Annotated in this window: 107 protein-coding genes, 7 tRNA genes, 3 rRNA genes and 1 pseudogene (1 of these 118 running past the window's edge); 33 read left to right on the top strand and 85 right to left on the bottom strand. The window is 42.5% G+C overall.

Annotation, left to right across the window (positions count from 1 at the left end):
- Positions 1-90: 90 nt before the first annotated feature.
- From GKZ87_04655 to GKZ87_04635, 5 genes are all read right to left on the bottom strand, one after another.
- A tRNA-Gly gene (locus GKZ87_04655) sits at positions 91-164 on the bottom strand.
- A 5-nt stretch (positions 165-169) separates the two neighbouring features.
- Positions 170-245: transfer RNA gene (locus tag GKZ87_04650), tRNA-Asp, on the bottom strand.
- A gap of 30 nt (positions 246-275) precedes the next feature.
- A tRNA-Asp gene (locus GKZ87_04645) sits at positions 276-351 on the bottom strand.
- A 430-nt stretch (positions 352-781) separates the two neighbouring features.
- Positions 782-1114, bottom strand: a complete 333-nt coding sequence (locus GKZ87_04640) for a PemK family transcriptional regulator (GenBank protein QSI24841.1) — start codon at positions 1112-1114, stop codon at positions 782-784.
- The gene (locus GKZ87_04635; protein QSI24840.1) at positions 1114-2100 is read right to left on the bottom strand and encodes a hypothetical protein; all 987 of its coding nucleotides are present in this window, start codon (positions 2098-2100) and stop codon (positions 1114-1116) included. Before GKZ87_04635 ends, GKZ87_04640 begins: the two co-directional genes overlap by 1 nt.
- A gap of 96 nt (positions 2101-2196) precedes the next feature.
- Here GKZ87_04635 and GKZ87_04630 point away from each other — a divergent pair, with 96 nt between their 5' ends.
- A complete protein-coding gene (locus tag GKZ87_04630) occupies positions 2197-2388 on the top strand; it encodes a DUF378 domain-containing protein (protein QSI24839.1) in 192 nt (63 codons plus the stop codon).
- Positions 2389-2436: 48 nt separating this feature from the next.
- On the opposite strand, the gene tsaD is transcribed toward GKZ87_04630, so the two are convergent.
- From tsaD to GKZ87_04580, 10 genes are all read right to left on the bottom strand, one after another.
- A complete protein-coding gene (tsaD, locus tag GKZ87_04625; protein ID QSI24838.1) occupies positions 2437-3468 on the bottom strand; it encodes a tRNA (adenosine(37)-N6)-threonylcarbamoyltransferase complex transferase subunit TsaD in 1032 nt (343 codons plus the stop codon).
- The gene (gene rimI, locus GKZ87_04620; protein QSI24837.1) at positions 3465-3914 is read right to left on the bottom strand and encodes a ribosomal-protein-alanine N-acetyltransferase; all 450 of its coding nucleotides are present in this window, start codon (positions 3912-3914) and stop codon (positions 3465-3467) included. The genes tsaD and rimI overlap by 4 nt, the downstream gene beginning before the upstream one ends.
- Entirely contained in the window at positions 3911-4516 is a 606-nt protein-coding gene (gene tsaB, locus GKZ87_04615) for a tRNA (adenosine(37)-N6)-threonylcarbamoyltransferase complex dimerization subunit type 1 TsaB (protein ID QSI24836.1), read from the bottom strand. Before tsaB ends, rimI begins: the two co-directional genes overlap by 4 nt.
- Entirely contained in the window at positions 4516-4968 is a 453-nt protein-coding gene (gene tsaE, locus GKZ87_04610) for a tRNA (adenosine(37)-N6)-threonylcarbamoyltransferase complex ATPase subunit type 1 TsaE (GenBank protein ID QSI24835.1), read from the bottom strand. Before tsaE ends, tsaB begins: the two co-directional genes overlap by 1 nt.
- Positions 4969-5071: 103 nt before the next feature.
- Positions 5072-6292 (bottom strand): peptidoglycan bridge formation glycyltransferase FemA/FemB family protein, encoded by a 1221-nt coding sequence (locus GKZ87_04605; protein QSI24834.1) that lies wholly within the window; start codon positions 6290-6292, stop codon positions 5072-5074.
- A 15-nt stretch (positions 6293-6307) separates the two neighbouring features.
- The gene (locus GKZ87_04600; GenBank protein QSI24833.1) at positions 6308-7597 is read right to left on the bottom strand and encodes a peptidoglycan bridge formation glycyltransferase FemA/FemB family protein; all 1290 of its coding nucleotides are present in this window, start codon (positions 7595-7597) and stop codon (positions 6308-6310) included.
- Between the two features lie 511 nt (positions 7598-8108).
- Positions 8109-8222: ribosomal RNA gene (gene rrf / locus GKZ87_04595) — 5S ribosomal RNA — on the bottom strand.
- A 72-nt stretch (positions 8223-8294) separates the two neighbouring features.
- Positions 8295-11203 (bottom strand): 23S ribosomal RNA (locus tag GKZ87_04590).
- 236 nt (positions 11204-11439) lie between these two features.
- Positions 11440-12981, bottom strand: a 16S ribosomal RNA gene (locus GKZ87_04585).
- The 16S, 23S and 5S rRNA genes sit together here, the layout of an rRNA operon.
- Positions 12982-13223: 242 nt before the next feature.
- A complete protein-coding gene (locus GKZ87_04580; protein ID QSI24832.1) occupies positions 13224-13769 on the bottom strand; it encodes a DUF402 domain-containing protein in 546 nt (181 codons plus the stop codon).
- Between the two features lie 133 nt (positions 13770-13902).
- On the opposite strand from GKZ87_04580, the gene GKZ87_04575 reads away from it, so the two are divergent.
- The 3 genes from GKZ87_04575 to GKZ87_04565 all read left to right on the top strand — a co-directional run bounded on the left by GKZ87_04575 (position 13903) and on the right by GKZ87_04565 (position 14897).
- The gene (locus GKZ87_04575) at positions 13903-14094 is read left to right on the top strand and encodes an oxidoreductase (GenBank protein QSI24831.1); all 192 of its coding nucleotides are present in this window, start codon (positions 13903-13905) and stop codon (positions 14092-14094) included.
- Between the two features lies 1 nt (position 14095).
- A complete protein-coding gene (locus GKZ87_04570) occupies positions 14096-14377 on the top strand; it encodes a spore coat protein (protein QSI24830.1) in 282 nt (93 codons plus the stop codon).
- Between the two features lie 67 nt (positions 14378-14444).
- The gene (locus tag GKZ87_04565; protein ID QSI24829.1) at positions 14445-14897 is read left to right on the top strand and encodes a histidine kinase; all 453 of its coding nucleotides are present in this window, start codon (positions 14445-14447) and stop codon (positions 14895-14897) included.
- Here the strand turns inward: GKZ87_04565 and GKZ87_04560 are convergent.
- A complete protein-coding gene (locus tag GKZ87_04560) occupies positions 14885-15694 on the bottom strand; it encodes an aminoglycoside N(3)-acetyltransferase (GenBank protein ID QSI24828.1) in 810 nt (269 codons plus the stop codon). The two genes, GKZ87_04565 and GKZ87_04560, sit on opposite strands and share 13 nt — an antisense overlap.
- Positions 15664-16098 (bottom strand): thioredoxin family protein, encoded by a 435-nt coding sequence (locus GKZ87_04555; GenBank protein ID QSI24827.1) that lies wholly within the window; start codon positions 16096-16098, stop codon positions 15664-15666. The genes GKZ87_04560 and GKZ87_04555 overlap by 31 nt, the downstream gene beginning before the upstream one ends.
- Positions 16099-16398: 300 nt before the next feature.
- Between GKZ87_04555 and GKZ87_04550 the strand changes: the two genes are divergently transcribed.
- Positions 16399-17202 carry an ion transporter gene (locus tag GKZ87_04550; GenBank protein QSI27881.1) on the top strand — a complete coding sequence of 268 codons (804 nt, stop codon included), beginning with the start codon at positions 16399-16401 and terminating at the stop codon, positions 17200-17202.
- Positions 17203-17861: 659 nt separating this feature from the next.
- Here GKZ87_04550 and GKZ87_04545 read toward each other — a convergent pair.
- From GKZ87_04545 to GKZ87_04520, 6 genes are all read right to left on the bottom strand, one after another.
- A tRNA-Thr gene (locus GKZ87_04545) sits at positions 17862-17935 on the bottom strand.
- 74 nt (positions 17936-18009) lie between these two features.
- Positions 18010-18582, bottom strand: a complete 573-nt coding sequence (maf, locus tag GKZ87_04540) for a septum formation protein Maf (protein QSI24826.1) — start codon at positions 18580-18582, stop codon at positions 18010-18012.
- On the bottom strand, positions 18575-19297 hold the full coding sequence (locus GKZ87_04535) for a TIGR01906 family membrane protein (GenBank protein ID QSI24825.1): 723 nt from the start codon (positions 19295-19297) through the stop codon (positions 18575-18577). Before GKZ87_04535 ends, maf begins: the two co-directional genes overlap by 8 nt.
- A 269-nt stretch (positions 19298-19566) precedes the next feature.
- Complete coding sequence (locus tag GKZ87_04530) at positions 19567-20001, bottom strand: ACT domain-containing protein (GenBank protein QSI24824.1); 435 nt, start codon at positions 19999-20001, stop codon at positions 19567-19569.
- A complete protein-coding gene (locus GKZ87_04525; GenBank protein QSI24823.1) occupies positions 20001-20882 on the bottom strand; it encodes a homoserine kinase in 882 nt (293 codons plus the stop codon). Before GKZ87_04525 ends, GKZ87_04530 begins: the two co-directional genes overlap by 1 nt.
- Complete coding sequence (locus tag GKZ87_04520) at positions 20875-22368, bottom strand: threonine synthase (protein ID QSI24822.1); 1494 nt, start codon at positions 22366-22368, stop codon at positions 20875-20877. The genes GKZ87_04525 and GKZ87_04520 overlap by 8 nt, the downstream gene beginning before the upstream one ends.
- A 118-nt stretch (positions 22369-22486) precedes the next feature.
- Between GKZ87_04520 and GKZ87_04515 the strand changes: the two genes are divergently transcribed.
- The 3 genes from GKZ87_04515 (at position 22487) to GKZ87_04505 (ending at position 26061) form a co-directional block, all read left to right on the top strand.
- The gene (locus GKZ87_04515; GenBank protein QSI24821.1) at positions 22487-23668 is read left to right on the top strand and encodes a homoserine dehydrogenase; all 1182 of its coding nucleotides are present in this window, start codon (positions 22487-22489) and stop codon (positions 23666-23668) included.
- A 4-nt stretch (positions 23669-23672) separates the two neighbouring features.
- Entirely contained in the window at positions 23673-24983 is a 1311-nt protein-coding gene (locus GKZ87_04510) for an aspartate kinase (protein ID QSI24820.1), read from the top strand.
- Positions 24984-25044: 61 nt separating this feature from the next.
- Entirely contained in the window at positions 25045-26061 is a 1017-nt protein-coding gene (locus GKZ87_04505; protein QSI24819.1) for an aspartate-semialdehyde dehydrogenase, read from the top strand.
- A 181-nt stretch (positions 26062-26242) separates the two neighbouring features.
- Here the strand turns inward: GKZ87_04505 and GKZ87_04500 are convergent, their stop codons facing one another.
- Positions 26243-27007 (bottom strand): MBL fold metallo-hydrolase, encoded by a 765-nt coding sequence (locus tag GKZ87_04500; protein ID QSI24818.1) that lies wholly within the window; start codon positions 27005-27007, stop codon positions 26243-26245.
- Between the two features lie 156 nt (positions 27008-27163).
- Positions 27164-27523 carry a hypothetical protein gene (locus GKZ87_04495; GenBank protein ID QSI24817.1) on the bottom strand — a complete coding sequence of 120 codons (360 nt, stop codon included), beginning with the start codon at positions 27521-27523 and terminating at the stop codon, positions 27164-27166.
- Between the two features lie 632 nt (positions 27524-28155).
- Between GKZ87_04495 and GKZ87_04490 the strand changes: the two genes are divergently transcribed.
- Positions 28156-28241: transfer RNA gene (locus GKZ87_04490), tRNA-Leu, on the top strand.
- 110 nt (positions 28242-28351) lie between these two features.
- Here GKZ87_04490 and GKZ87_04485 read toward each other — a convergent pair.
- The 4 genes from GKZ87_04485 to GKZ87_04470 form a co-directional block, all read right to left on the bottom strand.
- Entirely contained in the window at positions 28352-29452 is a 1101-nt protein-coding gene (locus GKZ87_04485; protein QSI27880.1) for an aldo/keto reductase, read from the bottom strand.
- A gap of 90 nt (positions 29453-29542) precedes the next feature.
- Positions 29543-29803, bottom strand: coding sequence for a hypothetical protein (locus GKZ87_04480; protein QSI24816.1), 261 nt, complete (start codon positions 29801-29803; stop codon positions 29543-29545).
- 75 nt (positions 29804-29878) lie between these two features.
- Positions 29879-31051, bottom strand: coding sequence for an iron-containing alcohol dehydrogenase (locus GKZ87_04475; GenBank protein ID QSI24815.1), 1173 nt, complete (start codon positions 31049-31051; stop codon positions 29879-29881).
- Between the two features lie 11 nt (positions 31052-31062).
- Entirely contained in the window at positions 31063-31296 is a 234-nt protein-coding gene (locus tag GKZ87_04470) for a hypothetical protein (GenBank protein QSI24814.1), read from the bottom strand.
- Positions 31297-31438: 142 nt separating this feature from the next.
- On the opposite strand from GKZ87_04470, the gene GKZ87_04465 reads away from it, so the two are divergent.
- Positions 31439-32326, top strand: a complete 888-nt coding sequence (locus GKZ87_04465; protein ID QSI24813.1) for a LysR family transcriptional regulator — start codon at positions 31439-31441, stop codon at positions 32324-32326.
- Between the two features lie 721 nt (positions 32327-33047).
- Here the strand turns inward: GKZ87_04465 and GKZ87_04460 are convergent.
- Genes GKZ87_04460 through GKZ87_04420 form a run of 9 tightly spaced genes read right to left on the bottom strand, consistent with a single transcriptional unit; the run spans position 33048 to position 43316 of the window.
- Positions 33048-33938 (bottom strand): Cof-type HAD-IIB family hydrolase, encoded by an 891-nt coding sequence (locus GKZ87_04460; GenBank protein ID QSI24812.1) that lies wholly within the window; start codon positions 33936-33938, stop codon positions 33048-33050.
- The gene (locus GKZ87_04455) at positions 33889-34791 is read right to left on the bottom strand and encodes a glycyl-radical enzyme activating protein (GenBank protein QSI24811.1); all 903 of its coding nucleotides are present in this window, start codon (positions 34789-34791) and stop codon (positions 33889-33891) included. The genes GKZ87_04460 and GKZ87_04455 overlap by 50 nt, the downstream gene beginning before the upstream one ends.
- 1 nt (position 34792) lies before the next feature.
- Complete coding sequence (locus tag GKZ87_04450; GenBank protein QSI27879.1) at positions 34793-37084, bottom strand: pyruvate formate-lyase; 2292 nt, start codon at positions 37082-37084, stop codon at positions 34793-34795.
- 28 nt (positions 37085-37112) lie between these two features.
- The gene (locus tag GKZ87_04445; GenBank protein QSI24810.1) at positions 37113-37883 is read right to left on the bottom strand and encodes a putative N-acetylmannosamine-6-phosphate 2-epimerase; all 771 of its coding nucleotides are present in this window, start codon (positions 37881-37883) and stop codon (positions 37113-37115) included.
- A 20-nt stretch (positions 37884-37903) separates the two neighbouring features.
- Entirely contained in the window at positions 37904-38734 is an 831-nt protein-coding gene (locus GKZ87_04440) for a PTS mannose transporter subunit IID (GenBank protein QSI24809.1), read from the bottom strand.
- Positions 38727-39512 carry a PTS sugar transporter subunit IIC gene (locus GKZ87_04435; protein QSI24808.1) on the bottom strand — a complete coding sequence of 262 codons (786 nt, stop codon included), beginning with the start codon at positions 39510-39512 and terminating at the stop codon, positions 38727-38729. The genes GKZ87_04440 and GKZ87_04435 overlap by 8 nt, the downstream gene beginning before the upstream one ends.
- A 15-nt stretch (positions 39513-39527) precedes the next feature.
- Complete coding sequence (locus GKZ87_04430) at positions 39528-40004, bottom strand: PTS mannose/fructose/sorbose transporter subunit IIB (GenBank protein ID QSI24807.1); 477 nt, start codon at positions 40002-40004, stop codon at positions 39528-39530.
- The gene (locus tag GKZ87_04425) at positions 39998-40528 is read right to left on the bottom strand and encodes a PTS mannose transporter subunit IIB (GenBank protein ID QSI24806.1); all 531 of its coding nucleotides are present in this window, start codon (positions 40526-40528) and stop codon (positions 39998-40000) included. Before GKZ87_04425 ends, GKZ87_04430 begins: the two co-directional genes overlap by 7 nt.
- On the bottom strand, positions 40506-43316 hold the full coding sequence (locus GKZ87_04420) for a PRD domain-containing protein (GenBank protein ID QSI24805.1): 2811 nt from the start codon (positions 43314-43316) through the stop codon (positions 40506-40508). Before GKZ87_04420 ends, GKZ87_04425 begins: the two co-directional genes overlap by 23 nt.
- 138 nt (positions 43317-43454) lie before the next feature.
- On the opposite strand from GKZ87_04420, the gene GKZ87_04415 reads away from it, so the two are divergent.
- A complete protein-coding gene (locus GKZ87_04415; protein QSI24804.1) occupies positions 43455-44696 on the top strand; it encodes a hypothetical protein in 1242 nt (413 codons plus the stop codon).
- Between the two features lie 267 nt (positions 44697-44963).
- On the opposite strand, the gene GKZ87_04410 is transcribed toward GKZ87_04415, so the two are convergent.
- From GKZ87_04410 to GKZ87_04390, 5 genes are all read right to left on the bottom strand, one after another.
- The gene (locus GKZ87_04410) at positions 44964-45755 is read right to left on the bottom strand and encodes a methyltransferase domain-containing protein (GenBank protein ID QSI24803.1); all 792 of its coding nucleotides are present in this window, start codon (positions 45753-45755) and stop codon (positions 44964-44966) included.
- A 463-nt stretch (positions 45756-46218) separates the two neighbouring features.
- On the bottom strand, positions 46219-46983 hold the full coding sequence (locus tag GKZ87_04405) for a hypothetical protein (protein QSI24802.1): 765 nt from the start codon (positions 46981-46983) through the stop codon (positions 46219-46221).
- On the bottom strand, positions 46980-47891 hold the full coding sequence (locus GKZ87_04400; protein ID QSI24801.1) for an ATP-binding cassette domain-containing protein: 912 nt from the start codon (positions 47889-47891) through the stop codon (positions 46980-46982). Before GKZ87_04400 ends, GKZ87_04405 begins: the two co-directional genes overlap by 4 nt.
- Before the next feature lie 2 nt (positions 47892-47893).
- Positions 47894-48094, bottom strand: coding sequence for a hypothetical protein (locus GKZ87_04395; GenBank protein ID QSI24800.1), 201 nt, complete (start codon positions 48092-48094; stop codon positions 47894-47896).
- Positions 48094-49197: a helix-turn-helix domain-containing protein gene (locus GKZ87_04390; GenBank protein QSI24799.1), complete on the bottom strand. Its 1104-nt coding sequence runs from the start codon at positions 49195-49197 to the stop codon at positions 48094-48096. The genes GKZ87_04395 and GKZ87_04390 overlap by 1 nt, the downstream gene beginning before the upstream one ends.
- 495 nt (positions 49198-49692) lie before the next feature.
- Between GKZ87_04390 and GKZ87_04385 the strand changes: the two genes are divergently transcribed.
- From GKZ87_04385 to GKZ87_04370, 4 genes are all read left to right on the top strand, one after another.
- Positions 49693-49778, top strand: a tRNA-Leu gene (locus GKZ87_04385).
- 359 nt (positions 49779-50137) lie between these two features.
- Positions 50138-50223 (top strand) — tRNA-Leu (locus GKZ87_04380).
- A 731-nt stretch (positions 50224-50954) separates the two neighbouring features.
- Positions 50955-51314: a hypothetical protein gene (locus GKZ87_04375; GenBank protein ID QSI24798.1), complete on the top strand. Its 360-nt coding sequence runs from the start codon at positions 50955-50957 to the stop codon at positions 51312-51314.
- A gap of 366 nt (positions 51315-51680) precedes the next feature.
- Positions 51681-53975 carry a hypothetical protein gene (locus tag GKZ87_04370; protein QSI24797.1) on the top strand — a complete coding sequence of 765 codons (2295 nt, stop codon included), beginning with the start codon at positions 51681-51683 and terminating at the stop codon, positions 53973-53975.
- Between the two features lie 172 nt (positions 53976-54147).
- On the opposite strand, the gene GKZ87_04365 is transcribed toward GKZ87_04370, so the two are convergent.
- Positions 54148-54768 carry a heavy metal-binding domain-containing protein gene (locus GKZ87_04365; GenBank protein ID QSI24796.1) on the bottom strand — a complete coding sequence of 207 codons (621 nt, stop codon included), beginning with the start codon at positions 54766-54768 and terminating at the stop codon, positions 54148-54150.
- Positions 54769-55312: 544 nt separating this feature from the next.
- Here GKZ87_04365 and GKZ87_04360 point away from each other — a divergent pair.
- Positions 55313-56487, top strand: a pseudogene (locus tag GKZ87_04360) (hypothetical protein).
- Positions 56488-56918: 431 nt separating this feature from the next.
- On the opposite strand, the gene GKZ87_04355 reads toward GKZ87_04360, so the two are convergent.
- From GKZ87_04355 to GKZ87_04335, 5 genes are all read right to left on the bottom strand, one after another.
- Positions 56919-58136, bottom strand: a complete 1218-nt coding sequence (locus GKZ87_04355; GenBank protein ID QSI24795.1) for an MFS transporter — start codon at positions 58134-58136, stop codon at positions 56919-56921.
- A gap of 218 nt (positions 58137-58354) precedes the next feature.
- Positions 58355-59386, bottom strand: coding sequence for a transposase (locus GKZ87_04350; protein QSI24794.1), 1032 nt, complete (start codon positions 59384-59386; stop codon positions 58355-58357).
- Positions 59387-59763: 377 nt separating this feature from the next.
- Positions 59764-61953 carry an EAL domain-containing protein gene (locus tag GKZ87_04345; protein ID QSI24793.1) on the bottom strand — a complete coding sequence of 730 codons (2190 nt, stop codon included), beginning with the start codon at positions 61951-61953 and terminating at the stop codon, positions 59764-59766.
- An 85-nt stretch (positions 61954-62038) separates the two neighbouring features.
- Positions 62039-62854 (bottom strand): alpha/beta hydrolase fold domain-containing protein, encoded by an 816-nt coding sequence (locus GKZ87_04340; GenBank protein QSI24792.1) that lies wholly within the window; start codon positions 62852-62854, stop codon positions 62039-62041.
- A gap of 47 nt (positions 62855-62901) precedes the next feature.
- Positions 62902-63327, bottom strand: coding sequence for a hotdog fold thioesterase (locus GKZ87_04335; protein QSI24791.1), 426 nt, complete (start codon positions 63325-63327; stop codon positions 62902-62904).
- An 845-nt stretch (positions 63328-64172) separates the two neighbouring features.
- Here GKZ87_04335 and GKZ87_04330 point away from each other — a divergent pair.
- The 3 genes from GKZ87_04330 (at position 64173) to GKZ87_04320 (ending at position 66424) form a co-directional block, all read left to right on the top strand.
- Positions 64173-64424 (top strand): hypothetical protein, encoded by a 252-nt coding sequence (locus GKZ87_04330; protein ID QSI24790.1) that lies wholly within the window; start codon positions 64173-64175, stop codon positions 64422-64424.
- A gap of 597 nt (positions 64425-65021) precedes the next feature.
- Positions 65022-65789, top strand: a complete 768-nt coding sequence (locus GKZ87_04325; GenBank protein ID QSI24789.1) for a DeoR family transcriptional regulator — start codon at positions 65022-65024, stop codon at positions 65787-65789.
- 74 nt (positions 65790-65863) lie between these two features.
- Positions 65864-66424, top strand: a complete 561-nt coding sequence (locus tag GKZ87_04320; protein ID QSI24788.1) for a sporulation protein — start codon at positions 65864-65866, stop codon at positions 66422-66424.
- A gap of 516 nt (positions 66425-66940) precedes the next feature.
- Here GKZ87_04320 and GKZ87_04315 read toward each other — a convergent pair.
- The 9 genes from GKZ87_04315 to GKZ87_04275 form a co-directional block, all read right to left on the bottom strand.
- Positions 66941-67036, bottom strand: a complete 96-nt coding sequence (locus tag GKZ87_04315; GenBank protein QSI27878.1) for a hypothetical protein — start codon at positions 67034-67036, stop codon at positions 66941-66943.
- 238 nt (positions 67037-67274) lie between these two features.
- A complete protein-coding gene (locus GKZ87_04310; GenBank protein ID QSI24787.1) occupies positions 67275-68393 on the bottom strand; it encodes an SPASM domain-containing protein in 1119 nt (372 codons plus the stop codon).
- Positions 68394-68816: 423 nt separating this feature from the next.
- Positions 68817-69785, bottom strand: a complete 969-nt coding sequence (locus tag GKZ87_04305) for a gfo/Idh/MocA family oxidoreductase (protein QSI24786.1) — start codon at positions 69783-69785, stop codon at positions 68817-68819.
- A 6-nt stretch (positions 69786-69791) separates the two neighbouring features.
- A complete protein-coding gene (rpiA, locus tag GKZ87_04300; GenBank protein ID QSI24785.1) occupies positions 69792-70457 on the bottom strand; it encodes a ribose 5-phosphate isomerase A in 666 nt (221 codons plus the stop codon).
- Positions 70454-71368, bottom strand: coding sequence for a 1-phosphofructokinase (gene pfkB / locus GKZ87_04295; GenBank protein ID QSI24784.1), 915 nt, complete (start codon positions 71366-71368; stop codon positions 70454-70456). Before pfkB ends, rpiA begins: the two co-directional genes overlap by 4 nt.
- Positions 71365-72114, bottom strand: coding sequence for a DeoR family transcriptional regulator (locus GKZ87_04290; protein ID QSI24783.1), 750 nt, complete (start codon positions 72112-72114; stop codon positions 71365-71367). The genes pfkB and GKZ87_04290 overlap by 4 nt, the downstream gene beginning before the upstream one ends.
- A gap of 541 nt (positions 72115-72655) precedes the next feature.
- Positions 72656-73924, bottom strand: coding sequence for an HD domain-containing protein (locus GKZ87_04285; protein QSI24782.1), 1269 nt, complete (start codon positions 73922-73924; stop codon positions 72656-72658).
- A gap of 119 nt (positions 73925-74043) precedes the next feature.
- A complete protein-coding gene (locus tag GKZ87_04280; GenBank protein ID QSI24781.1) occupies positions 74044-75006 on the bottom strand; it encodes a mannose-6-phosphate isomerase in 963 nt (320 codons plus the stop codon).
- 1 nt (position 75007) lies between these two features.
- Entirely contained in the window at positions 75008-75808 is an 801-nt protein-coding gene (locus tag GKZ87_04275; GenBank protein ID QSI24780.1) for a Cof-type HAD-IIB family hydrolase, read from the bottom strand.
- 615 nt (positions 75809-76423) lie between these two features.
- On the opposite strand from GKZ87_04275, the gene GKZ87_04270 reads away from it, so the two are divergent.
- From GKZ87_04270 to GKZ87_04235, 8 genes are all read left to right on the top strand, one after another.
- Entirely contained in the window at positions 76424-77203 is a 780-nt protein-coding gene (locus tag GKZ87_04270; GenBank protein QSI24779.1) for a Cof-type HAD-IIB family hydrolase, read from the top strand.
- 17 nt (positions 77204-77220) lie between these two features.
- Positions 77221-78009 (top strand): HAD-IIB family hydrolase, encoded by a 789-nt coding sequence (locus tag GKZ87_04265; GenBank protein QSI24778.1) that lies wholly within the window; start codon positions 77221-77223, stop codon positions 78007-78009.
- Positions 78010-78322: 313 nt separating this feature from the next.
- Positions 78323-78988: a response regulator gene (locus tag GKZ87_04260; protein QSI24777.1), complete on the top strand. Its 666-nt coding sequence runs from the start codon at positions 78323-78325 to the stop codon at positions 78986-78988.
- Complete coding sequence (locus GKZ87_04255; protein QSI24776.1) at positions 78985-80478, top strand: HAMP domain-containing protein; 1494 nt, start codon at positions 78985-78987, stop codon at positions 80476-80478. The genes GKZ87_04260 and GKZ87_04255 overlap by 4 nt, the downstream gene beginning before the upstream one ends.
- Positions 80479-80655: 177 nt before the next feature.
- Complete coding sequence (locus GKZ87_04250; GenBank protein ID QSI24775.1) at positions 80656-82125, top strand: FtsX-like permease family protein; 1470 nt, start codon at positions 80656-80658, stop codon at positions 82123-82125.
- A gap of 12 nt (positions 82126-82137) precedes the next feature.
- Entirely contained in the window at positions 82138-82767 is a 630-nt protein-coding gene (locus tag GKZ87_04245) for an ATP-binding cassette domain-containing protein (GenBank protein QSI24774.1), read from the top strand.
- Positions 82757-83017, top strand: a complete 261-nt coding sequence (locus tag GKZ87_04240) for a hypothetical protein (GenBank protein QSI24773.1) — start codon at positions 82757-82759, stop codon at positions 83015-83017. Before GKZ87_04245 ends, GKZ87_04240 begins: the two co-directional genes overlap by 11 nt.
- Positions 83014-83373 carry a hypothetical protein gene (locus tag GKZ87_04235; GenBank protein QSI24772.1) on the top strand — a complete coding sequence of 120 codons (360 nt, stop codon included), beginning with the start codon at positions 83014-83016 and terminating at the stop codon, positions 83371-83373. The genes GKZ87_04240 and GKZ87_04235 overlap by 4 nt, the downstream gene beginning before the upstream one ends.
- 221 nt (positions 83374-83594) lie before the next feature.
- Here GKZ87_04235 and GKZ87_04230 read toward each other — a convergent pair whose 3' ends face one another.
- From GKZ87_04230 to GKZ87_04195, 8 genes are all read right to left on the bottom strand, one after another.
- Positions 83595-84506, bottom strand: a complete 912-nt coding sequence (locus GKZ87_04230) for a patatin family protein (GenBank protein ID QSI24771.1) — start codon at positions 84504-84506, stop codon at positions 83595-83597.
- A gap of 398 nt (positions 84507-84904) precedes the next feature.
- The gene (locus tag GKZ87_04225; protein ID QSI24770.1) at positions 84905-85213 is read right to left on the bottom strand and encodes a hypothetical protein; all 309 of its coding nucleotides are present in this window, start codon (positions 85211-85213) and stop codon (positions 84905-84907) included.
- Positions 85214-85536: 323 nt separating this feature from the next.
- On the bottom strand, positions 85537-86358 hold the full coding sequence (locus GKZ87_04220; protein ID QSI24769.1) for a PTS mannose transporter subunit IID: 822 nt from the start codon (positions 86356-86358) through the stop codon (positions 85537-85539).
- The gene (locus GKZ87_04215; GenBank protein ID QSI24768.1) at positions 86342-87118 is read right to left on the bottom strand and encodes a PTS sugar transporter; all 777 of its coding nucleotides are present in this window, start codon (positions 87116-87118) and stop codon (positions 86342-86344) included. Before GKZ87_04215 ends, GKZ87_04220 begins: the two co-directional genes overlap by 17 nt.
- Before the next feature lie 16 nt (positions 87119-87134).
- Positions 87135-87605, bottom strand: coding sequence for a PTS mannose/fructose/sorbose transporter subunit IIB (locus tag GKZ87_04210; GenBank protein ID QSI24767.1), 471 nt, complete (start codon positions 87603-87605; stop codon positions 87135-87137).
- 4 nt (positions 87606-87609) lie between these two features.
- On the bottom strand, positions 87610-88356 hold the full coding sequence (locus GKZ87_04205) for a membrane biogenesis protein (protein ID QSI24766.1): 747 nt from the start codon (positions 88354-88356) through the stop codon (positions 87610-87612).
- Positions 88357-88367: 11 nt separating this feature from the next.
- Complete coding sequence (locus tag GKZ87_04200) at positions 88368-88778, bottom strand: PTS sugar transporter subunit IIA (protein QSI24765.1); 411 nt, start codon at positions 88776-88778, stop codon at positions 88368-88370.
- A gap of 521 nt (positions 88779-89299) precedes the next feature.
- Positions 89300-92005 (bottom strand): PRD domain-containing protein, encoded by a 2706-nt coding sequence (locus GKZ87_04195; protein ID QSI24764.1) that lies wholly within the window; start codon positions 92003-92005, stop codon positions 89300-89302.
- Positions 92006-92140: 135 nt separating this feature from the next.
- On the opposite strand from GKZ87_04195, the gene rpoN reads away from it, so the two are divergent.
- Both rpoN and GKZ87_04185 read left to right on the top strand, forming a co-directional pair.
- A complete protein-coding gene (gene rpoN, locus GKZ87_04190; protein QSI24763.1) occupies positions 92141-93358 on the top strand; it encodes an RNA polymerase factor sigma-54 in 1218 nt (405 codons plus the stop codon).
- A 155-nt stretch (positions 93359-93513) separates the two neighbouring features.
- Positions 93514-94746: an EAL domain-containing protein gene (locus tag GKZ87_04185; protein QSI27877.1), complete on the top strand. Its 1233-nt coding sequence runs from the start codon at positions 93514-93516 to the stop codon at positions 94744-94746.
- Between the two features lie 453 nt (positions 94747-95199).
- Here the strand turns inward: GKZ87_04185 and GKZ87_04180 are convergent, their stop codons facing one another.
- The 6 genes from GKZ87_04180 to GKZ87_04155 form a co-directional block, all read right to left on the bottom strand.
- Positions 95200-95802, bottom strand: a complete 603-nt coding sequence (locus tag GKZ87_04180) for a GNAT family N-acetyltransferase (GenBank protein ID QSI24762.1) — start codon at positions 95800-95802, stop codon at positions 95200-95202.
- A 44-nt stretch (positions 95803-95846) separates the two neighbouring features.
- On the bottom strand, positions 95847-96578 hold the full coding sequence (locus GKZ87_04175) for a UTRA domain-containing protein (protein ID QSI24761.1): 732 nt from the start codon (positions 96576-96578) through the stop codon (positions 95847-95849).
- Positions 96579-96621: 43 nt separating this feature from the next.
- Positions 96622-98361: a mannose-6-phosphate isomerase gene (locus GKZ87_04170; protein QSI24760.1), complete on the bottom strand. Its 1740-nt coding sequence runs from the start codon at positions 98359-98361 to the stop codon at positions 96622-96624.
- Between the two features lie 2 nt (positions 98362-98363).
- Entirely contained in the window at positions 98364-98918 is a 555-nt protein-coding gene (locus GKZ87_04165; protein ID QSI24759.1) for a cupin domain-containing protein, read from the bottom strand.
- Positions 98915-99691 carry a glucose-6-phosphate isomerase gene (locus tag GKZ87_04160; GenBank protein QSI24758.1) on the bottom strand — a complete coding sequence of 259 codons (777 nt, stop codon included), beginning with the start codon at positions 99689-99691 and terminating at the stop codon, positions 98915-98917. Before GKZ87_04160 ends, GKZ87_04165 begins: the two co-directional genes overlap by 4 nt.
- Before the next feature lie 110 nt (positions 99692-99801).
- On the bottom strand, positions 99802-100560 hold the full coding sequence (locus GKZ87_04155) for a UTRA domain-containing protein (protein ID QSI24757.1): 759 nt from the start codon (positions 100558-100560) through the stop codon (positions 99802-99804).
- Positions 100561-100666: 106 nt separating this feature from the next.
- Here GKZ87_04155 and deoC point away from each other — a divergent pair, with 106 nt between their 5' ends.
- The 3 genes from deoC (at position 100667) to GKZ87_04140 (ending at position 103699) form a co-directional block, all read left to right on the top strand.
- Positions 100667-101365: a deoxyribose-phosphate aldolase gene (gene deoC, locus GKZ87_04150; protein QSI24756.1), complete on the top strand. Its 699-nt coding sequence runs from the start codon at positions 100667-100669 to the stop codon at positions 101363-101365.
- The gene (locus tag GKZ87_04145; protein QSI24755.1) at positions 101362-102231 is read left to right on the top strand and encodes a sugar nucleotide-binding protein; all 870 of its coding nucleotides are present in this window, start codon (positions 101362-101364) and stop codon (positions 102229-102231) included. The genes deoC and GKZ87_04145 overlap by 4 nt, the downstream gene beginning before the upstream one ends.
- Before the next feature lie 523 nt (positions 102232-102754).
- On the top strand, positions 102755-103699 hold the full coding sequence (locus GKZ87_04140) for a glycogen branching protein (protein QSI24754.1): 945 nt from the start codon (positions 102755-102757) through the stop codon (positions 103697-103699).
- A 595-nt stretch (positions 103700-104294) separates the two neighbouring features.
- Here the strand turns inward: GKZ87_04140 and GKZ87_04135 are convergent.
- The 6 genes from GKZ87_04135 to GKZ87_04110 form a co-directional block, all read right to left on the bottom strand.
- A complete protein-coding gene (locus GKZ87_04135; GenBank protein QSI24753.1) occupies positions 104295-104606 on the bottom strand; it encodes a hypothetical protein in 312 nt (103 codons plus the stop codon).
- 117 nt (positions 104607-104723) lie between these two features.
- Positions 104724-105539, bottom strand: a complete 816-nt coding sequence (locus GKZ87_04130) for a PTS system mannose/fructose/sorbose family transporter subunit IID (protein QSI24752.1) — start codon at positions 105537-105539, stop codon at positions 104724-104726.
- Between the two features lie 2 nt (positions 105540-105541).
- Positions 105542-106378, bottom strand: coding sequence for a PTS sugar transporter subunit IIC (locus GKZ87_04125; GenBank protein ID QSI24751.1), 837 nt, complete (start codon positions 106376-106378; stop codon positions 105542-105544).
- A gap of 68 nt (positions 106379-106446) precedes the next feature.
- Positions 106447-106938, bottom strand: coding sequence for a PTS mannose/fructose/sorbose transporter subunit IIB (locus tag GKZ87_04120; GenBank protein ID QSI24750.1), 492 nt, complete (start codon positions 106936-106938; stop codon positions 106447-106449).
- An 18-nt stretch (positions 106939-106956) separates the two neighbouring features.
- Entirely contained in the window at positions 106957-107388 is a 432-nt protein-coding gene (locus GKZ87_04115; protein ID QSI24749.1) for a PTS fructose transporter subunit IIA, read from the bottom strand.
- Between the two features lie 600 nt (positions 107389-107988).
- Complete coding sequence (locus tag GKZ87_04110) at positions 107989-108930, bottom strand: mannose-6-phosphate isomerase (GenBank protein QSI24748.1); 942 nt, start codon at positions 108928-108930, stop codon at positions 107989-107991.
- A gap of 154 nt (positions 108931-109084) precedes the next feature.
- Between GKZ87_04110 and GKZ87_04105 the strand changes: the two genes are divergently transcribed.
- The gene (locus GKZ87_04105; protein ID QSI24747.1) at positions 109085-109978 is read left to right on the top strand and encodes a TIM barrel protein; all 894 of its coding nucleotides are present in this window, start codon (positions 109085-109087) and stop codon (positions 109976-109978) included.
- 545 nt (positions 109979-110523) lie between these two features.
- Here GKZ87_04105 and GKZ87_04100 read toward each other — a convergent pair.
- The 7 genes from GKZ87_04100 to hxlA all read right to left on the bottom strand — a co-directional run.
- Positions 110524-110850, bottom strand: a complete 327-nt coding sequence (locus GKZ87_04100) for a hypothetical protein (protein QSI24746.1) — start codon at positions 110848-110850, stop codon at positions 110524-110526.
- Between the two features lie 39 nt (positions 110851-110889).
- A complete protein-coding gene (locus tag GKZ87_04095; GenBank protein ID QSI24745.1) occupies positions 110890-111693 on the bottom strand; it encodes a Cof-type HAD-IIB family hydrolase in 804 nt (267 codons plus the stop codon).
- A complete protein-coding gene (locus tag GKZ87_04090; protein QSI24744.1) occupies positions 111674-112495 on the bottom strand; it encodes a Cof-type HAD-IIB family hydrolase in 822 nt (273 codons plus the stop codon). Before GKZ87_04090 ends, GKZ87_04095 begins: the two co-directional genes overlap by 20 nt.
- 16 nt (positions 112496-112511) lie before the next feature.
- Positions 112512-113042, bottom strand: coding sequence for a hypothetical protein (locus GKZ87_04085; GenBank protein ID QSI24743.1), 531 nt, complete (start codon positions 113040-113042; stop codon positions 112512-112514).
- Positions 113043-113128: 86 nt separating this feature from the next.
- The gene (locus GKZ87_04080) at positions 113129-114283 is read right to left on the bottom strand and encodes an MFS transporter (GenBank protein QSI24742.1); all 1155 of its coding nucleotides are present in this window, start codon (positions 114281-114283) and stop codon (positions 113129-113131) included.
- Between the two features lie 175 nt (positions 114284-114458).
- Positions 114459-115019, bottom strand: a complete 561-nt coding sequence (hxlB, locus tag GKZ87_04075; protein QSI24741.1) for a 6-phospho-3-hexuloisomerase — start codon at positions 115017-115019, stop codon at positions 114459-114461.
- A gap of 12 nt (positions 115020-115031) precedes the next feature.
- A protein-coding gene (gene hxlA, locus GKZ87_04070; GenBank protein ID QSI24740.1) for a 3-hexulose-6-phosphate synthase crosses the window boundary here: on the bottom strand, positions 115032-115343 show its end. The gene runs 315 nt beyond the window's last position; the window shows 312 of its 627 coding nt (coding positions 316-627); its start codon lies beyond the right edge, outside the window — the gene reads right to left on this strand; it ends in the stop codon at positions 115032-115034.

Below are 115343 nucleotides of genomic sequence, written 5' to 3'. Positions count from 1 at the left end.
GCATTCAACGACGTTTCCCCTTAGGATGCATACGTTAAATGCCTTTACATATAAAAAACTCACTTTTACATGAGTTTACGTGTTTTTTATTGGAGCAGATGAGGGGAATTGAACCCCCGTATCAGCCTTGGCAAGGCTGTGTTCTACCATTGAACTACATCTGCATAACTGGCGGTCCAGATGGGACTCGAACCCACGATCTCCTCCGTGACAGGGAGGCATGTTAACCACTACACCACTGGACCAGCATATTCGATTCAAGCAAAAGATTAAAATGGCGGTCCAGATGGGACTCGAACCCACGATCTCCTCCGTGACAGGGAGGCATGTTAACCACTACACCACTGGACCTTCAGCTTGTATCACCACAATGCCTATATATAATACCATGAAACTTCCTTCTTGACAAGTGAAAAATGAATTTTTTTATAGTTTTTTCGTTACAAATTCACATATGTGCTATAGAAAAGGCGACATAGCTAAATTGTATTTCCTATTCTTCATTCCCGGCATGATTGCAGCGTAATACACACCTTTTACTGCCTCATTGTATTTCTTGTAAATCTCTTTCTATGCTTTTTTTAACTATCTAGATTTTCCATCACAGCAAATGCCCAGCGAACTCACATAAGAAATGAATGTAATGAATTATATAAATAACACTTCCTACGCCAAATCACAAAGCAGCCTTATTTCTATAATTTTACATACAGATAAAACACTCCATATGCATACACTAAATCATCCATGCTATCAAAAAGAGACTCCAAAACGGAATCTCTCAAATGCTCAGGCTAACCCGAATTGCCCGATTGATCTTCTCCAGTGTCTTATTATCCAAAGTACAAATCCACTGTCCCAGCCTTTTCTTATCAATAGTTCGTAACTGCTCGCAGAGAATCATGGAAACATAGCTCAGCGAATCATCACTGAATATCACATGCGTAGGGATTGGCGGCTTCGACATCTTCTTCGAAATTGGAGCGACAATAATCGTTTTTGAATAACGATTCCCCTTATCATTCTGCACGACAACTACTGGACGGATGCCTCCCTGCTCACTTCCAACCACTGGAGACAGATCTGCATAATAAACATCTCCTCTCTTTATCATTACTTCATCACAGCCACCTGCATGCTCATAATCACCTGCATCATTTCCTCCGGACTCAGGTCATCAGAAAACACAGTGAACTCCACATTATCATATACAGCGCTCAAATGATTACCATCATAGAATCCAACCACATCCAGAGCATCCATCATCTCACCAGGCATAATCACTGTCTGCGTATCCTTCGCAGTCTCTTTTTTTGTCTCAACAACTGTGAAATTCTTTTCACCTGTATACTCCAGAACATGCTTTGTCTGTCCATTTGCATTCATACTGCTGATATTCTCAAGCTTTGATTCATAAACCATCACCGGATACAGTGGCAAGTCAGCATCTGTAATAGCTGAAGTCGTCTTTGATTTCTCCAACACTGTTGGTGCTTTGAAATAATCATCCTTGATTTTTGCATTATACTCTGCCTTCGTGAACACGATTTTAAGCTCAGATGTATTATCCTTATTGTAAATTTGAAGCCATTTCAGCTTGGCATCCTTATCAAACATGATCTCCTCATGATCAAAATTCTTATTATTCGGATAGGAAACCTTGCTGCTGACAAGATAGCCGCCCTTTTCTTCTTTAATTGCTGCATCCTTCCCTTTAACGATATCTGCAATCGACTGTAAAAGATATGGCTTTGGAGAGTTCATTGGCCAGTCTCCTTCAAACTTAAAAATCTGATTCAAACTTGGCGTGACAACAAAAACTCCGGCATCATTTCTTAAGATAATCTGTTCCTGATTCAACTCCTTATCTGTTAATGTAACCTTAAAAAGATCTTTATCAGCTTTTTTATAGCCAACCTCTACCGCATACGACTTTACATCTTCACCCTTAGCAATTTCCATATTGCCCTCAAGAATATACGAATTCATATCAGACATCTTCTTTTCAAATTGCTTGTCAAAGGATTTTGGCTTCATTGCGAAGATCAGAGCGATAGCCAGAACTGCAATACCAACGCCTGCAATGATTTTAGCTTTCATATTAAATCTCCCTCCTGCTCATCCTACTTTATGCCCGGATTTCCGGAATCATTCATAATTACGGAATATTTTCATAAAGTAGAACAGGTGAATAAAATGAAAAAAACACAAAAGATCTGCTTGATTATCACGATTATATTCTGTCTGAATTATGCGCTATCCATGCTTTTGAACGTTCAGTACCTCAGCACTCTGATAACCGCCAGACCATGGCTGGAAAAGCTGTGCGCCTTCCTCATCGGTGTCTGTGCCTTTATAGACATTCTCCTGTTCAAGCCGGAGGACTAGCAAAAAAAAGCTCTGAATGCTGTCACAATTCAGAACTCTGTGTTTATATTATGCATGGCTCCTTGCGGCTTCCTCCAGCTCGATTCCAGGATCAGCTGTCAAATCAAAGTCTCCGCGAACACCATGTATATATGCGATATAGCCCGCAACTGCTATCATTGCCGCATTATCAGTACAGCAGGAAAGTGGAGGAATGATAAATTCTACATTCTTATACTTCTCTGCAAGCCCCTTTTCCACCTTCTCACGCAGGCAAGAGTTAGCCGCAACGCCACCGGCAAGCACCATTTGAGCAGGGTGATACTTTTCCAGTGCATACTCCGCGCGCTCCAGCAAAGCACCAAAGGCTGTTTCCTGATAGGATGCAGCTAAATCTGCTGCTATAAAGGATTCGCCCTTACGCTCACAGCGATCAATAAACTGTAATACACTGCTTTTAAGTCCGCTAAAGGAAAAGTCCATCGGATGCTCTGTTTTTGGTCTTGCCAGCTTGTAGACAGGCTTCCCTTCCTTGGCAAGCTTATCCACATATACACCGCCCGGATACGGCAGCCCCAGGACACGGCCAACCTTATCTCCAGCCTCACCGATTGCATCATCCTGTGTGGTACCAAGAATTTCAAAGATCCACTCATCCTTCATATAGACAAGCTCTGTATGTCCTCCGGATACAACCAGCGCCAGCAAAGGAAATTTTAAATCTGCAATCAGCCGGTTTGCGTAAATATGCCCTGCAATATGATGAACAGGAACCAGTGGCTTATGAAAAGCCCATGCAAGCGTCTTTGCAGCCTGTACACCGATATGCAGACAGCCTACAAGACCAGGCCCCTGCGTAACGGCAACAGCATCTATATCCTCCATCTCAACACTAGCCTGATCCAGTGCCTCCTCAATCACCATGGATATGTTTTCCACATGAATTCTGCTGGCAACCTCTGGAATGACACCTCCAAAATCCTTATGTACATCAATCTGTGTAGCTACGACATTGGACAGTACCTGTTTACCATCCGCTACGATTGCGACGGCTGTTTCATCACAACTGGACTCCACAGCCAGTATTAACGTCTGTTTCATACCAAATTACCTCCCAGGGCTTTGCACATGACAATGGCATCCTCACCGTTATCACTGTAATACCCTTTACGTATATTTACTTCAATAAAATCATAGGCCTTGTAAAGACCTCTGGCGGCAGTATTGGAGGGACGCACTTCCAGCATAACGGTCTCACACTGCTCCTGTTCTGCAGTCTCCACCATTACATCCAGCAGACAACGGCTCCAGCCTTTTCCCTGATAATCAGGATGAATAGCGATATTCGCAAGCTGACAGCATTCAAATGTCGTCCAAAAATCAATAAAGCCAGCGACCTTATCTGCTATCTCCAGCACATACATATGACCAAATTCATTTTCATGTAATTCATAAAGAAACATCTCACCTGTCCACCGACTGGTAAAGCAAATATTCTCAATTTCCAGAATTCGCTCCAGATCTCTGTCCTCTGCTTTACGAATCACGGCTTTACCTTGTATGCATCCGCCTCTTTCAGATAGCGCGGGGTAAGGGTATGGATATTCTCAACCTTCCTGTAATACGGGCGCAATGCGATAAAATTTTTAAGAAAAGCTGCTTCTTCTGCTTCCCTGTCTATCAGCTCACAGTCACCAAACAGCACATACTTCTTATCATCCAGGCGTTCATGGATTTCATCCAGTGTAAGAATTTGCTCCTCCGTTTTAAAGCTTCCACCGCATAATTCCCCGGTATAAGCCCGATTGCTTCTGGCATCCAGCATAACAAAGGCGTTGTCTGTCAGTCCGGCGTACAACTGGAGTGTGGATATGGCATACAGTGGAATATGCTTTCTTGTGCACAAAACCTTAGCAACACACATAGCAATTCTCACCCCCGTATAGCTACCGGGACCATCCGTAATAACAACCTCATCCACATCGTCACTATCCCAGCCGGCTTCCTGCATCAGCCTCATCAATTCCGGAAATATGGTTTCCGATTGCTTTTTCCAGGATACATTTGCAGTCCCGCATACCAGACTATCATTCTCATACAAACCGATAATCAAATATTTATGGGCACTGTCTAAGCATAATGTTTTCATTATAACGCCTCCACGATTTCTTCGTATTTTCTGCCAATCGGAGTAAAGGTAAACCTGCGTTCTTCCTCTTCCCCTGCCTCTCTGGTTATGACGATATCCAGACGCTCGTTAGGCAGTTGATTTTCTATAAAATGCGGCCATTCTATCACACATAAGCCATCATCCTCAAAATATTCCTCAAAGCCGAGATCCTGGGAGATTCCCTCCAGTCGATAGGCATCCATGTGATACATTGGCATCTTCGACCCCTGGTATATTTTTAATATGGTAAAGGTTGGTGAGTTGATTGTTTTCTTTACACCAAGTCCCTTGCCAAGATATTTTGTAAACGTTGTTTTCCCGGCTCCCAGATCACCACTTAGGGTGAGCAGCATTCCGGGCTTTATCATTTCCGCTATTTTAAGTCCAAGCCTTGCGGTATCTTCCAGCGAGTATACAGTAATCTGCTTCATATTTGCCTCCTTCCCCACGTTCCTCACGTAAGTATATAGTAAGCTTAAAACTATAATTTTAATTGCATTAAAACGATTGTATGAATAAGCTGTTTTCAGCCTCTTATGCTTTCTGCAATGCCTTTTTACGCTGCTTCATCGCCCATTGTGACAGGCTATACAGAGATTTGTAAACAGGCAAATCAAATTCGCCTATAAATTCATTGATGGTTGGATTGTAATTGGCCTTAAATTTAGTCAAACCACCCTTTAGACTGCCTTCTATGCCTCCCATATTGCTCCACTTACAGCCATGTTCAAAGCTCCAGGTCATGCATTTATAAAAGCTTGCATATGGTGCCATATAGCGCTTATAGCGATCATCCATTCCTGCATACAGTATCTCCGCAGTTGGCCCAAATTTTACGCACAATGCCCCGGAAACAACTGCCACTTCACCATCCCGTTGCAAATTCTCCTTCAGCTCACGCAGCTCACGGCTTAAAGATGCATGCAGCTCTTCCAGCGTAAACCGCTTCTTTTTTGCATTTTCCGGACATGCTTCCAGTTCCTTTACTGTCTGCTCATAGCGCTTCCTTATATCCTCATACAATTTAGCGAGCGGTAGCTTAGCCAGATAAATAACCGCATCATCCCCGTAAATCTCCAGTAAGCGTTTAAAGTATTCCTGATCGCGAAGATGAATATTTTTACGTTCCTCTGTACAGTGCATGACTTTCGCAAAATCCTCTACACCGTCAATATGATAGGGAAGTACCTCGATCATTTTCTTTTGCACAGTACTTAGAGCCTTTTTACAGCTTTTTGACAACGTGCTTTCGAAATCATCACAGGCATAGACATTGGCATGATAGCGCGGCTGTATCGTGTCGTCGATCTGCTTTGTGAAGCCCTTGAAGACAGCTCCCTGCTTCTGCAACAGCTGTATCATAGCATCAATATGCTCATAATGGTTCTCGTTTGCTTCCTTTATCGTATAATCATTGCAGTGCACAGCAGGATCAAAGGTGATAAACAGGCAGTGATGTCTGCGTGCATAGCGCTTCAGCTCCTTTAACAGATACGCGGTAAGCGCTGCATTGGTATAATCCAGAACAGGGCCGCGTGGAATATAAAACATACTGAAGCCCAGGGGCAGCGGTTTTATTAAAATCATACAGCTTGCTACCAGCTTTCCCTGTTCCTTTACACCTACAATGGAACGCTTCCAATTTTCTTTCACAAGTCCCCATTTGCTGGACTGCAGCAGATTGCATAGCTCATGACTACTTACAAAAGCGTCATGCTCCTGTGCATCCAATTGTTCTATAAATTGATATTGCATACAACCTCCATAGAACTATCTGTTCTTTAGTTTTTTATACAGGGCATACGGCCCCTTTTGAATCGGCAGAATAAAATCGCCGACGAGTTCCTCAACAACACCATTGAAGCCCTTTTTAAATTCATAAACACCATAATCCTGTGCTTCCTTTCTAAAATCTCCGGAAAGCCCATAAAAGTTATATCGCTTAATACCTTGCCGCAAAGCATACTGCAGCATATACCACTGGATTGCATATGGCGCATTAAATTTTTTAAAGCTGTCATAAGCAGCGCTGTAGAGATAGATCAGCTCATCATTTGATTTTATGAAGAATGCTGTAGCCATCGGTATACAGGATCCATGCTCCTGCTCGAGCGCATCTGTGTCCTTATATTTTTTTTCATTTAAAGTCAATGCTTCCTCCACTACTTTCTTCTTTTTCAGAAATTTTTTACTACCTGGAAGCTCTTCAAGCTTGCCCTGTATTTCGGCCTGCTCCTTTACCAGTTGATTTTTTTCCTCATCCAGCTTTTTGCGGAAATCGTTTACGTCCAGATAGGCAAGCAGCAGCTTCGCATCATCTCCGTAAGCAAGCATTTGATTGCGATAAAATTCCGGCTCGCGTTCAGTAAAATCACAGCGTTGTGAGGTGTGATGCATCATATCAAGGAAGATATGCAGTTCATCAACTGAAAGCTTGCGCACCTGGATTCCCTGCTTTAGCGTCTTATTTACTGACCATCGCGTCTGCTGATGCATTCCCTTCAAGAGTGTAGCTTCATCTTTCCCATCAAGATAAAGAGAAAACATCCAGCGGATCTCTGAGATCACCTGAAAATCTTTGGTGAAGCCCTGATGCTCATAACCTGCTTTTATCATATGATCTATAACATAGGAATTATCAAATCCTTGCTCGACTAGTTCTCCGTTCATATCGCGCTCTTTATACAATACATTTGGATCGACAACCATATATAATCCTTTTTTTCTTTTTAAATATGCTGTTAATTCCTTAGTAAAGTACTGAAGCAGCTCCTCATTATGATAATCAATGAGAAACCCTCGCTGTGCATAAAAGAAACGGTATACCTTCATAACCGGTATTGATGTTAGTGGTGTTGCGCAAAGAATGGTATCCTGCTCCTTAACTCCCACATACTCCACTTCCCAGTTTTGAATTTCTTTCAGCTTCATCGCTTTTCGTGAGTTCATAAAATCCCGATAGGGATGCTGATTCTGGAATGCTTCATATTCCTGAGGTGTTAGTGTTGTAAATTCCAAAATTATGTCCTCCTTTTCGGATATATCATTGTAATAATGCAGTTCATGAATTCTTCATTTTTTTATATCGTCAAAACAGTATTATTATACCACGTTTGTTCCTGATTTTTTATTATAAGGATAAATTTTAAGTTATCTTTCTTATTTTATTGGAAAAGTCCATATGATTCATTTCTAAAAGCAAATAATAAAGGGTTTTCACACAGAAGTATCATATTGCACATGAATTTATAAACGTTTGTTCCTGTGTAAACCGGCCTACCTTATAGTTAGAATTCCAGAAAAAGGCATTGTTTGCTTTTCTATTTCATTCGTTAGGCAATCATAATATACCCCCAGATATTTTTAGGTAATAATGTCCTTTAGTATGCAGTACTTCGATCGCAAAGTGAATTATACAAAGCATATTGCTTATATATGGCGAATTTCAATATACAGAATCATATAGGATACTAAAATCTTTCATAATCTGTTGAAAAAAAGACCCAATCATATAGAATAGTGGATCTGTCTTAATCTTAAAAAAAAGACCCATCCAAGGATGAGTCTCTTTACCTGGCAGCGTGCTATCTTCACTGGAGCTCGTCCAGATATTGTCGCCGCTGATATGCTTAACTTCTGTGTTCGGGATGAGTACAGGTGTGTCCACATCGCTATCGCCACCAGATCTCTTTGAGGTCGTTCCCTCAAAACTGAATAACAGTTGACTTTTTTTGTTTCTATGTACCCTCAGGGCACGTGTGATTAAGTCCTCGACCTATTAGTATCAGTCAACTCCACGTATCGCTACACTTCCATCTCTGACCTATCTACCTCGTCGTCTTCAAGGGGTCTTACTTCGTTTGACGAATGGGAGATCTCATCTTGGAGTAGGCTTCGCGCTTAGATGCTTTCAGCGCTTATCCCTTCCCTACTTAGCTACCCAGCTATGCTCCTGGCGGAACAACTGGTGCACCAGCGGTAGGTCCATCCCGGTCCTCTCGTACTAAGGACAGCTCTCCTCAGATCTCCAACGCCCACAACAGATAGGGACCGAACTGTCTCACGACGTTCTGAACCCAGCTCGCGTACCGCTTTAATGGGCGGACAGCCCAACCCTTGGAACCGAATTCAGCTCCAGGATGCGATGAGCCGACATCGAGGTGCCAAACCTCGCCGTCGATGTGAACTCTTGGGCGAGATCAGCCTGTTATCCCCAGGGTAGCTTTTATCCGTTGAGCGACGGCCCTTCCATTCGGCACCGCCGGATCACTAATCCCGACTTTCGTCCCTGTTCGACTTGTCTGTCTCACAGTCAAGCACGCTTCTGCATTTGCACTCGTCGATTGATTTCCATCCAATCTGAGCGTACCTTTGGGCGCCTCCGTTACTCTTTAGGAGGCGACCGCCCCAGTCAAACTGCCCACCTGACACGGTCCCTCACCCAGCTTATGGGTGCAGGTTAGAACTTCAATCAAACAAGAGTGGTATCCCAACATCGGCTCCTCGTATACTGGCGTACACGTCTCTTCGCCTCCCACCTATCCTGTACATCTTTGATCAAAATTCAATATCAGGCTACAGTAAAGCTCCATGGGGTCTTTCCGTCTAGTTGCGGGTAACCTGCATTTTCACAGGTACTAAGATTTCACCGAGTCTGCTGCCGAGACAGCGCCCAAATCGTTACGCCTTTCGTGCGGGTCAGAACTTACCTGACAAGGAATTTCGCTACCTTAGGACCGTTATAGTTACGGCCGCCGTTCACTGGGGCTTCAATTCATTGCTTCTCCTTTCGGATGACAAATCCTCTTAACCTTCCAGCACCGGGCAGGCGTCACCCCCTATACTTCGTCTTGCGACTTTGCAGAGAGCTGTGTTTTAGTTAAACAGTCGCTTGGGCCTCTTCACTGCGGCTCTCTTTTACAAGAGCACTCCTTATCGCTAACTTACGGAGTCATTTTGCCGAGTTCCTTGGCAACAGTTCTCTCGCTCACCTCAGGATTCTCTCCTTGCCCACCTGTGTCGGTTTTGGTACGGGCCGCTATGGAATTATCACTAGAAACTTTTCTTGGAAGCTGGCATCATGTGCTTCAGTACTTGCCCGAAGGCGTTCCCTTACCTGTCACATCTTACATCCCGCTGACGCATTTCACTGTCAGCCTGCTATATGCTTCGACCACAATCCATTTAGTGGCTCACACTAGCCTTCTCCGTCATTCCTTCATTTCCATCGCGGGTACAGGAATATCTGCCTGTTTTCCATCCACTACGCCTTTCGGCCTCGCGTTAGGTCCCGACTTACCCAGGGCGGACGAACCTTCCCCTGGAATCCTTGGGCTATCGGTGTGTAGGATTCTCACCTACATCTCGCTACTCACACCGGCATTCTCTCTTCCATGCTCTCCACCACTCCTTACGGTATGGCTTCTACGTGCATGCAACGCTCCCCTACCACTCAACTCTGAAGTTGAATCCGCAGCTTCGGTAGTATGCTTAGCCCCGGTACATTTTCGGCGCAGGGTCACTCGACTAGTGAGCTGTTACGCACTCTTTCAAGGATGGCTGCTTCTGAGCCAACCTCCTAGTTGTCTGTGCATCCCCACATCCTTTTCCACTTAGCATACATTTTGGGACCTTAACTGGCGGTCTGGGCTGTTTCCCTTTTGACCATGGACCTTATCACCCACAGTCTGACTGCCGAGTATATCTGTATGGCATTCGGAGTTTGATTATACTCAGTACCCCGGGATGGGGCCATCGTACATTCAGTGCTCTACCTCCATACGACTCTTCCTCGACGCTAGCCCTAAAGCTATTTCGGGGAGAACCAGCTATATCCGTGTTCGATTGGAATTTCTCCCCTAGCCACAACTCATCCGCCAACTTTTCAACGGGGGTCGGTTCGGTCCTCCATTCAGTTTCACCTGAACTTCAACCTGGTCATGGCTAGATCACACGGTTTCGGGTCTACATCATCGTACTGCCGCCCTATTAAGACTCGCTTTCGCTTCGGCTCCGTATCTTCTACTTAACCTCGCACGATAACGTAACTCGCCGGTTCATTCTACAAAAGGCACGCCATCACCCTTTAACGGGCTCTGACTTCTTGTAAGCATACGGTTTCAGGTTCTATTTCACTCCGCTCCCGCGGTTCTTTTCACCTTTCCCTCACGGTACTGGTCCACTATCGGTCACTTGGGTATATTTAGCCTTGACGGATGGTCCCGCCTGCTTCCGACAAGATTTCTCGTGTCTCGCCGTACTCAGGATACCACTAGGCTTCGCTAGACTTTCAGATACGGGACTTGCACCCTCTCCGGTCGGCCTTTCAATGCCGTTCTCTTAGCCATGCTCTTGCCATATCGTGGTCCTACAACCCCAGATCAAGATCTGGTTTGGGCTCCTCCGCGTTCGCTCGCCGCTACTTACGGAATCATTCTTATTTTCTTTTCCTCCGGATACTTAGATGTTTCAGTTCTCCGGGTACCTCCCGCATGAGCTATGTATTCACTCATCGGTGACAGCTCATTACTGCTGCCGGGTTTCCCCATTCGGATATCGACGGATCTTTGTGTACGTACCACTCCCCGTCGCGTTTCGCCGTTTGTTGCGTCCTTCTTCAGTTCCAAGTGCCTAGGCATCCACCGTACGCCCTTATTCACTTAATCACGATTAAGTTTTAAGCGTTCTTTTCTTTGCTTAGGTTTTTGCTTGAGTTTTCTGTTTTGTTTAACTTTCTACTCGTGAATATCTATGTTCGTTTACAACTTTCGTTATAGACCTTCATATGTCTTCTGTTATTCAGTTTTCAAAGATCGACTTCTTTTTCGTTGGAAACCTTCGGTATTCCAAAACTGAACAGGAAATGTTCCTTAACCATTTTACTTCTTTTGTACTTTCTCCTTAGAAAGGAGGTGATCCATCCCCACGTTCCCGTAGGGATACCTTGTTACGACTTAACCCCAGTCATCGGTCCTACCTTCGACGGCTCACTCCTTACGGTTATGCCACCGGCTTCGGGTATTACTGACTCCCATGGTTTGACGGGCGGTGTGTACAAGGCCCGAGAACGTATTCACCGCAGCATGCTGATCTGCGATTACTAGCGATTCCGACTTCATGAAGTCGAGTTGCAGACTTCAATCCGAACTGAGACGACCTTTATGAGATTCGCTTCTTGTCACCAAGTCGCTGCTCTTTGTGGTCGCCATTGTAGTACGTGTGTAGCCCAGGCCATAAGGGGCATGATGATTTGACGTCATCCCCACCTTCCTCCGGTTTGTCACCGGCAGTCTCGCATGAGTCCCCAACTTGATGCTGGTAACATGCGACAAGGGTTGCGCTCGTTGCGGGACTTAACCCAACATCTCACGACACGAGCTGACGACAACCATGCACCACCTGTGTGATCCATATTTATCTCTCTATCTCTAGAGCCTTTGCATCCATGTCAAGGCCTGGTAAGGTTCTTCGCGTTGCTTCGAATTAAACCACATACTCCACCGCTTGTGCGGGCCCCCGTCAATTCCTTTGAGTTTCACACTTGCGTGCATACTCCCCAGGCGGAGAACTTATTGCGTTAACTGCAGCACTGAATTCCTCCAACACTTAGTTCTCATCGTTTACGGCGTGGACTACTAGGGTATCTAATCCTATTTGCTCCCCACGCTTTCGTGCCTCAGTGTCAGTTACAGACCAGGCGACCGCCTTCGCCACTGGTGTTCCTCCATATATCTACGCATTTTACCGCTACACATGGAATTCCATCGCCCTCTTCTGCACTCTAGCCTACCAGTTTCCATAGCTTACAATGGTTGAGCCATTGCCTTTTACTACAGACTTAGTACGCCACCTACGCACCCTTTACGCCCAATGATTCCGGATAACGCTTGCCACCTACGTATTACCGCGGCTGCTGGCACGTAGTTAGCCGTGGCTTTCTGGTAAGCTACCGTCACTCCCATAGCATTTCCTCTATGAGCCGTTCTTCACTTACAACAGAGCTTTACGATCCGAAGACCTTCTTCACTCACGCGGCATTGCTCGTTCAGGGTTCCCCCCATTGACGAAAATTCCCTACTGCTGCCTCCCGTAGGAGTTTGGGCCGTGTCTCAGTCCCAATGTGGCCGTTTACCCTCTCAGGCCGGCTACGCATCATCGCCTTGGTGGGCCGTTACCTCACCAACTAGCTAATGCGCCGCAGGTCCATCCATGTTCACACCTTGAGGGGTGCTTTAATATACAGAGCATGCGCTCCGTATACCTATCCGGTTTTAGCTACCGTTTCCAGCAGTTATCCCAGACACATGGGCAGGTTACCTACGTGTTACTCACCCGTTCGCCACTAAGTCTCTTTGGAAGCAAGCTCCCTAGAGACTTCGTTCGACTTGCATGTATTAGGCATGCCGCCAGCGTTCATCCTGAGCCAGGATCAAACTCTCCATTTGATTTAGCTCTAACGCATGACTTGCGTTTGAATTTCATTTTAGTTATCGTTATTCCGAGAATATTGTTTTCTCAAATAATTGACGTTTCCTGTTCAGTTTTCAAAGACCGAAATTTCTATTTCGTGCGCCGCTGTTTCTCATCAGCGCTCGTATATAATACAACGAATCATTCTTTGTGTCAACGTTTTATTTCACTTTTTTTGATTTTTTGTCATATTTCCTTCATATACCGCGTATATGCCTTATTTAGCTCTTTTATCCTCTTCCATATAACGCAGGTATTTATCATACAAGGCAGATATCTCACGATGCTCAAACGGTGAATTCTGAAGCCGGATATCTACCATCAGTCGATCCAGACCACGATGTATCGCTTCATCCAGCTTCCGGCTGTATCCCATTTCTGCTGAATGCTGCCGGTATTCATCCTCATCCAGCAAGGTTGTCTTTCCTGTTGGCGATACCTTCACATCCAGATCGTAATCAATATTCTTAATTGCTTCTCCATCATAAAGAGACGGTGAGGCAAGATTGCAGTAATAATGAATACCGGATTTGCGGATCATGCAGATAACATTGTACCATTTATCCGGATAGAAGAAACAGATTGCCGGTTCCCTTGTAACCCATTTGCGACCATCCGATTCACTGACAAGTGTTTTGTTGGTTACAGCAACAATGCGCCGTTCATTTGCTTCTATGACATATCCCTTAGCCCAGGTCCTATGAAGACTACCATCATGCTTATAGCTTTGGATATAAACATATTCTCGTTCTTGTATTTCCATGACGTCCTCCTGTGAGTTTCTATTATAGCAGATAAAACCTTGAAAGCAAATGCATACATGCGGATATTCCACTCCATACTAATGTATGAAAGGAGATGTATGACTTACACACAGAGTCATACGAGTGAACACTATGCTGACACCTAAAGACGTATTGTATATGGAAGATATCCTGGATCAGACACTTGTTTTAAATAAACGTGTTGCCAATGATATCACAATGATTCAAAGTGAGGAAGTAAAGAGCTGTTTTGAAAATGTACAGGAAAAATTAAAGGAGCATTACCAGACATTACTGGAAATCCTGGAAAGCGAGGCTAAGTAATATGGCAGCAAAATCAAAAAGCTACGGCGATAAGGACATCGCTACCAATCTGCTGGTAACATTAAAGCATATGAAAGCAGAGCTAAATACATTTACACAGGAAGCAAGCAACGATGAATTATTCGAAAAAATTGATGAGGTTTATACCTGCGTATCAACTTTGCAGCGTGATGTATACAACATGATGAGCGCACAGGGCTGGTATAAGATGACACCGGATTCCGCTAAGAATATTTCTAAGGCATATACTAAATTTTCAAAAAGTGAAAGTGAGTTATCTTAATGGATAACTCCTTTTTCTTTTCTTAAAATCATGATACGATATCCTCATAAAAAGTGAGGTGTTTTATATGAAAGAAAAACAATATGAGCGAATCCTTCAGCAGCTATGTGCAGTCCTGGAGGGAGAGCATGATATGATTGCCAATATGGCAAATATGTCTGCCCTGTTATTCGCAGAGCTTCCTGAGCTGAATTGGGCAGGCTTTTATTTATTTAAAAATAAGGAATTGATCCTTGGACCGTTTCAAGGCATGGTTGCCTGCATGCATATCCCGTTGGGCAAAGGTGTTTGTGGTGTTTGTGCAGAAAGCAGGTGTACACAGCGGGTAGATAATGTACATGAGTTTGTGAATCATATTGCCTGTGACAGTGCCAGTAATTCAGAAATCGTTATACCGCTTATAAAAGAAGACACCCTGCTGGGTGTCCTGGATATTGATTCTCCGATATTTTCAAGATTTGATGCAGTCGATCAGCATTATCTCGAAAAGGCAGCCGCCATCCTGCTTCAATCCTTATGAATGTGGAAATAGGCTGTTGCCAGTGTAATCGCTTCTCTGGCAGAAAACATACGGCAGCGTCCGTTCCCGATATAAGAGGTTTTTACAACACTGCGTTCCTCCATCACTTCTCCTATTTCGGAGAAGTTTTTTGTCTGATAATCCAAATCCAGCATATCCTTCCACATTGTCTGCTTGTTATTTTCAATCGGTGCACTGACCAGGCGAATCGGTAATTGATCTCCGGAATAGCGAGCTAAATGAAACATGCAGCAGTTCTCGTACTCACATCCAAGCAGGACAGTATAGCCATTGAATTCCACAATTTTCCCGAGAGGAGAATCCTTGCTTAGCCCGAAATGCAGAGGATGACGATCACAAATCAGTTTGGCGTATTTCCCCCAGGCGGCAAAGCTGTATAATGGGTGGTAGGAGCGCACGATTCCTTCATTACGCAAAAACTGCAAAGCAAATGCATCGCGGGGCGGCGTCAGTTTTCTGTCAAATGGAAAAGCAGAGCCACGTACATCATCCCAATATATACGCTCGACACTCTCCTTTTGACAGGAGGGATCCAATAGCTGCGGAGTAAAGGTTGCGACAACGAGTGTACCCTCATAGCCTACTGTTTCCATGAGTGCTTCAATCAGCGCCTGTTCTCCGCCAATCAGATAGCCAAGTCTTTTTGGGTCTGCCTGCACCAGAAGTACCATGCCCTTCTGGATTCCTAATGATGTCAGCTGCTGTACGATTTCTTCCTTTGAAGATACCGTGGCAGGTTCTTGATTTAATGTAGTAAATGCAGATCGTTCAACCATTTTAACAAGTCCTTCTTTTCCAGATACCCTTCTTTTTTATTTTCAGGCAACAGACTTCCCTGATAAAAATAAAAGGTAGACGGCAGGCTCTGTATATTTCCTGTCGTAATTTGCAGTTCTTCAAGTGAGCGTTTGACATCCGTATCCTCTTCATTTGTATCCATTTTCAGATAGTAGATTTCAAACGGTGTTTCCTCTTCTATTTCCTGTATTATTTTTTCATATTCATCACAGGAATAGCAATTTTCCGAGGTGATGTACAGCATGAAGGAATTTTTTTTCGGATCCTGGAGTCTGACCAGCACTTCCTGCGCTGTTAGTTCAATCGGTTCTCCCTCATTTTGTTTACTACATCCCTGCAGCAGGAATATGGCGCATAACAGACTGAGCAGCACTTTCTTCATGAATTGCAACACCTCGCTTTCTGGTATTATTTTACCACAGAATAATCATTCTCTGCTATCTTTTTCAATTTTCCATAGAAAAAGTCATTCCACGTTCGTTTTCGGTGAGGAAATGAATTCGTGAAATGACTGTATTCAGTATAGCAAAAAACAAGTATGAAATACATTGATATGCTTTAATCATTTACTCAGCTTTCGTTTAGAACCAGGTATATACTGATTAACTAGTATGGTATACTACATATGTTAAACATATTGGAGGTTATTATGAAAACTAAAAATAGTAAATTCTATAGAAAAGTGAAGCAAAGAACCTTTCAAATAATCACGGTTGATGATGGTTCCTATATGCCCAGCAAAATATTTGATTTATTTATGATGGCTCTTATCATTATCAGCATTATCAGCGTCATTATTTCAACCTTTGACAATGTACCTAGCACTGTCTCATGGTGGCTTACGAGGTTAGAATATGTTTCCATCACAGCATTTACTTTTGAATATATCGCCAGAGTATGGACAGCCGATATAGTATTTCCTGATAAAGGTATCATTATGTCTAGAGTTAAATATATTTTTTCATTTCTGGCACTAATAGATTTTATATCCATACTGCCATTTTATTTACCGTTTATCACAAATGTAGACCTTCGTTCCCTTAGAGCATTGCGGCTATTTCGTATGTTTCGTATTTTTAAATCAGGCAGATATTTTACTGCATTAACAATTATAGTAAATGTATTAAAGAGAAAGAAAGAGCAGCTGGTATCATCCATAACGGTTGTTGCAGTACTAATGCTGATTTCTTCTATCATTATATATTTCTTCGAACATGATGCACAGCCGACTGTTTTTTCTAATGCATTCTCTGGCTTATGGTGGTCAATCGCCACCTTGACTACCGTCGGATATGGCGATATATATCCCATTACAATTATGGGAAAGATATTAAGCGCATTTATAGCAATTTTGGGTATCGGCATTGTTGCTGTACCCACAGGAATTATAAGTGCAGGGTTTAATGAAGATCTGGATGAAGAAAAGCAAAGCGATGCAGACGATCTGCAGTATTGTCCATATTGTGGAAAAAAGCTAAAAAAGTAAAACCATTCAGTATCCCTTCCTAAGTAATATTCAATCAGCTTACAAGCAGTCTGTGTTTGTCTTATTTAATATGCTTCCGATGAGATACTACGCATATACAGGTATTTCAGAGTGTAAATAAAAGCATTAAAAAAAGGCTTCATCGTTTTACTAATACTGGTATCCAGAAAACTATCTACATATATACAGCGATAATTGCTTTAGCTATCATATATATAAGGTTTTATCCATAACTGTTTTAGCAAGCATTACAGGCCCTTTTGTTTTAATAATGTTAAAATTTCCGTTATTTTATCGTCATGAAAAACTCCCACCGAAATGAAAGCTGGCAGCAAAACGTAAAGAAAAAAGAGGCATAAATTATATAGCTGCCATGAATAGTATCTCATGCAATCATATTGTTAGGATAAAAAATCATCAAATAAGAGATATTCATGCCATAAAACAATCAAATCACCTCTGCAACCATAGGGTAGACCATATACGCTCATAAGTAAAGCACCTTTTTCGTCTTATCTTACGTCACTTTTATTTCATGGTATAAAAAACCTTAAAGAAAGGCTTAAATATCAAATCAACCGCAAAAAAGAGGTATATGAGGGGGTACGGAAATTACTGGGTATTAAAAAAAGCCTTTAAACAAGGCTTAAATAACTTTATGGTGCCGGTACCCAGAATTGAACTGAGCGCTGAGCATTACCATTGCTCTGTATTACCACTATACTATACCGGCATATGCTTTATGATTGGAAAGCTATTATATTATAATAGGCATTACAAAATTTTTCAACCATAAAACAGATTTTTTTAATTTTTTTCCAGATATGGTTTTATGCGCCGGTATACAGCCGCAACAGGCAGTCCCATAACATTGAAATAATCACCGTGAATTTCTCTGACAAACAATTTCCCCATCCCCTGAATGCCATAAGCTCCTGCTTTGTCATACGGTTCACTGCTGTCGAGATATTTCATAAGCAAATCCTCATCGAGGTCATAAAAGGTAACGCTTGTTTCTTCGTGAAACAATTCCGCCTTTCCTTTCCATACGATGGCAACACCACTGATTACGGTATGCGTCCTGCCACTAAGCTGCTTCAGCATATGGTATGCATCTTCACGGCTTCGCGGCTTCCCCATCATCTGATTTTCATAACAGACCATTGTATCCGCTCCAAGAACCACCGCTTCAGGATGATGCTCCCAAACAGTGCGTGCCTTAACCAGCGCAATCTGTTCAATAGCAGAAAAAACTGAGGCAGTATGATCAAACGTTTCCTCGCAATCTGCCGTTACAATATCAAAAGGATAGCCGATATCCTGTAACAGCTCCTGCCGCCTTGGAGAAGCACTGGCTAAAATGAGCCGCCGCTTACTCATGATGAAGCTCACCATGCAGCTTATGCAGCTGATGTCTCAGGAACAGATAACAGAGAACGAATAATCCAATAAATCCGGTCGCAAACATACCTACAATACGAAAGACCATGGTGGAAAAGAATTCTGCAGGAAAAAGGTTGATCATTAAATCCGTATCCGGATTCAGCAGCCACAGATCATTGCGGAAAGCAAGCTTATGGAAGGTCGTCCAAAAGGCATCAAAATCAACATAAGCCCAGCCTGCCAGCATCGCAAAGAATACGGCTGCCAGGATTGCGGTTTTCATGTAATTGATACTGAAAATCGTCAGCATGCCGCCCTTTAAACGCACCGCCATATAGACCAGAGAAGCCACCAGCAGGATTATAGCTACATTTCTTAATACCATAGCAAAATGATACAATGTACGCACGTCCACCATATGAGAAGATTCTCTTGCGTTAAATGCCTTGGTTTCCGTTCCCTTAACAGCTACGGTAACATTGATATTATCTCGTCGATCCTGCAGATAATCCAGCAATGCATCCGTCGCCTTATTGAGGTCTTTCTCTGTCATGCCAAGAGATTGTGCAGTTTCCAGTGAAGCATATTCCGTTTTATAAAAATCCTTATCAAAGCAGTTTATATTTATGCTCGTAACCAGCAAAATTACGATTGTGCAGACAGCGGCAGTGTATGCCGCCAATGTCGTTAGTTTTTCTAACAGCTGTTTCATAGGATACTCCTTATATATTTAAATGACTTTTTATATCGTACCATATTTCAGAAAAAAAGAAAATCACCTTTTTTTATAATATTGCAAATTATCAGAAAGAAAGCTGCGCATAAACGGCTGCTTGAACATGAAACACACACATATAAGGTGAAGCGCCCATAAAAAATGAGAGGAATATCATCAGTAAAAATTTACACAGACTAAAGAAAAAGCGGGTTTCCCCGCCTCATGATTCCTCACATAAGCAATCAGCTCAGCTTTTACACTCCTTATTCAACGGCAATCAGACGCAAATTACTGACACCGCGGCAGGTGCGCAGACGTTCCATCAATTCATCAATGGATACCGCCATCTCACACAAATCGAAGGATAATACAACAGATGCCCATTCATGGATCGGTATATTCTGATTGATCGTTAATATATTTGCATTTACGCTGGACATGGTATTCAGTACCTCAGAAAGGATTCCTTTGTCATGATGCAGCATCAAGGAAATAACAGCCTTTCGCTCACTCATCCCCTGCGCAGGCAGAAAGACATAATCTTTATATTTATAATAGGTTCCCCGACTGATTCCAACCCGTTTAACGGCTTCACTCACCTGCTTCACTTCCCCGTTTTGCAGCAGTGTCCGTGCTTCGATCACCTTATCGAGTACATCCGGCAGAATCGTACTGTCTACAATATAATATTTTTCCATCAGCACACCTCGCTTTGAACACCATCATAGGTTGCCTTCAGAATTCGTACATCCCAGGTCGGATATCGTTTTTTTATGGTTTCCGCTAACACGCCTGCATCAGTCTCCTCCTGGGTCAGGGCGATCATGGTTGAACCGCTCCCGGATATATACATGGTAATCATGCCGGCATCCTCACACAGCTTATTTACATCGGCATATTCCGGAATCAGTTCCTTACGGTAAGGCTCCTGCATTTGATCTGTACAGGCCCTTTTCATAATCATCGCATTTCCGATTTCTATCGCCTTTGCTAAAGCAGCACAGCGTCCCATCTGGTAAACCGCCTGTGCATAGCTCATATTGTTTGGAAGCACTTCCCGCGCAGACTTAGTGCTGACCTCATAATCCGGAATCATCGTCACAAACTGCAGGTCACGCTTCACGCCGTAACGGATCATATTCGGTTTTCCTTCCTCCATGAAGGAAACACACAGTCCCCCGAAAATTGCCGGTGCTATATTATCCGGATGTCCCTCCATACGGGTTGCCAGGTCAAACAGCTCATAACGGTTCATGCGATTTTGAAAGAGCGCATTAGCACCTGCCAGTCCTGCAACAATGCAGGTGGCGCTGCTGCCTAGCCCCCTAGCATAGGGAATATCGGTATCCACCGTGATCCGAATACCGGGAACTGTTTCATTCATATATTTCAAGCCTTCCAGAAACGCCTGATAAAACAGGTTATCCTCATTGCAATAGGCCTCCTCACAGCCAAGAATTTCCAGACCATGTGCAATTACCTCAAAGGTCACTGTTGCGTAATCGTCTAATGCAAGTCCCATACAGTCATAGCCGACACCCAGATTGGCACTTGTTGCCGGTACACGTACCTTAATCATGGAACATCTCCTTCCCGATCCTTTCCACAAAGGATGTCATTTCATCCTTATCAATTAGATGCTTGTGACGGACTTCCAGCTTTGCCAGCTCAGCCAGCGGACGTGGCATTTCTACACCGCTTTTTTGCTGAAGCTTCTCCATACAGGTAAATTCATCCAGCTCCTCTTTTCCGAAAATCGCCTCATAAACAGCAGGTGCAAATTTATACGGGCTTGCCGTAGATAACAGGACACATTTATGCTCCCCGTCCTCCTGCGCATATTCCTTCATCACCTTATATGCGATTGCCGTATGCGGATCCATGACATAGCCGCTTTCCTCATAAACTTCACGTATGGCAGCAGCACAGGCTTCATCATCACAATAGCCGCCCGCAAAATCAGCACGGACAGAATCGAAAATATCCTCCCGTACCTGATACCGGCCGGTTTCCTCTAATTCCTTCATAAGGGCTGCGATATAATCTGCATCCTTGCCGCTCTTATAATACAGCAGACGTTCCAGATTACTGGAAATCAGAATATCCATACTCGGAGATATCGTTTTATAGAACGGGCGGTTTCGATCATAAACACCATCCTTTAAAAAGTCATATAATACATTATTGGAATTGGATGCGACAATAAACCGGTTCACAGGCAGTCCCATCAGCTTGGCATAATAGCCGGCCAGCACATTTCCATAATTTCCGGTAGGCACACAGAAATTCACTGCCTCACCAAATGCAATTTCCTTCGTGCGCACCATTTCCTTATATGCGTATACATAATAAACAACCTGTGGAATCAACCGTCCGATATTGATGGAGTTTGCACTGGATAAGGTGATTCCCTTCTCCTTCAGGCGCTTTGACAGATCTGTATCCTGAAAGATTTTTTTCACATTGGATTGTGCATCATCAAAATTCCCCTGAATAGCACAGACACAGGTGTTGTTTCCTTTGGTCGTCACCATCTGCAGCCGCTGAATATTGGATACTCCGTTATCCGGATAAAATACCGTAATTCCGGTGCGTTCCACATCCAGAAAGCCTTCCAGTGCTGCTTTTCCGGTATCTCCGCTTGTCGCCGTGAGAATCATAACCTTTTCATCGGGATGCTGCTTCAGCGATTTGCTCATCAGCTGCGGAAGCATACGCAGTCCGACATCCTTGAACGCACAGGTAGGCCCGTGAAACAGCTCCAGTATATTGGTATCTTTAGCCTTATGAAGCGGTGTGATCTGCGAATCTGTGAATTTTCCCTGATAGGCGTTTTTGACACATTCCTGTACCTCTTCTCTGCTGAAGTCCGGTAGCAGCAGCTGCAATATAGTTTCTGCCATTTCTTCATAGGTCATCTGCATCATATCCTGCAAGGGCAGTGATAAGGTATCCAGTCCGTCATAGACAAACAGACCGCCATCCTCGGCAATTCCCTTTAAGACCGCTTCCTTCGGTGTGCGCGCCAGCGCTTTGTTTCTCGTACTTGTATATATTTTCTCCATGTTCAAATCTCCTTCTTTTTTCGTCTTGCAATTCTTTTTTTACTATGATACAATGTTCGCAATAAAAAAACAAGTGTTTTTGAAACAAAGACACAAAAATTTAAAGAGGAGGATTCACATGAATATAGCAATACTCGGTTATGGAACCGTCGGCTCTGGGGTAAAAGAAATTATCGATCACGCGGTAACAAATAGCACAAAACAGTTACACGTATCCTATATACTGATCCGCAAGGGGAAAGAGAAAACTCTTCCTTATATGTGTGATGATATACAGACCATTCTGGATGATGCAGATGTGGATGTTGTTGTAGAAACTATGGGAGGTCTTGAGCCTGCGCATACGTATATTCTGCAGGCCCTGAAAAGCGGTAAGCATGTCGTTACTGCCAACAAAGCGGTAATTGCCGCTTATCTGAAGGAGTTTACGGATACCGCAAGAGAACACAATGTCCGAATTTACTATGAGGCAAGCACCGGCGGCGGTATTCCATGGATCGAAGGTCTGGCAAAGGCGATGCGTATTGATGAGGTTGACCGCATACACGGGATTTTCAATGGGACAAGCAATTATATTCTGGATCACATGCAGCGCTATCACGCATCCTTTGAAGATATTTTGAAGGAGGCACAGGAGCTGGGCTATGCAGAGGCTGATCCTAGTGCAGATATCGACGGTTATGATATTTGTAATAAGCTGCGTATCTCTGCCAGCCTTGCATATGATTTCCACGTGCCGGATACCTTCCCGGTATTTGGTATCCGCAATATTACCAAGGAGGATGTATCCTATTTCTCATCCCTTGGCTATGCTGTCCGGCTGATTGCCAAAACCCGCCGCAATCAGAATCGTTACGGCTGTGTGGTGGAGCCGGTGCTGTTTGAAGCAGGCTCACTGGAAAGCAATACACAGGATAACTACAATCTGATAACTCTGCATGGTAAAACGATTGGAGATTTAAAATTTTTCGGACAGGGAGCCGGAAAGCTGCCCACTGCCAATGCCATCGTCCAGGATCTGATTGACCTTAACGAAGGTGTTACGCACATGGATCCTGCCTTTACCCATACGATGGTTTATGATGAAACGCTTTGTCTGCGGGATTATATCCTGCGTGTTGACGAAGCGGCGCGCAATGAGCTGCAGGATTTCAGCTATGAAGTAAAAGTCTTTGAGGGGCAGGAGTATCTGCATATACAGAAGGCGGAGGTATATGAGATGCATCAGGTGATGGAACGGATGCTGAAGCTGGACAATCATGCATTTATGGCAAGCATCTATGAAAGGGAGGATGACTAGCACTATGATCAAAATAACAAAATTCGGCGGTTCCTCGGTTGCAAATGCACAGCAGTTCCGCAAGGTGAGAAATATTATAGAAAGTGATCCTGCCCGGCGCTTTGTTGTCGTCAGCGCCTCCGGACGTGAGCACAAAAAGGACAACAAGGTAACTGACCTGCTGTATCTGATAGAAGCACATTTAAAATACAGTGTTGACCATCTTTCCCTGTTTCATTTGATTGAGGAGCGCTTTCTCTCAATCAAAAATGATCTGGGTCTGAGCTATCCGATCGAGGAGGATCTCAATGAGCTGAAAGGAAAGCTGAATAAGACCATGTCCACGGATTATCTGGTTTCCCGCGGGGAATATCTGACCGCAAAGCTGATGGCAGAATACCTCAGCTTCCCGTTTGTGGACGCAAAGGATATTATCACGTTTCGCTACGATGGCAAAATTGATTTCGATGCAACCAAATACCGCATGGACAATTATATGAAAAAGCATGACCGCTTTGTTATTCCAGGCTTCTATGGGGCATTGCCGGATGGAACAGTGCGTACAATGTCCCGTGGGGGAAGTGATATTACCGGCTCGATACTGGCAGATATCCTGAATGCGGATATGTATGAAAACTGGACAGATGTTTCCGGTATTCTGATGGCAGACCCAAGAATCGTACATCACCCGAAGCGGATCAACACCATCACCTACAGTGAGCTGCGTGAGCTGTCTTATATGGGCGCAAGTGTTTTGCATGAGGAAGCGATCTTCCCGGTTAAGGAAAAAAACATTCCGATCAATATCCTGAATACCAATCATCCGGAGGAGGGTGGAACTATTATCGTGGAAAAGGATGACCATCCAAGTGAACAGATGATTACTGGTATTGCAGGGAAGAAAAATTTTACTGTAATCGCTATTTATAAGAACCATATGTCGGATGAAGTCGGTATCATCCGCCGTGCATTGGAGGTATGCGAAAATTACCGGATCAGCATTGAGCATATACCGAGTGGAATTGATTCCTTTAGTATCGTGGTTAATTCCGAGGATGTGAAGGATGTCATATATGATATGGTAGGCGATATGAAAAAGGCCTGCAATGCGGATGAAATAAAAATTATTGATAACATTTCCCTGATTGCAACAGTAGGCCGTCAGATGATGTATCGTCCAGGTATCAGCGGTAAGCTGTTTGCAGTGCTTGGAAAAAACAATATCAATATCCGAATGATTGCGCAGGGTACAGATGAAATGAATATCATCGTCGGTGTGGAGAATAAGGATTATGAGAAAACGGTGGAAACCATCTACAATAATTTTGTGGTGTAACGCTTACAGATGAACAAAACAGGTATACAGACATATAGATAGAATATGAGGAGAGAGTGAAATGAAAACATACAAGGTCGCAATACTCGGTGCCACAGGCGCTGTCGGGCAGGAAATGCTTAAAATTCTGATGGAGCGTGACTTCCCTGTCAGTGAACTGCATCTTTTGGCAAGTGCCAGAAGTGCCGGAAAGAAAATCACCGTTGCAGGAAAGGAGTATACCGTTGAGGAAACGACAGAGAACAGCTTTGACGGTATGGATATCGTATTGGGAGCCGCAGAAAATGATATTGCGGAGAAGTATCTTCCCATCGCTGCCGCAAAGGGTGCAATCGTTGTGGATAACAGCTCTGCGTTCCGTTTGCATGAGGATGTTCCTTTGATTGTACCGGAGGTGAATCCGCAGGCTGTACGGGAGCATCACGGCATTATCGCAAATCCGAATTGTGCAACAATTATCGCATTGGTTGCATTACAGCCGCTGCATGCATATGCAAATGCTAAGCGTATGGTCGTTTCCACCTATCAGGCTGTGAGTGGTGCCGGTGTCAATGGGATCCGCGAGCTGAACCAGCAGGTTGGAGCGCTGGCGCATGGAAAAGAGGTTGAAGTCAATACCTTCCAGTATCAGATTGCCTACAATCTGATTCCGCAGATTGGCGGATTCAATGAGGCCGGGTATTCCAGTGAGGAAATGAAGATGCAGAATGAGGGAAGAAAAATCATGGGCAATCCTGAGCTTTGTGTGAATTGCACCTGTATTCGGGTGCCGGTCATCCGCTCCCATTCCGAATCCATCATGGTGGAATTCGAGAAGGAAATCAGCGTAGAAAAAGCTAGGGAGCTGCTGCAGAATGCACCGGGTGTGAAGCTTGTGGATGATCCTCAAAATATGGTTTATCCGATGCCGCTGGATACGACAGATCAGGATTTGGTATTTGTAGGACGGATTCGCGAGGATATGAGCAATCATGCCAATGCACTGAGCTTCTGGTGCTGTGGAGATCAGGTACGAAAGGGTGCCGCTACGAATGCAGTTCAGATCGCCGAGCTGGTCATACAGGAAAAGGAAAGATAACAGAAGCCAAAAGCTGAGAAGACAAGGGATGTATGTATCCCGCCTTCTCAGTTTTTTATTTTGATTGGATAAACGCTATCCGTCTATCCGGCCTGATTTGTTTGTATAGCCTTTGTTTAACCTCTGCCCCTTACCATAACGGATATGTGCAGACAAACGGCATTGAACTAATTTTATCGGCCTACAGCCGGATGGAGAAATCCTCATAGGAAAATTGTCCGCTGCCATGGTGCGGCAGCCCCTTCTTTTGCAAGTCTTCCCATGCAGCTGTTACAGCTTGTATGCAGGTAACCGGGATATTTAGTGTATGATGAGCTGGAAGGATACGATCAATCGCAAGAGTACAAAGCCTTTGCAAGGAGTGTAAATAATCCAGCGGCTCTGTAGATGGATAATCGCAATAGAGCGTTCCCTTATACAGAAGATCGCCGCTGTACAGCCAGCTTCTCTCCATGTCTACGAAGCACATATGCCCAGGTGCATGTCCTGGTGTGTGTAAAATGCTGATACGGCGTTCGCCTAAATCAAGGATATCACCATCCTGTACAATACCGCTCACATGTCCCTGCCACACGGTATAGGCATCCGCGTTAAAAGCTTTCGGAAACTGATACGGTTCTTTCAACAACTGGCTGCGTACCACAGCAGGCGGCAGGGGAAAGTCTCCCTCCAGCCACCTTCGTTCAAGCTCATGAACCAGTACAGTGTCATAGCTGCCATGACTTCCTATATGATTCCAGTGTACATGTGTCGCAACCACGGTTACAGGAAGTGCTGTCAGCTGATTGGTTATGGTGCGCATATCAGCTACGCCAAGACCACTGTCAATCAGCAGTGCACGCTGTGTTCCAAGCAAAAGATAGCTGTTTGTTTCTTCATAGTGCTTCGGCTCTGAAATGACATAGGTGGCGTCATCCAGTTGCTGGATCTGAAACCAATCTTCCATAATATTTACCTCCGATTATTACAAATAGTATAGCACTCTATCTCTTTTATTAACAGTACTACTCATTACCATGCAGGAAAGCCGTACCCTGTTAAATCAACAAAAAGCTCATGCCTGTTTTATAAAAAAAGACCATATGCTCGCACACACGGTCAATTAGGCATTTTTAACTTCATTTGAAACTGCTTCTGTACAAAATTCTTCTTCCGGTTCCTCTTGTGGTGCATCCTCAATTACATCCTCCATACACAGACGCAGCGTGCTGGTAAGATCGTTGATTTTCTTCATAATTTCACCGATTCCATATGACAGGAATGCAAAACCGAAATATGGCACACAGCCAGTAAAGTACAGATTCAGAATATCGGACATCTGCAGGGTATATGTTGTCTTATAGCTTTCCACCGTCAGATAAGCCTGATAGATTTCAAAAGCGGCAATAGCAAGGAAAATAACAGCAGCTACATAAAAGACAATACTCGCCTTAGAGATTTTCATTTCTTTTTTCATTTTCATGATTTCAACCTTTCTTTATGTGTCCCTATTATCTACTATAAATGTGTGAATAATATGTGTAGTATGTGAATTTTTGAAGAACTTTTTATCGTAAGCGGTATCACTATTCCATGGCGGCATGGTCCTTTATATCTTTCTGTATGAGATTATGATGAATTCGACAAAATGCAGCTGATTCTGCTTTTACAATATGAGTGGAGCTGCGGTATGGTTACGTGATTTCTGATATATCATCGCATCGCTGCTTCACGCTTTTTTTATTATGAAGCCGTGCCTATTCCGTTATCCGGTTTCGTTTTACTGTAAGCATAAGTTTCTGTAATGCTCAGTTCAGTGAAGGATACTGATGTAGCAAGCAATGCTATAGCAGGTTATTCATCAGTTTCTGTTTTCTTAGTGCAGTAATCCTTATACTGTTTTTATTCACAACTATGTGAATTAGCTAGGAGCTGCTAGAATAGGAAGCTAATGGAACAGGGCCTATCGTATCCTTCCCTCTCATATGCTGACATTTATCTACTATCCAAAGATTTGAGTATCTAACGTGCTATTCGGTAAAACTCTCATTTTTTTGAAAAAACATCTGGATTATTCTTAGAAAATATAGTATGATAAATAGGCAATTAAGATATGCAGACGTGGTGGAATGGCAGACACGCTACTTTGAGGGGGTAGTGAGCGTATGCTCGTGTGAGTTCAAATCTCATCGTCTGCACCAATGGAAACTAAAAACGCCCAAATCGGGCGTTTTTTATTATATATTCATACATTATGTAAGCATATCAAGCAGGCCGCAACGATTGGTAAAGCCTTCATATAGTATTCAGCTTAATACCAATCATATTTTTCATTACGATCAAGCTCTTGTATCTGCTTCATTTCCTTTTGTGTCAATTTAAAGCCGAATAAATCAAGATTTTCCTTAATATGCTTGGGATTGCTGGAACCTGGTATAACAATAACACCTTTCTGTAAATTCCAGCGTAATATTACCTGAGCTGAAGACACATTATGAGCTTTGGCAATAGCGGAGATTGTATCATCCCCTAAAAGCTCTGCAGTATGCCCTCTGCCTCCGAATGGATACCACCCCTGTACAACAATTCCAAGCTTTTGAATATAAGGGATGACATCGTTTTCCTGATAATAAGGATGTATTTCGTTCTGTATAAGGGCTGGTGTAATATTAACCTGTGGCAAAAAGCTCTCTAATTCTTCCACATACCAGTTAGACAAACCAATCGAGCGTATCTTGTCATCCTTAACAGCCTGCTCCATAGCCTTATATGCGTCAACATCATTTTCCCCAGGATGATGTAAAAGCATCATATCAACATAATCAAGCCCCATACGAACGAAAGCTTCATCAATAGCATTCGCAGCATCTGCATATTGGTTAGGATAGAGCTTGGTCATAACGAAAATTTCTTCTCTAGGCACCCCTGAGTCTCTAACGGCTCTGCCTACTGCTGCTTCATTATGATAGATAAATGCTGTATCAATTAAACGACCACCACTATTTAAATGGGCTGTTACCGAATTATAGCAGTCTTCATCTGAAAGACTGTAAGTGCCTATACCTAGAATCGGCATTTCATAACCACTATTCAAGAGCACAGTTTGCTGATCGAAATTAAACTTTCCAATCTGTCCTGCTGAAGTCGTCGACAATCCGTTATTTTCAAGCCAAGTTGTTATCTCTTCTTTGGATGTATCAGAGGAGAAGCGCTGTCCATTTAACCAAGTTGCGCTATTTGTAAGTGAATGAAGATCAGTAGCACTAGAACCTATGTCACTGCTATGAGAGGTACAAAATGGCAGAATAGTTTTCCCTGAAAAATCATAGCTTTCAAGAAAAGTGCTTATGATCCTTGGCGCCTGAGCGTGCCAGATGGGATATCCTAAGATAATCGTATCATATTGCTTCATATTTCGGATGCTGCCTGAAATTTCTGGGCGTATATTTTTATCATTTTGTTCTTTATCCGCACGTCCATCTGTATAGTAAGCCAAATCCTCCTATGAATATGGATCTTTTGGTACGATCTCATAAATATCGGCATTAAGAATCTCTTTTGCATATTCTGCAAGCTGCTTTGTTGTTCCTGTAGCAGAAAAATACACAACCAAAGTTTTGTTATTCACTGTCCCGCCTCCTTTCTCATTTGCTGATATTTGAGCTTCTGAAGCATTATCTGACTGCCCTAATTTCTTGCTGCAAGCAGTTAGACTTAACATTGAAACTACGATCATAAATATAGAGATTGTCCGCTTCATCATTGTTTTCACTCCTCATCCTTTATCGTAAAGATAGTCCAAAATCTTTAATTCTGCATCATAAAATCAGTTTCTTAATCATCTGTATGATTTTTCAAAAATGCCTGCACAAGCCTCATCATTTAATTCACAAGGATTCGCAAGAAACAAACCACCCATTGTTTCCCTGGCATTTATCGCTAACGTCATACACTCTGATTTTTCAATCCCATAATCACTCATTTTCAACTCCGAAACATCACAGGCTTTCTGTAAGGCAACAAGAGCAGTGATAAAATCCTCCGGCTTATCGGCAGCTTTTATACCCATCGCTTTTGCCATTTTGATAAATTGGTCATCACAAGCATGCTGTTCAATGAAATACTCAGCAAATGCTTTTGAAATCATGATCAGTCCTGCGCCATGAGGCAGATTATGGTGATATGCACTCATAGCATGCTCCATACTGTGCTGTGCAGTAGTTGAGGTAAGCTGCATCGTCATACCTGCCATTGTGCTGCCATAAGCAATATGCTCTCTTGCCTCGATATCCCTGCCATTCTTAACTGCACGAGGCAAATATTTAGCAATATTTTCAATAGCTGAAAGAGCAATCGTTTCGCTTAAAATATTTATTCCTTTGGACATCATTACCTCAGTGTTATGAAACAATGCATCAAAGCCCTGATAAGCCGTGTATTTTGGTGGTATTGTAACCATAAGCTCTGGATCCACCAATGCCATTACAGGTGTAAGAATCGGATTGCCAAACCCTATTTTTTCTTTTGTTTCTAAATTAGAGATAACACCCCAACAATTTATTTCAGAACCCGTTCCAGCTGTCGTTGTAATCGTTACGATTGGAAGTCCAGCATGTTTAAGTGGCAAGGCTTTCCCTGTACCTCCAACAACGTAGTCCCACAGATCTCCATCGTTAGTCGCCATTGCTGAAATCGCCACGGAGCTGTCAAGTACGGCACCTCCACCAAGAGCAACTATAAAATCGCAAGCATTCTCTTTTGCAAACGCAGCACCTTCCATGATAATCTCACGAACAGGATTTTCCATAATCTTATCGAATACCACTGTCTCTACGTTTGCTATTCTAAGCTGTTCAAGGGTACGATCAAGCGTTCCATTTACCTTTGCTGATTTTCCATTTGAGGTAAGCACAGCTGCTTTCTTTCCAGGCATAGCTAACTCACTTAGCTGATTCAGCATTCCTCTGCCAAAATAAAGATTTGTTGAATTATTAAAATTAAAGTTTATCATAAACAGTCCTCCTATATATTTTCTTTTTGTATTGAATAAACTAAAAAATCAAGACAATCGATTTGTTCCTGTTCCTTTCGAACTTTGCCAAGCAGTCCACACTTATAGCTTTTAAGCAGTGGCAACATATCTTGCGCATTTCCGTCTTTTACAAAAGACATGCATTTTATAATTAGCTCTTCATCACAGCCCGCATCTTCTAAGTTTTGATGTATAATACCTTGTCTATCTGTCGCTTCTGCCACTCTTTCACCTCCTACACTTTGATTATATTGTTCAAGGCAAGCTATGTCTAATACTTATAGCTTATATCATATTATTCTTTACAGGAATAACACTAATTGTTATACTGAGTATACTAAGGATGAAACAAGGAGGTCATGTCATATGGAAATACGTGTTCTTCGTTACTTTTTGGAAATCGCCAGAATCGGTAATATGTCAAGGGCTGCAGAAACGCTGCATGTATCACAGCCGACATTATCAAAGCAAATGAAAGAATTAGAGGAAGAGCTTGGAAAAAAATTATTCCACCGTGAAAGTGCGGGTTTAAGCCTTACTGATGAGGGTATGCTGCTGCGTAAGCGGACCGAGGATATTTTGGATATGATTGATAAAACAATCGATGAATTTAGTGCTCTTGATACTATAACGGGTGGTGAAGTATATATTGGGTGTGCTGAATCTCATCAAATCAAATACCTCGCTCGCATCATAAAAAAATTTAGAGAGAATTATCCACTATTTCGCTATCACTTAACAAGTGGAAATACGGAGCAGGTTATAGAACGCCTTGATAGAGGACTCATTGATTTTGCGGTAATCGTAGAGCCGCCTAATTTATCGAAGTATAACTATATTGAAGTCCCGGAAACAAATGTATGGGGACTTGTTATGAAAAAAGATGATCCTTTAGCAGTTAAGAGCAGGATTGAAGTAGAAGATATCATAGGTCTGCCCCTTATATGTTCCGCACAAGCTATGGAAGTGGATATCCCAAGGTGGTGCGGTGAAAAGTTGGATCAGTTAAATTTGTCAGGCACTATTAACCTTGCCTATAATGGATCCATATTTGTGAAAGAGGAAACTGGATATATGCTGACCTTTGATAAATTGATTGATACAAGTACGAACAGTCCTTTGACGTTTCGCCCGTTACATCCGCTCTTGGAAACAAAAATGTATATCATATGGAAGAAATATCAGGTATTTACTCCTATTGCTGAATTACTAATCAATGAAATGAAAAAAGAGCTTACTCAAGCATATACTTAAAGCAGCGACGGATGCGAATAGCACTGTCGCTGCTTTCCATGTATGCAGCTGGTTCATGTGAAAATAATAATCTTCAGTAATTGCCATATAGGCTAACCAAGAATAAGCACAGTTCAAAAACAAATAGATGGATTATCACTTTAATACGATAGGCATGCGCTAACTACTTATCGTTATCTGCAAAAAAAACATGGTGTTGTTTTAATATGGCTGATTTGAAATCAGAAATTGGTGTTTTGAAATTTTCCTCTTTTCTTAACCTTATGAGGATGGATTAGATAATACTGTTTCAATCATTATATGAATTCATTTCCAATTTGCTTCATAACATTCTAAATATTGTATCATTTATCTTGATGTTTAGAAGCTAAAAAATACAAGCTTCCTGTCTAAATGTAACTTTTACCTCTTAAAATATCGGTATGCTTCTTTTATTGAAATACGTAGTTTTATAGACATAAGCCGAAACTTCTGTTTTATTTCTTTCATAATTAGCTATATACAATCTGTTTCGCGAACTCAAAACTGATCATATTTTGGCTTATTTCATGCAAAATAAAGGTTAGTCAGCAAACTCTCGATTCCTGTTATTTGTATCAATAGAAGCTAAAAAACGCCCAGATTGGACGTTTTTTCATGCTATACCTTAACATATATTCAAAACTACTGCCTTATTTCAATATGGCTGCTAAAGACTTTCAATCCCAAACAGAATATATGCTTAATTGCTTACAGCATTGGACAATATATGATCTTCGATGAAATGTGCAACCCCATCCTCTTCATTACTCAAGGCTATGGAATCGGCGATATTCTTTGCCCTTTTATCGCCATTCTCCATACAGACAGAATACCCGCAAGCCTTCATAACGTCTATATCATTTTCCCCATCTCCAAATACCAGCACCTGCTTTATATCTATTGCCGGCAGACTCTGCAGCAGCTCCAGTAATCCCTCCAGCTTGCTGTTTTTCTTATGGACAGCCTCATAAATATAGCTGTCAGTCTGCAGGAACAGAAAACGATCCTGATGTAACTCACCCAGTTTTTTCACATCAGCTATATGCTCTTCTGTAAATATCAGAAATTTGGTTGCATGTGTAAATATGTGACTTGTAAAATCTATTTTCTGAAAACAACCGCTATGAGAATTTAGCAGCCGCTTCATGAGCGGATGAAGACTGGAAGCACATAAGCCATCCTCGTGTACTCCAATTCCAACATCCTGTTTTGAAAACAAGCGCAGCAGATATTGGATATCCTCATGCTTTAAATATACATCCCTTTTTATCAGATGTTTACCGGCGGTATAGATGACAGCACCATTGTCAAAGATTCCCACATCACATAGCGTATCAAGCTTCCATTCCTTTAATCTGTGCTGAACAACCTCATAGGGGCGTCCTGTCGCAACACCAAATAAATATCCCTGCTCTTTAAGCCTTTGAAGCATCGCAATCGTATAGGACGATACCTGCTTGTTATCATGCAACAGTGTGCCATCTAAATCACTTAAAACCAGACGGATACCGGAGGGTGGAAGAAATACCTGCTCTGCCATATCAGCCACCGGCCTGTACATGAATGCCTTTCGATTTTCCATACGCAGCATAATCCTTTAAATCTTCTTTCTGAAGCATGGCAACACCCTTTAATTCATACTTGCGGTCAAGCTGCTCATATTTTGATAATCCCAAGGTGTGATAAGGTAAAAGATGGACGGATGAAACCTGCAGCTCCTTAGCTATATCAATCATTTTTTTCAGGACAGTATCTTCATAATTAAAGCCTGGTATAACAGGAATACGAAGAGTGATCTTATCTGGAACCAGCATGGATAGCTGCTTTAAATTTTGCATGATGCGCTCACCATCTGCACCCGTCGTTTGATGCAGCTTATCCAAATCACAATGCTTGAAATCAAACAGGAATATATCAATCAGAGGAATACATTCCTTTAACCTCTCCCATGCATAATCACCGGTGGTTTCAACCGCTGTGCAAATCCCTTCCTGCTTGGAAGCCTGTAAAAGAGCTCGGCATGCTTCATATTGAACGAACGGCTCTCCACCGGACAATGTTATACCGCCATTGGACTCCTCATAAAAGCATTTGTCTTTACGGACTTCAGCCATTATCTCATCGACAGTAGCCTGCTTTCCGATAAAATGAATCGCTTCTGCAGGACAATTTTCTTCACAGGTTTTGCAGGAAAGACATCGCTCTCTATGAAATACCAATTCCTGCTGTATGACTTCAATAGCATGCGCGGGACAGTGTTTCACACAAGTCTGACAGCCGATACATTTTTTTCTCTGATACATAAGCTGTGCCTGCATGCTCTGTGATTCCGGATTTGCACACCATGGACAATGCAATGGACAGCCTTGAAGAAATACTACCGTTCTGATTCCCGGCCCATCATGTATTGCAAAGCGCTCTATTTCCATAATATTTGTTTTCATATCAGAATCCCTCATGCATCGTGCGGCTGAGTAGCTCCTTTTGCACTTCACGGTCAAGATTAACAAACACAGCGCTGAACCCGCTGACACGGACTATCAGATCGGGATATTTTTCCGGATGGACCATCGCATCCTCCAAAGCATGGGAATCAATCACAGTAACCATGAGCTGACAGCCACCGAGCTTAAAATATGTTTTAAATAACAATTTGATTTTATCCATATTCTCCTTAAAGAAACTGGTCTGAAATTTAATATTCTGTACAGATCCCAAATGGAAGCGGGAATCCAGCTTTGAAATAGACTTCAATACTGCGGTAGGACCATGCTTATCAGCGCCTCCCTGTGGATTGTTGCTCGGATTCAGGAATACCGTATTCCTTCTGCCATCTGCCGATGCACTGGTTTTTAATCCCCATTCCGTATTTCCCTGATTATTGATGATAACAATTCCATAATGGTGAAGACCGTTGCGAATACCTGCTGCTCTTGTATAGCGTGAGACATGATCGTATAGCTTCAGATATATCGTATCCGCATATGTATCATCATTTCCGTATTTCGGACAATTCAAAAGCTCCTTCCTTAATCGCTCATAGCCGTTAAAATCAGCCAGCAGAGCTTTTTGGATTTCTGTTAGGGAATATTTCTGTTCTTCAAATACCAGCTTTTTTATTGCGGTAAGTGCATCAGCTGTATTGGTATTGCCAAAGGTTTCACAGCAGCCGCCCAGGTATACGACACCGCCATCCAAAAGGGCTTTTCCATTTGCCAGACAGTTATCCATCAGAATGCTGTCATATAGAAAGGCAACCTGTTCATTCATACTTTCATATGACTTTTTCTGTGTATATGCGCATAGATCCAGATAATGATCCAGCAATCTGCAGTATTCCGTGAAGAACTCCTCAAAGCTATGTATATCCTCTAATTTTTTGAAGCTCACACCATCTGCCTTATATACATTATCATAGGGATCTACCCCGTGATTCATGAAAATATTCATCGTTTTTAACAGATTGATTGTGGCATTTGGAGTACCTGTTGTCTTACCTACAAGATTCATTTCCCCACAGCCAAACGGTGCGTACTGCTCAGCTTCTTTTTCATTGACTCTCATACAATGCATCAATCCCGGTACGTGAACAGCATCATTATATAAGGTAGGATACGTAGCACCATCGGCAAGACATTCCATCGCTTTATCAAATATTTCAGATGATGTCCCCTCGTATAATCGCAGCGTGAATTGCGGTTCCACATACCGGCATTCATGACAGACCTCCAAGGCTATTTTTACAAACAAATCTGCGGCTTTGGGATTTCTTCTGCCGCGGCCTCCTACGATGACACGTCCATTTACCGTCGTCCGTTTATTCTCAATCATCGTCCACAAGCATTTGACATAGCGCTTGGCCTGTTCATACGTCAGTGTCCCGTTATCCAGATCACGCTTCAAAAAGCTTCCGGTAACATCATCCAGCCTGCCATAATTGATAATTCCTGCCATGATTGCATACAGCCAGACCAGCTGCAATGCCTGATGAAAGGTTTGCGGCGGGTCTTTGCGTATCACCTGCAGGCTTTGTACAATGGTTTCCAAATCCTCTTTTCGCTTTGAAGATGCAAAAACCATATCCTGTTTTGCCTGCTCTGCCAGATAATCACAGCACGCTTCAAATAAATCCAGGGCCTCCAGTGAAGCCTGATAAAAATCATTATGCGGATCATCTATACTTCTGGATTCTATTTCAGCACGAAGTCCACAAATACCTTTATCTACAAGCTTATTATAATCCAGCATCATCCCGCTTAATCTTGCGGATGTATTAACCGGTGCGTAAACGGCAGAATCAGAAAATACCCGGTTTACATCATGATCGTTATATTTTGCGGCATGCATCGCCTTTAAATCGTGCTTTGACCAATATGCAATCAGCCGATCAACACGCTTACGGTCCTCTTCTGTTTCTAATTGCTCACGAAATTCATTTAATTTTCCAAATACACAATAATGTCCGACACCTCCCAGAGAGGTAACACTTCCAAAACCGATCGGTAAGACATCATATCTTCCTGCAAATATGTCATCCTCCTGTATACTGCGAAACATTCTCGGAAATAGTACCTTCAGGCAGTCAATTTCTCTGGCTGCCTTTGGCTTGTTTCTTGTCTGTTCATGTGTTTTTGTATATAGCTCCATGACTTCCAGCTGTTCCTCAACTGTTTTTTCACATGGCAGCTTCGGAAGAATTTCTACATTGTTTTTTCCGGACAACCCTTCATCAACCATTTTTTCCATAGGCTCCTCCTTTCCCATATCATTCAACCTTTGTAATAACCCCTGTCCATGCTTTTTCATCCTCCCGCCAGTTACTGTCTTCCAGGAATTTGTTCATCAGATCTGTAAAGCGTTTTACGATAAAGTGCGGTCTTGTTATCGCACTGCCGACAACGACTGCATGACATCCCAGATATAAACATTTCATTGCGGATTCCGGTGTATAAACATGTCCTTCCATAATCACAGGAACGTGTAATTCCCGGCACATTCTGGCAATTTCACGATATGCAGGCGGTTCCGTAATATGTGCAGACGCCTTTGTATATCCGGACATTGTCGGCGCAACGATATCCGCTCCCAGTTCCACTGCATGCTTTGCATTTTCAAAGGTATCAACATCAGCGAAGATTACAGCATCGGGAAGCTCTTTTTTCAATACCGGTATCAGATTGCATCTCGGCTCTCCCCACGGTGTCAGCTGATCAGTTGCATCAAGCGCGATAATCCTGGCACCTGCATCCCATAAAGCCCTGGCATGCGCAAGAGTAGGGGTCATGATGACATCCTCCATGCCTTCATACATTATTTTATGTAGCCCAATGATAGGAAGATCAACTGCCGCATGGATATCCTTAATCTGATCAGGGCCATTAGCGCGGATTCCCACAGCGCCTCCCCATTGTGCAGCCTTTGCCATCGTCACTACCGTGCGTCCATCCTCATGAATTACATCCTTTGGCTGTGTCTGACAGGAAACGATAAGTCCGCCCTTTAATTTTTCGATAAGCTCTTTTTTGTTATTTTCCATTGTTTTTCTCCTTTTTTATTTTATAAAATTCCAAAATAGTGCAGTATAATACAAATGATAATAAGTCCAACAATCAGTACGACCGGCTGAATATTCTTTTTCTTTAATAGCTGGAAGCATAATAGCGTCAAGGCAACAGGGAGTACATTGGGTAAAATGCTGTCCAAAAGCTCCTGGACGATAATTTTAGCCCCATCCGCCTCATATACATACGGTATTTTCAGGGTAACCATTGTGCAGGTCATCGCTCCCACCATCATAAGACCAATAATATTACAGCATTGTGTAATAAACGGCATCAGACCGTTTTTACTTGCTTTTTCCAGAAAGCCTACTCCCAGTTTAAATCCAAGTACCGGAAACAGGTGACGAACCAGGCTTGCTGGAATGTTATAGACGAGGAAGAACAGAATCGGGCCTAATATACTTCCCTGTGCGGCAAACGAAACGCCGATGCCCGTAGCGATAATTTTCAGGGAACCCCAGAATATGGAATCTCCAATACCTGCCAGCGGTCCCATCAAAGCAACCTTCACCGCATTGATGCTGGATGCATCGTAATCTGGATCAAGTGATGCCTGCCGTTCCATGGAAGCAGCCAGACCGGTTACCAGACCTGCAACCTGCGGTGTGGTATTCCACAATTCCCAATGCCGCTTATATGCCTGTATACGATCATTTTTATCAGGATAATACCGTTTGATTGCCGGAATCATACCATACAGGAAGGTCAGTGCCTGCATTTTCTCATATTGATAGGTGGAACTGCCCACCATGGTACGCCAGGCAATGGAGTGGATCATTTTCTTATCATCAGGCTCCAGATAAAGAATCGAAGTTTTTTTAGTCATTGAACATTTCCTCCTCACTGAATTCATCGCCTTCAGCCTGTATCAGGCTTTCCTTTTTAAAGGTATCAAAATAACGGATAATGCAATAAATCAATCCGATAATAGCAATCCCGATAATCGGAACATTCATATACGTAGCCAGCACAAAGCCTACAAAGAAATATACGGCAAGAGCTTTGCTCCAGATAATGCGAAGCAGCATGCCAAAGCCTACAGCAGCAAGCATACCGGACGCAACACTTAACCCACCGGTTACAAACTCTGGCAGAGAATTCACCATATCCGTAATGAAACCAGAGCCGAAATAAATCGCAAAGAAACAGAATATTCCCATAGGAATCGTTTTGATAAATGCCGTTAAAAACGTCATCCATGCAATGCCCTTATCGTTATCACTTTCAATCATGCGATCCACTACAGGATTTAAGAAGCTTGGAACTGTGTTTAACAGCATCTGAACCTGTGCAATCAGCAATCCTACAGGAATTGCGAGTGCCATTGCAGTTTCTGTGGTCATTCCTGATAAAATCGTAAATGCCGTTGCCACCGCAGTGCCGGTCGTCGGATCACTTGGAACTGCCCCTCCGATATTAACAGCACCAAGGAATATCAGTTCATATGCGCCTCCGCAAATAATACCCGTCTGCAGATCCCCAAGAACAAGCCCGACAAAGGTTCCGATAATTATTGGCTTATCTGTAAAGATATACCCGAACCATAAATTGATAAAGTATAAAACTGTGACTGTCAGTGCTACTAGCAGTGCTTCTGTTAACATACAATTCTCCTTTCCTTACAATACATGCTGAATATCCTTTTTAGGATCCGTAGGTACGACGCGGATATCCACCTCGTCAATCAGCTTTTGTATTTTCTTTATATTTTCGATATCCTCTTCACTTAAATAAATTCCCTTAGCTACATTTTTCCCTCCCTTTTTACGATTTGAGATTCCTCCGATATTCAATAGCCGGATATGCTCCTTCACTCCCTGAATCAAAGTAAGAGCATCTTGTGAGGTCTTGACAACAACAAACAGCTTCATTTGTTTTACGTGCTCATTGTTGATCAGATCAATACCGTCCTGCAGCGTTTTTATCGCCATTTTCATACCGGCCGGCTTCGCCATCTTAATTGCCATTTTCTGTATTTCATTGTGCATAACTTCATCATTCGCAATCAGAATAGCATCCGGCGCATACCGGTTCACCCATGAAAATGCCACCTGTCCATGCAGTAATCTGTCGTCGATACGCAGCAGTTCTACCATAAAGTCTCCTCCTTTTCATGTTCCTTGATAATTGCATCCTGTACAATTTTCCTGTTAAACAGCTGAATGTTTTCTCTGCCCATGGTAATCGCCCGGTATGCGACTTCTTCACATGGTTCATTCTCACTGGCAAGGTAAACTTCCAGCAGTATTCCAAGATTAACACCGGCTATCACGTGGACATGGTTAAATTCGCATAGATCAAGTAACTGATTATTGATACTCCCCCCTAACAAATCCGTCAGTATCAGAACCTCGTCCTTTTTGTAATCCCTCACGATTGTTCTGATTTCTTCATAGATTTCCAGGGGAGAATGATAATCACATAGATCAAAGCACTTCATCCCGCTTACATTTCCAATTATCATCTGGGCAGCACTGACTAATCCTGAAGCAAGGTTACCGTGTGATGCAACTATGAATTTTCTCATTCTACCTCTCCTTTCTGCCCTATATACAGCAAAAAAACGTGCCAACTGCATGACACGTCTGTTTATCGCGTTATTCGATAAAACCAAATACATTTTCTACACTATTTGCTATTTTCGTTACACTATCCCGCTCTGTATAAACATATTCATACAGATAGGCAATTTCACTCACCGGTATTTCTACATTGTATTGCTGCTCCGTTTCATAAAATGCCTGTTTCACGATGCTAATAAAATCCTTGTGTTCTTCACAAAACGTTTCCAAATGATCATACGCACATACATATTCCTGTAGAATCATCCGTTCCATCATACAGGAAATATGTATATATAATCCACAGATCACACTGATATCGAGATGCACATGCAGATTATTCTGAATAGCCGCAATAATGTCCTCTACATTGCGTATGATTCGTTCTGGTGAAATTATATTAAGATATTCTGTAAGATTTTCAATAGAAAAGTTTTTCAGCATCTCCTTACAAAATTCCTTCGTCTGTGCATGATCCAATTGCTTACCAATCAAATGCTCTATATACTCACTGTTTTCCGCATCCATTATGTCATATAGAGAAAGATACGGGATACCCTCCACCTGGGGATTTTTTGTTCCAAGTATAAAATAGACATCATAATTCTCAAACAGCGGGGATTGCTTTCCCATCGTTTTCAGGCTGTGATAATCATAGGGAATAATAATCGCATCAATTTTTTTAGGAAGACTTTTATTCACAATTTCAGCGATTTTGCTGGCAACACCAAGACCGGTTTCACAAATAGTCAGAATTATTTTCTGCTTATCCTGTTTCGGAACAAGTACATAATGGTTAGCATTCCGCTCATTTGCTTCTTTTAAAATATCCTCCATTTTCTTATTCTGCATCATCATGTTTCCAATATCCAGAGCCAGTCTGGTTGTCACATTATTTATGATTCCTATATCAAAGGTAAACCCCTGCAGATGCTGATGAATTATTTCCAGTGATCCCATATCTACAAGCACAATAATTTCTTTTTGGCGTGGAATACTGTTCAGATATTCCTTCAGACGGTCAACCACATCTTCAAATTCACTGTCAATCGGCATATCGATTGCATCGAAGACATGGCGCTCCAGCATCTGATTGGTCACTTCCGCTATACCGCTGGCAATCGAGTACCCATGGGCCAGTATGATTCCACATAACGGAAGATTTTCATATTCCTTTGTCATATAGGACAAAAGCAAAGAAAGATCAAATGCAAACAGCTCACGATCCGGTATTAAAAAGCTGTCCTTAATCATATCTGTAAACGTATGGAGCATTTCCTTTTGAATTTTAAAGCTGTCATAAAGAAGCTGCTTCATTCTGCTGAAATCGCCGAGAACGGAAGCTTCCTCTATACATTCATATCCTGCAAAGTCGGATAGAAACCGTAATAAAATTTCTATTTCATTATTTGAAAAATGCTTTAGATGATACTTATCCTGTAAAATTTTCATTGTATTCATAAGAATCTTATGACTTAAATCATCCGCGTATACATACATCTGCTCCGCATCAAAGTATAAGTGATCGATATAAATCCGTATGGTTTCATAAATTCTGGTTTTTAAAGTATCCTTTATATAATGCTGCTGTTCAGCTTTATGAAAAAGATCCTGAATTTCTTTATTGAATCTGAGCAATCTATTTTCACTCATATCCCGATACAGAAGGGAATCCGCATCCAGCATGGTACTGTCATCCTCAATATGCATTCCTCTGGTCGTCTGCTGGTGCTGTACAGATTCCGGCATATCTCTGACATGAACATCTATCACATCAGATTCTCTGGATTTGATTAGAGCATTTGCCACTGTAATTTTAAGAATGTTTTTAAGCTCGCCGATATTTCCATGAAAGGGGTGTGATAAAAGAATATGATATACCATACGGGATAAGCGAAGCTTCTTTAAAACGTGCTGTTCTTCTTTAATCAAAAGATAATGAATCAGTTCCTTTCGTTCCTGAATCGGGCGTTCCTTTAATAAAGGTATTTCAATAATCAGTGCTATCCTGCGTCGAAGTGTTTGCAGTAATGCTGTTTCCGGTGTCTCTGTTGTCGCCATAATCATATGGACACTGGAATGAAACCAATGCTCATTATCCCCGACCATGTGGTAGATTCCCTTATCCATGAATAAAAATATCTTTTCCTGACATTCCGGTGGCAATTCATGAATTTCATCAAGGAAAAGCATACCGCCGTCCGCATGATAAAGCAGGCCCTTTTGATCCTTTTCCGCTCCTGTATAAGAGCCTTTGCAATATCCGAATACATTGGTAAGAAACAGTTCCGGATTATTCGCATATTCTGCACAGTTTACGATAACCATTGTCCCTGCTTCCAATATAAAGCCTGCAGTTTTTGCATATTCAAACATCAGCTGGGCGATATAGCTTTTCCCCGTTCCGCTTGCTCCATGTAATAATACAGGCAGTCCCGTTCCAGGATAACTGATTGCAGCCATGCATTGATCGATACAGGATTTCAAGGATCTGCGATAACCAATCAGATTACGGAATATATAGGATGGATCCTGCGGCTGTAATGTTTTCATAAGCTCATCCAGTCCGTTGTATGTCATTTCTGTAAGAGCTGCAGCATATTCCTTTTCAAGTACAGCTTTATGAAAAAACAATACCGGACGTGAGTTTACTTTAACAGCGATGCCCTCATTCACATAGGCATTCAGAATCTTTGAAACCTGAACACGATTTAGCGATAATTCCAATGCGATAGCGGTTGCTGAAAATACTTCGGTTTGTTTCCAGTTTACCCGCTGTGTCAGTAACTGAAGATGTTGTTCAATTTCCTCATTCCTTTTCATAGTATCCTCCCCTGATATTGACATGCTGAAAAACGTTGATTAAAATAAAAGTAATAAAAAAGCCGGTATCATCCCACCCGACTTACAATTACAGTATAGGTTAATTCCGTTAGAATAGCAATATCTGTTTTATTTCCTAAATATGGAAAGGATGACTGGAATATGAAAAAAACATCAGAAATCATTCCCCGTGTGAATGTGAAACAATCCATCACCTTCAATCCGACGCAAAGCTATTCACTTTCCATCCTGCAAATGAATTCGATGCAGCTGCTTCACCACCTAAAAAAAGTCATGGCTGAAAATCCTTATTTCCAATACTGCACCAATCATGAAATAAAGCCTGAAAAGGAGTGGTATATTCAGCAGGAGGCTTCACTGCAGCAGGATTTGTATATGCAGCTTCATACGATGAGTCTGCCGATACCAGAAGCTTTTTCTGAATTTATGATACAATCGCTGGATGAAAACGGATTTTTAAGTATGGAGCACAATGAGTATTGCAGGCTGCTGCACATGAGTCCAACGGAATTTGATAAGCAGCTGCGCATGCTTCAGGGGCTGGAGCCTGCAGGTGTATTTGCCAAAAACAGTGTAGATGCCATCCGGATACAGCTGGAACAAGATCATCAGGATTTTGCACTCAATATTTACCAGAATTATCAAAAAGAGCTGATACAGCATGCTTATTCTAAACTAGCGGATTCCCTGCAGGTAAGTGTGGAGGATATAGAGCTTGCTGTTGATATCATACGCGAACAAAATCCCTTTCCCTGTATAAATTACGGAAATATATCAGAAATCATATATCCGGATATTGAAATTCAGATTAAAAACGGCGATTTACAAATACGTCCTGTCAATATCATTGAAGGAACATTTACTGATTATACAGCACCTCTCATGGCTGATTCTGTAATCAGGAATTACTTCTCACAGGCTAAGATTTTAATGGAGGATATCAATCGGCGCAATCGTACACTGCTTTTGATTGCCAATGAATTATGTAAATTTCAAAAAGCTTTTTTCCTTGACGCACAGCCGCTTGTACAATGCCGTTTACATGATATTGCCGATAGCTTAGGCATTCATATATCTACGGTCAGCCGTTGTATCAAAAACAAATATTATATGTTCCAAAACCATATCTATCCCCTTCGCCACCTTTTATTAACATCTGCTGCCAATAATCAGCATAACCCGTATGTCAAATCCATAAAGGCGCTGTTAGCAAAGGAGAATAAAAACGAGCCCTATACCGATTATGAATTGTATCTCTTACTGAGGAAAGAGAATCTGGATATTTCAAGACGTACCGTAACCAAATATAGAAATAAGCTAAATATACCTCCAGCAAATAAAAGAAAAGATCTGTATAAACAGGCACATGCTGAATCGAAATAGATGATAAACAATCAAATTTCCTTCCTTGGCTTACAGGAATATGGATTAGATATTGTTGTATTTTCATATTACAAGCATATGCATTTTGATTATATATCCAGTGTGCGTTTTCAGGGAACTATCAGTAAATAGAAATGATGAGTAAAGCCGGTACAGAAAGAATATCCGCTGTATTCATAGCATCGTTTTCAAATTTCATTTTATCACTTTTGCCGATAACGAAAACCAGAGACTGATTACATTACCAGTCTCTGACTTTTTACATATTTATTTTCTTTTTACTGCCATTAGCAGCATGGATAAGGGAAGTCCCTTGTAATCATATGCATCTGACAATCCAATATCATGATCGTATTCACGTAACAGCCGGATATCCATATCATTGGTAATCGCATTGTTTACAATATCGGATACGGAATGGGAAAAGCTGGTAAATGTCTTTGACGCATACTCCCCGGAAATATAGCCCATGCCATTGTTTTCAATCCATGGCTCATTCGTAAAATACGTATGCTCCATCAGGTGCACCTCATCCTCACAATAGCCCTCCTCTGACGGTAAAGGCAGCATGTTCATAACCGGATGGAAATCATGTATTAACAAAATCCCTTCCGGCTTCAGACATCTTGACACGACCTGAAAAAGACTTTTCAAATCCTGAAACCACGTAATTGCACCAATCGTAAACAGGACTGCATCAAATGCATCATCGTATGCATGAGGGATATCTAAAATATTCTCAGCGACAAAGGTACAGGGAAGCTGCAGCTCCTGTGCATGTCTTGTTCCCTGCGATATCAGATTTTCTGCTATATCAAAGCCGGTACCGACGGCATTATAATGCTTACAAATCGATAACAATTCTCTCCCGTTATTGCAGCAGAATTGAGCGATATGCTTACCAGACAGCTCCAGCTTATCCAGCTCCGCCTTTAACACAGGCTGTATATAGCAATCAGATGCTTCACGGAGGTTTTGAACAACGTTTTCGCCCCAGCCATCCGTTCTATTGTCGAATGCTTCCTCCCAGGCTTCTTTGTTTTTCTCTATATAATTCATTTTTGATATATTCTCTCTTTCTTATTATCGTTTTCATGTTTATCCTCCTTTCCCAGTTATATTCATAATAACTGATTTATTAAATTATAGCATACCTGCAGGCTGTAGTACAATCTATGGAAGATGCGATGTATACAAACAGCTTCCATACATTTCTATACAGAATCGTTTTATATTTTTTGTTTATATGGTGTTTTGCCAATACGGTATGTTAAACAGGGCATAGGATAAGGTAGAAAACAGAGAAATCTGTTTTCTGAAGTATGCCATATTACTTTTATTCCCTATTCCTTCCCATCCTGTATCATATTACCGCAAATCATCTCCTCCCCTGATCATGGGATTCGCTGTGGTTCGGGATTTCATCATTGCTTCTACTCCTTCCCCTTTCCAGAACCGCAATATTATAATTGAGAAAAGCAGTCTTTCCTTACGTATGCGAAAGACTGCTTTTACAATTTGATTAAAGACTTTTTCGTTGAAACAGGATGGATGCTGCAGACAGCTGAAGTATGGTAAGGACAATCGCACACACAGCCGGCTTTGTAAATTGCACCGCCGTTATCCCCTTAGTAAGGAATAGCTGGTATTGTGACAGGAACACAAAGGGGGATACATCAGCGGTTGCGTTAAACATTGTGACCAGCACACAGAGCAGGAACAGGCAGCCGGCACACAGCATGCTTGCGGATACCGTTCCTTTTCCGACACCGCCAAGAATCAAAGCAGCAATCAGCATCAGACCAAATAGCCATACTCCTATTGTAATCAGAAACAAATACGGTATCCATGAGGTGCTCCAGAACATGAAATTATAGGTGAATGTGATAAAAAAAGAGCATCCCAGCGCCAGCGTCCAAAGCAGTGTCATAGAAATGAATTTTGCAGCGATAACACTGTTTCGCGGTAATCCCTTCGCAAGCAGGGGAATCAAAACACCCCTTCCAATCTCATTCGCCATGGAGGAGGAACACAGAATGAGAAAAGCAATCAGACCAATCTGTACCGTATTTTTGAAAAACTGCAGCCAGGAATCCATCACGACAGGCTGCGGCAATTCCATATGCACACCCTCAGGAAGAAAGGTTTTCATAAGCTCAGGCAGATATCTTGCGCTGATTGGATTCATAAACCCCAGGGCTGCAAATACAATGAGTATAATAACCAGCTTATAGGAACGCACCGCTTCCAGAAGCTCTTTTTTCATAAATGCTGTTAGTCCCTTCATGATATCACCTCCAGAAAATACTGCTCCAGAGAAGGATGCATTCGTTCCAGCTTCTGCAGCTGCAGCTTGTGCGTTTTCATGATATCAAAAAGCACCTGCTGTACCTCTGGTGTATCCGCAAGCTGTAATACAGAAGAGCAAGGAGACGATACCGGTATGCCACGGCTTTGCAATATCTCCTGCAATAGACGGCAATCCTGCTCCTGTACCAGCTCTACCTTCAGAAAGGCTGAACCCTTTGTCTGTAACATTGCATGCAGCTTACCGCTTGCCGCAATTTTACCCTGATGCAGAATCGCAATCGAATCACAGATGCTTTCCACATCACTCAGTATATGAGTGGAAAACAAAACTGTAGTTTTTTCTTTGGCCTTCTCCAGAATGGTGAGAATTTCTTTTCTTCCCTGCGGATCCAGTGCAGATGTTGGCTCATCGGCAATCAGAAGCTTTGGTTCATTCAATAAGCCCTGTGCAATCGCAAGGCGCTGCTTCATACCTCTGGAAAAGGACGCACACCGCTTGCGTCCGGTTTGTGAAAGACCAACCAGCTCCAGCAGCTCCTCTATACGCGGCTTTACCTTTTCCTTAGGTATAGCGGATATCTCAGCACAAAGCTGCAGGTATTCCCATGCATTCATAAAGCCATAAAATTCAGGAACATCACTTACATAGCCGATATAGCGGTTTGTTTTTGTTTTCCCGAATACCACCGGCTCCTGCATGACATACAGCTCTCCTTCATCCAATTTTTCCAATCCGAGAATCAGTTTCATCGTTGTCGTTTTCCCTGCACCGTTTTTTCCTATAAACCCAAAGATACTGTGCTGCGGAACATTGAGACCGACGCCCTGCAGTACCTTCTGTGTGCCAAAGGCCTTGTGCAGATTATGCAGTGTCAATACATCCATAATCATTGTTCCTCTCTGCCGATTACAAAATATAAAATCGGCCCCAGAAACTGAAGGAACAGAATAATCGGAATCCAAAGCAGCTTATTTCCTCTGCGAACATGAGGATGCCGTAACAAATGTATCAGCGCCCATATCGCAAGACCGCATTCCAATACGATCAGCGGCAGCAGAGCCGGTAAATATTCCATCAATGTGTTCATTATGCTTTCTCCTTTTCTGCCTGCAGCTTTTGTATACAGGCATGATAACGCGGTTCATCCTCTATGATGGCGAAAACAGGAAGTTGAAGCTCCTGTATTACAGAGTCGAGAATAACCCCTGCATCTCTTGGTGCCTGCGTGCGAAGCTGCAGGGCCGCCATCCATGACTCAATCTCGGTGAAATATACATCCCTGTGTATTTTCATATGCGCAAGATCATAACGGACTACAACATCCACAAGCCGTTCCATCATTTGCAGGGTTGCTTCCTTATCCTTGCGCCCCGCATACACCATAGCACAGCTTACATATACCATCGCTGATGTAATCGTATGAAGTGCGTCAATGTGAAAGAGCTTCAGCATTTCCAGTATACGATGAATTGTTTCATCACATAGTTTATCATCCCCTATATTCAGCATCATATAATTTGCCATATCCTGTATTACGAACAGCAGGTGCTGATAAATGCAAATCTGAAAAATACGGCTGGCCTGCTTTGGCTTCCCCAGCATCTGATAACAGGAAGCTATCATTTCACTGTCCTGTGCAATTGGCTTTGCCTCCTCCCCCAGCAGCTGCAATGCCTCAGCGGGCTGTTTGCTTGCTAACAGATACGTTATTTTCAAGGATATGGCATCCTTTACAAGACTATTTTCCTCACTCTCCTGTATGATGCGATTACACAACTCCTCACAGCGTTTTAAAACGAGATCCGGCTGTTTGTGCAGCATATAGTGATTCAGATACAGGACAGCCATCTGCAATAGAAAAGGAAAACAGGAATAATATTTTCGTATGAGCTCTTCACTATGTTCATACGCTTTCCCTGCATCCTGACTCCATTCGGTGCTAAGCTGTATATAAAATTCATTCACTGCTTTCATACTCAGTTGCGGCTCATAGCCGATAAGTTCATCCACACTCACATTGAATAGGGTCGCCAGTTGCGGAAGCAGCAGTATATCCGGCAGCGTTGTTTCGGTTTCCCACTTGGATACACTGGATTTTGATACGCCCATATAGGCAGCCAGCTCCTCCTGCGTCATATTTGCTTCCCTTCTCAGAGAAATAAGCTTTTTGCCAAGATGAATTGTTGTCATATCCATTCCTTCTTTCATGCCTTTATTATATCGTTTCTATCTGGAGTTACAATGGAATCAGACGCAACTTCAGGAAGAAAAATTTACCAACAAGAAACAAGCCTTGTATTATTCAATCATTTCTATATGCCTATATCATCCATATCCTATTGAATAAGAAGCATATTCTTCAGCGCAAAAAGCAGATAAAGAAAAGCTGGCTTGCATTTGATTTCAGCACAAGGAAAGGACGCTTGTAACTCAGTTAGGGGTACATGCTATCATGAAAAATTTTATTAAGACATGGCTCAGCTATCCTACATAAGCTATTGATGTAAACAAAGCAGAAATAGATTTATGAAAGAAACGCTATGAAAGATCACTTTGTTAAGATATTACAAAAATAAGTATATACATGCTGTATCCAAACAAGCATACGAAAAACATACTTAGAAAACTCAATTTAAGGTAGACAAATTTATGATTTTATTGTATTATTATATGGCACTCAATCATGCAGGAGTGGTGGAACGGCAGACACGCTGTCTTCAGGCGGCAGTGCGAGCAATCGCGTGAGAGTTCAAATCTCTTCTCCTGCACCAGCTTATTGAGTCAGACGCTCTATATCAGCGTCTTTTTTTTGCTTTAACAATCAGTTACGATACATCCGACATTATAAAACAACGGACTCGATTGCATATCCTCATGTGTAATTATGAATTTCTAGTATTTTGAAATAATATTGCTGTTATTCACAGTTCTATCTGTATTTGTTATTATAAAATACTGTACTTCTCTAAGAATGAACGCATTCATCCAGCATAAGCAACAGCTGCATTCATCTAACGAAATTTTAAGACTGTGAAATGTAACCTAAAACGGCATAAATATCGACTTTTTTTCAATAAGGGGTAGACAAATCAGCATTTTCAGTGTATTATAATTGAGCATCATGAATCATGCAGGAGTGGTGGAACGGCAGACACGCTGTCTTCAGGCGGCAGTGCGAGCAATCGCGTGAGAGTTCAAATCTCTTCTCCTGCACCATGATAAGCATAAAAGCGCTCTATATCAGCGCTTTTTTTATTGATATTTACAGCTAGGTTTCGTTATGGGAATATGAACATAAAGGATACACAAATAAGTAGGCTGAAATAATCTGACACAAAGCATACCGTTACATCGTAGTCTTGGCTTCCCTTATAGGTTGATGGAAATCGTAACGGTTTTTTTATGTGAAGAAGCCATTAAGAATCTTATGCATAAGAGAGCCCTGCATGAGTATTCCTGAATTTTTATGTCATTGATTGCAGGCGACACCATATAGTATATTCCCATAAACCTCCTCATGACTGTACGTTTAAAGAACAACTATATCTGTTCTTTTTCGAACAGCTATCTTTCTGAAAGTGTGCCTTATATGATCAATGATGCATTCAAAGCTTTAATGAGCGAAATACAGGATTATCATCATAAGTGTGATGAAATAATTGAAGAAATTACAAATACCTAGGATTTTGTAAAGAGTGTTTTGGAAATCGTCTTAGAAAACTTGATGTAAATATCGACGATTATGAAATTAAAAAATTTTTGATTTATTACCTACGCCTAAGTCATTTAAGGCAAGTTATGAAAATCTCTTCACTTATAAAACATCGTCTATCAATCAGAATCATTTCATAGTTGATGCGGTACATCAGAGATCAAAGGCGCTGAAGACTATTGTATGGATAACAACAAACTTCTATATTATGAGACACTGTTTTATATATAGGAAGTTGGATGAAAAGTTAACAAAATTATTAAGTACAACAGATAAAATCGTCAAGGCACATGCAGGTATCAAGCAATTGGCAGAAAAGCAAAAAAAATTAGATATATTTGATAATCAAAAGATTAAAAATTTAAAAAAGCGAGTCATTGATTTGTATTATATCGATGATGAAGATGAACTATCCCAAAAGATGGAGATGGTTTGTAAAGAAGTCATTGATTTATTGATTAAGTATGAATTATGTAGTATCGATGATTTAGACGGAACATATTTCAATAAGAATAAATATCTTGAAATGACTAATACTGCAAATTCTTTAAATGATATCATTGCTAGTTCATCGATAGCGCAGCCATATGCTTAAAAAAAGAGAAATCCTTCTCTTTTTTTATATTATTGATGCAATACGAAGCCAAAAATTGCATTACGCAGCCACCCTATTGAACTATTATCAAAATTTGATATAGTGAAAATAAGAAAGGGTTTAAAATAAAGGAGGGATAAGTATGATTTGAAAAACTGTATAGTGTATGAAAACGTATTGATGCAGGAGTATATGGAAATGAAGTAATTATAGTACATAAAGTTCATTATTTACAATAGCATACCTAAATAGATAAGGTCAAAATCAAGGAAAAAGCTTACAAAATATATAAAAAAAGGCAATCCAGTGTGGAAAACCATATGTCTAATTAGGTATAGGTTTAAAAACAAATAAGGGAGAGAAGACATGATGAACAGTCAAAAGAAACAGAAAGCAGCAATAGCAGTAACAGCACTTAGCGTAACTGCAATATTATCACCGACAGCACTGTATGCAGTGGAAGATAATCAGAACATACAGATTACACTATCAGAACAAATGGAAGGAAAGAAACTGGAACAAGGGATACCTTCAAAAGAAAATAACTTTCATTCGAATGTGAAGATAGTCACTTCACAAGGACAATCAGATATCCAGACAATAAATAGTAAAGCTACTTCATCCATGATAAGTAATTCAAATAACGCAATTACAGATGCTAGTGAAGCTGAAGGCGCAATAGCTGATATTATAAATTATTATGGTTTATCTAATGAAACAACAGAACAGGAAATAAACGATATACTCATTAAAAGCCTTGTTGATACAGGCAAATTAGAAAATGCATCTATAGTGTCTTATTCCAAGGGATTGGATGCAACAGAGAATGCCTATGGTTATGGGGAAATCCTATTTCAGTATAAATTATATGGCCAGCCCCCATTACAAAGCCTATTTATTTTTTCAATCCCTCGTTTACCAAAGGCAGGCGAGATTTCTATCAATAGCACAAATTTTCCTGATGAACTTTTTAGGAAAGTCGTGAGGGATAGATATGATACAGATAAAGATGGAGTTTTATCTGTGGATGAAATAAATAATGTTACGGTGATTAATCTTACACAATTTGAAAATCGCGGTATCAAAAGCGTGAAAGGGATTGAATATTTCAATGAGTTAAATGAATTGAATTGCACAGGGACAGCTATTGAAGAATTGGATATCAGTAGGAATCTTAATCTGAAAACGTTTGCTTGCGCAAGTACAAAAATCAATACCTTAGATATTAATAATAATACTAAATTAAAGTATTTGGATTATTCAAGTACAAAAATCAATACTTTAGATGTCCACAACATAACTGAATTGACAGATTTATATTGTAATGATACAGAAATCAGTGAAATAGACGTTAGCAAGAATACAAAGCTAAGAAACTTGGGCTGCAAGGATACTAGAATCAAAGAATTGAACCTCAGTAAAAATCCTGAGTTGATGGCGTTGTACTGTGCGAATACGGAAATCAGTGAATTGGATGTAAGTAGTAATCCTGCTTTGATTCAATTGTACTGCTATGATACACCACTTGCTTGGCTGAATATCGGAACAAACAATCAAATGATTGATTCAGAATTTAGAATATCAGATTCTAATCTAACCATCCAGGTGCCTGGTGAGACTTTTGATATCACGAAGTTATATCCAGGAATAGACCCTAGCAAGATTACTAATCTAAATGGTGCTCAATTACACGGAAATATGGTTAGTGGTTATAAAAGAGGAATCCCAATAGAATATGAATATGATTGTGGAAGTACATTGGATGGACCAAAGAAGCTGAAGGTTACTTTGAATCTAAAAAAAGATGACAGTAAAATTAAAATAGCAGGAAATCTTGATATGGAATATACAGGAAAACCTATAACACCAATTATTGATAAATCTGGCAGTGGAGGAGAGATTACCTTTACATATGAGAAATGGAATGGTGATTCATGGCAAGCATTTCATAGCGTTCCAACACATGCTGGTACCTATACTATACAGGCCCATTTAGCCGAAGATGACTTCTATAATGAAGCAGATTCTGAGAAAATGCAATTCACGATTTCACGGGCAACTAATAGCTGGAAAGAGCGCCCTATAATCAATGGATGGATATATGGGGAACAGGCAAATACACTAAAAGCATCAGCAAAATTTGGAGATGCCCTATACAGCTACAGTGCTTCCAAGGATGGAACATATACCGATAAGGTTCCAACAGACGCCGGCACATGGTATGCGAAAGCAATCGTTACAGAAACAGGGAATTATACAGGTCTGGAGGACATCATCCGCTTCACGATAACCCCAAAGGGCATTGAGAATATCAAAATCCCTGAACTGAAAAATGACATGGATGTTGAGAATCTCATAATCAAGGATGGGGAAAAGGAACTTGAAAAAGGAATAGATTACGTCGTAGATAAGAATTCAGATAGTGAAAGTACTATGATAACTATAACTTTTAAGGGTAACTATAAAGGCTCAATAACAGAGAGCTATGAAAATGAAAAAGCTCCAGATGCAAAACATGAAAAGAAACCTATTGAAACAAAGAAAACAAAAAGTGTAGAAACAAACGATAATACTAGAGTTCATCTATTTGCAATTATGAGCTTGTTGTCTGCTGGATATATGGCAACTCTTTTAGGAAAAAAGAAAAAACGTAAAGAATAATTTACGATAATATCATGAATTTAGTGTAAAATTGAATTGATTATTATAAAGGGCTGTATTGATTAACTCATACGGCTCTTTGTGTGTAATCTCACAGTTAGTGAAATACTTTATAGATAGGGATTATTTCGAAATATGACAAGATTTCATATACTGAAGCTCAAAATGGTAATTACTCAACCTCAGTGATTTTTTCAACACGCACGCAGGTACCATTGAAAATTACACCAATCATATTACTGGAAAACATGGTATATTCAATATCTACACCAACCATAGCATTCCCTCCTGCGTTCAGGCAGCTTTCCACAGCACGCTGTCTTGCCAGCTCTCTTGCCTCTTTTAATTTACTGATAAAGCTTGCGGATTCTGCCCCCAGCATATCTGAAACAGACGCATCCCAACTACTCGCAAATCCAGTTCCAAGTACACTTTCCCCGCTCACGATCCCATGATAGGAAGTAATACGATATCCCGCAAAGCTGTTACAGGTCGTCATCAGCATGCCATCCTCGCGCTGCGCAATATCACGTACTATAAGCTTTTGCTTTCTTTCCGCAAACCAGGCATCTACATTCTCTATCACGCGGGACGGATAGGCTTTTTCCTGCATTTCCGATATTGCCAGCAAACGCTTATCCTCCAGCTCCTGCACGGTTTTCACACTTCTTCCTTTCTCAAATGCACGCAGCCCTTCATAACAGCTGCTGCACATGATGATATCATGAAACTGCGTCGGACAGGTTCCTAGTCCCTCTGCTCGTTTTCCGCATACATCACATATCTTTTTCATAGCTCCTCCATTCTCCTGCACCTCATGTACAGGCACATATTGTATGAAAGTAATATAAAATCACTTATCACAAAACAGATTTATCAGCACACCGCCTCCATATTGCATATATGCAGCTATATTCATTTGTTTTTTCTGTTGCTTTTTATACGCAGCTACCTTTACCGACCTGTGCACCTGTTTTCTTTACAGCTCGTCCAGTTCCTGCATACACAACAGCAAGACTGATCTTTCAGCATAGCTCTTTTCATACCTTCACTTTCATATCCACAATGCTTCATACTATATAGTTAAGAATAGCATATCCTTAGCTGTTTGTCTTTTACTTTTGCACAGATTTATGCAACTCTATTCTTTTGCGTATTATCGATATGTAAAAAAGAGAAAGTATAGGAACACAGGCCAGCAACATACTTATATAACACATGATGCTTTCCTGCTTGTAAAATACTTGTTAAACATCGCTGCATTCTGACTGTTTTTCCTATCTTGACATTTCAGGGCATGATGATATGATGAAGAAAATACGGGAGGAGATGATTGGATGAAGTATGCTGCTAATTTACTGGATCTGCTGGAAGCGGTATGTCTTCCACAGCAGCCCGTTTTATTCCTGAATCTTAGCGTGCAGCCTCATCTTTCTATGGTAAAGCTGCAGACTGCACTCACCAGGTGTCTGCAGCTGCTGCCAGAGCTAAATTGCCGCTATGATAAAAAACACAACTGCTGGACAGCATGCACAGAAAACAGCTTTACGATGCTTCAGGAGGTGAAGCAGTTTGATTTCACAGGCTGGGATATAGAACGCGATCCTCAGCTTTGTGTACAGGTCATACACGAGGAACAGCAGGAGCTTCTCTGTATCGGAATCAGTCACGTTTTATGTGATGGAGATGGTGCCATACAGCTGCTTCGGCTATTATGTACCTGTTATCGCGGTGAGACTGTATCCTTTCATAACATACGAAGCCTTTATGCGCTACCTGTTAAAAAACAAAAATATACGCTTGCCAGGAGGAAAAAACCGATTTTTTATGCGTTGCCGGGTAATTCTCATCCAGTCCATACAACGCAGCTACAACAGACGATTCCCCTGAAGCTGCTAAATAGAGCCTGTCCTTCGAATATGACAATCAATGATCTGCTGCTATGTGCCTATGCACAGACTTTGCATCACATGACTGCCGCCAATAAGCTTACGATTCCCTGTCCAGTCAACCTGCGTTCCTTTCTACAGCATAAGCCTGTATGGAGCATTGCAAATTTCGTCGGTGAATATCTGATAACCATAGAAGGATTGGATCATCGTCCATTCCACGCTCTGCTTACCGATATCCATGAACAGATACTGACTGAACGAGCACGCAATCAGGATCTGCATACAATTCGTTTCCTGCATCCCTGCGTGAAACAGCTACCGCTTTCCATTACCTCTACCCTCGCAAAGGCCTTCTTCATACACCGGATATCTCTTATACAAATTTGGGGAAAATTGATTCCTCCGGTATATATTTCAACGACTGTACGCTAACTTACGTCCACTTGACAGGAAGACCCCGTATATATCCGGCATTTCAGGTATCTGTTTCCTCATGGGAGGATACCTGTACCCTGTCCTGCCACATTGCAGGAGATACGATACAAATTGCTGCCGCACAGCGAATACTTGCCCATATGACAGCCTTCCTGCAACAATATGCCGAAAGCAAGACAGCCTAACATATAGGTTGCGGATAATGAAGAATTCTTTTAAAGCACCATGAGTATGGAATCAATGAGGATTATAGTACAGCACTCTGCACGTATTTCCCTTTCACAAAGCAAGTTGTATCTCGTATGCTAGCACAGACTCAGGTATATAACAAGATATCAGCTACAGGACATGAAATTCCAGAGCTGAAGCAGTTTCCTGTCATATGTTGCACAGCCGCCTGTTATCAGTACTGTAAACAGCTAGTATAGCGGAACAGCACACTCCTTTATCTTTCCATTCCCCTAATTCATACTCCTATGCTATAAAAAGCATTGGAGGCTTTACACAGTAAATGATTATGATTGTTCGATTATGGTACTGTCCTTTCCCTATACAAAAAAAGACCGCATCCGGTCTTTTTTCATATTGCTTCATCGCTTCTTCCTTAATCACAGAATTATTCCGCTACCGTTTTTCTAAAGGAGCGTTTATAATACCACACTGCCGCCAGCATGGAAATCAAAAAGAATATACCGGCATACAGAAAGGACAATCTCGGCCCTGCGGAATAAATAAATCCAGCAAACAGGGCACCTGCAATCATACCAAGACTTTTCATGGCATTGTAAAAGCCCATAACCATACTACTGTCACTGGCATTGGACGCTGAGGCACATAAATCCTGCAGTAATGGAATATAGATTGCATTCAAGGCAAAGAAAATGATATTGATCATAATAAATGGAAGAATATCCTCCAGCATGGTAATAGCAAGCAGCGTGATACCGGCTCCGCCAAGCACATAAATTACTGATTTTTTCACATTGGTTTTCTTCATAATCCATACACAGATCGTCGTATTGGCAAGCAGGGAAATAAATCCGACAACAGCCTTCAGCATACCGTTATAGGAGGAATTGAACTGAAACTGATCCTTGATAAAATAATTGAAATTCTGATCATAAGCAGTTGTTGCCGTTGATGTCAAAAAGACCGCAAAAAATAAAATCGCAAAGGTCAGTGTCATAAAACGACGGGCATCCAGAAACGCCTGAAAAGGGTTTGCTTCCTTCCATATACGGATAGGCTTTGTCTGCTTCTCCTTATCCTCACAAAGGCATACGGCAAACATAAATCCGCAAAATACAAGAACTCCGCTTTGCATTGTGAATGTAAGCGGAATAGAAACAACACCGGCAAAACCACCTACCAGATATCCAAACGCCGCAAATACAGTTGTTAGTGTTGCGGATAGTGCAAGGTATCGTCCCCTGTTTTCAACAGAACTGGTATGGATGATATAGGTCAGAATACTTACCATGATACCACCCACAAAAAAGCCGGATAGCAGGCGGGCAAACATGATGGTAGGCAATGTTTTCATAATAGCAAACAACAGTTGTCCAACGCCATAGCCAACACAGCAGATTCCTAAAACCCGGCGGCTTCCCAGGCGGGTAACCTGCTTTGCCCAGAAGGGAGAAAACAAAAAATTAGTAAACGCCATTCCAGCATACAGCATACCGAAGGAATAGTCCGGAAGCTGAAGATTCTTAATCAGGGTCGGCGTAATCGGATGTGCAAAATTAGCCGCCAGACTTTCCAGTGCAACTGCAATGAAAAACAGTTGAAAATGATATTTTAAAAGAAATGCTTTCCATGATTTGTTATTCATATATAATTCCCACTTTCTGCAACAGAACAAATCTTACTATGAATTTCATGGAAAAGCAACCGGAAAACTCCTATTGATTATTCATAATAAGAGAAGTCTTATCCTGTATAGAAAGCATGTTTTAAAATTTTTAACTCCAGGACAGGTAATCAGCATAAAGGCGTAAAAAAGCTGAATCCTGAAATACGAGATTCAGCTATAAAATATGTATATCTTTATTATTTTTCTTTTTCCCCAAGCCTATCCTTTAAGGCTTCATAGGTATCACATTCCAGAATATGAATGACGGCTTCATCAACCTGTTGATCGCTCAGCGCATCCACCCATGCATCATCAATTCCATATTTGTGTAATATGAGTGACTTCAACAATGATTTCCTTCCTTTTTCCAGACCTTCCTCAATGCCTTTTTCCAATCCTTTTTCCATTCCTTTTTCCATTCCTTTTTCTAACCCTTCTTCCATTCCTTTTACCATTCCTTGTTGAAAGCCTTTTTCCAATCCTATTTTTCTGGCTTCTGCAGTCTGCTCCCGCAGATTCGCCTGGACTGCTCGCTCAGCAAATTCCACTGATTCCGCCCAGCTGAACAACTGTCCGTCCTCTCTCATTTCATTATATTTTGCCATTGCTACATCCACCATCCTTCTCTTCATCTTTAGTATAGCATCATCCGGATTATATGCAAGCACATAACAAAAGGTCTCAAATTCCGTCAGCTTCTCTATTCCTCCAGCCTCCTTTATGCGCTGCTCGATCATCGGCAGAAATACGATTGCGCGATTCAATGTACCATGCGGCTCCTCCTGATTGTCCTCATCCCTTACCTTGTAGTGGCGTATCATTCGTTTGCCATCCTTCGGCTTACAGTTCATGAAGATGATCTGATAGAACGGCTTCAGCTTTGTGTAATCATCCCCCTTCTTCAGCTGTCTTTCCGCCAGGCGGTAGCCATACTGCTGGAAGCGCAGCTGCTCTTCCTCCGTATACCCGGATACCTGCATTTCCAAATTGAAGAAATGTCCATCCTCATCCTCCAGCACCACATCTAGGATCGCCCGCTTGCCGAAAAAGGTTTCCGGCAGCAGCTCCGGATTCAGCACCCTCGTCCTTTGTACCTTCAGCTTGTAGATCTCCTCGATGATCCTGCTTCTCAGCATCGCAGAGCCTGCGTCCTCACCAATCAGCATGTACTTGAAAAAAACATCATTGTGGAAGGGAATCGGATATTCCCTATCCTTCACTTTCGTCATTTACAGTTTCCTCCTTTGTCTTTATATATATCTATACGAAGGAAATCTGCAAAACTCCTAAATTTTTTTAAAAATCACGAAAAACAATACAAAAAAGCTTCTATTTTCTATAATGAAACCAGCTCCATAAAATAGCATACCATACAGGAATGCCAGAGCAGCCTGCTAAAACAACCCCTGCAGAATCTGTATATTCTCCCCATTAAATAAGTGAATATCATTTCTCCTAGCTTGGTGTCCTGAGCTTTTCAGCCTTAAAAGTATGAAATGTCTTTTTCTCTCCTGCTTATGAAAACACTAAGCAAATAAAAACAGATGCTCCTCCGGCATGGAAAAGCACCTGTTTCACCTCCATCATGATTAAACAAGCTATATTATCACGATGTCTTTATATATTTTTGTTCAAAGTCATGTATTGGAATCGGACGGTCAATCAGATACCCCTGTAAGCCGTCACAATCCAGCTGCTTTAGGATATCAAACTGTTCCCTTGTCTCCACTCCCTCTACAATCAGTTGCATATTCAGGTTGTGACAAATCTGTACAAGAGAGGAAATCAGCATTTGAGAACGCCGGTTATTCTGTAAATCCTGCATCATGCTGCGATCCAGCTTCAGCGTATCCAGCTGTGCATTGATAAACAGAGCCATATTAGAATAGCGTGCACCAAAATCGTCAATGGAAATAGCATATCCCTGCCGCTTGATCCGCTCCATAATCATAATGAGAAATTCATTATCCAGACTTTCATCATTTTCTATAATTTCAATTTCCAGATACTTTTTCGGAACCTGATATTTGTTCCATATACGCTCCAATTCTCCCAGAAAATCAGCCATACGCAAGGTATAGCGTGAAAAATTCACACTCAGAGGAGTCAGCCTTCTGCCCTCTTTATGCCACCGGCAAAGCAGACGGCATACCTGTTCAAAGGCGAAAAAATCGACATAACGAATCGTTCTGGCCTCCTCCAGGGAAGGGATAAATTCATTCGGCATAATCAGGACACCGTTTTCATCATGGTAGCGAATCAGAGCTTCCCCGCCAATCAGCTCCTTTTTGAAATTCACCTTAGGCTGCAGATATACCTCAAATTGCTGTTCCTCCAGTGCCCTCATCAGAATACTTCGATCCGCAAGCTGCAATACGGTATCATTACAGCAGCGATAGCGGTTAGAGTTCGGATTTTTACGATAATACTGCATTTTATCCTGATACATATATTCATCAGCATCTGTAATCTTATCAGAAAGATTCTGGCACGTAGGCGTCCAGATATATCCGATTGCCCCCTTGCAGTTTGCACTTCCCACGATTGCCTGCTTCAATATCTCCACCTGCTGAAGAAATGTCTGCTCCTCCACAGCTTGCAGGAAGACAACAAACTCATCACCGCCAATGCGATAGATTGATGCTGTATCAAATACCTTTTTCAGTATGGATGCCCCTTCACTCAGTACCTTATCACCATAGGTATGTCCCAGATGGTCATTGATATCCTTTAACCCGTTGATATCCATATATACAATTCCCAATGAAACAGCCTTTCCATTAAGCTGCTTCAAATCCTGTAGATAGCGGTTTCTGTTGTATACACCTGTCAGATCATCATAATAGCTATAGTGCAGCAGTCTGTCATTCAGATTCTTTTTTTCCATAGCCACACTCATAAAATAGCTGATTGTTTCCAGCATGGAGAAATTCTGCATATACTCCAGAGCCGGATTATCCACACCGATAAAACCTGTACTCTTATTATTCTGAACAATCGGTGACAGCGCAATGCTTCGGATATTCTGTACGTGCAAAACCTCATAGGTTTCCGGAAATTCTGTCCGTATACGCTCCACATCCGGTATGGAAACATTTTTCCCCGCTTCTATGAAGTCCTTCCAGACTGCCAGCAGAGAAACATCCATATTCTGACAGAAGGCTATCGAGGATTCAACACCCTCATTACACCACTCAAAGGTATTGCTCATACGGCCGTCCTGCAATTCAAACACATAGGCGCGTTCCGCATGCATAAACTCTCCGATTTCCTTTAACAGCTGATCCATATAAGAATCCATATCATTGGAAATATACATCAAGCGGATACAGGCAACGGTTTTCATCTCCATCTGCAATGCCAGATTCAGCCGTTCATGCTCCTGTTCCAGATTCATGCGTACCTCCACCATATCCTCCACATCCGTATAAATGACATAGATAACCGGAATACCGTCAATCTGTTCCTCTGCAAAGGTTCCTGTCATGTGCACCCACAAGCCTCCATCCTTTGACGGAAGATGGCAGAGACCTTCTGCCTGCTGGCCATGGCTTTGAAGGGCATGCTTAATCACATTATTCAGCTTTTCAAATTCTTCCGGTACGTTATGGAAGAAGGCAGCAGCACTGTCATGAAACAGTGTATGAAATTCCTCTTCATTGTAACCGCACATTGCATAAAAGGCATCATTTGCCCACAGCATTGAAAATTCTTCATTTACAAGGTATTTACAGACGCCGATGCGTATAGCTTCCAGCATATTCTTTCCGGCTTCCTTCTGTTCTATCGTATTCATCCTATCAGCATCCTTTATATGTTGTATAGCGCTATGTATATTGTATACTGTTTCTTATATAAAAGGTACTTTTTTGTAAAATAAATTATAAAACTGAATTCATCCAGGTATGCAGAAGCTCCATCCAGCTTTCACATTCCGGCTGCAGCTTCGCCCCATCGTACCGCTGACTCAATGCTCCTGCAGTCGCAAGCCCGTGTTCGCCTTTATCATACATATGAAATTCACAGAGGACTTTCTGTTTTACAAGAGCGGATGCAAACAGCAATGAATTTTGTACAGAAACCGTAGGATCGGTATAGGTATGCCAGAGGAAGGTTCTTGGCACATCCCTGTGCACCAGAAGCTCCAGCGATACCTGCTTTCTTGCCTGGGGATCACAAGCGCGCTCCTGCAACAGATTCTGCATACTCTCCTCATGTGCAAATTCCCCGCTTGTAATGAGTGGATAACAGAGAATCTGCGCATATGGACGCAGATCGTCTCTATGAAAATACTCAGTGATAAGCGGCTGGTTCCAGTAAATTCCAAAGCTGGCTGCCAAATGACCGCCTGCGGAAAAGCCCATTAGAAAGATACGTTCTGGATCAATATTCCATGTTGTACCCTCATCCTTCAAAAGCTGAAAGGCCGCGGCAGTCTCAAGCAGAGCCTGGGGAAAGGCGGCAGGAGCACAAGAATAGCGCAGCACCGCTACCTGATACCCCATTGCATTCAAACGCAGAGCAACCGGTTCTGCCTCACGATCGCTCGTATACCGGTACGCACCTCCGGGCATAAGCAAAACAGCTGGACGTTTTGTACTATGCAGCAATTCCTTCGATGCATCCATGAAATAGGTTTGTAAAATAGCACCGCTTGGCTGTCCATGCAGATATACGGTAAGCTTTTCTGTATTCATAATTATCCTCCTATGGAATAAAATACGTTGACAATTCTCTAGATATCTTAGTTTTCACGTTCCTTGCGATAACGCTCCTGATCCAGAAAAAACATGGTAAAGGTCGCGCGTGAAAGCAGTACATCCGCATCATTGAAAATGAAAACCTCATACACACCGGTTGTCCTTCCTGCAGAAATTTTCTGTGCTATACCAATCAGCTTCCCACCTCTGCCTGGTTTGATATAGTTAATAGTTCCGGATAGGGTAACACTGTCGCGTCCGGATGTGAAGCTAGCCGCTCCGGCTGCTGTATCTGCTAAGGAATACAATGCGCCGCCATGGACAAAGCCATGAACATTCAGAATCTGTTCATCTATAATCATTTCCACCTTCGCATACCCCTCCTTCACCTCCACCACACGCATATCATTGCTTTGCAGATACTGTGAGGATGAGTTCAGCCTTGCTTTTAATTCTTCCAACGTTTCCATGTGTTCGTCTCCTTATATCTTTTGTATGCTTTTTATTATACCACGCTGTTCTATGTAGTGTGCAGGGAATTGTATGAAGGAAGCTAAAACCACAGTCACGTTGAATATGATTAAGCTTTCTTTGCTTCCTGTTCATATCAGGCAACACGCTAAACCTTTGTCTTTCTGAAAACAAGGGCTCACTAAGGGATACGCCTCGTATATAGCATTTCATTCAAGCATATTCCACAATCATCGAGAAGAAAGATACCTGCAAAATAGCAGGGAATCAGTTTTTACCACAAAAAAACAGTGCTCCCTATATCAAATACCCATCTGCACACATAATTGAACACCTCAATACATGCGCTATCGTTTCATAGACATTGTTTTCTATGTACAATATCGTGAACGACAGTCTTATAACGACTGCTTTGTATGAATTTCAAAGTTCTTATCGTACACTATATCTTTTATAAAACACCTATTTATAGCCTCTATAGAAATATCTATTTATAGTTCCTATAAAGATTGATATAAAGATAAAGAAGCGTTATACTTAAAATAGAGATAGCAAGGAGGAGATATTATGAATGTTTTCATGAGTTTTTTCAAGAAATTGATATCACCACGTCTATGCGAATCGCTCCTGTTTTCCCGTGCATTATAAACAATACGAATTCTATTTTCATACAAAAAAACAGTATTTTAAAAGCCTCCCATGGATACCAGAATGCTATCAATCAACGTATGGCTTATCCTCCTGTATAACTTCGTAAAACAGTGAGAATAAAAGATGTCCCTATTTATTTATCAGCCTGTGAAAAAGGCACACAAATTTAAAAATCAAATAGAGAGAAGGTAGAATGATGAATACAAAAATGCAAAAGATTCTATTCTTTATATGGATCGCAATCAACTGGCTTGCGGTATTGTATTTGGATAAAAGCAGATATGGGGTTTTGTTTTTTACTTTTTCCTTTGCCCTTGTCTCCTGTATACAAATCCTGTATCAAAGAAAGCTGCATAAACAGAAAGAAAACGGAATGTATATTTACATCCTCGGTGGCTTGCTTCAAACACTAATCGATGCTGTTTATTTGCTTTTTATCAGATAAATGCACAGATATGCCATATAGAATCATCCATTACATGATCATATATATAAGAGAAAAACTTTCAGATGGAGCTGTGATCCGCTGAGAGTTTTTTTAACCGCTGTGCCCTGGTTGTATCGCTGACTGTATACTTCTGTAGCCCCATGATGCATAAAAGCTCCCTTTCCTCCCCACGATAATTCAGTTACCCTTTTCATCAGCTTTTCTCCTTATCAGCCACATACAGGAAGCTGCGCTTTTTACCTGACAGCCCTTATCAGACCTGCGTATGGATTACGAATAGATTCCATAATCTTATGCTGGAAAAGGAAATCACTTTTCAGCTATAGCCTAATTTGATAAAAGCCTGAGATAACTGCATAGTTTTTAAATGCCGTGCCTTGCATCATGGTGCTGGAAAGTAATTATCCCCTTTCAACAATGAAACAGCCCTTCCTTTACCCAGAAGCTTTCTCCTGTACATTTACATATGTGCAGAATGTTATTCGCATAAGCATCGTACAATCACTTACCGTAAGCATATAGTCCATCCTATAATTCATTCTATTGACAACCGCAGCGATATCTGATAGTGTCTTACTGACAGGAAGTGATTTCATGCTTACAAAAGAGAGATTTTACCGGATTCTGGAGCTTCTCGATCATAAATCATTCATTACCATACAGGAGCTGATGGAGGTACTGAACGCCAGTAAGTCCACGGTGAACCGGGATTTGATCGAGCTGGAAAAGCAGGGACTTATCCAGCGGGAGCGCGGAGGCGCCATCAAAAAGGAGATGCCTGCCACGCTTAGCAGCTACAAGGAAATACCGGTGATGGATAAAGAGCATATCCACAGCAGGGAAAAGGATATCCTATGCCGCAGGGCTGCGGAAATTGTAAAGGATGGGGATTGCGTGTATGTTGATTCCGGTACAACACCAAGCTATCTGATTCCCTATATTGCGAAAAAAAATATCAAGCTCGTCACATCCAGCATCTATGCCCTGCGCAAGCTGCCTGCCTCCTTTTCCGGAGAGCTGTTTCTGATCGGTGGGAAATACGATATGCGTTATGATATGAGTGTCGGCTATCTCACAACCGAGCACATTCGCAAATTTCATTTTGATCATGCCTTTTTCAGTGCAAGCGGCGTGGAATTGGATTCTCAAGAGGTTCTGGCAATCGACTTCACAATCAGTGAGGTTAAAAGCACCGTTATGCAGCGCTCCAGAAATTCCCATTTGCTGATTGATGACTCCAAGCTGTCCATACGTGCTCTGTGTACCTGGGCCATGCTCTCTGATTTTCAGGATGTCTATATCAATGCCGCTGAAAGCCTGCAGGAGCTGGAGCTTCCGGAGCATTTCATTCTTTGTAAATAAAGGGAACTCTGTCGAGTTCTTTTTTTCTGGCAATCTTTGTTCTTCTGCATAACATAGGCTTGAGGGGGAAACGTATGCATCTTCTATCCGCATTGCTGTTTGCCATATCTGCGAACATTGACTGTCTTGCCATCGGATTATCCTATGGCATCCAGTCTGTCAGAATAGATGCCAGAAGCAATCTGGTGATTGCCGTCATATCCACTGCAGGCACCATGCTTTCCATGCTTGCAGGAGAACCGCTTGCGGCCTTATGCTCACCGGACACAGCCAATCATATCGGAGCAGTTCTGTTAATTTTGATCGGCCTTTGGATTCTTTTTCAAAACTGCTTCAGAAAACAAAAAAACCTGAAGGAATACGACCGGGATGCGTCCGGAAGGATAGATATGAAGGAGGCTGTTGCCCTGGCATTTGCACTCACCATCAACAATATGGGACTTGGCATATCGGGAAGTATTACCGGCCTACCTATCTTCATGACCTGCAGCTTTACCTTTCTTTGCTCCTTGCTGTTTATTGCAGCAGCACAGCTGGCTGGTAAAAGCTGGATGGCTTCCTTCATTCACAAGTATGCACAGGCGGCAGCTGCATGGATGATTATCCTGCTGGGAATCCTGGAGTGCTGTATATGAAAAATATGCAAGGCTAATCAACGCTCAGCTTTGCATATTTTTTTAAATAGAATGGATAAAATAAAGAGAATTCCAAAGCTCTCTACATACCGAACACTCAGCGTTCGCAGCCGCTGACACCCCTGCTCCAGAATTTCCCCTACCTGTAAATAGGGCGATGAGCCTAAGGAAGGCAATCCATATCCGGCTAACAGAAGCAGTATCCCACTCATCAGCAAAATAACTGCTGCTATGCGTAGTGTACGGGAAACAGAGCCTGCAGAAAGAAGCAGAACAACAATGGATAAGAGCATGGCACCGCAAACGTACCGTACCGCATACTCCTGCAAGCCACTATATAAAAAACGAATACCCAGAATGGCAGAGGGTGTAAGGGATGCTCTTGTTTCCTTTGCGAGTGTTTGCAGGCGGGAATTGAGATTCAGCTGCTTTGTCAGCACCTGAAGTAGCAGCGCTTGCTCGGTATCGCTCAGACTGGTATTCTGAAATAACGTGTCCTTATCCGTAGACAGTAATTCAGAAAACTGCCGATTCAAATCCGGTAGCTGTGCATCCGGTTGCGCAACACTTTGTAGAAATGCCATTCCTGCTGTATCGAGAAACTGTGTCCAGTCCTTACGCTTCATCAGATTTTCCTGCAGTGTATCCAGCTGCTGCATGATCGGCTTTTCCACAAGGAATCCGCCCGGTATCTTTTCCAGTGCTTCCCTGAGTGGTGCTTCCAGATTCACATGGGAAATAACGAGCTCACTCATTCCCTGCTCCTTGATCTGCTTCAGTGTTATAACACAGCCCAAAAGAAGGGAGGTACAGAAAAACAGGAAAGCACTGAATAGCAGAACCGCTTTTCTCATGCAGACTGCCTCCCCTGTAGCTTGGGCAGCACAGCTTTATCCACCAGTGTCTTCAGCTTTGGATAGGCATACAGCAGAAACTGTTGATAGCCACACTGCTGTGGATTCATGAACACACTGCGAAGTCGTTTACAATTACCATGACATATCCGCTGAAACGGACAGGTATGACAGCGTACAGGCTCCTCCTGCTTTAGACATGCAGCTGCCTGTTTGCTATGCAGGGCGGTATGCAGATCCGTATCCATGACATTTCCGCATCGGTATTCATCCAATACATAAAAATCACACGGATACAGCGAGCCATCACTTTCCACAATGTATTGAAACTGACATGCTCCCAGCATACCGCAGGTTAGCTGGCAGGTATCACCCTGTAAAAGCCGCAACAGATTATCAAAAAGGGAGATACTCATATACTGCTTTTTCATACGATCCTGCAGCCAGATATCGAAAAAGCCACGATAGAATCGGTAGAATAGCTCCGGTGTTAAGGAACAGGTATCAGATACTCCCTGTAAGGGTGCCAGACAGGGAATCAGCTGAACATGTGTAAAGCCGTGCTCTTTATAAAAGGCATACAGCTTTTCTGGCTTTTGGGCAAGCTGTCTGGTAAGCACGCTCAAAATATTAAAGGATACATGATAGCGGCGTAAAAGCTGAATAGCTCGCATCACCTTCACATAGGTGCCGGAGCCGTTTCTGGTACGAAACCGGTCATGCTGCTGCTTCCAGCCATCCAGAGATATCCCCACCAGAAAATTATTTGTATGAAAAAAAGAACACCAGGCTTCATCCAGCATATATCCGTTTGTCTGTATTGCATAGTGAATCGTTTGATTCGGTGTACAGAGCTGATTGAGCATAGAGATAAAGTGCTCATAAAAGGAAAGTCCTGCAAGCAATGGCTCTCCACCCTGAAAAGCGAACGTGATAACTGCATCCTCATCGGCAGCCTGAAATACCCGTTCCAGCAATGCCTGTACAATTTCCGTCTGCATACGTCCGTAATCACTGCAGCTTCTCAAAGAAGCCACATCTTTATAGAAACAATAGGAACAGCTCATCTGACAGCCTGATGATACCGGTTTTATCAATAAGGATAATGATTTCATGCACAACGTCTCCTTTTTACAAGGATAAGTATATCACACTTGGCAACCGCTCACTTGTCGTAAATACATCTTTCGCATATCGTAAGATATTCATGCACATAGCTCTATGCAGGTTTTAGTCTTCACTGAATACACCCCTTTATTCGCATGACTAAACGGATGAGGTTACTGTCAGATACCTGAAAACAAAGCATATACTGCACTTATTCGTATACTTTTATCCTTATACTTTTAAACGTGTATATATAGAAGCAAAGCATAACCGTATATCATTTTTATCCTGCTGCATGCTTTCAATAGAATCGTAAAATGGTCAATAAAGGAACAAGATACAAGATGTTTGATAAAGGATTGCATGTAAAAAGGAAGTCTGTTCATTGTCCTAACAACAAAACAGACCTCCTGTGTCTTAAAGCTATATTCTCATTCAAACGGATACTTCATACCCCACTGTCTGCGGATTTCATCCATCAGGGATACGACATCACTTGATATTTGTAATGTATGATTTTCTGCTGCTCCTGATACTACAGCTTCCATATCACGCACCTCATACAGCAAGGCATCTCCGCGCACTCCCGCATCAATGGTTTCTGTCCAGCCATCCTTTGTATACCGTATTTCAAAGCTGTTGGCTCTTGGATATTCGCTGATTTCCAGATATCCGTCTTCTCCCGCAATGATTCCTCTTTTTGGAAGCTTGGCACGCATGGTCAGTGTAACCGTCGCCATTTCATCCAGTGAATTACGCAGGATGATACCACTCATTTCATCGACCCCTGTTTCAAAAGGAAGCATACTGGTAAGAATGGTATCCGGCTGCTCATGCAGAAACCAGCGTACAAGAGACAGTGCATAGGTACCGATATCCAGCAGAGCACCACCTGCCAGCTCACTGGAAAAGAATCGGTTGTTAACATCATATTCCTTACAGCTGCCAAAATTCACCTGCAGCATTTTCAGCTTGCCGATTGCCCCTGACTCCACAAGTTCCCTTGCCTTATGAAAAACAGGCATATGGAAAATCGTCATGGCCTCCATCACAATCAGCCCTTTTTCCTGTGCAAGCTGCATTACCTCCTGCAGCTGTTTATGATTGACGGTAATCGCCTTTTCACAAAGGACGTGCTTACCGTGCCGCAATGCCTTCATCATATAATCATAATGATACGTATGCGGTGTCGCTATATATACGATATCCACTGCTTCATCCTGTAAAAGACTTTCAATATCATAACAGTGCTGTACTGTATACTTTTCCGCAAAGGCCAGCACCTTGTCCATGTGTCTGCCAGCGACCGCATAAATACCACCATGCTCCTTCATTAAGGCATCCGCCATCTGACTGGCAATCACGCCCTGTCCCAGAATACCCCAGTTCCATGTTTTCATATTGTTTTAATTCTCCTTTTTCAGTAATGAAAATCCAGATGCAGATACAACAAGGATAGCACTGACCTCCCTGGTAAGAAGGGATGTATCAATGACTCCTGCAATGCTTTTCAAAGCATGATTCAGCTTTTTGGGGTCTTCAACCTGCGTAAATTCTGCATCTGCCAGCACATTGCCGTGATCGCTCATAAGTGCCCCGTATTTCCCATCACCATGCTTAAACGTTAATTTGCCGCCCAGTTCTTCAACTCTGCGCTTCACATAGACGCAGGAATCCTCCAGCAATTCCAGCACGACAGGCACGCGAAACTGCAGGGTATCCGACAGCTTGCTGTCATCAATTAACAGCATATAGGTATCCGCCATATTGGCAATCAGTTTTTCTCTGACATGAATTCCGCCTCCGCTTTTTAACGCATACAGACGGCGGTCCGCCTCATCGCAGCCATCAAAGGCGATATCCACATGAGCTACCTGCCTCAACGGTAAAAGCGGTAATCCCAGCTCTACACAAAGTGCTTCTGTTTCCTGTGACGGTGTCACGGTTTGTACCTGTTTTCCGCTTTCCTTCACGAACCGTGCTAGATGCGCAATCGTTGATCCGCCTCCCAGACCGATAATCATGCCATCCTGTATATATTGCAATGCTTCTCTTGCACAACGCTCTTTCATATCGTACCTCCCAGCTGTTTCAGCATCTCTTCCACCTGTTCCTTTTCAGCAATCCCCTTTGAAAATGCACTGGCACTTCCACAGGCTGCACCATAGCGCAGTGCTGCTTCATAGGAATGCTCCTGCAAATAGCCGTACAGAAACCCGGCAACCATAGAATCCCCTGCCCCTACCGAGTTTACAACCTCACCCTTACAGGATGGTGTATGATAGACAGCTCCATCCTCACTCAGCAGCAGCGCTCCCTGCTCTGCCATGGATACAAGCACATTGCGTGCCCCCATAGACTGAAGCTCTTTCGCATATACCAGCAAATCCTCACGACTTGACAGCTCCACCTCAAACATATCTGCCAGCTCCTTATGATTCGGCTTAATCAAAAACGGATGATAAACAAGCGTGGACATCAGAGCTTCTCCGGTCGCATCCACACTGACACGAATACCGCTTCCCTGCAGCCTCTGCATGATATCCGCATAAACATCCTGTGGAATACTGCCCGGCACATTTCCGGATAAAACCAGAATATCATCCTTTTTCAGACGATCCAGCTTTTTCATTAGCTGTTCCAGATGAGAGATACGAATTTGTGGCCCCTGTCCGTTAATTTCGCTTTCCTCTTTCGCATGAATCTTTACATTGATTCTTGTAAAGCCCTGATCCACCTTTAAAAAATCCGGCTGAATTCCCATGGCAGCTACGCCCTGTTCCAGTGCCTCACCTGTAAATCCGGCAATAAAGCCAAGGGCACAGGATTTCATACCGAGATTGGCAAGCATACTGGAAACATTGATTCCCTTACCGCCGAAGATCAGATTTTCTGCCTTTGTCCGCATGATGTCACCGGCTGTCAGCTCTGTAAGCTCCAGTACATAGTCGATGGATGGATTTAATGTAACTGTATAAATCATTCTTCTACCTCTATGATATCTGCTTCCTCCAGATATTCTTTCTCCACACCCTTGCCTGTAATGATCGTCGCATCACTGATATCTGCCGTCGTGATGGAGGTACAGGTTCCAAATTTACTGGAATCCGCCAGAATATAGCATTTCTGAGCATGCTTCATAGCCTCCATTTTCACATACGCCTCATTCGTATCCGGTGTTGTAAAGCCGCTGTCCACCGTGATGCCGTTTGTTCCGAAAAACGCTTTATTGAAATTGTATTTCTGCAGGGAGGAAACCGCCCCCAGACCTACAACCGCCTCTGTTCTGCTTTTCAGCTCTCCTGCCAGCAGGAAGGTGCGAAAGCCCTGTGCGGCAAGACGGCGCCCGTGCTCCAGACCGTTTGTGACATAGATGGCTTCCTCCTCCTTTAAATATTCCACCATATGCAGCGTTGTACTTCCTGCGTCAATATATACAAAATCATGTGCCTGTATGAGAGATGCAGCATAGCGTGCGATGCGTTTTTTTTCCTCTACATGCTCCTCACTCCGTGCTGATACCTCTGTTTCATACAGACCATATTCCTTATGCAGCAGGGTTGCCCCGCCATGTACCTTTTTTAATTTCCCCATTTTGTGCAGTGCCACCAGATCCCGCCGTATGGTGGATTCACTGATGGACAGTGCCTGTGTCAGCTCCAGGACAGTCACCGTTTTCTGTTTCTGCAGAATGGACAGTATTGCCGCAAACCGTTCTTCAGCAAGCATCGTCATCCCTCCTCTTTATGTATAAGTATACGTCCTGTAACAACCATTGTCAATCATATTCAGTCATATAATTTCATAAATCAGTGGAAGATTATGACGGTTTGTGAAAATATGCTTTTATCGGATATTACGAAGCTTCTTACTCAGGTATGGGGAAATGTGACCACTCAAAAAAATGAAGGTGATGAAAACATCTAAGCTCATATCAGCCTGCCTTCTTCTTTACAATGAAGGATGAAAAAACATCTAAGCCCGTGTCAGCTTACCTTCTTCTATCATTGACTCCGGGATCCAAATGCGGAAATGAACAAGAACGATTTCTACTTTTAATATGTCAGCTTGAATATGCTGCTATGTGAATTTCTAATAGGGATTCATGTATGCAAACTCTGAAAACACCTGCTTCATTCCCTTGTGAATGCTTCACGTATAATAAGAAACAGCCTCATATGTGTTTAGAAATTTTTCATTTGCATATGTGAAAAACGTCAGCAGCACTCTGTGATAAAAAAAGTCTGTTCCTTACAAACAGATTTTTCATTCAGGCTGGCTGATATATTTTTTGATTCATAAACATCGCAAGCTTTTCATCATATTCTTTACGCATACCACTGTATTGCGTTAATACAGGCAGACATTTTTCCTTTACCTCCGCTACGATTTCATCAAACTGACATTGAAGAACCTCCGTAATCTGCGGGCTTATTTTTCCATCCTCCGCCTGCTTTGTCAGAATCTCTATCGTTTTTTCTTTGGAATATGCAGCCTTATAGCTCCTTGAACCAAGCAATGCGCTGGTCATATCCGCAATCGCCACGACCTGATCCTCAATACACAAATCGCTTTCCTTCAAAGCATTTGGATAGCCGCTGCCATCCAGCTTCTCATGATGCCGTATAGCTGTTTGAACGATTCGCGGATGCACAAGACCTTTTAAAATATCCTCCGTTAGCTGAACATGCGTTTGCATAATATTCCATGCCTGATTGCTCAGCTTTCCGGGATATTCCAGTATTTCTACCGGTATCCCGATTTTCCCAAGGTCATGCAGCAGTGCACTGTAGTATATATCATGTATCTGTTCTTCCCCAAGACCAAGTGCCTTCGCAAGTCCTTTACTGAGCTGTGAGGTCATAATGGTATGCGTCACGGTATGTGTACTGCGAAAATCAATGGCAAATATAAGCATATCCAAATACTGGCTGCAGCCTTTTGCACTTAACGTGATCGGCGGCTGTGCAATCTGCTGTGGATGCTGCCATTCCTCTAACAAATCATATTTTTGCAGGGTATGAAAAAACAGCTCTACTACATTACATTGAAAACGATCTCCCATATGCTTGCGCAAATATTGTTTTACCGCAGCGGCATCTGGCTTATGTACCCAAAAAATATCCACACGATCCGCTAAATTGATAAATTGTGAAATCCGTGCAATATGAGGGTCTAGCTGCCCCAAAGCATTCGCTGCCACATGGTGAAATAAAATCGCCTCAGCATAACGGGACAGCGGTGAAAAATAAGAAAGAAACAGATAGCCGTAAATGGAATGCTCCCATATATCATGAGCTTCAAAGGACACCATTTCATTTATTTCCTCTGTTTTATAAGCACCGATATCATGCAGCAGAGCAAGAAAATAAATATCCTGCTGTTCCTCTGCAGGAAAGCCTCCATCAACCTCCATCATACGGTATACCAGATGTGCCACCCTGCTTCCATGATGAACGAGGCGGGGGTCCACATAATTCAGTGTTCTTTGAATCAGCTCTGTGATATTGCTGCTGTTGATTACGGCTGCTGTATGCATATAGATTCTCCATTCTATTCATGTACGCTTTATGCACCCTATTATACCAGATTTACCAATAGTTTCCATAAGAAAAAAGAACAGGCTTCATTTCTGAGACCTGCTCCTGTAGCCTGTATTTATACCTTGGAAAGAATAAAGCGGCAATTACCTTTGATTGTAACCTTGCCTGTATTTGCACTGGCAAACACAGAATCTCCCTTACGGATACTCAGCATGGTGTCATCACTTTCAATGCTTCCCTCTCCATTTACGATGACAAAGGATGCAAAGCTTTCCTCATCCACCTTCACACTGCATTCGCTTTTCACATCATATACATAGGTTGTGAAATACTCGCAGGTTGCCATCATCGCACATTTGTATGTTCCATAGTCCTTTTCTTCTCCAATCGGCTTGAAATCACTTTCCAGCGGTGTCAAATTGGAAACATCAATCGCTTTTTCGATATGCAGCTCTCTTGGCTTTCCATCCTTACCGACACGGCCGAAGTCATACACGCGGTAGGTTGTATTGGAATTTTGCTGAATCTCACAAATGACGATACCCTCACCGATGGCATGAATGGTTCCCGCTTCAATGAAGAATACATCTCCCTTGTGCACCGGCACCTTTTTCAATACATCTAGAATGGTATTGTCTTCGATACGTGCACGGAATTCTTCCTTGGTGATTTCCTTATTCGTTCCATAATACAGACTGGCACCTTCCTCAGCATCCAGAATATACCACATTTCTGTTTTTCCATATTCCTTCTCCACACGCAGTGCATACTCATTATCCGGATGAACCTGAATAGACAGATTGCCCTTTGCGTCGATGAATTTAATCAGAATCGGGAAAAATTCAAAAGCATTACCTTTTGTTCCAAGAGCATCCTTTCCCAGCTTTTCCACATACTCGCTCAGCGTCAGTCCTTTGTACTCTCCGCTGTCCACGATACTCTGTCCGTCCTTGTGTGTGGATAACTCCCAGCTCTCCGCCACAATATCCAGATCGGTTTTCTTGTTGTAGTTTTCCTTTAATTTTGTTCCGCCCCACAAATAATCCTTAAATGCAGGGAGCAGTCTTACCAATGCCATATCAAATAACCTCCAGTTTCTTCAGGGCCTTATAGATCCCTTCTTCTTTTACGGTTCCGGTGATCATGCTTGCCACAGCATCCAGCTTTGGATCGTGCTTACGCATAGCAATGCCGTGAACCACACCTGCGAGCAGCTCCACATCATTATCCCCATCACCAAATGCATAGGTAGCCTCCAAAGGTATCTGAAAATGATCAATCAGTACTTTGGCGCCTACCCCTTTGTGAATCGTCTTCTTTGCGATATCAAAGGTATTGCAGTTTCGGTGATAGGAGCACAGATATGTCTTTTCAAGCTCTGCTCCGGCTGTTTCCAGTTGTTCGCGATTTTGAAAGGTCAGTGTGATTTTTCCAATGCTGCCTCTGACCTCCTCAAAGCTGCGGTATTTGACGAAGTTATCTTCCGGTATTTTGAAGTTATCCATGAAGTGCAGATACTCCTTTTCATGCAAATCCTTCACATAACAGAACCTTGTTCCTTCCAGTATGTAATTGATGCCCATAGCATCCATATACTGAATCAGAGATTGCAGCTCCTCATCGGAAAACACATCGTTGTGAATCACCTTGCCATGCACGGTCACATAAGCGCCATTGCTTGTCACATATCCGTCCAGATGTAGGTCCTTCGCCCCGTTGGGGATATAGCTCAATGCTCTTCCGGTAGCCAGCACACACAGGTATCCCAAATCCTGCAGGCGGCTGATGGCAGCTCTCGTCAGCTGCGTGGGAACATAGATTTCATCTCTTTCATCTACCAGCGTTCCGTCATAATCGTACAATACGAGTCCTTTTACCATAATCATCCTCCGTACAGTTTAATTATAGGAGAAACGACAGAGGAATGCAAACAGGAATCTCAAGATTTCCAATGTAGAAACATTTATTTGGAGGAGAACATGAGTATCGCAAGACATGTTGTAAACTATGTTATACGAATGCTTTGTTTATAGATACATTCGTATTTGTATTCCTCACATTGTGATATAGTTTCAAAGGCTAAATTAAATAACGCAGGCACTTTATAAACAGCGTTCCATCTATTTTGAGTTACTTGAGTCTGTTTCCTTCAATGCAGGTTGATTCCTTTGCCTGTGATGGGAAGAACCCATGCTATGAAACCCCCTTTTTATAGAAGTGCCCATTACGAAGCTCTGTAGAATTGAAAGCAAATATGAACAGCAACATCCACTTTAGTAAGCAGTTCCTCTTGATAAGTCTTTTAACATACCATAATACTATCTTATCTTCCCCTGATAATTTTGGTATTTAGCTTGAGCTATACGCTTAACAAACTCTAACCTTCCTTATAATAAGATACTGAATAGTCCCTGCCTGTTAAGCCCTCATTTAAATTTACTAGACATTATAAAAAATTCCCTTACAATAAAGGTTGAATAACTGGGAGGATTTTTATGAACATACAAGCAGTATTTTTTGATATTGACGGCACCTTTTACGATCATGTGACAAACAGTGTACTGGCGTCCACAAAGGAAGCTGTCAGAAAATTACAGGAACAGGGATATAAGGTTGCACTTTGCAGTGGCAGACCATTACAGCTGGCAGCTGAATTACCGGTATTTAATGAATTCTGCTGGGATGGCTTCATCGGAGGAAGCGGCATTAGCGTTTATGATGAAAAGCAAAGACTAATATGGGAGAATGCGTTTTCCAGGGAACAGCTAACAAAGCTGTTTGCGATTGCGCAAAAGCATGAGCTTCCATTGTATGTAAATGGTGAAAAAACCTTTTTAACAAAGCCTCTGCCGGCTGAGAAGGAATTTATTCTTGATTTGTTTCATCTCGGTATTCCGGAAATCAGAGCATGGAATAATGAGCGAGTGGATGTATTGAGTATATTTGAAGGCAAAGCGTATGATTACAGCATGTTTGCGCATGTTGAAAATATCCGGCTTCAGCCATCCTGCGATTATATTATGGATATCCTGAAAAAGGATACGAACAAAGCCAGTGGGATTGCTCAGCTCATGAGGTATTGGCAGTTGGAGGATGGAGCCTATATGGCGTTTGGCGACAGCATGAATGATTGTGAAATGCTGCAGGAGGCCGCAGTGGGTGTGGCGATGGGAAATGCGATGGATGCGTTAAAGCCGTATGCGGATCATATTTGCGGAAGCAGTGATACACCCGCAATTTACGATACTCTGACAGCATACGGACTTATACAATAGAAAAGGAGGTTGCACACATGAAAATCAATGCGGTATTTTTTGATATTGACGGTACCTTTTTCGATCATGTGAGCGGCACAGTTCTGCCAGAAACACTGAAAGCTGTGGAGCTGCTTCAAATGAATGGATATAAGGTATGTCTTTGCAGTGGACGCGCCAAAGAAATGGCAGAGCAGCTCGGTGTCCTGCAGATGTTTTCATGGGATGGGTATGTCGGCGGAGCCGGGGTGAGTATATACGATGAACATCTTGAACTAGTATCGGAAAGTACCTTTACCAGAGAACAGACAGAGCGTATTTTTGCACTCGGCAAGCAGTATGACATCTGCATACAGTCCCATGGTGCATATGAATTTATGACAAAGCCGCTGAATGCATATACAAAGCAGGCCTTTGAGGAATTTCACTGTCTGGTTCCGGAGGTGCGCGAATGGCGGCATGAGGCTTTAACAGCAATCAGTGCCTATGAGAAAAAGGGCTATGACTGGCATATGTTCGATGAAATTGAAGGAATTATTCTGCAGCATCCAAGTGATACCTGCGTTGATATCATGCAGGCTGATATCAATAAGGCGACTGGAATTCGGAAACTGATGGACTACTGGGGCTTCCCTCGTAATTCCTATATGGCATTTGGAGATTCCTTAAATGATATAGAAATGATACAGGAGGCTGGCTACGGCATCGTTATGGGGAATGGAAAAGAAGCATTGAAGCCCTATGCGGATCTGGTAATCGGGCCAAGCAATGAGCCTGTTATTTATGAGACCCTAAAGGATTTTCATATGCTTGATAAGGTGAATTAACAGCAAGCAGCACAATCTGATACAGTACAAAATGGAATAGCGGCACAGGTTCTTGATAAGTATCGCGATGAACAAAAAGTATAAAACAAAAGAATGAAGGCAAGCAATCCGCACCACTAATCTGTTTAGCAGTCATGGATCACCGGAAATCAGATCATAGCTGTTGTGTGTTCATCGCATAAACCACCTTATTTGACAGGTAATCTACTATGTTCCTACCCCCTGGCTGCTTGTATATTTTTCCATTCTGAAATTTCATATATATTTCATATTCCTGTGTTACTATTATAGGGAATAGAGGGAGTTGAACAGGATGGTAAAACGGATACTGCTTGTTGAGGATGAAGAAGATACAAGAGAGGCGGTTTCAGAATTTTTAAGCGAGGCCGGTTATCACGTTGACACGGCAAGGGATGGGGAAATCGCCATGAAACTACTGCGAAATAATATATATGATATGGTTGTTCTGGATATCATGCTGCCGAAGGTTAACGGCTTTGTTGTTTTAAACTGGCTGAGAAAACGCAGTCAGATACCGGTTTTAATGCTGACAGCCATGCATGATGAGTATACGCAGCTGATGAGCTTTGACGAACAGGCAGATGATTATATAATAAAGCCCTTTTCACTGCGACTTCTTCTAAAACGCATGGAGGCCTTATTCCGCCGATCACGAGCACAGACCAGCACTAATCTCTGGCAGTATCAGGATATCGAGGTTGATTTTAACGGATTTTGTGCATATGTTCGAAAGGAGCCTGTCGATCTGAAACCAAAGGAAATCCTTCTCTTAAAGCTGCTGCTGGATCACGCCAATCAGGTACTCACAAGAGATCAGATTCTTGACTACCTCTGGAAAGAGGAGGCACCGATGGACAGAGTTGTCGACGTATATATTAAAAATCTGCGCAAGAAGCTGCAACTGGATTGCATTGTCACGATAAAGGGAATCGGCTATAAGTTTGAGGAACGCCTATGAAGAGGATGCGGCTGTTCACCAGAACCTTTGTATATACCATGCTGCTGATGAGTCTGGTCATCCTAATTGCCCATGCACTGCTTTATGTCATGCTGCCAAGTGAGTATGTAAAACAGAAAAAACGGGAAGCTGATGAGCTGGCAGAGGTACTGAACAAGGAGTTGAACGGATTGACGGAGAAGAAGCTGCTGGAAAAGGCTAAGACCTATCTGGAGGATTCTGAAATCAATCTGAACATACAGCTCAAGGATAAATCCTATATGTACACCTCCTTTGCCATTCTCAACAATTCAGAGGATGGTAAAAAGGATTCTGCAGTGTCCGTTCAGCAGCAGGAGCAAAGCGTTATGAACAAGGGAAAATCAGATACAAGCATCGATAAGAACATAACAAGCACGTATTCCTCCAGCATCTCGCTTTCTTCCATCATCGGACTCGGCAATGCAGATCACTCTGCTTCCGTATTACAGCGCGATCTGAAAATCACATTACATGATAAAAGCATTGCATCGCTCACTCTGAGTATGAATCTGCAATCCATTCAAGAAGCAAGCAGAGTGATGTTTCGCATCCTGCCCTATACGCTTGGTATCAGTATTCTGATTTCTCTTTTAGCAGCATATTTCTATGCGCGCGCTTTGACAAAACCGATTCAATCAATTTGTTATTCCACGAAGCAAATGGAACAGCTGCTTCCAAAGGCACGCTGCAGTGTCCGTACTCAGGATGAAATCGGAGAGCTGGCAGGAAACATCAATCACCTGTATCAATCGCTTCAGGATACTATTCATTCTCTGGAACAGGAGATTCATCTCGTTTCACAGGCGGAACAGATGAAGGTAGACTTCCTGCGTTCAGCATCGCATGAACTAAAAACACCGCTGACCAGTCTGCATGTCATTCTAGAAAACATGAGTCTGCAGGTTGGAAAATATAAGGATCATGATACCTATCTATTAAAATGTCAGGGAATCGTTGAGCGTCTTTCCGCAATGATACATGACATACTGGATGCTACTTCCATGGAAGGAATCCCTCATAGGGAACCTGTTGAGGCCTATTCCTTCATCCCATGGCTGTCCTCTATCATGGAGCCTTATATACGAATTGCAAAAGCTAAGGGAATTCACGTTGTATACGAAGCAGACAGTACACTGATGATCCATGCGCAGCCTGCGCAGCTTGAAAAAGCGATTTCCAATATTCTTTCAAACGCTGTCTCCTATACAGAGCAGGGATGCAGTATATATGTCTATCTTCATAAAACCGCTCTCTTTGTGGATAACGAATGTACGCCGATACCACAGGAACATCTCGTTCATATTATGGAAGCCTTTTACCGTCCGGATTTCTCACGAACAAAACAAACAGGAGGAAACGGACTCGGTTTATACTTTGTATCCCAGATTTTACAGCAGCTGAAGCTTTCCTATCAGTTCGTTCCCTATGAAAACGGAATGCGTTTTATCATAGATTTGAAAGAAGCCTAGTGCTTCTTTTTTTACTGCCCCGGCTGTATGGCAGCTTTCAGCTTGTGAGCAGCTACCGTTTTTAATCTATCATCCTGCATGTATTCTCTGTTTTAAAGCGAACTTCATTACCCGCCTGCACAGTTCATATACAACATCATTTCATTTCACATCCTGTTTATATCATGATGATAAAGTATGTGCAGGAACAAAAGACGAGGAGGTTTCTATATGAGCTTATTTGAACGTGCATGGCTTTATATAACAAGAAAACGCGGTAAGACGCTGATCATGTTCTGCATACTGTTTGCGATGGCAAGCGGCATACTCAGCGGCATATCCATAAAGAAAGCCGCACAGGCTGCGATGCAGCAGGCAAGAGAGTCGGTGGGTGGAAGCTTTACGATGAATCTAAATTACGATGAAAGCAATCCGAATGTAAAACGGGAGGACACAAGCAACGCATTCGGCTCCGGTGCCAAATTGGAGAATACAGGACCGCCGCTGACAGAAAAAATTGCAAAGCAGCTGAAGGGAGTTGACGGTGTCAAGGCCGTAAATGGCAATGCCGTTGCCATGCTGGAGGACAATGGTCTGAACTATGTGAAGCCGCAGAAGGATAACAATTTCTCTTTTTCCGTAGGCAATGGGGATGATAGTGCTGCACTTCCCAACTTCCAGCTGGGAATCAATATGGATTCCGCACTTGATACGATGTTTCAGAATAAGCGTATCAAGCTGACAGAAGGCCGCTACATTAAGCCCAAAGAAAAGCAAAAGCTGCTTATGCACAAAGACCTTGCTAAGATTAACAATCTGAAAATCGGTGATAAGGTGCCGCTGAAGCTGCGTGATCGTGACCGCAATGAAAAGGGGCTTCCCGAAAAGGATGTAGAGGTGGAAATCGTCGGATTGTTTGAAAACACTTCAAGTGAACAGAACCCCATATCCTTCATGATGCCGGAAAATAATCTGATTACCGATGTAGAAACCGGCAGACAGCTGCTGGGTATGAAGGAATTTGAATTTGAATCCATTTACTGCATGGTAAAGGATCCGAAGCAAATCGACAGAATTGTGAACCAGGTGAAAGACCTCGACCTTGACTGGAATCAATATCTGCTGGATACAAACGATGAACAGTATCAACAGATTGCCGGATCCATCGAAAATCTGGATGAAATGGTCACTTTGATTCTATATGCGGTATTCATTATATCCTGTGTGATTCTGACGCTGATTCTCTCCCTGTGGATCAAGGGAAGAATATACGAAACCGGTGTTCTGTTGTCTCTGGGGATATCAAAGACAGATATCATGCTGCAGTACATCTGTGAACTAATGATCATAGCCATTCTTGCATTTGGTCTTTCCTTTTTATCAGGCAAGGCAATCTCTCAGTCACTCGGTGACCGCATGATGGCACAGATTCAGCAACAGCAGGAAAACAGCCAGACATCCAACAGTATATCAATCAGTGGAAATTCCATACGGGCAGGATTAAATAATGAGGTGGATGAAATCACGGAGCTGGATGTTTCGGTTGATGTACAAGAGCTGCTAGTTGTATATATTACAGGCACCGCTATGATCATCCTATCCGTATTACTGTCCAGTGCAGCTGTACTGCGGCTAAAGCCGAAGGAAATACTTTCCAAAATGAGTTAGGAGGACAAAATTATGCTGGAAATAAAAAATATAAGCTACACCTACAAGGGAAAGGGTAATCGTCAAATATTGAAGGATATCAATATGACATTTGAGGAAGGAAAGTTTTATGTGATTGTCGGCACCTCCGGTTCCGGTAAAACGACATTGCTCTCTCTGCTGGCCGGTCTTGATGAACCGCAGGCAGGACAGATTCTGTATGCGGGAGAGGATATTCAGAAAAAGGGACTGAGCTATCATCGAAGACACCATGTTTCCATCGTATTTCAGAATTACAACCTCATTGACTATATGACCCCTTACGAAAATGTACGCCTTACAAAGCGCAGGGCCGAGTCTTCTGTTCTGACCTCTCTGGGACTGGAAGAGGATGAAATTAAACGGAATGTCATGAAGCTTTCTGGAGGACAGCAGCAGCGTACAGCATTGGGAAGATCACTGGCAAGCGATGCACCGATTATTCTTGCCGATGAGCCTACGGGAAATCTGGACAGCGAAACTGCCGATGACATCATTCGCATATTGAAGGAAAGTGCATTCCAGCTGAATAAATGCGTCATTGTTGTCACCCACAGCAAACGTCTGGCAAAGGCCGCGGATGTCATTGTCCGCCTGCGACATGGTATGCTTTATGAAATCTGATATAGATCAGAGCTGCTTATATCAGTTTGTACGCAAAAAAATCAGTGAGGAATTGCACATTGGAAAGCATCCTACCTATCTAGAGGAAGAACTGCTGTGTTCACTTACCGTTCTGGTCTATCACTTTTGTGACCTCAGTGCAGACACGCTGGACAGGCATATTCATAATGTCATCGCACAGCAGATGCCAATCATACAGAAAACACTGATGGAAAGTGCACAGCTTAACAGAAAGGAAGAACATTCATGAAAAACATTTCAATCAGGAGCGCAGTCGTATCCCATGCCTGCTATATATTGTCCGCTGTCATGGCAATCTACACTCTGCTCAATATTTTCAATATTCATCAGTATATCCAAAGTCTTGTCGATGCGAACCAGCTGATCGTGTCCCAGCAGCTGTTTAAGGTTTTTATTACCTACCTTGACAGCAGTCTGCCCAGCCTGTGCTATGCACTCATTCTGCTCACTCTCGGGTTTCTCCTTCAGAAGCATGATGAGAACTGCAGCGATATCCTGTTAGAACACCAGCCTGTCGGAAAGAAAGCAAAACAGGAAGCGGTAGAAACTGATGATGAAATCGACGAATATCTGAAATCAATTTAAACACGCAGATACGTCAGATGTAGAAAAGACCTGCACAGTATCAGGTTGAATCCTTACTCATATAAGAGTACTTGAAGATAAATAAATAAAAAAGCACAAGATCATTTGCAGCAATCCTGTGCTTTTTGTTTTTCTGAACAGTTTGCAATCTCCATCCCCAAGTATAATCTCAGGGTATCTCGCATACTGTACCAGGGTTTTTCCGGCTTATTCTGCTGTCTTCAGCGTACAAGATAACGGCGTATTTCCTGAATCTGACGTCTGGTATCATAATATCCCATCCAGTATAGGCTGCCCAGCTTCTCCAAATCCGGCTCCAGTCTTCCAACGGTTACCGGCTGTGATGGGGCTATCACATAGAGGCGTCCCTGCTTTTGCAGGGCTTCCAGCTCCTCACATTGTTCATTATACATCGTATCCATCTGTTCCAGTGCCTGAATGAATTTAGGGTAGGCTTTGTATATCGTTTTCTCCAGCGGCAGCTTCTGCGTGATACTATTAACCTTTTTCCGATAGGACATGGGTCTTGTCCGCACAACAAGGATGCGCTTATAGCCTTCGCGCAATGCCCAGTGAAAGGGAATCTTATCACTGCAGCCGCCATCCAGATACGGATAGCCCTCTATCCAGACCATTTTGGAAATAAACGGCATGGATGCGGAAGCCTGGACAGCCTGAAAGATATCCCGACAGTGATCCTTTTCAAAATAAACGGGCTCTGCTGTTTCACAGTTTGTCGCAACAGCAAGAAAGCGGCGGTCAAATTGAAAGAAGCGCTTCCTGTCAAACGGGTATTCCTTATCTGCCTGATGAAAGGCAAAATCAAAGCCAATCAGGCCATTGCTGCTGCGCAGTGCCTTTCTACCTACATAGCGATTGTCATGACGGTATTTTAAGTTCATGCGAATGGAACGGCCAATCTGACCGGATACATAATTCAGTCCGTTCATAGCACCTGCAGAAACACCAATCGTACAGCGCATATTGATATTTTCCAGCATCAGTGCATCAAGCACACCTTCTCCATACAATCCACGAAACGCTCCACCCTCCAGGACAATACAGCCCTCCTGCAGTTCATTAGATGCTGTGCTGTGCGGCAACTGATGAAAGCCTCTATACTGTTTATTCATAACTGCAGCCTTCCTTTCCTGACTCAATAATGCATAGAAAAACAAATACAGGCATAATGTGGCATAAATACCACAGACCTTAACCACACCTGTTTATTATGCGATTCATTGAGATTTTTTACGTAGCAATGATAGCACAGCTTCTTACCATAGTCAAATTATAGGAATTAAACGAAACCAATCGCTGAACCGATACTTTTCTTTCAGCTTATAAAACTTCTATCCCTGCTGCCGCTAAAGAATAATAAAAAAGGCTTGTCCTATGTATGCGTTCTTTATAAGCTATATATACGTTTTATAAGTCATATACACAGCTTTTCTTTGCATTATATAAACGCTTTTTCTATAAAAGAAAAAACCGAAGACTTACTCCGGTTTCTTTATAGGTATTCTTTACGCTATGCGACAGAGCCTGCTTCCTTCAATCGGAATACGGATACAAACATTTCATCAAACAACAGGATATGCTGTCCCTTTCTTCCTGCACTTACGACTTCCTCCCGAAGGATGCGCAGACCCGGCTTCACCCGAATCATCAGCTCTGTGATTTCATCTATAACCTTTTGCTTTTTACTGTTGAAGATCAGCTCGTCTCTGCCAATTTCCAGAAAGGCACGATACAGTTCTTCGGGATAATCTCCCAGCCATACATTCGGGTACTGCATAAGCAGCCTCCATGCATCTTCTATTTTCATTTCTTCTTCCATATCTCACTCTCCTTGTACTATTGTATTATAGCGAGTGAAAAATATACAGAAGAAAACAACTGGTAATTTCTGGGAAAGGATATTGCAACTATCCTTTTAAGAGACTGCTGTACAGTCCTGCACGTATCCTGTCGCAGTCTTCTGTGTTATACATATTCCCCTATCTGCTATATATAAGATATTCCTAAGCCCTGCATGTAAGAGACAGACTTTTTTATCCGTATCTGGATATCATATAAATATGATTTCATAGAACCATATAAAAAAGAAGGCTCTTTTTAATCAAAGCCTCCATTTTATTCAAGCAGACAATGTAAAATATATTAAACAATTCCAAAGAACGCCAGGAATATACTTAAAACGATGATGACGATAAGAATCGTTGTCGTTTTAACCTTTTTGCCAAGAAAATAATACAGAATGCCAAATATAGCAAGCGGAAGCAGACAGGGCATGACCTCATTCAGATAATCCTGTAACGGCTGTGCAAAATCACCGCTTCCCACCTTAATTGGCAGCTCAAAGTATACCATGGAAGCACTCATACAGCCGATTACCATCAAACCGACAACGGAAGCCGCATAGGTTACCTTCTCCATCAGACCGGATTCCGTCACCTGTTTAAACACATCAGCACCCAGACTATACCCTTTATTCAGACAGAAATACCGCAAAAGCCATGCAGGAATATTGAAAATCAGCAGGAAAATCAACGGCCCCATGATATTGCCATCTTTGGAAAAGGAGATTGCGATGCCTGCCGCTATGATACGCAGAGTCCCCCAAATCAGAGAATCACCAATTCCTGCCAGCGGCCCCATCAGAGATGCACGCACTGCGTTGATTGAGTTTTCATCAAAATCCTTATTATTTGCATTTTCTTCTTCCATCGCCGCAAGAATCCCATACAGCAGGGTGGACAGATGCGGAGTAATTGCCATGAATTCCAGATGCCGCTGTAAGGCGCGGCTTCTCGCTTCTTCATCATCTGCATACAGCTTTTTGATAACCTTGCACATGGTATAGCCGGCCGCAAGGTTTTGCTGGCGCTCATAATTCCAGGAAGCATCCTGATGACAGGATCTCCAGAACACACTCATAAGATCTTTTCTATTCAGCTTTTTCAGATTAGAATTCGTTGTCATCCTGTACGACCTCCATTTTCATACTTGTATCCTTTTTTATTGTCATAATCACGATTACGATAACACAGGCCATCAGTGCAACACCGAGAACCGGTACCTGCAGATAGGCGCTCAACAGAAAACCGCCAAAGAAGAAGGCTGCGACATCCTTTGTCATAATCATCCTTGCCAGCATTGCAAATCCGATGGCAGGGATAATTCCGGTTGCGACCTCCAGGCCATGTGTAATAAAGGCCGGAATGGATTTTACGATATCTGCGATAAACGGTGCTCCCACATAGTAGGAAACAGCCACCAGCAGGGATAATGGAATAAGGAAGATGCTGACTGCCAGTAAATGAGCATGCTCAACACCCTTTACATTTCCCTTTGCCGCATTGCGGTCTGCCATCACACAGCATAGCTGCGGAATTACAAACATCATTAAAATATTACTCAGCATCAGCACGAGTGTAGCGATAGGAACAGCCAATGCTACAGCGGTTCCGGCTTCACTGCCGCTGGAAATTACAAAGGATGCTCCGATAATTGTCCCGGATACCATATCCGGCGGATTGCTCGCACCGACCGGAAATGCCCCTAGCCATACCAGCTCCAGAGTTGCTCCGACCATGATTCCCATTTGTAAATCCCCCAGCACCAGACCAACCAGTGGTGAAATAACGAGTGGGCGGTCCAGCATGGAACTACCCATAATTGCATTCGCATACCCGAATAACGCAACGAACCCAATCAACAGTGATTGTATCAGTAAATTCATCTTTCTTTCCTCCTTGCTATATCAGCTGCAGGGGATCCTGCTTGGGATCACCCGGTACCATACGGATTTCCAGCTCAACACCCTGTTCATGCAGCTCCTTCAATAGTTTCACATCCTGTTCATCTACAGAAATAGCCTTTGAAATCTGTTTTTTTCCAGGCTCGTTTTTCAGCCCGCCCAGATTGATAGAGGTCAGTGCCGGAACATTTCTGACAAGTGCTGCAGCATCTGCAATGTTTCCGCATATGATAAACAGCTTGTATTTATCCGTCACACCACTGGTTAATGCCTTGATAGAAGCATCCACACTTTTCATCACCAGCTTGACCCCGTTTGGCTTCGACATCCGGATTGCTGTCATTCTAAGCTCATCCTGAACCACCTCATCATTGGCAATCAGAATACAGTCAGCGCCCAACTGCTTTGTCCAGGAAAAGGCAACCTGTCCATGCAGAAGTCGGTGATCGACACGCAGTAATTTAATCATATCGCTACTCCCCCTTCAGACAAGCATCTCTCGCTGCCATCATGCATCTCACATGCTCCTCATCCACATCCCCGCTGTCCTTATAGGTATCCTTGAAGAAGCTTCCCACGATTGCAGCATCGCCGACAGCAAATTGCTTTGCACAGTTTTCCGGTGTCATCCCGGCCCCGATTACGAGCGGAAAATCACCCAAAATATTTCTGAATTCATTTATCTTTTCCATACTTGTCTCCTGTCCGGTGGCATCCTGTGTAACGACAATGGCATCACAGCGTGTCTTGCCAATCGTTAAATCCTCCTGCAGACTTCTCTCCGAGAGATAGGGCTGGTATTTAAAACGTACACCTCCCAGAACATAGCCGGAATACCGCAAACGATATAGCTGCATGAACGCCGCAAAGGTTTCATCATTCTTCGAATCCAGATGTCCTGCCACGGAATCAAGCTGTACAAAGGTCGCCGCATATTTCATTGCCAGTTCAAAATTCATCGTATCCTGATCGAGACAATTCACGCCATAGATGTGATCCGGATAATTCTCCTTCAAATACTCCAATACCATCATCATATGATGATAGACTCCAAAGTAGTTTTCCACAATTACGGCATCAACTCCGTTTTCATAATATACACGGATTTCCTTTTTTGCCCGCTCCATCACCTCTGCATCACTAGTTCCTTTCAGATGCAGCATACCGAAAATCGGCTTCTTACTTTGAAATACATCCAGAAATTCTTTTTTCATCTTCATTCATCCTCTCCTTAAAAATCCTCTTCTTCCTGTGTATCTATGCTTTTTTTACAGGTGATTCCTGTTTTAGCCTCATCCACGATCTCACTCATTCGCTGTTCACTGACATCATCACGGTTGCCTAGCAGGATACTAAGCACCAGATTCAGATTCATACCCGACAGAATCGTTACATTGCCATATGCAGTTAATTGTGCAAATGCCGTATGCACACTGCCACCGAGAATATCTGCCACGATGACCCATGCTTCATCACTGTCTGCAATACGCAGCCGGAGCTTTTCCGCATAGTCCTGTGGATTCTGCCCTGGATACAGACAGTACACCTCCACATCCTTTGCAAGATTGCCGATAATCATTGCCGCAGAATTCAGCATCCCCTTTGCCAGCTCACCATGCGATGCCAGAATTATGTTTGCCATGTCTTCAACTCCCTTCACTTATTTACCTAGCAAAAAGCGTGCCAATCAGATATAAGAAATATAAAATGAAAGCTAGCTGCTTCCATCAGAAATAGATAAAAACCAATAGCAGGAATCTATATTTTCATATTGCGCCTTATTTTATAAAGAAAGCAGGAATATACGCATATAAACGGTACTTTTACAGCACAGGCAGACCTCCTCCTCATGAAAAAAGTATTTAGAATTCCGGATAAAGCTGCCCTTTTGTTTTCAATGATACTTTCCAGGCTGTCCTTTTGTTTTGAATACTACATTCCAGCCTGTAAAACCCTATGCCTCACCGACGCTGTCACCTGTTTCATCGACGCTGTATCCTTTCCTGCTTATTGCATAAACGTTAAAAAGGAACAACCCAAGCGGATTGTCCCTGTGATGCAATTTGCAAGCAAAATATAAACAGATGCTATAATCAAGCATATATTCTTCAAAAAGCTGATTCCCTTGTGTATTGGATCACATGCCAGTATGGTTACAGATGGTTAATTATTTTCCACATAATTGAAGATATATCCGATTTCCTCCTCCGGTATCTTCACACCGTAATATTCCTCTACGACACTGAACGCCTCCTTAACGCAGGCAATGAAGGACGCTTCCTTCTGTGCGAAGTCCTCAATATCCGTATATACTTCTATCTCCCTGCGTGTCACCAGACGCTCAATCAGACAGCAGATATGCACATACAGACCAAAGCAGGTATTATTAGTAAAGCGAAGCCCCAGCTTCAGCTGCAGCTGATCAATCGCATCCGCAACATGCTCCAGCAGCTTATTGGGATTGAGAATAGTCAAATTATTCATGATGTTCGATAAGGAGAAATTCTTCAATATATTCTGTTTAAAGGTTTTCATTTCCTCCTCACTGATATAATCCTGGAAATACACATTCAGTTCATCTAGTGTATCATTGATAATTAAATCCTCAATCGGAATGAAGCGGATACCTTCCATGTTGGGATTCAGCGTACCTACAATACAGATGACCTCATAATGATCGAAGAAGGCATCATGCATCTGCTTTTCCAGCAGGGTATTGTAATCATAGGTAAGCACCTGAATTGGCAGATCAACAGGAAGTGAATCCTTCAGAATCTTTTTCAGCTTTTCGGCAGTTCCCATACCGCTTGCACAAGAGCATAAAATGACCTTTTCCCTTCTGCGATGCTCTACAATATGATAATGGTTGCTGTTATGCTTTTCGACCCGTTCAAAGATTTCCCTCATACCGGTTCCCTGAATCATACCGTTTCCCACCTCCAGGGCGAGCTTGGTCGTCACATTGTTCATAATACCTATCGTAGTATTCTGGTTTTCAATACCCTTATACAGCTCCTCCAAAGACCCCATATCCACCAGCAGAAACAGCTCCTCAAACCGTCCGGTTTTGCTAAGATAACGGTTTAAGCGCTCAATGATTTCCTGTGTTGTCACATGCAGCGGCATATCGATGGAATCGAATACATAACGTCCGAGAAACTTATTCACAGCATCTGCCAGAGAGCTGGCTGTAGAAAAGCCATGCGCAATAATAATACCGATGCGTTTGTTCAGATCCTGTACCCGGTTCAGTATTTTCAGATGCAGACTCAGTATAATCGTAATCATATCGTCAAATTCCATGTCTAAATTGTTTTCCAGATGCTCGCGGATTTCTTCTGCTATCGCATATTCTCTGGAAAGCTCCTGCTTCATAAAATCCTGCATCCCCTGTACAGCCCTTCGCTTTGCATCCTGCCAGTTACCAAGCTCCAGTATATTCTGCATACAGTCGCTGATATAGGCGGTAATCGTTATCATATCGTTGTTCACATATTGAAAGCCGTAGCGCAGAGAAAGCATATCAAAGATATTTGTCACAATCCCCTGTACATAGTCATCCCTGCTTAAGGAAGCACTGTTTCGCAGCATGATAGCCTCCTGATACGTATGAATGCAGAGCTCAGCCTCATGCAGAAAGCCGTTCAGGTCATTGCGTGCAGTGAAGGCTTCAAGAATTTGTTCCAGTAGCCGTATAAGCGGCCGCTCTCTTGTGACAAAGCTTTTCAGTTCATGAATTGGAATCATTCGCTGGTTTTCTCCAGCTGAAGATTTACCGGACTCCTTCCCTGCCATCATTTTTTCCGGAAGATTATAGGCGCGGATTTCCAATACGGCACTATCCTGCTTGGACGCAAACAGGGCATTCACACAGCTGGCCTGAATAGCATTTTTCAGTTCTCCGATATTTCCTGTAAACTGTGTATTCAGAAACAGGCGATAAACGAGTGCGGATATACTGATAGATTTATGAATCCGCTTTTCCTCATCCTCAAAGATGGAATGAATCAGCTGCAGACGCTCATGGGCTCCCCGCTCCTCCAGGGACGGCACCGTAACCATCATGGGAATTCTGCGCAGCAGGGTTTTCAACAACACATCCTCCGGCTTTTCCGTTGTCGCAAATATCAGACGGACACTGGATTCATACCATTTCTCATTATCCCCCACCATATGATAAATCCCTTTATCCATAAACAGAAACAGCTTTTCCTGGCATTCCGCTTTCAGACAGTGCACCTCATCCAGAAACAGAACACCGCCCTCCGCAAGCTTGATCAATCCGGGGTTATCTCTGTCAGCACCGGTAAAGGCTCCCTTTTTATGTCCAAACAGATTGGCCGTTAACAGCTCCGGATTGTTGGCATACTCACTACAGTTTACGATTAGAAATTTCTTATCCTCCTTAATCAGTCCCTGATTCCTTGCATACTCATACATCAGCTGTGCAAGAAAGCTCTTGCCCGTACCCGTAGGGCCATATAGAAGTAAAGGAAGACCGGCAGGGGGATACGATATGGTAGCCTTGCATTGGTTCACAAGCGTAGCCAGACTTTCATCACAGCCAATCAGCTTTTCAAAATCCTGTGGCTTTGCCGGCTGCAGCGCTTTTTGAAACTCCTTATCTGAGATAAATTCCTGTCCGTGTAGGTGAACACCGTATTGCGCCTCAACCACATTCCCGTCGTAAAATACAACCGGTCTGGTATTGATTTTAATCAAACGCCCCTGTGAAAATAGCTGATTGAGGTATTGAGATACCATATTGCGGCTCAGTTTTAGCTGTTCACTGATATAAAGTGAGTTTCCCTTCTCACATAAATGCTCTTTTGTCGCCTCCACCACATAGGCATATACCTTCTCTATCATATACGAAACGACTTCCTTTCCTTATTATAAGTGTATCGGTGAATATTTTGAAAGTCAATGCGGAAACTGCTGGAAAGTGACGATTGTTGGCACGATTTTTGCTAGGTTAAAAGAAAAAGGAATAGAGGTGAGCATATGACACAAAGCATGCAGCAAACACAGACGATGAAGCAAACCTACAGCATGACACAGAAAAACCAGCAGGCGCTGGAAATATTGAAAATGGATAGCCGTGAGCTGATGGAGCTGGTTCTAAACAGTGTACAGCAGAATCCGTTTCTGGATTTTCACCCGCAGACAAATTCCGATGAATGGCTGCTTCAGAATATGGCACACAAGCATACACTGCAGGAGGATTTGTATTTGCAGCTGCACACCTGTAATTTGCCCTATGATGAAGCTATATGCTCCTATCTGATTGAATCACTTGATACACAGGGATTTTTCCGTGAATCCATTCCGGAAAGCTGTGCGCTATTACAAACAGATGAGACTACGCTTCTGAAGCAGCTGCATATCCTGCAAAGCCTTGAACCGTGCGGAGTTGCGGCGCGAAATGTCCGGGAGGCGCTGATACTGCAATGTCAGAGATCTCATAACCGGTTGGGAGAGCAGCTGTTACGTGAATATGCAGCAGAGCTGGCAGAGAAAAATATTACGGCAATCGCAAAGGGTATGCGGCTGTCTGCACGGGAAGTCAAGGAGGTGATTTTCTCACTGCGTTCCTGCACTCCCTGTCCCTGCCACGAATATGAGCAGGATTCTATAGAAACTATCCTGCCGGAGCTGGAAATCTGCGTTGAGGAGGAACGGCTGCAAATACTTCCAATGCGTTATGGTTCTACGGTTTTACAGGAGCACTATGTGCAGGCGATTGAACATAGCGATAAGCTGAAATCCTATTTTCAGGAAGCATGTCTGCTGTTTGAAGCACTGAATCGAAGAAACGCCACCCTGTTCATGATTGTGAATGAGCTTGTACAAATACAAAAGGGCTTTTTCCTGTATGGCGATGAATTACAGCCCTGCACACTCCAGCAGCTGGCAGACAGACTCGGACTGCATGTATCTACCGTATCCAGGGCATTGCACAATAAGTATTATCTGTTTGAGAAGGAGTGCTATGCGTTCCATCAGCTGCTGAGCGCTTCCACAATGCAGGGGGACAGCAGTGCCGCTGTACAGCGTGCCATGCTTACTATGATACAGAATGAGGATAAAACGCATCCCCTTTCCGATCAGCAGCTTGTTATCAAGCTGAAAGCAATGGATCTTTCTGTTTCCCGCCGGGCTATCACCAAATACCGCCAGCAGCTGCATATTCCAAAAAGCCAGGAGCGAAAGCGTATCTGAGGCACTCCCTTTCTTTTCTCATACAGCAGCTGTATATTACGTTCTACGAAAAGAACCAATTCTTCATTCCATGCTTTTCCGTCGAATAAAAGAAAGGAAAAGGGCAAAACTCTAGCTGAGAGGTGCCAGATATGAACACAAATGATCGGAAGCAAATGAACAGCGTACAACAAAGAAACTGCTGTGTAATGACAATGGGAATCAAGCAGGTAGAGCAGCTCGTTCTGCTGTTTGGCAGAACACGGCTTTTGCAGCTGCTTCACCGCCTGCAGAATCAAGTACAGCCACATCTCAAGCACGATGCCCTTGTGGCAGAGCTTTCTGATTATCGGCTGGTCTTTCTTCTTCCCTCCTATAACCGTCTGGATACATTACAGCTGGTATATGAGCTGGACGACCAGGCAGAGCGCATAGCTGCACAGCTTTATGATACCGCACTTGCACTGTCCTTTGGAATCTGTCAGCCCATGGTTTGTGACACCCTGGAGGATGCTATTGGCTATGCGGAATACTGCCGGACGCACAATCGGGATATGGAGCGGTTTTCAACCTCCTATGCCTTTTACACACCCCGGGAGAAGGAAAGCCTGCATCATCGTTTTTCATTGGAACAGAATATTTTGAAGGCTGTTTATCATCATGAATTCCACTTATACCTGCAGCCAAAGTATGATTCCCGAACGCATACACTCATTGGTGCCGAAGCTCTGCTGCGCTGGATTCATAACGGTATGTGCATTCCGCTGCAGGAATTTCTTCCGATTGCCGATGAAAACACCTGTATCCGGCTGCTGGATATCTACATGTTTGAAGCTGTCTGTAAGCGATTATCCGAAAGAAAAAAACAGGGACTTCCCCTGCTTCCCATCAGTATCAATGTCTCCCGTTCTTCCTTTGAGGACGGCTTGTATTACCTGGGAGAGATTCTCGACATACAGCGCCGCTATGACATCGCTTCCAGTTTGCTCGAGCTGGAATTGCATGAGGAAATTCCCTTTGAAAGAAAAGAACAGGTACAGCTCTTCCTGCACAGGGTGAAGGAGGCAGGTATGCAATGCTCACTCGATGACTTTGGTACAGCACGCAGCAATCTGCATATCCTGAGCTGGATCGATGTGGATCAAATCAAGCTGGATCATTCGTTTTTCTCAACCCCCTGGAACAGCCGCAAGCAAATCCTGTTACGGCATATGATTCCTATGCTGCAACAGCTTTCTATACCGGTGCTAGCAGAAGGTGTGGAAACAAGAGAGCAGCTGGAATTTCTATCTGCACTTCACTGTACGCAGATACAGGGCTTTTACTATTCCCCACCATTACCCGCCGACCGTTTTTTTCAGGAGCATATGGGTTCAGAGGATAGCAGCAGCTGTGATGATACAGACTAACGATGAAAGCAATGACGCATCATTCACAGCTGTCTGGAGAAAAAAGAAACCAGACGAAAAGAAGCGATACTTGCACCTTATCGGTTACATTCCGTAAAGGGTGCTGTCGGATACGTATGGAAGAAAAGGCTTGTAAGCGTCTATTTTCTCTAAAAGATGAGTATTATAATATAGGATACAAAGAACAATCCATAGCATAAGATACAAAAAGAATCAGCCGCATCGTGTAAAGCGTGTAAACAATGCAGCTGATCTCTTTTCATGTTATATCCGGTTTCTCGTAAGAAGTATAATACACAGCCAGACATTTCTGTTTATGTGTACACGTCCCTGTACAGACTGCATCCCTAATTCATGATAATCTATCCAAAGCCCTCTATTCTGTGCACGCATACCTGTAAAACAGTATGGCTTTTTTATTCGGCATCTTTGAAAGCCGCTATGCATCTGTATCTACAGCTGCGCAATCTTTTCCTCAATCAGTTTCCAGGCCAAGGCTGTGTCCCTTTCAAAGGTGCTGGGGTCCTCATGAAAATTCACCGGCATACTGCCGCGATAGGCGCTAAACCCCAGGCGCTGATACATGGATATCGCCACATAGCTGTTTGTCTGTGTCGTCAGATACAGCGGATGCTCACACTGCATGGATTGATACAGCTGTATTGTTTTCAGCATCAGTGATTTCGCAAGGCCGCGTCTTTGATGATGCTCATCTACACCAACCCAGTGTACACGCATACTGCGTTCACCGAAATGAAAGCCTTCCCAGACAGAAGAAGTCCCGGCCAGCTTTCCCTGTTCATCCACAATCAGTATCATTTGCCGCTGCAGCTCCTGTGGACGTGTTTCAAAGGTTTCCGCAAAATATTGCAGCCCCGCTTCCCTGCTCTTTAGTTGTCCCAGGGCAACATGTAACGCAACCCATGCCTCCTTATAGGATGGATCATAGGGCTGAAAGGAATAGCCCGGTGCCAAGGGAACCTCATGTATAACAGGCGGCTGTTCCAGTACCATCAGCACCGGATAATAGGGTATACTCTTATCTAATACAGTCATAGCTTCCTCCTCATTTTGAAAAAAGGATGCGAACAATCGCATCCTTATCCAAGCTCAATAGAATAGGAATAACGCTCTCCCGGATAATAGGAAATCGTATATTCCAAAACGTTGCCTTCATGATCATAGGATACACGTTCTCTGATCAGCAGCGGATCTCCTTTTTTAATATCCAGCTTCTCCGCTTCCTCTTTTCTGGCAGTAATCGCTCTGAAATTTTCACGGGTTTTCACCGGCTTGCGGATATTCAAATCATCCAGCAGCGCATACATGCTTCCCATATATTTTTCATCCTCCAGCGGCAGATTTCTGTCCCTGGAAAAATAGCTGATAAAGTATACGATCGCTACATCATCCCCGGTTCGTACACGATCCAGACGATATACGAAATCACCTTTCTGGCATCCGAAGATTTCCGCTACATGCTGATCTGCCTTTACAAGCTCAATATGCGCCCAGCGGGTTCCCGGCTGGATGCCACGCTCCAGCATTTCATTCGTAAAGCTTTTGATGCCTACCAGATTTTCTTCAATCTTATTCTGAAAAAGAACTCTGGTTCCCTTTCCACGCGCACGCTCTACCAGTCCTTCACTTTCCAGCTGCGCAATCGCCTGCCGTGCAGTTATTCTGGACACATGAAAGATTTCCTGCAGCTGTGCCTCACTCGGAATGGAATCACCCGGTGCATATTCCTTTGATATGATCTTATCCCGAATAATTTTTTTTATCTGTATATATAACGGAACGGCTCCTTTGCCAAAATCAAGCTTTTCCATGAAGTCACCTCCATGTGATTATTATATCATGTATACGTACATTTTAGGAGTTATTTCTTACATAAGCTTTCATAATTCCAATCTTGCTGCCAACAGACTCTCCATATGGGCGAATCGTATATCTACCGGTACTTGCCGGAACGATGAAGGTTTCCGCATAATGTACAACGAATGGTTCAAATGCACCATCTTCACTTTCTACAACCGCTTCTCTGCCTTCTACCAGATTCAGCATATTGACAGTACCCTTTGTATCATGATGAGTGATGGTTTCTGTCCAGTATCTTCTGGTTTCAATAAATTCCAGCTCATGCAGACCGGTATGCTCTTCCACATAATCCTCTGTACGCTTCACCTCATGAATGGCATTGACAAGGTTTTCCTCACACCATTTTGTTGTGCGGTCCCACTGAATAACTTCCTTGCCATGCTCCACATGTACCGGTCTCGGTCTTCCATCCAGACCTACACGACCCCAGTCCCACAGCTTGAAGGTGAAGATATACGGCGTTGCACTGATTTCCAGAACCATTGCCTCGCTTCCGGAACAGTGGCAGGTACCGGCAGGAATCAGGAAATGATCATGCTTTTTCGCAGGGAATTTGTTAATGTACTTTTCTGCATCAAAGGTGATTTCTCCTTTATTGGCACGGCGCAGATCCTCAATCATCTGTTCCTGATCAACCCCATCCTTTAATCCAAGGTATACGCATGCACCCTCACCGGCATCCAGCATATAGTAGCTTTCATCCTGCGTATACTGCATACCGAACTGCTTCTTGATATATTCTGTCAACGGATGTACCTGCAGACTCAGATTCTGACCGCCCATGGTATCCAGGAAGTCAAAACGAATTGGAAATTCTGCACCAAAGCGTGCATACACCTGATCTCCCAGTAACGGCTTTGGCTGATACAGCACAAGATCCATCGCAGGGATTTCAACAACGGCATCCGCAAATTCCAGATACAGGGAGTTTTCTTCCGGTACACCGTCAAAGCTCCATGCAAAGTTGGATTTTTCACGGTCAAGGTCGCAGACCTCCTTCATCCACTGTCCGCCCCATACACCTGGATCGAAATATGGAACTGTACGGAACGGCTGCTGTGCGATCTGCTTCAAAGCGTCGCGCAAAGCAGTACCTGGAATCATTTTCGGATCATTTGCCTTATTCGTATCAATCAGCCAGTCGATATCCTCAAACAATGACATTTTGTGTTTATCGGCAATACGCCACTCGATGAAGAAGCCGCGTTTGTTCTTGCGCAGAGGATCCTCATCGTAATTACTGCACTTATAATTTCCCATACCTGCGCGATAACGCATCTGGATTTCCCAGCGTGCCATATCGAAATAGACCAGCTTATCCCCCGAATTTACAAGAGATGCTCCAAAGCCGTAAATAATCACCAGACCATCGGCAGTCTCTACCTGCTTCTTCGCAGCCTCCAGCTTTTCCATATCGATAAAGTCGGAAACCTCACCATAATACATCTTACCAAATACACGGTCATCGGTAAGGATATATTTCAGCTGCTCTGTAATTGTCTTTTCTTCTTTGAATACATCCAGCATATTGATAAGCAGTGACGGCTGCAGCTTTTCCAGCTCCGGCAAAATTTCTTCATCGCGTACACCTGGGTAAACATCACAGGTTACGATGTATTTTCCGGATGGTATTTCTTTTTTCAAGGTGTCTAGAATATTGCTGTAGCCGACAACAGCAGCCTGTTCATGTCCTTTGATTTTTGTTGTTGGAAATTTGTTATAATTACTTTGCATTGTTAGTCCTCCACTTTCTCAAAACGTAGCGTTCCTTCTTCTTTATATACACGGTATCCAAATGGCTGTTTTTCCACAGCGGCATAATCATGACCGGCATCACATGGCCAGCAGGCTCCGATTTTCATCGGCTCCTCCCCTGTATTGATCAGGCGGTGTGCCAGATGTCCGTCAATGTGATGCAGTGAACCCGGATAGGTTTTCTCCGCCCATGTGGTTCCATCCTCGTCCATCAGCATCAGTAGTCCCTCACCGGAAAGGCAGAAATAAAATTCCACACATTCTCTGTTTTCGTGCCAGTGCCCACGGGTCATATTGCACTCACCGTTTACAAGCACGGGATACAGCACGGTCAATCCCCAGTTCAGATTACCTGCACGCTTTTCGTCTCCCTGTGTATAGTGATATACCTCATACATCAGTGTATCATCTTTAAGCTCAGCATTCGTACGATAAAAGCCCTTCGCATCCTTGTACAGCTTCTTTGAGGTATTGACCTCACTGCCTTTGATTACATCCTGGAAATCATGGATTACTTTTGGTTCTATAATGTTCATTTATGAAATGCCTCCCATTCTTTTTCCTTTAGCTGCGGTTTTGATACAAACAGAAAACGGTCTGGATCCTCAACAAACTGTGTATAGATTGGTTTTCCCGGCTCCAAAGCAAACTGCGGGTATGCATGTGCAGATATCACATGCAGCTTTGCATGCTTATAAGCAGGATTTATTTCCCAGGTAATATTACCTTCCTTCACGATTGGAAAATAAGCAATCCCATGATGAGCACGAACATCCTCATAATCAAATCCGAAATCACGAACGCACCAGGCACCAAAGGTCAGTGGCTTTTCCACATTGGCATTGATTGTCGCATGTACCCAGCCCGGTGGAACGATTACGACTTCTCCTGCCTTTGCGTGCACTGCATAACAGTTTCCTGCATCATCCTTACCATATTCCTGCATATAGATAAATGCCTCTCCATCCCATATCTCATAAACTTCACAGGTTGACGACTGACAGGAAGGGGAAATTGCATGAATATGCCCCTGCGAGCGAACCGGCTCCTTACCGAGTGTTCCCTTTGCATAGGTCACTGCCCCATACAGAAGATTACGTTCCTCAATCGCTGCTTTATCCTGCTTTCTTCCTACATCCATAACAATGCTGTAAAGTATTTCAGGCCCTGTACAGGTTGGATCCTGCAGGGAGGAGCGAATTGCTTCCAATGTTCTTTTCTCCGGCTGCGGCCCAAACACATCATCACCGTAAAGGAATTCCATATCCTGCGTGCGGCTTTCAATATCAAATCCCGGATAAAACTCCATATAACCACCTCCTAGTTGTTATATCATTATGTCAATTACACTTGTATTGTAACTTTTTTCTGTTTCTCTGTCAACCGGTAAAAAGAAAAAAGCTGTCAAAATTCTGACAGTTATTGTTCTTTACGAATCAGACGCATTTTAAACTTGTTGCGATCTCCGCGATATTCCGCAATGGAATATTCCACAGGCTCATCCTGCTCTGTATAAGCTACCGTTTCCACATGCATTAAAACGCCATCCTCCTCCATATTCAGAATCGTGCGTTCCCGCTGCCCGGCTTTTCTTGCCTCGACGCTGCGATCTACATAGGCAACCTCTGTCTGATAGCGGTGGGAAAGGATATCATATAAGGAAGCCTGTTCAAAATTCTCCAGCTCGATTCCCTGAAATCTCTCATATGGAACAAAGGTATTCACAAGCACCATTTCCTCCTGATCTGCATAACGAAGTCGCTGCAGATAAAATACCCGCTCACTTGTCGGATAGACCTCACTGCATTCCTCTGGTTTCTTAATCACCTCGCTGATAATGACCCGTGTGGAAGGTGTTAAATGCAAGGAGCGCATTTCCTCATCGAAGCTGCCCAGCTTCTGAAAGAAGTACCCTTCAATTTTCGGACGGGATACAAAGGTTCCCTTTGCCTTATGCCGGGTAATATACCCTTCATTGATCAATTCGGAAAATGCCTGACGTACCGTCGGACGGGAAATATCCAGCAGCTCGCAGAACTCCGCTTCGGTTGGCAGCTTATCCCCTGCCTGAAAGATTCCCTGCTTCAATAGCTCCACCAGCTGTGTTTTAAGTTGAAAATACAGAGGTACCGGTGATGCCTTGCTGATAGTAAACTGCTTTGCGATTCGCTCATCCATAGTGTCCGACTCCTTTTTACAATATCTTAATTATAACGGATTGCTTTCCGTTTGACAACTTTTGTTCACAATGTTATAATGTAATTACATTAAAGGAGGACATCTTATGGATATCAATACACTAACGGAACAATCACTCGCTAAATATTTAGATCATACCTTTTTGAAGGCATATGCAACAAGAGCCGATTTTGAGAAGCTGTGTAAGGAAGCACGCGAGCTTGGCACTGCCATGGTCGCTATCAATTCCGCACAGGTGCGCTTATGCAAGGAATTACTGGAGGGCTGTGATGTACATGTAGGTGCAGCCATATCCTTTCCTTTAGGTCAGACGGTGCTGGATATCAAGGTAAAGGAAACAGAACAGGCAATCGCGGATGGTGCCGATGAGATTGACTATGTAATCAATATCGGAGAAGCAAAGATGGGACATTGGGAGTATATTGAAGAAGAAATGCGTCAAATCACAGAAATCTGCCGCACACATCAGGTAATCAGCAAGGTTATTTTCGAGAATTGCTATCTGGAAAAAGAGGAAATCAAAAAGCTTGCGGAAATCGCAAAAAGCGTAAAGCCGGATTTTATTAAAACAAGCACCGGATTTGGAACCGGAGGAGCCACGCTGGAGGATGTGCGTCTGATGAAGGAAACCGTCGGTGATGATGTAAAGGTCAAGGCTGCAGGCGGGGTACGTGACTGGGAAACCTGCAAGGCGATGATAGAAGCAGGTGCTGAGCGCATCGGTACCAGCAGCTCTATTCATATTTTAGAGGGCTTTCGTGCTGAACGGGGGGAATCACTATGAAAAAAATCGTAATTACGGGTGGAAACGGCTTTATCGCTTCCCTTGTCAAAGAGGCGTTACACGATACCATGGAGATTGTTTCCCTAACGAGAAAAGATCTTGATTTAGGAGATATTGAAGCCGTTCGTAAATGGTTTACAGAGCATGCCTACGATTATGTATTCCATACAGGCGCCATGGCACAGACAGCTGATTGTGAGAATTATCCCGAGCTGACACACCGGATCAACGTGGAATGCACGCAGGAAATCGCAAAAGCATGTCAGGATAAAAAAGCTCGCCTGATTTTTATCAGTACCGAGCAGTGCTTTAACGGGAAAACCGAGGCAGGGCCGTTTCATGAGGATACGCCGCTGTGCTCTGTTACCGCCTATGGAAATCACAAGGTGGAGTGTGAGAGGTTCATAACCTCAATGCTGGACAGCTATGTCATACTGCGCTTTTCCTGGATGCTTGGTATGAGCCGTCCGGGGATCAAAGCGTCACCGAATATCATCCGCAATGTCATGAATGCTGTATTTTATCAGCAGCCAACGAAGTTCACCGTGAACGAAATCAGAGGTATGACCTATGCGCAGAAGCTGGCAGATGTATTCGATAAAATCCTGGAGCTGCCAACAGGTATATATCACGTTTCCGATACAAACACACACAATACGTATGAATCCGCAAAGATCGTAGCACAAAAGCTGGGCTGTACACAGGAACAGATTGATGCGTATATCCTTCCAAATCATGAGCGGTATGCAGACCGGTTCCGGGATTATCGACTGCATACAGACAAATTGAAAGCACATGGTATTGATTTTGGTTCCTTTGAAGAAAACGTAGATGCCTGTCTGAAGGATTTTGGATGGATGAAATAACCCATAGTCCCTATGTAAACAGCACATATAAATAATAATATTGACAAAGAGATTTCTAAGCTATGACTGTAATAGAAGAAATCTCTTTTCACATACGAAATACAAATTCTAAAAAAGAAAAGGACAGACGAAATGAAAAGAGCGAGATGCCAATGCATTCCACTTGCGATCTACTGCAAGCACCTGTACACGTTTCGCGTTCCTACACTTCAAATTTACCTAACTGTGATACTGCCATGTTTTCAAAGGAGAGATTATCAGCTGTTTTTCATGCTTGCATTCAGCTTTTCTTTCCCTGTTATAATTCATAATCAATACCAGCTTCATGATTTTAATCATACGCAGGTAAAGAATACTGTTATCGTGAGCAACGCTATAGCATATCTTACAATCTATGCTATTTCCCTGTGTTTTACGCATTGACTACAGTAACTTTTATCCTTTACTTTATTAAGAAGATGACGAATATCACTACGAATTCAAATCAATCAATGATATAATAGCCCTATTGGAGGAATTATTTATGAGAATAGCTTATTTAGTACATACCGATAGAAATTATGAGGAAATTATTGAGCTTGTTAATCAGCTAACCAAACAGGAAGATCATGTTTTTATTATGATCAATGATAATGACCTGAGAGATCAGATTTTCTTTGTATATGCAGACTTTCCACGGGTACACATCTCCAAACGTCAGGAATACGGACAAAGTGGTGACCTGTCACTCGCCAGAGGAACGATTATTCAGATGAAGGAAGCTTTGGAAATTGGTGGATTCGATTATTTTATCAATTTAACCGATGGTATGATGCCTGTAAAACCAAGAACAGAAATCATTTCTTTTCTAAAAGAGAACAATGGAAAGGATTTTTATTATGTGAGCTGTGATGAGGATCAAGCATTGAGAAAAAAAGCAGATCGTTATTATCCTTTCACAAATATGCTGGCTTTTCCAACAAGCAAGTTTATCCGTGCTTTATCAAAGGGCACTGCCGCTATATTTGATTTGCTTCATATCAAACGGAATTTAACAGATCATTACAGTATCGGTAGTCCCTGGTTTATGTTAACAAGAGAAAGCGCCAATACACTTGCGGAAAATTTCAGTTATGTTGCGGATACATTTAAGCTGGGCTGGTACCCTGAGGAATATTACATTTCCATGATGATGCAAAAATTCGTTTATGTGGATGGCAAAGAAGATACGCATATCAACAAGGATTTACGTGCTGTAGGGCCGGATGGCTGCTGGAAGGAAAGCAGTGATGCTGCACCGCTTACTTCAGAAATTTTATTTCAACATCCCGAAGCATTGTTTGCGGCTAAAATAACAACAACTGATAATTTATCTGTATATAGTGATTACTTTGATATTTATACAAGGGATTATACAGATCATGGTGAAAGAGAAAAAAAATATGAGGATCCTGATAAATTGATCGATTCATTATTAAATAAAAAATGATGTATCTAAAAGCTTTATTGCCTTTATGACGTTTACTCATAAAGGACGATGTGCAGTAAAGCATACGTAGTCCAGATGGAATAGCTATGACGATTATGAAGTCTGCTATTGCCCTGTTCCTGCTCTATGCGTCCTCATTACGATATGATGGGGAAATCGTGAATAGTAGTTACCGCTGATATTTCATAAAGGATACCGATACAGCCTTATGATTTTCATTGAAGAACGGTAAATGATGTGTCTGTAAAAAAACGAAAGAAGAAGGAATGCTTCTATAGATAATAACTCGAGCTTCCTTCTTTTTTAGTACTTCCTTTTCAGTAAATGATCATTCGTTATCCGTCATTTATATCCACTTCTGATTATTTATACGTATTCTAAACTGTACAAGGGCTGCATATCTTGTATGGTTTTTTCATGTGTATGAAACTGCATCATTCAAAGAAACAGTACAAAGAACGTATCAGACGCTTTCTCCTATTATAATGACAAAAACAGGCATACATGACGTGTTGCGTCACAATGACCTGTTCTTACTAAAATTCATAAACACCTTAGGCTCTTAAAGTATCATATTTCTGCAAGCACCAGGCAATTATTTATTTAATTGTACCTTATCAATCAATTTGAATACATATTTCTTTGAATTGTTATAGCTGATATATAGCATAACCGTCAACACTCCTGTAATGATTGCCAGGACAAGTGCAATCCACTTTAATACATCTCTTATTCCCTCAGCCATTACAAGAAAGTTATCATGCAGTCCTGTGAAGCCCCAAAACGCCACAGCCGCAAACAGTATAAAAAACAAGAAACAGGATTTTGCTCTTTTTATGAGCTTTCTTGTCATTAAATCACGATAAGCGATTTCTTTTTTTAGTTTTTCCTTTTCTGATTTTGTCATAATGTGCACTCCATTTCATAAAAACCATAAGCTTATTATATCATCATTTGCTTTTTAATCAATTTAAAAAATCACCCCTTTTGGGAGTAAGGGATGATTTTGTATGAATCGTATAAATTACCCAATGAATCCTACAACAGATCCAAGGAAACCAATTACAACGAACAGTAACAATACTTTGATTGGTGACATATTCTTTTTAGCCATTAACCACCAAGCAAATAATACGAATACCATTGTCAGAACTTTCGGGAATGCACCATCCAAGTTGCTCTGCAGTAATACAGGTTCACCTTCAGAGTTTGTAGCAATCTGTAAAGGAGTTGTAATGTTGATCCAAGATGCTGCCATCGCACCAACGATTACCTGTCCCATAACGATTACAGACTCACGGAATGCAGTAGCCTGCTCACCAACAATCAGCTCAACAGCAGAACCACCAAGCTCATATCCTTTGTCATATACGAACTTCTGGAAGAAAATAGAAGTAACGTTCCAAACAACAATGTAGAATAATGGACCTAAAATAGAACCACCTTCAGCTAAACCAACTGCAACTCCCAACAAGATAGGAATATACGTACCAACGATCAGGGAATCACCGATACCTGCCAAAGGTCCCATAAGACCTGCACGGATACCATTGATCATTTCATCATCAATACCTTCAGCACCATTAGCACGTGCTTCTTCCAAACCTGCTGTGATACCAACTACCATACATCCAATCTGAGGCTCAGTATTGAAGAATGGATAATATGTCTGTAATTTTTCCTGCTGTTCTTCCTTTGTTTCATATAATTCCTGAATAATAGGAAGCATAGACCACATGTAACCCCAAGTCTGCATATGTTCATGAGAGAAGCAAGTTAAGTTACCATACCACCAACGCCAGAAAGAGCTATTTAACGTTTTCTTAGATATTTTTTTCATAACTAAATATCCTCCTCATCATCGATTGCACTAGCACCAGCATTAGCAGCACCAGCTTTTGTCATTACCAACTGATAGTTAATCAGTGCAAATACAGCACCTACTGCTGTAGCAGCAAGTAAGGATAAGTGCATAGAAGCTGCCAAAGCAAAACCAAATACAAAGAACAATAAATCAGAAGCCTTTGTAATAACAGATTTCAACAGAATAGCGATACCTACTGCAGGCAGTACAGAACCAACTGCCAGCAATGCTTTTACATACCAAACATCAACATTCAGTACAGCAAACAGATCAGCAACTGCTGTAGATCCATAGTAGCACAGTAATGTACATGGTAAGAAAGATAATACGAAGTGTGAAATCAGTGGGAATAAAGCATCAACTTTACCGATGATACTGAAATCACCCTTATCCAGTCTTGCCCATCCAATGTGCTGCCATATAAGGTTCATCATAGCTGTTCCATAGAACAATGTGATACCGATAACACCAGTCATGGCAGAAATCGTAGAAGCAAGTCCCTGTGCGTCTGTACCGCCAAAGTCCCAGCCAGCTGCTTTAGCGCCTACATAAGCAAGAGGAATACCGATATAAGATACGGCACGTAAGTCAGATGCAACAGTTCCACCTGGAGTTACCAATGCGATCCACATAACCTGCATTGGGATACCAACCTGAATACATCCCTGGACATCACCTAAGATAAGACCAACGAACATAGATGCGACCAATGGTCTGTTCAGAGTATAGTTACCTACGGTAGTACCTAGACAAGCAATCGTACTAGCTGCAGTACAACTCATAAGACCAATTAAAATTGCTTGAAGCCAACTCATAATAATTTCTCCTTTTCTTTATAAATGAATCGTAATATATAATCTAATTTAGCTACAGCCTCCCAATGCTAGTAACCAAATTTAGATCTGAATTTATCCCATGTACCGATGGAAGTTTCCTGCAACAATGCAAATTCAACGGTATATCCGGCATTTGTCATTTCTTCAATTGCCTCAGCCTCTTCCTGAATAATAGACTGATTCTGTCCTAATTTAACAGCACCTGGACGATCATTGCATGGGCCAATGACTACACGTTTCACATCACTTGGAATGAATTTGTGATCAACAAGAATCTTTTTCATATCCACTGGATTTTTCGTAATCAAGAAATATCTCTTATCGCTTTTCAAAACAGTATCTGCTTTTTCAAGGAAATGTTCCAGTGTCCATACAAACACTTTTTTATTTGTTGAAGCTTTGAATGACTGCGTTAATACAGGTGTCGTAGCTGCCTTGTCATTTACTGCGATAATACCATCGCATGGAAACTCTTTTGACCAGCGTGTTACAATCTGACCGTGAATAATACGGTCGTCAACTCGAATAAAACTAATCATGTTCTATAACCTCCTTAGTTAAATGTCATCTTCTGCGTCGTCACTGCTTTCCATAACATATTCTGTTAATCCGGCATGACCCTCACTCAGCAGAGTTTCTTTCAGCATCTCTGCATCGTCAAAATTATCTTTCATCAATACGGCTGTAATTGCCAGCGGCATATTCATACCTGCAATCACAAGTGTGTTCTGCATCAGGCCTTTTTCATCAAGAACAGCCAGTGCATTGGTGAATGGAGATCCACTCAGGATGTCAGCCAGCAGAATCACACTGTCATCAGCCTTCAGCGGCTCTACAAGAGCTTTGAAATTCGCAGCGAATTCATCAGCGCTCATATCAGCCTTCAGACTTGTACTCAGGACATCATCACGATCGCCTGTCATCATTTTGACAGCAGAATGTAATCCCGGTGCAAATTCACCATGACTTACCATAATCACGTATTTCATTTGTCGTCCTCCTTTTTTTCACGGACACAGAACAAAACTCAGGTGAGTAAGACCAAAAAAATATTTTGGTTTCGCAAACCAAATCCTTTTTCCTCATCACCTTATGCAAATACCTATACTTAACAGTACAGACGATATTCTTGTAAAATCGTCTGTTTTTTTTGTGTTTTACATCAAAAACAGGGATTTTCCAGAATGTCTCATAAGGTATACTATATGAGATGGATGTTTTTCTTCTAAAACATCCTTTTTTTTTCGTTTTTTCAGGGAAATATTTACGAAATGCAAAGAAATTGCCTATATACATAAATGTATACGTTTTGAAACACAAGACCATACCAGTTCTGCCTGTGTTACGTAAGGATTCCATTCCGAAGTGACCAGCTTTCGTTGAAATGTAATCGCTTACCTCCGCTATTTACATTGTAATCTTACACCACGTTCCCCATAATTTCAACTGTTTTGATAAATTTTTCTCACATAATTACAAATGTAATCACACAATTTAACCAAAAAGCTGGCTCCAGAATAGAAAAAAACGCATATTTACAGCGATTTTTAACACTGCATGCGTTTTTATGTGAACATTGTGTGAAAATTTTATCTTACGAAGCTTATCAGGATACGTGCCTTTCCAATAATTTCTATATCATCACAGCCTGCAGGCACAAAAATATTCTCCGTGAAGGCAAAGGAAAGCTCTTTTCCCTGATAGCGGATTGCACAATCCGCAGAAACATTGCTCAGGCAGTAAAAACGCTTCTCATCTTTTGGAAGCACATAGCTTTCCGCCACATCGACAAGCCGTACACTGAATTCCCTGCGATCCACCAGCATTTTCTCCTCTGTATGCGCTGTTATAGGAAACGGAGAGGCAATCTTATTGCAATGCAGAGAAAAATCTGCGACATCAAAGCACTTTTCAATATGCAGCTTACGTTCCTTGCCGGAAGCATCCTTGCGGTGATAATCATAAAAGCGATAGGTGGTATTGGAATTCTGTCCGATTTCCAGTGCCAGGATTCCCTTGCCAAGCGCATGGAGCATTCCGGCATCGATACAAACAAAATCTCCTGCCTCTACCTCAACCTTGCGTACATACTTCTCTACCTCACCACAGGCAACCGCCTCTTTGATAACTGCCGCATCGGATGCAGTCGTACCAGCAACCAGCGTAGCACCTTTATCTGCCTGTAAAATATACCAGGATTCCGTCTTTCCTTCATCATGTTCATGCTCTCTTGCATATTCATCATAAGGATGCACCTGAATGGACAAATCCTCTGCCGCATCCAGATAAGCAAGGCGCAGCATCTGATGCAGCTCTTTTTCCCCCAGGATTGCTGTTGGGTCGGTCTTAATCAATTCATCCAGTGTCTTACCGGCATATTCCCCGTTTAGGATTACATTTTTAGCATGGGGATGCGCACTGATTTCCCAGCAGGTACCCATACCCGTTTCCTCTAAGCCACGCATTGTCGTCAATCGGTCGTTTGCCCATATGGTTTTATCATATACAGGCTTTAATTTCATAGGATACATAGTGTCTACCTCTTTCTTTACAATCGTATTATACAATGTGGAATGCAGAAAATCAATATATTGTAATTACATTATAACATATTTTTGTATATTATTTAAAATCAATTGCACAGATATTGTTATATTGTTATAATAATTAAAGAGGAGTGAGTTTATGTATGCATCTGTAATCACTGACCAGATTGATGAGGATCTGGAAACCGCCTTACGTATAGCCAAGCTTTACGGCTATACGCACGTAGAGCTGCATAATGTTTTTGGTAAAAGTATTGAGGAATGCAGTCTTAAAGAAATCAATACCATACGTACATTACTGAATACCTACGATATGAAGGTTTCCTGTATTGCCAGTACCGTGTTCTTTCTGTGTCCGCTTATGGAGCAGGATACCGTAAGTCTGTTCAATCCGGCTTTCCATGCTATCGAAGGGGACGTCAGCACACATTTGCGATATTTAAAAAACGCATGCCGTATTGCCAAGAAGCTGAATTGTCCAAGGGTTCGTATTTTTCCGTTCCGCTTCCCTGATAACCGTCCACCGTACTATGGTACCCAGGAGCATATTGCACGAATTATGAAAAATGTACGCCAGGCTGTGCGTATTGCAGAGGAAGAACATGTGACACTTGTTCTGGAGAACTGTCCATACTCCCATCTGCCAAAGGGGCATATGAGCATTCAAGTAGTAAAGGCTATAAAAAGCGACTATCTAAAGCTGCTCTGGGATCCTGCGAACAGCTATCGTGCCTACAAGGAAAATGTACCGCCGGAATATCTGACCTTTTCACTGGAGGAGGAGCTGCAGTATATTTATCCGTGGATCGATCATATTCATATCAAGGATTACGCCTATGATGAAGCACTGGCAAAACCGTTTCGTCATGTTGCCTTTGATATGGGAGACATTGATTTTATGATGATTTTCTCCAATCTGCGAAAATACGGATATGAAAACGCCGTATCCCTGGAGGCGGAAACCGAGTATAACGAAACACTGGAGAGCATGAAGCGGATGCAGGACTGGATTTCACTTGCAGATCCTGCCTGATGAATGCTCAGACCTTATGCTCTGTTTCCCAATCACAGGGCTGAAACGGCAAAGACTTCAAGGACGCACGGCAAAAAATGCTGCGTCTTTTTTTTCGCGGTTTACAGCGGTGATTATACCTGCATGCCACTCTTCCTGTGGCAGGATTTGTAAGATCATTATGTTTTCACTGCATCTGAGGCTATATCCAAACAGGTTCCTATATTTTCAAAAAGCGACTTTTCAATAGAAAATATCTGCTTTATGGATACCATAAGAGGAATTGTACACGTCAAATCACCCGCGTATAATCAGCTTAAAGCAGTGCTGCTTATAACGGCATCTGATTGAATGTACACGCATATATTTATCATTTGTAAATTACAAAAAAAACAGTTTGTATAATACTTGTGGCATCTGCTTCAGAATACAATGCGGCATGTATTAAAGTTTCCAAATCAGCGGCTTGGAAAGCACAAATAATTGTTCACCAGCTATCGGGACGTTCCCACATGAAAAGGATTCGCACAACGCGAATCCTTTTTTTCATTTCCAATTCATTTCCATTATCTCAGCAGAAATTGAATACCTAAAAATATGAACAGAATAATAAGCGGCAATCCCAAAAGGAACAAATAGGAGTATTTAACCTTATGAACGACCTTATTCCAATTTTTCTCTTCAAAATAATAACGGTCTTCCTCCGTTCTCATAATAATACCGGTTTCCATCAAATTGGCAATCGTATAGGCGATCACAGCCGTTGACAGTCTAAGGTTTTTAAAAGCATCGTAGCCTACCGCTGAATCTGCTGTATACGCATTGTTTTTTTTCAGTACATCCATAACCATCCTGGCAGATGTCTGTCCTGCCGTATTCTTTTTTGTAGCCATAAAACCACTCCTTTAACATTTCCGTATGTTGTTTGTACTCTATTCTATAACGAAAGCGACTGCTTCTGCAACACTTTTTACAACATGTGCCGCTTCCTTTTGTACATATTCCTCTGCAGAGGCCATGGCAAAGCTCATAGGTACTTCATGAAACAGGCTGATATCATTGGCTCCATCACCGATAACAGCAACCTCATCCCTCTTTACCTGCAGCAGCTTCAGCAGCTCCAGCAAAGACTTTCCTTTGTCAATTCCCTTGCGTGTGATTTCTATATAGTCAAAGGAGGTTGGCAGGATTTCGTACTGCTTACCAAAGGTATCGCGCAAAACAGGAAGCCAGGCATCCGTACCTTCCTTTGTATATGTATGAATGCTGATTTTCACGATCGGCTCCTGTTCTGCCTTCAGATAGTTCAGCAGATCACAGGAAGAAATCGTACCCAGATAGGCGAGTGTTTCCTTTACCTCTTCCCATTTTTGCGCTGTGTAATGATCCTTCATGAGATAGAAAATGCCTTCTTCATTGCATACAAACGGATTGACCTCATCCAGATGATTTTTTAGAAACTCCATGATTTCCAGCGTATCCTTTGCAGCGATATGCTCCTCCATGACCTTGCTTCCGCCAATCCAGATAGAGCCTCCGTTGTTTCCAATGATATCGCACTTTGGCAATGCATAGCGCTGAATCAGACGCCGGCAGAACCCAACATCCCTGCCAGTCACGATACCGAATGCGATTCCATGCTCCTGCAGCTTTTGTATCGCCTGCAAGTCCTCCTCATGAATCGTCCCCTGCACATCCATCAGGGTACCGTCAAGATCACTTAGAAACAGCTTCATGGATACATCCCTCATCAATCAGACCGTAATGCAAAAGTGCATTGGCAATTCCATCCTTGCTGCACAACCCGGTAACATAATCCGCAGCGTCCTGAACCGCGCTTCTGGCATCTCCCATCGCGACACCGATTCCACAGGCACGAATCATTTCCAAATCGTTATAATCGTCCCCAAAGCTGATAACATCCTGCATTTCCCAGCCCATAGCCTCACAGATATGGGCAACGCCGGTTGCCTTGTTATGCGTTCCGTTGATATCGTAAAAGCTTTCATCAAACGGTGTAAACAGAAACTGCGGGAATTTTTCCTTCATCATCGCCAAATCGCAGTCCTCTATCTTCGCCACCGCTGCCAGCGGCATAGTGGACTGCTGATAGCCGTCAGACTCGCGCTCATCCACCAGGATATCCAGTCTGCCTAAAAAATTCTGGAGCATATTCGCAATGCGCTTGTAGCCGTGATAGCAATGTGCCGCATCCTGACACTGGAACATCAATGCATTGTCTGTCCGTTTAAAGGCACGGATCAGCTTCAGCGTCTCCTCCATGGTGAAGCTGTAATGATACAGAACCTCATGCTGAGCATTGCGCACAAACGCCCCGTTACTGCATACGAAATAATCAAACTTCACCTGCTCCAGCAGACTTTGTTCCATAGCAAAAGGAGGTCTGCCACTGGCGATTGCCAACCTTACTCCCTTCCTTGAAAGCTCATTGAGAGCTTTTACACACGATGCAGGCACCCTTCGGTTCCCTTTCGTTACCAGAGTTCCGTCAACATCAAATACCGCTAGTTTTATCATAGCTGCCTCCTCAGATTCATTTTTTGTTTTTCTTACGTTTCTTCCATTTTTGATAGCAGTCCTGCAGATACGCCCCCATCTTTTTGGATACGATCACATGCTGCTGCTCCACTGTCAGTATATCAATATTCTTAATCATGGATTTCATAGGATTCATAGACAGGATAGAACGGTAACGATAATATGCTTTTTCAAATACAAAACCGTCTTTATCTACGATAGCTCTGCGCTTTACGACAGAATCCAGCGCCATTCCTACACAAATAATTGCCAGCATTACCAAGGCAACACAGGTATAGGAATCATTTTTTGTATGCTTGTCTAATACAAAGACACTGACTATGCCGATCAATGCAATACTTAAAAACAGGATCAGAGCAAGCGTATAATGATTTACCATCGTATAACCATCCTTGTGCGTTTCCAGATATTCTTTCCGCACTTTCTGATTGGCTATGAACAGACGTACATTCTGTACCATCAGATAAATCCCGTAGCATAGAACCAGTGCACTGACAATATAATCCATTGTATCAAAATTAACCATATGAACTCTCTCCTCACATTTCTAATTCGTATTATACACTATTTTCTCACAGAAATTAAGGAGCTTGTGCGAACCGGTTACATTTGTTAATCCAGCCGCTTGTATAAAATACCAAGACCCAGCGGAATAAAGCCGCTCAGTCCAATCAGTGCCAGTGTCAGATCTGCCCCAAGTGAGGAGACCATCGCCCCGGCAATCACCGGAGTAATTAACAGGGAGAGTCCCACATAAAAGGCGGAGGCAATCGTCTGACCGCTGCTTCGCAGATGGATCGGCGTGGTATCATCCACCAGCGTCTTGCTGGTTATCATAATCAGCGGATAGGTGATACACTGCATCAGCGTTACCACAATCATCATTTCCGGGCTCTGTACCACGGCATAGCCGAGAAAGCGGAGAATGTACATGAAGGTACCAAACATCATCAGCTTATAATCGCCAAACTTCTTTAACAGCCACGTTCCCGCAAAAAACAGCGGCAGCTCAGTAAAGGCCTGGATGCTCCATCTCGCACCGACCATACCTTCCTTCGCCCCCAGTGCCATCATTTTATCCACCGTCGTATAGATATCCGCCGTGGCTATTACATTGATGAACAGGAAAATCAGAACAACGACAACATATTTTTTATCCAGCAGCAGCTCCTTTAAATCCGATGCATGAATCCCACCGCTTTTTTCCACCTTAACCGCATCCTGCATAAACATAGTCAAAACAATATTCAGCACAGCGAGTCCTGCGAAGACATAGCCCAGTGCCGGATAGCCGTAATGCTCGACAACCAGGGCGCCAATCGGACTGCCAATCATCCAGCCGATTGCTCCAAACGCACGAATCGGCCCAAAATTGTTACGGCAGGTTTCACTGGTTTCCAGCGTCCAGGTATCCTGTACAGCCAGCGTGGTACGAAACATACCGCCAACCAGTGAAATAAAAATCAGATGCAGAAAGAAATTGCGCTGTGTCACCTGATACATCACCAGGGTAGACAGAACAAAGACGATCAGACAGAGATTGAAAAACCGCTTATCTGTTTTATATTTATCACACAGATAACCGATGAAAAATTGTGTAATAATAGCAACGACCGCAGTTCCAGACAGGATGATGCCGCGCTCAACCACATCATAGCCGACATACTCCAGAAAGGTTTGCATATAACCATACGGCAAAACAAAAGCGATATAGGACAGAAAGTAGAACAGGCACAGCATGGCCACATTTTTCTTTTGACTTCGCATAGATTTTCTCCCTTTTTTATAGAAAAGGACTGGCGAATCGTTATCCGCCAGCCCGTATTGATGGCGATCCCATCAGATTTTTATAAATTCTGCACCATGAAAGAAAACGGACGACAGTCTCCCTTCACACGAGTGGTCATATCGCTTGTGCAGAATTCTGCGTATCCTGCTTTTCTTATTCCATATTGGCATGTCTGCCGAACATCGTATCGGAATCCTTGCCTCTGCGCTCCATCAGCATCATCACAGCGATATCCATGAAAATCCCCTCGCTTTGTTCAAACAGCGATCCCATCGGCTGAATGGATTTAATATCCCCCTGCTTTGCACTCTTAGGGGAAGGTGCACTGATTTCAATCACAACATCCGCCATGCCTGCGATCGTAGACTGGGGATTGATGGTAATCAACGCAACACGCGCTCCCATTTCCTTTGCCTTTGCGGCATGATTCACAAGTGATTTTGTTTCACCGCTACCGCTGCATACGACCAGAACACCGCCCTTTTTGATATTCGGTGTACAGGTTTCCCCAACTACATAGGAGGCAACCCCCATATGCATCAGACGCATGGCAAAGCCCTTTACCTGAAAGCCGCTTCTTCCGGCACCAGCACAGAAAACCTCCTCTGCCTCATCGATCAGCTCAACAAATTTTTCTGCTTTTGTCTCATCAATGGATGTCAGCGTATGTGTCAGCTCGTTCAATACAATGCTGGCATATTCCTTATTGTTCATATTCGTTTCCTCCTATTTCAGATGCTGCTTCATTTCCCTTGCGGCTGCCGCACGATCAGCGGCATTGCAAATAGCACCTCCGACAACGACAACCTCCGGATTTTGCTCTGCAATCGTATCCACCGTCGCCAGCTTCACACCACCGGCTACTGCCGATTTCGCATGCTGGATAACACGGTTGACGATCATCAGCTCATCCAGCGGATTTTTCCCAGTCTGCTGAACATCGAATGCTGTATGCACACAGATATAATCCACACCCATGGCATCCACTTCCTTTGTTCTGGTTTCCAGATCCTTAACTGCAATCATATCAATCATGAT

This window comes from Erysipelotrichaceae bacterium 66202529, from assembly GCA_017161075.1.
In the GTDB taxonomy this organism is placed as follows: Bacteria; Bacillota_I; Bacilli_A; order Erysipelotrichales; family Erysipelotrichaceae; genus Clostridium_AQ.
The sequence above is the reverse complement of the archived record's forward strand: the minus strand, read 5'-3'. Positions and strand labels throughout refer to the sequence as shown.

What these genes read in the sequence shown, in the direction of transcription:
- GKZ87_04640 (QSI24841.1), bottom strand. Translation starts at nt 1,114, where the DNA reads ATGATAAAGAGAGGAGATGTTTATTATGCAGATCTGTCTCCAGTGGTT.
- GKZ87_04635 (QSI24840.1), bottom strand. Translation starts at nt 2,100, where the DNA reads ATGAAAGCTAAAATCATTGCAGGCGTTGGTATTGCAGTTCTGGCTATC.
- GKZ87_04630 (QSI24839.1), top strand. Translation starts at nt 2,197, where the DNA reads ATGAAAAAAACACAAAAGATCTGCTTGATTATCACGATTATATTCTGT.
- tsaD (QSI24838.1), bottom strand. Translation starts at nt 3,468, where the DNA reads ATGAAACAGACGTTAATACTGGCTGTGGAGTCCAGTTGTGATGAAACA.
- tsaB (QSI24836.1), bottom strand. Translation starts at nt 4,516, where the DNA reads ATGAAAACATTATGCTTAGACAGTGCCCATAAATATTTGATTATCGGT.
- tsaE (QSI24835.1), bottom strand. Translation starts at nt 4,968, where the DNA reads ATGAAGCAGATTACTGTATACTCGCTGGAAGATACCGCAAGGCTTGGA.
- GKZ87_04605 (QSI24834.1), bottom strand. Translation starts at nt 6,292, where the DNA reads ATGCAATATCAATTTATAGAACAATTGGATGCACAGGAGCATGACGCT.
- GKZ87_04580 (QSI24832.1), bottom strand. Translation starts at nt 13,769, where the DNA reads ATGGAAATACAAGAACGAGAATATGTTTATATCCAAAGCTATAAGCAT.
- GKZ87_04575 (QSI24831.1), top strand. Translation starts at nt 13,903, where the DNA reads ATGCTGACACCTAAAGACGTATTGTATATGGAAGATATCCTGGATCAG.
- GKZ87_04570 (QSI24830.1), top strand. Translation starts at nt 14,096, where the DNA reads ATGGCAGCAAAATCAAAAAGCTACGGCGATAAGGACATCGCTACCAAT.
- GKZ87_04565 (QSI24829.1), top strand. Translation starts at nt 14,445, where the DNA reads ATGAAAGAAAAACAATATGAGCGAATCCTTCAGCAGCTATGTGCAGTC.
- GKZ87_04560 (QSI24828.1), bottom strand. Translation starts at nt 15,694, where the DNA reads ATGGTTGAACGATCTGCATTTACTACATTAAATCAAGAACCTGCCACG.
- GKZ87_04555 (QSI24827.1), bottom strand. Translation starts at nt 16,098, where the DNA reads ATGAAGAAAGTGCTGCTCAGTCTGTTATGCGCCATATTCCTGCTGCAG.
- maf (QSI24826.1), bottom strand. Translation starts at nt 18,582, where the DNA reads ATGAGTAAGCGGCGGCTCATTTTAGCCAGTGCTTCTCCAAGGCGGCAG.
- GKZ87_04535 (QSI24825.1), bottom strand. Translation starts at nt 19,297, where the DNA reads ATGAAACAGCTGTTAGAAAAACTAACGACATTGGCGGCATACACTGCC.
- GKZ87_04530 (QSI24824.1), bottom strand. Translation starts at nt 20,001, where the DNA reads ATGGAAAAATATTATATTGTAGACAGTACGATTCTGCCGGATGTACTC.
- GKZ87_04525 (QSI24823.1), bottom strand. Translation starts at nt 20,882, where the DNA reads ATGATTAAGGTACGTGTACCGGCAACAAGTGCCAATCTGGGTGTCGGC.
- GKZ87_04520 (QSI24822.1), bottom strand. Translation starts at nt 22,368, where the DNA reads ATGGAGAAAATATATACAAGTACGAGAAACAAAGCGCTGGCGCGCACA.
- GKZ87_04515 (QSI24821.1), top strand. Translation starts at nt 22,487, where the DNA reads ATGAATATAGCAATACTCGGTTATGGAACCGTCGGCTCTGGGGTAAAA.
- GKZ87_04510 (QSI24820.1), top strand. Translation starts at nt 23,673, where the DNA reads ATGATCAAAATAACAAAATTCGGCGGTTCCTCGGTTGCAAATGCACAG.
- GKZ87_04505 (QSI24819.1), top strand. Translation starts at nt 25,045, where the DNA reads ATGAAAACATACAAGGTCGCAATACTCGGTGCCACAGGCGCTGTCGGG.
- GKZ87_04500 (QSI24818.1), bottom strand. Translation starts at nt 27,007, where the DNA reads ATGGAAGATTGGTTTCAGATCCAGCAACTGGATGACGCCACCTATGTC.
- GKZ87_04495 (QSI24817.1), bottom strand. Translation starts at nt 27,523, where the DNA reads ATGAAAATGAAAAAAGAAATGAAAATCTCTAAGGCGAGTATTGTCTTT.
- GKZ87_04485 (QSI27880.1), bottom strand. Translation starts at nt 29,452, where the DNA reads ATGAAGCAATATGATACGATTATCTTAGGATATCCCATCTGGCACGCT.
- GKZ87_04480 (QSI24816.1), bottom strand. Translation starts at nt 29,803, where the DNA reads ATGATGAAGCGGACAATCTCTATATTTATGATCGTAGTTTCAATGTTA.
- GKZ87_04475 (QSI24815.1), bottom strand. Translation starts at nt 31,051, where the DNA reads ATGATAAACTTTAATTTTAATAATTCAACAAATCTTTATTTTGGCAGA.
- GKZ87_04465 (QSI24813.1), top strand. Translation starts at nt 31,439, where the DNA reads ATGGAAATACGTGTTCTTCGTTACTTTTTGGAAATCGCCAGAATCGGT.
- GKZ87_04460 (QSI24812.1), bottom strand. Translation starts at nt 33,938, where the DNA reads ATGCTGCGTATGGAAAATCGAAAGGCATTCATGTACAGGCCGGTGGCT.
- GKZ87_04455 (QSI24811.1), bottom strand. Translation starts at nt 34,791, where the DNA reads ATGAAAACAAATATTATGGAAATAGAGCGCTTTGCAATACATGATGGG.
- GKZ87_04450 (QSI27879.1), bottom strand. Translation starts at nt 37,084, where the DNA reads ATGGTTGATGAAGGGTTGTCCGGAAAAAACAATGTAGAAATTCTTCCG.
- GKZ87_04445 (QSI24810.1), bottom strand. Translation starts at nt 37,883, where the DNA reads ATGGAAAATAACAAAAAAGAGCTTATCGAAAAATTAAAGGGCGGACTT.
- GKZ87_04440 (QSI24809.1), bottom strand. Translation starts at nt 38,734, where the DNA reads ATGACTAAAAAAACTTCGATTCTTTATCTGGAGCCTGATGATAAGAAA.
- GKZ87_04435 (QSI24808.1), bottom strand. Translation starts at nt 39,512, where the DNA reads ATGTTAACAGAAGCACTGCTAGTAGCACTGACAGTCACAGTTTTATAC.
- GKZ87_04430 (QSI24807.1), bottom strand. Translation starts at nt 40,004, where the DNA reads ATGGTAGAACTGCTGCGTATCGACGACAGATTACTGCATGGACAGGTG.
- GKZ87_04425 (QSI24806.1), bottom strand. Translation starts at nt 40,528, where the DNA reads ATGTATTTGGTTTTATCGAATAACGCGATAAACAGACGTGTCATGCAG.
- GKZ87_04420 (QSI24805.1), bottom strand. Translation starts at nt 43,316, where the DNA reads ATGTCAATATCAGGGGAGGATACTATGAAAAGGAATGAGGAAATTGAA.
- GKZ87_04415 (QSI24804.1), top strand. Translation starts at nt 43,455, where the DNA reads ATGAAAAAAACATCAGAAATCATTCCCCGTGTGAATGTGAAACAATCC.
- GKZ87_04410 (QSI24803.1), bottom strand. Translation starts at nt 45,755, where the DNA reads ATGAATTATATAGAGAAAAACAAAGAAGCCTGGGAGGAAGCATTCGAC.
- GKZ87_04405 (QSI24802.1), bottom strand. Translation starts at nt 46,983, where the DNA reads ATGAAGGGACTAACAGCATTTATGAAAAAAGAGCTTCTGGAAGCGGTG.
- GKZ87_04400 (QSI24801.1), bottom strand. Translation starts at nt 47,891, where the DNA reads ATGGATGTATTGACACTGCATAATCTGCACAAGGCCTTTGGCACACAG.
- GKZ87_04395 (QSI24800.1), bottom strand. Translation starts at nt 48,094, where the DNA reads ATGAACACATTGATGGAATATTTACCGGCTCTGCTGCCGCTGATCGTA.
- GKZ87_04390 (QSI24799.1), bottom strand. Translation starts at nt 49,197, where the DNA reads ATGACAACAATTCATCTTGGCAAAAAGCTTATTTCTCTGAGAAGGGAA.
- GKZ87_04370 (QSI24797.1), top strand. Translation starts at nt 51,681, where the DNA reads ATGATGAACAGTCAAAAGAAACAGAAAGCAGCAATAGCAGTAACAGCA.
- GKZ87_04365 (QSI24796.1), bottom strand. Translation starts at nt 54,768, where the DNA reads ATGAAAAAGATATGTGATGTATGCGGAAAACGAGCAGAGGGACTAGGA.
- GKZ87_04355 (QSI24795.1), bottom strand. Translation starts at nt 58,136, where the DNA reads ATGAATAACAAATCATGGAAAGCATTTCTTTTAAAATATCATTTTCAA.
- GKZ87_04350 (QSI24794.1), bottom strand. Translation starts at nt 59,386, where the DNA reads ATGACGAAAGTGAAGGATAGGGAATATCCGATTCCCTTCCACAATGAT.
- GKZ87_04345 (QSI24793.1), bottom strand. Translation starts at nt 61,953, where the DNA reads ATGAATACGATAGAACAGAAGGAAGCCGGAAAGAATATGCTGGAAGCT.
- GKZ87_04340 (QSI24792.1), bottom strand. Translation starts at nt 62,854, where the DNA reads ATGAATACAGAAAAGCTTACCGTATATCTGCATGGACAGCCAAGCGGT.
- GKZ87_04335 (QSI24791.1), bottom strand. Translation starts at nt 63,327, where the DNA reads ATGGAAACGTTGGAAGAATTAAAAGCAAGGCTGAACTCATCCTCACAG.
- GKZ87_04330 (QSI24790.1), top strand. Translation starts at nt 64,173, where the DNA reads ATGATGAATACAAAAATGCAAAAGATTCTATTCTTTATATGGATCGCA.
- GKZ87_04325 (QSI24789.1), top strand. Translation starts at nt 65,022, where the DNA reads ATGCTTACAAAAGAGAGATTTTACCGGATTCTGGAGCTTCTCGATCAT.
- GKZ87_04320 (QSI24788.1), top strand. Translation starts at nt 65,864, where the DNA reads ATGCATCTTCTATCCGCATTGCTGTTTGCCATATCTGCGAACATTGAC.
- GKZ87_04310 (QSI24787.1), bottom strand. Translation starts at nt 68,393, where the DNA reads ATGAAATCATTATCCTTATTGATAAAACCGGTATCATCAGGCTGTCAG.
- GKZ87_04305 (QSI24786.1), bottom strand. Translation starts at nt 69,785, where the DNA reads ATGAAAACATGGAACTGGGGTATTCTGGGACAGGGCGTGATTGCCAGT.
- rpiA (QSI24785.1), bottom strand. Translation starts at nt 70,457, where the DNA reads ATGAAAGAGCGTTGTGCAAGAGAAGCATTGCAATATATACAGGATGGC.
- pfkB (QSI24784.1), bottom strand. Translation starts at nt 71,368, where the DNA reads ATGATTTATACAGTTACATTAAATCCATCCATCGACTATGTACTGGAG.
- GKZ87_04290 (QSI24783.1), bottom strand. Translation starts at nt 72,114, where the DNA reads ATGCTTGCTGAAGAACGGTTTGCGGCAATACTGTCCATTCTGCAGAAA.
- GKZ87_04285 (QSI24782.1), bottom strand. Translation starts at nt 73,924, where the DNA reads ATGCATACAGCAGCCGTAATCAACAGCAGCAATATCACAGAGCTGATT.
- GKZ87_04280 (QSI24781.1), bottom strand. Translation starts at nt 75,006, where the DNA reads ATGGCATTGGTAAGACTGCTCCCTGCATTTAAGGATTATTTGTGGGGC.
- GKZ87_04275 (QSI24780.1), bottom strand. Translation starts at nt 75,808, where the DNA reads ATGGTAAAAGGACTCGTATTGTACGATTATGACGGAACGCTGGTAGAT.
- GKZ87_04270 (QSI24779.1), top strand. Translation starts at nt 76,424, where the DNA reads ATGAACATACAAGCAGTATTTTTTGATATTGACGGCACCTTTTACGAT.
- GKZ87_04265 (QSI24778.1), top strand. Translation starts at nt 77,221, where the DNA reads ATGAAAATCAATGCGGTATTTTTTGATATTGACGGTACCTTTTTCGAT.
- GKZ87_04260 (QSI24777.1), top strand. Translation starts at nt 78,323, where the DNA reads ATGGTAAAACGGATACTGCTTGTTGAGGATGAAGAAGATACAAGAGAG.
- GKZ87_04255 (QSI24776.1), top strand. Translation starts at nt 78,985, where the DNA reads ATGAAGAGGATGCGGCTGTTCACCAGAACCTTTGTATATACCATGCTG.
- GKZ87_04250 (QSI24775.1), top strand. Translation starts at nt 80,656, where the DNA reads ATGTGCAGGAACAAAAGACGAGGAGGTTTCTATATGAGCTTATTTGAA.
- GKZ87_04245 (QSI24774.1), top strand. Translation starts at nt 82,138, where the DNA reads ATGCTGGAAATAAAAAATATAAGCTACACCTACAAGGGAAAGGGTAAT.
- GKZ87_04240 (QSI24773.1), top strand. Translation starts at nt 82,757, where the DNA reads ATGAAATCTGATATAGATCAGAGCTGCTTATATCAGTTTGTACGCAAA.
- GKZ87_04235 (QSI24772.1), top strand. Translation starts at nt 83,014, where the DNA reads ATGAAAAACATTTCAATCAGGAGCGCAGTCGTATCCCATGCCTGCTAT.
- GKZ87_04230 (QSI24771.1), bottom strand. Translation starts at nt 84,506, where the DNA reads ATGAATAAACAGTATAGAGGCTTTCATCAGTTGCCGCACAGCACAGCA.
- GKZ87_04225 (QSI24770.1), bottom strand. Translation starts at nt 85,213, where the DNA reads ATGGAAGAAGAAATGAAAATAGAAGATGCATGGAGGCTGCTTATGCAG.
- GKZ87_04220 (QSI24769.1), bottom strand. Translation starts at nt 86,358, where the DNA reads ATGACAACGAATTCTAATCTGAAAAAGCTGAATAGAAAAGATCTTATG.
- GKZ87_04215 (QSI24768.1), bottom strand. Translation starts at nt 87,118, where the DNA reads ATGAATTTACTGATACAATCACTGTTGATTGGGTTCGTTGCGTTATTC.
- GKZ87_04210 (QSI24767.1), bottom strand. Translation starts at nt 87,605, where the DNA reads ATGATTAAATTACTGCGTGTCGATCACCGACTTCTGCATGGACAGGTT.
- GKZ87_04205 (QSI24766.1), bottom strand. Translation starts at nt 88,356, where the DNA reads ATGAAGATGAAAAAAGAATTTCTGGATGTATTTCAAAGTAAGAAGCCG.
- GKZ87_04200 (QSI24765.1), bottom strand. Translation starts at nt 88,778, where the DNA reads ATGGCAAACATAATTCTGGCATCGCATGGTGAGCTGGCAAAGGGGATG.
- GKZ87_04195 (QSI24764.1), bottom strand. Translation starts at nt 92,005, where the DNA reads ATGATAGAGAAGGTATATGCCTATGTGGTGGAGGCGACAAAAGAGCAT.
- rpoN (QSI24763.1), top strand. Translation starts at nt 92,141, where the DNA reads ATGACACAAAGCATGCAGCAAACACAGACGATGAAGCAAACCTACAGC.
- GKZ87_04185 (QSI27877.1), top strand. Translation starts at nt 93,514, where the DNA reads ATGAACAGCGTACAACAAAGAAACTGCTGTGTAATGACAATGGGAATC.
- GKZ87_04180 (QSI24762.1), bottom strand. Translation starts at nt 95,802, where the DNA reads ATGACTGTATTAGATAAGAGTATACCCTATTATCCGGTGCTGATGGTA.
- GKZ87_04175 (QSI24761.1), bottom strand. Translation starts at nt 96,578, where the DNA reads ATGGAAAAGCTTGATTTTGGCAAAGGAGCCGTTCCGTTATATATACAG.
- GKZ87_04170 (QSI24760.1), bottom strand. Translation starts at nt 98,361, where the DNA reads ATGCAAAGTAATTATAACAAATTTCCAACAACAAAAATCAAAGGACAT.
- GKZ87_04165 (QSI24759.1), bottom strand. Translation starts at nt 98,918, where the DNA reads ATGAACATTATAGAACCAAAAGTAATCCATGATTTCCAGGATGTAATC.
- GKZ87_04160 (QSI24758.1), bottom strand. Translation starts at nt 99,691, where the DNA reads ATGGAGTTTTATCCGGGATTTGATATTGAAAGCCGCACGCAGGATATG.
- GKZ87_04155 (QSI24757.1), bottom strand. Translation starts at nt 100,560, where the DNA reads ATGGATGAGCGAATCGCAAAGCAGTTTACTATCAGCAAGGCATCACCG.
- deoC (QSI24756.1), top strand. Translation starts at nt 100,667, where the DNA reads ATGGATATCAATACACTAACGGAACAATCACTCGCTAAATATTTAGAT.
- GKZ87_04145 (QSI24755.1), top strand. Translation starts at nt 101,362, where the DNA reads ATGAAAAAAATCGTAATTACGGGTGGAAACGGCTTTATCGCTTCCCTT.
- GKZ87_04140 (QSI24754.1), top strand. Translation starts at nt 102,755, where the DNA reads ATGAGAATAGCTTATTTAGTACATACCGATAGAAATTATGAGGAAATT.
- GKZ87_04135 (QSI24753.1), bottom strand. Translation starts at nt 104,606, where the DNA reads ATGACAAAATCAGAAAAGGAAAAACTAAAAAAAGAAATCGCTTATCGT.
- GKZ87_04130 (QSI24752.1), bottom strand. Translation starts at nt 105,539, where the DNA reads ATGAAAAAAATATCTAAGAAAACGTTAAATAGCTCTTTCTGGCGTTGG.
- GKZ87_04125 (QSI24751.1), bottom strand. Translation starts at nt 106,378, where the DNA reads ATGAGTTGGCTTCAAGCAATTTTAATTGGTCTTATGAGTTGTACTGCA.
- GKZ87_04120 (QSI24750.1), bottom strand. Translation starts at nt 106,938, where the DNA reads ATGATTAGTTTTATTCGAGTTGACGACCGTATTATTCACGGTCAGATT.
- GKZ87_04115 (QSI24749.1), bottom strand. Translation starts at nt 107,388, where the DNA reads ATGAAATACGTGATTATGGTAAGTCATGGTGAATTTGCACCGGGATTA.
- GKZ87_04110 (QSI24748.1), bottom strand. Translation starts at nt 108,930, where the DNA reads ATGTATCCTATGAAATTAAAGCCTGTATATGATAAAACCATATGGGCA.
- GKZ87_04105 (QSI24747.1), top strand. Translation starts at nt 109,085, where the DNA reads ATGTATGCATCTGTAATCACTGACCAGATTGATGAGGATCTGGAAACC.
- GKZ87_04100 (QSI24746.1), bottom strand. Translation starts at nt 110,850, where the DNA reads ATGGCTACAAAAAAGAATACGGCAGGACAGACATCTGCCAGGATGGTT.
- GKZ87_04095 (QSI24745.1), bottom strand. Translation starts at nt 111,693, where the DNA reads ATGAAGCTGTTTCTAAGTGATCTTGACGGTACCCTGATGGATGTGCAG.
- GKZ87_04090 (QSI24744.1), bottom strand. Translation starts at nt 112,495, where the DNA reads ATGATAAAACTAGCGGTATTTGATGTTGACGGAACTCTGGTAACGAAA.
- GKZ87_04085 (QSI24743.1), bottom strand. Translation starts at nt 113,042, where the DNA reads ATGGTTAATTTTGATACAATGGATTATATTGTCAGTGCACTGGTTCTA.
- GKZ87_04080 (QSI24742.1), bottom strand. Translation starts at nt 114,283, where the DNA reads ATGCGAAGTCAAAAGAAAAATGTGGCCATGCTGTGCCTGTTCTACTTT.
- hxlB (QSI24741.1), bottom strand. Translation starts at nt 115,019, where the DNA reads ATGAACAATAAGGAATATGCCAGCATTGTATTGAACGAGCTGACACAT.